The organism is Kluyvera chengduensis (assembly GCF_044197065.1).
In the GTDB taxonomy this organism is placed as follows: Bacteria; Pseudomonadota; Gammaproteobacteria; order Enterobacterales; family Enterobacteriaceae; genus Kluyvera; species Kluyvera ascorbata_C.
On sequence record NZ_JBIQOI010000001.1, the window covers coordinates 57,672 to 173,014 of the forward strand.

The 115,343-nt window shown below is 54.8% G+C and carries 101 protein-coding genes and 1 pseudogene (2 of these 102 cut by a window edge); 64 read left to right on the forward strand and 38 right to left on the reverse strand.

The genetic code is table 11. From position 1 onward, the window contains the following. The 11 genes from trmJ to sseB form a co-directional block, all read left to right on the forward strand. Positions 1–505: the 3' portion of a tRNA (cytosine(32)/uridine(32)-2'-O)-methyltransferase TrmJ gene (trmJ, locus tag ACH1XZ_RS00265; protein WP_395593864.1), read on the forward strand. The gene continues 227 nt to the left of window position 1, outside the view; 505 of the gene's 732 nt are visible here — the last part of the coding sequence; its start codon lies beyond the left edge, outside the window; the stop codon is at positions 503–505. 243 nt (positions 506–748) lie between these two features. Then, a complete protein-coding gene (gene iscR / locus ACH1XZ_RS00270) occupies positions 749–1,240 on the forward strand; it encodes a Fe-S cluster assembly transcriptional regulator IscR (protein WP_035891361.1) in 492 nt (163 codons plus the stop codon). A gap of 164 nt (positions 1,241–1,404) precedes the next feature. Beyond that, the gene (gene iscS, locus ACH1XZ_RS00275; RefSeq protein ID WP_035891364.1) at positions 1,405–2,619 is read left to right on the forward strand and encodes a cysteine desulfurase; all 1,215 of its coding nucleotides are present in this window, start codon (positions 1,405–1,407) and stop codon (positions 2,617–2,619) included. 148 nt (positions 2,620–2,767) lie between these two features. After that, the gene (iscU, locus tag ACH1XZ_RS00280) at positions 2,768–3,154 is read left to right on the forward strand and encodes a Fe-S cluster assembly scaffold IscU (RefSeq protein ID WP_062774541.1); all 387 of its coding nucleotides are present in this window, start codon (positions 2,768–2,770) and stop codon (positions 3,152–3,154) included. An 18-nt stretch (positions 3,155–3,172) separates the two neighbouring features. Beyond that, positions 3,173–3,496, forward strand: coding sequence for an iron-sulfur cluster assembly protein IscA (iscA, locus tag ACH1XZ_RS00285; protein WP_035891367.1), 324 nt, complete (start codon positions 3,173–3,175; stop codon positions 3,494–3,496). A 79-nt stretch (positions 3,497–3,575) separates the two neighbouring features. Then, a complete protein-coding gene (gene hscB, locus ACH1XZ_RS00290) occupies positions 3,576–4,091 on the forward strand; it encodes a co-chaperone HscB (RefSeq protein ID WP_395593865.1) in 516 nt (171 codons plus the stop codon). Between the two features lie 15 nt (positions 4,092–4,106). Next, complete coding sequence (gene hscA, locus ACH1XZ_RS00295) at positions 4,107–5,957, forward strand: Fe-S protein assembly chaperone HscA (protein ID WP_395593866.1); 1,851 nt, start codon at positions 4,107–4,109, stop codon at positions 5,955–5,957. 1 nt (position 5,958) lies between these two features. Continuing rightward, positions 5,959–6,294: an ISC system 2Fe-2S type ferredoxin gene (gene fdx / locus ACH1XZ_RS00300; RefSeq protein ID WP_035891374.1), complete on the forward strand. Its 336-nt coding sequence runs from the start codon at positions 5,959–5,961 to the stop codon at positions 6,292–6,294. A 9-nt stretch (positions 6,295–6,303) separates the two neighbouring features. Beyond that, positions 6,304–6,504, forward strand: a complete 201-nt coding sequence (iscX, locus tag ACH1XZ_RS00305; protein ID WP_185668888.1) for a Fe-S cluster assembly protein IscX — start codon at positions 6,304–6,306, stop codon at positions 6,502–6,504. Between the two features lie 52 nt (positions 6,505–6,556). Beyond that, the gene (gene pepB / locus ACH1XZ_RS00310; protein ID WP_395593867.1) at positions 6,557–7,843 is read left to right on the forward strand and encodes an aminopeptidase PepB; all 1,287 of its coding nucleotides are present in this window, start codon (positions 6,557–6,559) and stop codon (positions 7,841–7,843) included. Between the two features lie 144 nt (positions 7,844–7,987). Continuing rightward, a complete protein-coding gene (sseB, locus tag ACH1XZ_RS00315; RefSeq protein ID WP_395593868.1) occupies positions 7,988–8,764 on the forward strand; it encodes an enhanced serine sensitivity protein SseB in 777 nt (258 codons plus the stop codon). A 94-nt stretch (positions 8,765–8,858) separates the two neighbouring features. Here the strand turns inward: sseB and sseA are convergent, their stop codons facing one another. Beyond that, complete coding sequence (gene sseA / locus ACH1XZ_RS00320; RefSeq protein WP_395593869.1) at positions 8,859–9,707, reverse strand: 3-mercaptopyruvate sulfurtransferase; 849 nt, start codon at positions 9,705–9,707, stop codon at positions 8,859–8,861. A 202-nt stretch (positions 9,708–9,909) separates the two neighbouring features. Here sseA and ACH1XZ_RS00325 point away from each other — a divergent pair, with 202 nt between their 5' ends. The 17 genes from ACH1XZ_RS00325 (at position 9,910) to ACH1XZ_RS00405 (ending at position 38,055) form a co-directional block, all read left to right on the forward strand. Beyond that, complete coding sequence (locus tag ACH1XZ_RS00325; protein WP_395593870.1) at positions 9,910–14,850, forward strand: alpha-2-macroglobulin family protein; 4,941 nt, start codon at positions 9,910–9,912, stop codon at positions 14,848–14,850. 1 nt (position 14,851) lies between these two features. Next, positions 14,852–17,170: a peptidoglycan glycosyltransferase PbpC gene (gene pbpC, locus ACH1XZ_RS00330; RefSeq protein WP_395593871.1), complete on the forward strand. Its 2,319-nt coding sequence runs from the start codon at positions 14,852–14,854 to the stop codon at positions 17,168–17,170. Between the two features lie 268 nt (positions 17,171–17,438). Next, positions 17,439–17,870 (forward strand): nucleoside-diphosphate kinase, encoded by a 432-nt coding sequence (ndk, locus tag ACH1XZ_RS00335; RefSeq protein WP_185668893.1) that lies wholly within the window; start codon positions 17,439–17,441, stop codon positions 17,868–17,870. A 167-nt stretch (positions 17,871–18,037) separates the two neighbouring features. Next, positions 18,038–19,204: a bifunctional tRNA (adenosine(37)-C2)-methyltransferase TrmG/ribosomal RNA large subunit methyltransferase RlmN gene (locus ACH1XZ_RS00340; RefSeq protein ID WP_395593872.1), complete on the forward strand. Its 1,167-nt coding sequence runs from the start codon at positions 18,038–18,040 to the stop codon at positions 19,202–19,204. A 277-nt stretch (positions 19,205–19,481) separates the two neighbouring features. Beyond that, entirely contained in the window at positions 19,482–20,501 is a 1,020-nt protein-coding gene (gene rodZ / locus ACH1XZ_RS00345) for a cytoskeleton protein RodZ (RefSeq protein WP_395593873.1), read from the forward strand. Between the two features lie 26 nt (positions 20,502–20,527). Then, positions 20,528–21,646, forward strand: a complete 1,119-nt coding sequence (gene ispG / locus ACH1XZ_RS00350) for a flavodoxin-dependent (E)-4-hydroxy-3-methylbut-2-enyl-diphosphate synthase (RefSeq protein ID WP_035891392.1) — start codon at positions 20,528–20,530, stop codon at positions 21,644–21,646. A gap of 91 nt (positions 21,647–21,737) precedes the next feature. Further along, the gene (gene hisS / locus ACH1XZ_RS00355) at positions 21,738–23,012 is read left to right on the forward strand and encodes a histidine--tRNA ligase (RefSeq protein ID WP_395593874.1); all 1,275 of its coding nucleotides are present in this window, start codon (positions 21,738–21,740) and stop codon (positions 23,010–23,012) included. Between the two features lie 33 nt (positions 23,013–23,045). Further along, entirely contained in the window at positions 23,046–23,666 is a 621-nt protein-coding gene (locus ACH1XZ_RS00360) for a YfgM family protein (RefSeq protein WP_395593875.1), read from the forward strand. A 10-nt stretch (positions 23,667–23,676) separates the two neighbouring features. Continuing rightward, entirely contained in the window at positions 23,677–24,855 is a 1,179-nt protein-coding gene (gene bamB, locus ACH1XZ_RS00365) for an outer membrane protein assembly factor BamB (RefSeq protein WP_035891399.1), read from the forward strand. 97 nt (positions 24,856–24,952) lie between these two features. Further along, positions 24,953–26,428 carry a ribosome biogenesis GTPase Der gene (gene der / locus ACH1XZ_RS00370; RefSeq protein WP_395593876.1) on the forward strand — a complete coding sequence of 492 codons (1,476 nt, stop codon included), beginning with the start codon at positions 24,953–24,955 and terminating at the stop codon, positions 26,426–26,428. A gap of 286 nt (positions 26,429–26,714) precedes the next feature. Beyond that, positions 26,715–27,191 (forward strand): cold-shock protein, encoded by a 477-nt coding sequence (locus ACH1XZ_RS00375; protein ID WP_395593877.1) that lies wholly within the window; start codon positions 26,715–26,717, stop codon positions 27,189–27,191. A 45-nt stretch (positions 27,192–27,236) separates the two neighbouring features. Beyond that, the gene (locus tag ACH1XZ_RS00380) at positions 27,237–27,482 is read left to right on the forward strand and encodes a YmjA family protein (RefSeq protein ID WP_395593878.1); all 246 of its coding nucleotides are present in this window, start codon (positions 27,237–27,239) and stop codon (positions 27,480–27,482) included. Between the two features lie 134 nt (positions 27,483–27,616). Then, positions 27,617–28,708, forward strand: coding sequence for a Gfo/Idh/MocA family oxidoreductase (locus ACH1XZ_RS00385; protein WP_395593879.1), 1,092 nt, complete (start codon positions 27,617–27,619; stop codon positions 28,706–28,708). 49 nt (positions 28,709–28,757) lie between these two features. Further along, positions 28,758–28,973: a zinc ribbon domain-containing protein gene (locus tag ACH1XZ_RS00390; protein WP_395593880.1), complete on the forward strand. Its 216-nt coding sequence runs from the start codon at positions 28,758–28,760 to the stop codon at positions 28,971–28,973. Between the two features lie 201 nt (positions 28,974–29,174). Next, the gene (sinH, locus tag ACH1XZ_RS00395) at positions 29,175–31,379 is read left to right on the forward strand and encodes an intimin-like inverse autotransporter SinH (protein ID WP_395593881.1); all 2,205 of its coding nucleotides are present in this window, start codon (positions 29,175–29,177) and stop codon (positions 31,377–31,379) included. Positions 31,380–31,437: 58 nt separating this feature from the next. Then, positions 31,438–32,406 (forward strand): SinI family autotransporter-associated protein, encoded by a 969-nt coding sequence (locus tag ACH1XZ_RS00400; RefSeq protein WP_395593882.1) that lies wholly within the window; start codon positions 31,438–31,440, stop codon positions 32,404–32,406. A 135-nt stretch (positions 32,407–32,541) separates the two neighbouring features. Next, positions 32,542–38,055: an adhesion domain-containing protein gene (locus ACH1XZ_RS00405; protein WP_395593883.1), complete on the forward strand. Its 5,514-nt coding sequence runs from the start codon at positions 32,542–32,544 to the stop codon at positions 38,053–38,055. 2 nt (positions 38,056–38,057) lie between these two features. On the opposite strand, the gene xseA is transcribed toward ACH1XZ_RS00405, so the two are convergent. Then, complete coding sequence (xseA, locus tag ACH1XZ_RS00410) at positions 38,058–39,431, reverse strand: exodeoxyribonuclease VII large subunit (RefSeq protein ID WP_395593884.1); 1,374 nt, start codon at positions 39,429–39,431, stop codon at positions 38,058–38,060. Between the two features lie 160 nt (positions 39,432–39,591). Between xseA and guaB the strand changes: the two genes are divergently transcribed. Together guaB and guaA are read left to right on the forward strand one after the other, a co-directional pair. Beyond that, positions 39,592–41,058, forward strand: a complete 1,467-nt coding sequence (gene guaB / locus ACH1XZ_RS00415; RefSeq protein ID WP_395593885.1) for an IMP dehydrogenase — start codon at positions 39,592–39,594, stop codon at positions 41,056–41,058. Positions 41,059–41,126: 68 nt separating this feature from the next. Then, entirely contained in the window at positions 41,127–42,704 is a 1,578-nt protein-coding gene (gene guaA, locus ACH1XZ_RS00420) for a glutamine-hydrolyzing GMP synthase (RefSeq protein WP_395593886.1), read from the forward strand. 302 nt (positions 42,705–43,006) lie between these two features. On the opposite strand, the gene ACH1XZ_RS00425 is transcribed toward guaA, so the two are convergent. From ACH1XZ_RS00425 to ACH1XZ_RS00445, 5 genes and pseudogenes are all read right to left on the reverse strand, one after another. Further along, the gene (locus tag ACH1XZ_RS00425; RefSeq protein ID WP_395593887.1) at positions 43,007–43,777 is read right to left on the reverse strand and encodes a response regulator; all 771 of its coding nucleotides are present in this window, start codon (positions 43,775–43,777) and stop codon (positions 43,007–43,009) included. Positions 43,778–43,870: 93 nt separating this feature from the next. Next, a pseudogene (locus ACH1XZ_RS00430) lies at positions 43,871–44,194 on the reverse strand (integrase core domain-containing protein); the annotation flags it as partial. A gap of 87 nt (positions 44,195–44,281) precedes the next feature. Beyond that, entirely contained in the window at positions 44,282–45,751 is a 1,470-nt protein-coding gene (locus ACH1XZ_RS00435) for an AAA family ATPase (RefSeq protein ID WP_395593888.1), read from the reverse strand. 338 nt (positions 45,752–46,089) lie between these two features. Then, a complete protein-coding gene (locus ACH1XZ_RS00440) occupies positions 46,090–46,605 on the reverse strand; it encodes a GNAT family N-acetyltransferase (protein WP_395593889.1) in 516 nt (171 codons plus the stop codon). Between the two features lie 5 nt (positions 46,606–46,610). Continuing rightward, the gene (locus ACH1XZ_RS00445) at positions 46,611–47,804 is read right to left on the reverse strand and encodes an MFS transporter (RefSeq protein WP_395593890.1); all 1,194 of its coding nucleotides are present in this window, start codon (positions 47,802–47,804) and stop codon (positions 46,611–46,613) included. Between the two features lie 97 nt (positions 47,805–47,901). Between ACH1XZ_RS00445 and ACH1XZ_RS00450 the strand changes: the two genes are divergently transcribed. Next, positions 47,902–48,789 carry a LysR family transcriptional regulator gene (locus ACH1XZ_RS00450; protein ID WP_395593891.1) on the forward strand — a complete coding sequence of 296 codons (888 nt, stop codon included), beginning with the start codon at positions 47,902–47,904 and terminating at the stop codon, positions 48,787–48,789. Between the two features lie 18 nt (positions 48,790–48,807). Here the strand turns inward: ACH1XZ_RS00450 and mscS are convergent, their stop codons facing one another. Next, positions 48,808–49,686, reverse strand: coding sequence for a small-conductance mechanosensitive channel MscS (gene mscS, locus ACH1XZ_RS00455; RefSeq protein ID WP_395593892.1), 879 nt, complete (start codon positions 49,684–49,686; stop codon positions 48,808–48,810). A 371-nt stretch (positions 49,687–50,057) separates the two neighbouring features. Next, the gene (locus ACH1XZ_RS00460; protein WP_072011319.1) at positions 50,058–50,261 is read right to left on the reverse strand and encodes a YfgG family protein; all 204 of its coding nucleotides are present in this window, start codon (positions 50,259–50,261) and stop codon (positions 50,058–50,060) included. Between the two features lie 352 nt (positions 50,262–50,613). Between ACH1XZ_RS00460 and ACH1XZ_RS00465 the strand changes: the two genes are divergently transcribed. Further along, positions 50,614–52,896: a sensor domain-containing phosphodiesterase gene (locus ACH1XZ_RS00465; RefSeq protein ID WP_395593893.1), complete on the forward strand. Its 2,283-nt coding sequence runs from the start codon at positions 50,614–50,616 to the stop codon at positions 52,894–52,896. Here the strand turns inward: ACH1XZ_RS00465 and ppx are convergent. The 4 genes from ppx to purM form a co-directional block, all read right to left on the reverse strand. Next, complete coding sequence (ppx, locus tag ACH1XZ_RS00470; RefSeq protein ID WP_395593894.1) at positions 52,849–54,396, reverse strand: exopolyphosphatase; 1,548 nt, start codon at positions 54,394–54,396, stop codon at positions 52,849–52,851. The two genes, ACH1XZ_RS00465 and ppx, sit on opposite strands and share 48 nt — an antisense overlap. Before the next feature lie 3 nt (positions 54,397–54,399). Then, positions 54,400–56,460 (reverse strand): polyphosphate kinase 1, encoded by a 2,061-nt coding sequence (ppk1, locus tag ACH1XZ_RS00475; RefSeq protein WP_123650261.1) that lies wholly within the window; start codon positions 56,458–56,460, stop codon positions 54,400–54,402. A gap of 252 nt (positions 56,461–56,712) precedes the next feature. After that, positions 56,713–57,351, reverse strand: coding sequence for a phosphoribosylglycinamide formyltransferase (purN, locus tag ACH1XZ_RS00480; RefSeq protein ID WP_395593895.1), 639 nt, complete (start codon positions 57,349–57,351; stop codon positions 56,713–56,715). Further along, a complete protein-coding gene (gene purM / locus ACH1XZ_RS00485; protein WP_270503056.1) occupies positions 57,352–58,389 on the reverse strand; it encodes a phosphoribosylformylglycinamidine cyclo-ligase in 1,038 nt (345 codons plus the stop codon). It lies immediately after the preceding gene. 306 nt (positions 58,390–58,695) lie between these two features. Between purM and ACH1XZ_RS00490 the strand changes: the two genes are divergently transcribed. From ACH1XZ_RS00490 to ACH1XZ_RS00505, 4 genes are all read left to right on the forward strand, one after another. After that, the gene (locus ACH1XZ_RS00490; RefSeq protein WP_395593896.1) at positions 58,696–60,126 is read left to right on the forward strand and encodes a 6-phospho-beta-glucosidase; all 1,431 of its coding nucleotides are present in this window, start codon (positions 58,696–58,698) and stop codon (positions 60,124–60,126) included. 186 nt (positions 60,127–60,312) lie between these two features. Beyond that, positions 60,313–60,939: a uracil phosphoribosyltransferase gene (gene upp / locus ACH1XZ_RS00495; RefSeq protein WP_035891452.1), complete on the forward strand. Its 627-nt coding sequence runs from the start codon at positions 60,313–60,315 to the stop codon at positions 60,937–60,939. A gap of 84 nt (positions 60,940–61,023) precedes the next feature. After that, the gene (gene uraA / locus ACH1XZ_RS00500; protein ID WP_395593897.1) at positions 61,024–62,313 is read left to right on the forward strand and encodes a uracil permease; all 1,290 of its coding nucleotides are present in this window, start codon (positions 61,024–61,026) and stop codon (positions 62,311–62,313) included. A 95-nt stretch (positions 62,314–62,408) separates the two neighbouring features. Beyond that, positions 62,409–63,110, forward strand: a complete 702-nt coding sequence (locus ACH1XZ_RS00505; RefSeq protein WP_395594666.1) for a DnaA inactivator Hda — start codon at positions 62,409–62,411, stop codon at positions 63,108–63,110. A gap of 74 nt (positions 63,111–63,184) precedes the next feature. Here the strand turns inward: ACH1XZ_RS00505 and ACH1XZ_RS00510 are convergent, their stop codons facing one another. Genes ACH1XZ_RS00510 through celB form a run of 3 tightly spaced genes read right to left on the reverse strand, consistent with a single transcriptional unit; the run spans position 63,185 to position 66,923 of the window. Continuing rightward, on the reverse strand, positions 63,185–64,642 hold the full coding sequence (locus tag ACH1XZ_RS00510; protein ID WP_395594667.1) for a leucyl aminopeptidase family protein: 1,458 nt from the start codon (positions 64,640–64,642) through the stop codon (positions 63,185–63,187). A gap of 3 nt (positions 64,643–64,645) precedes the next feature. Further along, the gene (locus ACH1XZ_RS00515; protein ID WP_395593898.1) at positions 64,646–65,599 is read right to left on the reverse strand and encodes a N(4)-(beta-N-acetylglucosaminyl)-L-asparaginase; all 954 of its coding nucleotides are present in this window, start codon (positions 65,597–65,599) and stop codon (positions 64,646–64,648) included. Between the two features lie 7 nt (positions 65,600–65,606). After that, positions 65,607–66,923 (reverse strand): PTS cellobiose transporter subunit IIC, encoded by a 1,317-nt coding sequence (gene celB / locus ACH1XZ_RS00520; RefSeq protein ID WP_395593899.1) that lies wholly within the window; start codon positions 66,921–66,923, stop codon positions 65,607–65,609. Between the two features lie 167 nt (positions 66,924–67,090). Here celB and ACH1XZ_RS00525 point away from each other — a divergent pair, with 167 nt between their 5' ends. Then, positions 67,091–67,948 (forward strand): XRE family transcriptional regulator, encoded by an 858-nt coding sequence (locus tag ACH1XZ_RS00525; RefSeq protein ID WP_395593900.1) that lies wholly within the window; start codon positions 67,091–67,093, stop codon positions 67,946–67,948. A 6-nt stretch (positions 67,949–67,954) separates the two neighbouring features. Here the strand turns inward: ACH1XZ_RS00525 and arsC are convergent, their stop codons facing one another. Beyond that, entirely contained in the window at positions 67,955–68,314 is a 360-nt protein-coding gene (gene arsC / locus ACH1XZ_RS00530; RefSeq protein WP_395593901.1) for an arsenate reductase (glutaredoxin), read from the reverse strand. 11 nt (positions 68,315–68,325) lie between these two features. Continuing rightward, complete coding sequence (bepA, locus tag ACH1XZ_RS00535; protein WP_395593902.1) at positions 68,326–69,789, reverse strand: beta-barrel assembly-enhancing protease; 1,464 nt, start codon at positions 69,787–69,789, stop codon at positions 68,326–68,328. 216 nt (positions 69,790–70,005) lie between these two features. Between bepA and ACH1XZ_RS00540 the strand changes: the two genes are divergently transcribed. After that, a complete protein-coding gene (locus tag ACH1XZ_RS00540) occupies positions 70,006–71,079 on the forward strand; it encodes an AI-2E family transporter (protein WP_395593903.1) in 1,074 nt (357 codons plus the stop codon). 79 nt (positions 71,080–71,158) lie between these two features. On the opposite strand, the gene bcp is transcribed toward ACH1XZ_RS00540, so the two are convergent. Continuing rightward, entirely contained in the window at positions 71,159–71,629 is a 471-nt protein-coding gene (gene bcp, locus ACH1XZ_RS00545) for a thioredoxin-dependent thiol peroxidase (RefSeq protein ID WP_185668932.1), read from the reverse strand. Beyond that, entirely contained in the window at positions 71,629–72,201 is a 573-nt protein-coding gene (locus ACH1XZ_RS00550; RefSeq protein ID WP_395593904.1) for a glycine cleavage system transcriptional repressor, read from the reverse strand. The genes bcp and ACH1XZ_RS00550 overlap by 1 nt, the downstream gene beginning before the upstream one ends. Positions 72,202–72,355: 154 nt before the next feature. Between ACH1XZ_RS00550 and dapA the strand changes: the two genes are divergently transcribed. From dapA to ypfH, 6 genes are all read left to right on the forward strand, one after another. Further along, positions 72,356–73,234 (forward strand): 4-hydroxy-tetrahydrodipicolinate synthase, encoded by an 879-nt coding sequence (gene dapA / locus ACH1XZ_RS00555; RefSeq protein WP_395593905.1) that lies wholly within the window; start codon positions 72,356–72,358, stop codon positions 73,232–73,234. 16 nt (positions 73,235–73,250) lie between these two features. Beyond that, positions 73,251–74,285 (forward strand): outer membrane protein assembly factor BamC, encoded by a 1,035-nt coding sequence (gene bamC / locus ACH1XZ_RS00560; RefSeq protein WP_395593906.1) that lies wholly within the window; start codon positions 73,251–73,253, stop codon positions 74,283–74,285. A 109-nt stretch (positions 74,286–74,394) separates the two neighbouring features. Continuing rightward, positions 74,395–75,108: a phosphoribosylaminoimidazolesuccinocarboxamide synthase gene (purC, locus tag ACH1XZ_RS00565; protein ID WP_035891480.1), complete on the forward strand. Its 714-nt coding sequence runs from the start codon at positions 74,395–74,397 to the stop codon at positions 75,106–75,108. 208 nt (positions 75,109–75,316) lie between these two features. After that, positions 75,317–76,189 (forward strand): KPN_02809 family neutral zinc metallopeptidase, encoded by an 873-nt coding sequence (gene ypfJ / locus ACH1XZ_RS00570; RefSeq protein ID WP_395593907.1) that lies wholly within the window; start codon positions 75,317–75,319, stop codon positions 76,187–76,189. Positions 76,190–76,195: 6 nt separating this feature from the next. After that, positions 76,196–78,205 (forward strand): tRNA(Met) cytidine acetyltransferase TmcA, encoded by a 2,010-nt coding sequence (locus ACH1XZ_RS00575; RefSeq protein WP_395594668.1) that lies wholly within the window; start codon positions 76,196–76,198, stop codon positions 78,203–78,205. A gap of 76 nt (positions 78,206–78,281) precedes the next feature. Next, entirely contained in the window at positions 78,282–78,980 is a 699-nt protein-coding gene (gene ypfH, locus ACH1XZ_RS00580) for an esterase (RefSeq protein WP_395593908.1), read from the forward strand. Positions 78,981–79,109: 129 nt separating this feature from the next. Here the strand turns inward: ypfH and ACH1XZ_RS00585 are convergent, their stop codons facing one another. Genes ACH1XZ_RS00585 through ACH1XZ_RS00595 form a run of 3 tightly spaced genes read right to left on the reverse strand, consistent with a single transcriptional unit; the run spans position 79,110 to position 80,880 of the window. After that, positions 79,110–79,310, reverse strand: coding sequence for a YpfN family protein (locus ACH1XZ_RS00585; RefSeq protein ID WP_333496781.1), 201 nt, complete (start codon positions 79,308–79,310; stop codon positions 79,110–79,112). A gap of 25 nt (positions 79,311–79,335) precedes the next feature. Further along, positions 79,336–80,463 carry a succinyl-diaminopimelate desuccinylase gene (dapE, locus tag ACH1XZ_RS00590; RefSeq protein ID WP_395593909.1) on the reverse strand — a complete coding sequence of 376 codons (1,128 nt, stop codon included), beginning with the start codon at positions 80,461–80,463 and terminating at the stop codon, positions 79,336–79,338. A 57-nt stretch (positions 80,464–80,520) separates the two neighbouring features. Further along, positions 80,521–80,880: an ArsC family reductase gene (locus ACH1XZ_RS00595; protein ID WP_395593910.1), complete on the reverse strand. Its 360-nt coding sequence runs from the start codon at positions 80,878–80,880 to the stop codon at positions 80,521–80,523. Positions 80,881–81,237: 357 nt separating this feature from the next. Here ACH1XZ_RS00595 and ypfM point away from each other — a divergent pair, with 357 nt between their 5' ends. Next, entirely contained in the window at positions 81,238–81,297 is a 60-nt protein-coding gene (gene ypfM / locus ACH1XZ_RS00600; RefSeq protein ID WP_001386977.1) for a protein YpfM, read from the forward strand. 140 nt (positions 81,298–81,437) lie between these two features. Here the strand turns inward: ypfM and acrD are convergent, their stop codons facing one another. Then, positions 81,438–84,551: a multidrug efflux RND transporter permease AcrD gene (acrD, locus tag ACH1XZ_RS00605; RefSeq protein WP_395593911.1), complete on the reverse strand. Its 3,114-nt coding sequence runs from the start codon at positions 84,549–84,551 to the stop codon at positions 81,438–81,440. 327 nt (positions 84,552–84,878) lie between these two features. On the opposite strand from acrD, the gene aegA reads away from it, so the two are divergent. The 3 genes from aegA to ACH1XZ_RS00620 all read left to right on the forward strand — a co-directional run bounded on the left by aegA (position 84,879) and on the right by ACH1XZ_RS00620 (position 88,650). Next, positions 84,879–86,861, forward strand: coding sequence for a formate-dependent uric acid utilization protein AegA (aegA, locus tag ACH1XZ_RS00610; RefSeq protein WP_395593912.1), 1,983 nt, complete (start codon positions 84,879–84,881; stop codon positions 86,859–86,861). Positions 86,862–86,918: 57 nt separating this feature from the next. After that, positions 86,919–87,497 carry a GDP-mannose pyrophosphatase NudK gene (nudK, locus tag ACH1XZ_RS00615; protein ID WP_395593913.1) on the forward strand — a complete coding sequence of 193 codons (579 nt, stop codon included), beginning with the start codon at positions 86,919–86,921 and terminating at the stop codon, positions 87,495–87,497. A gap of 103 nt (positions 87,498–87,600) precedes the next feature. Further along, complete coding sequence (locus tag ACH1XZ_RS00620) at positions 87,601–88,650, forward strand: DUF1176 domain-containing protein (protein WP_395593914.1); 1,050 nt, start codon at positions 87,601–87,603, stop codon at positions 88,648–88,650. Here ACH1XZ_RS00620 and ACH1XZ_RS00625 read toward each other — a convergent pair. Beyond that, positions 88,647–88,973 (reverse strand): EthD family reductase, encoded by a 327-nt coding sequence (locus ACH1XZ_RS00625; RefSeq protein ID WP_395593915.1) that lies wholly within the window; start codon positions 88,971–88,973, stop codon positions 88,647–88,649. The genes ACH1XZ_RS00620 and ACH1XZ_RS00625 overlap by 4 nt on opposite strands. 214 nt (positions 88,974–89,187) lie before the next feature. Here ACH1XZ_RS00625 and ACH1XZ_RS00630 point away from each other — a divergent pair, with 214 nt between their 5' ends. Next, positions 89,188–90,099, forward strand: coding sequence for a LysR family transcriptional regulator (locus ACH1XZ_RS00630; protein ID WP_395593916.1), 912 nt, complete (start codon positions 89,188–89,190; stop codon positions 90,097–90,099). Positions 90,100–90,344: 245 nt separating this feature from the next. Continuing rightward, entirely contained in the window at positions 90,345–92,624 is a 2,280-nt protein-coding gene (gene maeB, locus ACH1XZ_RS00635) for an NADP-dependent oxaloacetate-decarboxylating malate dehydrogenase (protein WP_395593917.1), read from the forward strand. Between the two features lie 79 nt (positions 92,625–92,703). Here maeB and hemF read toward each other — a convergent pair whose 3' ends face one another. Together hemF and amiA are read right to left on the reverse strand one after the other, a co-directional pair. Then, positions 92,704–93,606, reverse strand: a complete 903-nt coding sequence (hemF, locus tag ACH1XZ_RS00640) for an oxygen-dependent coproporphyrinogen oxidase (protein ID WP_395593918.1) — start codon at positions 93,604–93,606, stop codon at positions 92,704–92,706. Next, positions 93,606–94,475, reverse strand: a complete 870-nt coding sequence (gene amiA / locus ACH1XZ_RS00645; protein ID WP_395593919.1) for an N-acetylmuramoyl-L-alanine amidase AmiA — start codon at positions 94,473–94,475, stop codon at positions 93,606–93,608. The genes hemF and amiA overlap by 1 nt, the downstream gene beginning before the upstream one ends. Positions 94,476–94,688: 213 nt before the next feature. Between amiA and ACH1XZ_RS00650 the strand changes: the two genes are divergently transcribed. The 4 genes from ACH1XZ_RS00650 (at position 94,689) to ACH1XZ_RS00665 (ending at position 97,185) form a co-directional block, all read left to right on the forward strand. After that, positions 94,689–95,114 carry a GNAT family acetyltransferase gene (locus ACH1XZ_RS00650; RefSeq protein ID WP_035891508.1) on the forward strand — a complete coding sequence of 142 codons (426 nt, stop codon included), beginning with the start codon at positions 94,689–94,691 and terminating at the stop codon, positions 95,112–95,114. After that, positions 95,101–95,550: a DUF2919 domain-containing protein gene (locus ACH1XZ_RS00655; protein ID WP_395593920.1), complete on the forward strand. Its 450-nt coding sequence runs from the start codon at positions 95,101–95,103 to the stop codon at positions 95,548–95,550. Before ACH1XZ_RS00650 ends, ACH1XZ_RS00655 begins: the two co-directional genes overlap by 14 nt. Positions 95,551–95,611: 61 nt before the next feature. Next, a complete protein-coding gene (locus ACH1XZ_RS00660; RefSeq protein WP_395593921.1) occupies positions 95,612–96,187 on the forward strand; it encodes an RpoE-regulated lipoprotein in 576 nt (191 codons plus the stop codon). 98 nt (positions 96,188–96,285) lie between these two features. Further along, entirely contained in the window at positions 96,286–97,185 is a 900-nt protein-coding gene (locus tag ACH1XZ_RS00665) for a Dyp-type peroxidase (protein ID WP_395593922.1), read from the forward strand. Positions 97,186–97,302: 117 nt separating this feature from the next. Here the strand turns inward: ACH1XZ_RS00665 and ACH1XZ_RS00670 are convergent, their stop codons facing one another. Next, on the reverse strand, positions 97,303–97,632 hold the full coding sequence (locus ACH1XZ_RS00670) for an endonuclease domain-containing protein (protein ID WP_395593923.1): 330 nt from the start codon (positions 97,630–97,632) through the stop codon (positions 97,303–97,305). A 197-nt stretch (positions 97,633–97,829) separates the two neighbouring features. On the opposite strand from ACH1XZ_RS00670, the gene ACH1XZ_RS00675 reads away from it, so the two are divergent. The 5 genes from ACH1XZ_RS00675 to cysM all read left to right on the forward strand — a co-directional run bounded on the left by ACH1XZ_RS00675 (position 97,830) and on the right by cysM (position 102,663). Then, on the forward strand, positions 97,830–98,846 hold the full coding sequence (locus ACH1XZ_RS00675) for a sulfate ABC transporter substrate-binding protein (protein ID WP_395593924.1): 1,017 nt from the start codon (positions 97,830–97,832) through the stop codon (positions 98,844–98,846). Further along, on the forward strand, positions 98,846–99,679 hold the full coding sequence (cysT, locus tag ACH1XZ_RS00680) for a sulfate/thiosulfate ABC transporter permease CysT (RefSeq protein ID WP_185669904.1): 834 nt from the start codon (positions 98,846–98,848) through the stop codon (positions 99,677–99,679). The genes ACH1XZ_RS00675 and cysT overlap by 1 nt, the downstream gene beginning before the upstream one ends. Continuing rightward, positions 99,679–100,554: a sulfate/thiosulfate ABC transporter permease CysW gene (cysW, locus tag ACH1XZ_RS00685; RefSeq protein WP_395593925.1), complete on the forward strand. Its 876-nt coding sequence runs from the start codon at positions 99,679–99,681 to the stop codon at positions 100,552–100,554. The genes cysT and cysW overlap by 1 nt, the downstream gene beginning before the upstream one ends. Then, on the forward strand, positions 100,544–101,638 hold the full coding sequence (gene cysA / locus ACH1XZ_RS00690; protein ID WP_395593926.1) for a sulfate/thiosulfate ABC transporter ATP-binding protein CysA: 1,095 nt from the start codon (positions 100,544–100,546) through the stop codon (positions 101,636–101,638). Before cysW ends, cysA begins: the two co-directional genes overlap by 11 nt. Before the next feature lie 113 nt (positions 101,639–101,751). Further along, complete coding sequence (gene cysM / locus ACH1XZ_RS00695; RefSeq protein WP_395593927.1) at positions 101,752–102,663, forward strand: cysteine synthase CysM; 912 nt, start codon at positions 101,752–101,754, stop codon at positions 102,661–102,663. Here the strand turns inward: cysM and ACH1XZ_RS00700 are convergent. After that, a complete protein-coding gene (locus ACH1XZ_RS00700; RefSeq protein ID WP_395593928.1) occupies positions 102,660–103,061 on the reverse strand; it encodes a YybH family protein in 402 nt (133 codons plus the stop codon). The genes cysM and ACH1XZ_RS00700 overlap by 4 nt on opposite strands. 130 nt (positions 103,062–103,191) lie before the next feature. Continuing rightward, the gene (ptsJ, locus tag ACH1XZ_RS00705; RefSeq protein ID WP_395593929.1) at positions 103,192–104,478 is read right to left on the reverse strand and encodes a MocR-like B6 salvage transcription factor PtsJ; all 1,287 of its coding nucleotides are present in this window, start codon (positions 104,476–104,478) and stop codon (positions 103,192–103,194) included. 84 nt (positions 104,479–104,562) lie between these two features. Between ptsJ and pdxK the strand changes: the two genes are divergently transcribed. Then, positions 104,563–105,429 carry a pyridoxine/pyridoxal/pyridoxamine kinase gene (pdxK, locus tag ACH1XZ_RS00710; protein WP_395593930.1) on the forward strand — a complete coding sequence of 289 codons (867 nt, stop codon included), beginning with the start codon at positions 104,563–104,565 and terminating at the stop codon, positions 105,427–105,429. Then, a complete protein-coding gene (locus tag ACH1XZ_RS00715) occupies positions 105,426–105,665 on the forward strand; it encodes a cytoplasmic protein (protein WP_395593931.1) in 240 nt (79 codons plus the stop codon). Before pdxK ends, ACH1XZ_RS00715 begins: the two co-directional genes overlap by 4 nt. A gap of 142 nt (positions 105,666–105,807) precedes the next feature. Here ACH1XZ_RS00715 and crr read toward each other — a convergent pair whose 3' ends face one another. From crr to ACH1XZ_RS00750, 7 genes are all read right to left on the reverse strand, one after another. Continuing rightward, positions 105,808–106,317: a PTS glucose transporter subunit IIA gene (gene crr / locus ACH1XZ_RS00720; protein WP_035896914.1), complete on the reverse strand. Its 510-nt coding sequence runs from the start codon at positions 106,315–106,317 to the stop codon at positions 105,808–105,810. 40 nt (positions 106,318–106,357) lie between these two features. After that, a complete protein-coding gene (gene ptsI / locus ACH1XZ_RS00725; protein WP_035896912.1) occupies positions 106,358–108,085 on the reverse strand; it encodes a phosphoenolpyruvate-protein phosphotransferase PtsI in 1,728 nt (575 codons plus the stop codon). Positions 108,086–108,130: 45 nt separating this feature from the next. Then, positions 108,131–108,388, reverse strand: coding sequence for a phosphocarrier protein Hpr (gene ptsH / locus ACH1XZ_RS00730; protein ID WP_002913505.1), 258 nt, complete (start codon positions 108,386–108,388; stop codon positions 108,131–108,133). 385 nt (positions 108,389–108,773) lie between these two features. Further along, a complete protein-coding gene (gene cysK, locus ACH1XZ_RS00735) occupies positions 108,774–109,745 on the reverse strand; it encodes a cysteine synthase A (protein WP_395593932.1) in 972 nt (323 codons plus the stop codon). 152 nt (positions 109,746–109,897) lie between these two features. Beyond that, complete coding sequence (locus ACH1XZ_RS00740; RefSeq protein ID WP_395593933.1) at positions 109,898–110,593, reverse strand: oligogalacturonate-specific porin KdgM family protein; 696 nt, start codon at positions 110,591–110,593, stop codon at positions 109,898–109,900. Between the two features lie 31 nt (positions 110,594–110,624). Beyond that, positions 110,625–110,984, reverse strand: a complete 360-nt coding sequence (locus ACH1XZ_RS00745; protein ID WP_395594669.1) for an MFS transporter — start codon at positions 110,982–110,984, stop codon at positions 110,625–110,627. Next, entirely contained in the window at positions 110,875–111,879 is a 1,005-nt protein-coding gene (locus ACH1XZ_RS00750) for an oligosaccharide MFS transporter (RefSeq protein ID WP_395593934.1), read from the reverse strand. The genes ACH1XZ_RS00745 and ACH1XZ_RS00750 overlap by 110 nt, the downstream gene beginning before the upstream one ends. Positions 111,880–112,166: 287 nt before the next feature. On the opposite strand from ACH1XZ_RS00750, the gene ACH1XZ_RS00755 reads away from it, so the two are divergent. After that, positions 112,167–113,036 carry a helix-turn-helix domain-containing protein gene (locus tag ACH1XZ_RS00755; RefSeq protein ID WP_395593935.1) on the forward strand — a complete coding sequence of 290 codons (870 nt, stop codon included), beginning with the start codon at positions 112,167–112,169 and terminating at the stop codon, positions 113,034–113,036. Here the strand turns inward: ACH1XZ_RS00755 and cysZ are convergent. After that, positions 112,960–113,721 carry a sulfate transporter CysZ gene (cysZ, locus tag ACH1XZ_RS00760; protein WP_395593936.1) on the reverse strand — a complete coding sequence of 254 codons (762 nt, stop codon included), beginning with the start codon at positions 113,719–113,721 and terminating at the stop codon, positions 112,960–112,962. The genes ACH1XZ_RS00755 and cysZ overlap by 77 nt on opposite strands. A gap of 231 nt (positions 113,722–113,952) precedes the next feature. Between cysZ and zipA the strand changes: the two genes are divergently transcribed. Together zipA and ligA are read left to right on the forward strand one after the other, a co-directional pair. Further along, complete coding sequence (gene zipA / locus ACH1XZ_RS00765; protein WP_395593937.1) at positions 113,953–114,954, forward strand: cell division protein ZipA; 1,002 nt, start codon at positions 113,953–113,955, stop codon at positions 114,952–114,954. Between the two features lie 70 nt (positions 114,955–115,024). Next, a protein-coding gene (gene ligA, locus ACH1XZ_RS00770; RefSeq protein ID WP_395593938.1) for an NAD-dependent DNA ligase LigA crosses the window boundary here: on the forward strand, positions 115,025–115,343 show its 5' end (the start). The gene runs 1,697 nt beyond the window's last position; only the first 319 of its 2,016 coding nucleotides appear in the window; its start codon is at positions 115,025–115,027; the stop codon falls past the right edge of the window.

A 115,343-nucleotide genomic window follows, 5' to 3' on the forward strand; every position in this document is an offset into this window, starting at 1 on the left:
GGTCGGCACCAGCGCGCGTTCCCGTACGCTGCCGTGGCCGATGCTCGACCCGCGCGAATGCGGCCTGAAAAGCGTCTCAGAAGGTGAACATGCGCCGGTCGCGCTGGTGTTCGGTCGTGAGCGCGTTGGCCTGACCAACGATGAACTGCAGAAATGTCATTACCACGTCGCAATTGCCGCTAACCCGGAATACAGCTCGCTGAACCTGGCAATGGCCGTGCAGGTTATCTCTTATGAGGTGCGCATGGCCTGGCTGGCGACGCAGGAAAGCAATGAACCGAAGGTTGAGCACGAAGAGACGCCATACCCGCTGGTGGACGATCTTGAACGTTTCTATGGTCATCTGGAGCAGACGCTGCTCTCTACCGGTTTCATTCGCGAAAACCATCCGGGACAGGTAATGAGCCGTTTACGTCGTCTGTTTACCCGTGCACGCCCAGAAAGCCAGGAGTTGAATATCCTGCGTGGGATTCTGGCGTCTATTGAGCAGAAAAACAAAGAGTAAGGTGCATTCCCGGCGGCGCTCCGCTTGGCCGGGCTACACCGTTCTTGTAGCCCGGGAGAGGCCTCTGGCCGACCCCGGGAACCGCTCAGAATCAATACCGCACGGAACGCCAAATACCTGACTAATTTACTCAAGTAAATAGTTGACTGATTTAGTCAGGAATGTCAGACTTGGCCCTGCTATGCAATACCCACAATATTATTAAAAACCCCGGGCAGGGGCGAGTTTGAGGTTAAGTAAGACATGAGACTGACATCTAAAGGGCGTTATGCCGTAACCGCGATGCTGGACGTTGCACTCAACTCCGAAGCGGGCCCGGTGCCGTTGGCTGATATTTCTGAACGTCAGGGAATTTCACTCTCCTATCTGGAGCAGCTGTTCTCCCGTCTGCGTAAAAATGGCTTAGTATCCAGCGTACGCGGACCTGGCGGTGGTTATCTGCTGGGTAAAGAAGCAAACCACATTGCAGTGGGTGAAGTGATTAGCGCAGTGGACGAGTCCGTTGACGCTACCCGCTGTCAGGGGAAAGGTGGTTGCCAGGGCGGCGATAAATGTTTGACCCACGCACTCTGGCGCGATCTGAGCGACCGTCTGACCGGCTTCCTGAACAACATCACCCTCGGTGAACTGGTTAATAACCAGGAAGTTCTGGACGTGTCTGGTCGCCAACATTCGCACGACACCTCCCGCAATACCCGCGTACAAGACGCAATCGACGTTAAGTTACGTGCATAATCCACCTGCTCTGCCGTGTGCCTTATCAGGCGCACGCAGCAGGGCTGGTTATAGATAAAAATGAGATTTCAGAGTCAGGCCGGGACAGCCTCCCGTCAACACGGTCGTACATCCAGCCGGTTGCCTGACTCCTTGCATTGAGTGATGTACGGAGTTAAAGAGCAATGAAATTACCGATTTATCTCGACTACTCCGCAACCACGCCGGTGGACCCGCGTGTTGCCGAGAAAATGATGCAGTTTCTGACCCTGGACGGGACCTTTGGTAACCCGGCCTCTCGTTCACACCGTTTCGGCTGGCAGGCTGAAGAGGCAGTAGATATCGCCCGTAACCAGATTGCCGACCTCGTGGGTGCAGACCCGCGTGAAATCGTCTTCACCTCCGGTGCGACTGAATCCGACAACCTGGCGATTAAAGGTGCAGCCAACTTTTATCAGAAAAAAGGCAAGCACATTATCACCAGCAAAACCGAGCATAAAGCCGTGCTGGACACCTGTCGTCAGCTCGAGCGCGAAGGTTTCGAAATCACCTATCTGGCGCCACAGCGCAACGGCATTATCGATCTCAAAGAGCTCGAAGCAGCCATGCGTGACGACACCATCCTCGTCTCCATCATGCACGTGAACAACGAAATCGGCGTGGTGCAGGATATCGCGACCATCGGCGAAATGTGCCGTGCGCGCGGCATCATCTATCACGTTGATGCGACCCAGAGCGTGGGCAAACTGCCTATCGACCTGAGCCAGCTGAAAGTTGACCTGATGTCCTTCTCCGGTCACAAAATCTACGGTCCAAAAGGTATCGGCGCGCTGTACGTTCGTCGTAAACCACGTATCCGTATCGAAGCGCAGATGCACGGCGGCGGTCACGAGCGCGGCATGCGTTCCGGTACCTTGCCTGTTCACCAGATCGTCGGCATGGGCGAAGCTTACCGTATCGCGAAAGAAGAGATGGAGACCGAAATGGCCCGTCTGCGTGGTCTGCGTAACCGTCTGTGGAACGGCGTGAAGGATATGGAAGAAGTCTACCTGAACGGTGACCTTGAGCAGGGCGCACCAAACATCCTCAACGTGAGCTTTAACTACGTTGAAGGTGAATCCCTGATTATGGCGCTGAAAGACCTGGCGGTTTCCTCCGGTTCCGCATGTACTTCCGCAAGCCTTGAGCCATCCTACGTGCTGCGCGCACTGGGCATGACCGATGAGCTGGCGCATAGCTCCATTCGTTTCTCTTTAGGTCGTTTCACTACCGAAGAAGAGATTGACTACACCATCAATCTGGTTCGCAACTCCATTGGCCGTCTGCGCGACCTTTCTCCACTGTGGGAAATGTTCAAGCAGGGCGTGGATCTGAACAGTATTGAATGGTCACATCATTAATCGGTATACCCGTCATACTTCAAGTTGCAGATGCGTTGGCCGCGCTCGCTCACCCCAGTCACGTACTTATGTACGCTCCTGGGGATTCGCTCCCTTGCCGCCTTCCTGCAACTCGAATTATTTAGGGTATCGATAAGGAGAATTCATCATGGCTTACAGCGAAAAAGTAATCGATCACTACGAGAACCCACGTAACGTTGGTTCTTTCGACAACAGCGACGAGAGCGTCGGCAGCGGTATGGTCGGTGCTCCGGCCTGCGGCGACGTGATGAAGTTGCAGATTAAAGTCAACAATGACGGTATCATTGAAGACGCGCGTTTCAAGACCTACGGCTGCGGTTCCGCCATTGCTTCCAGCTCCCTCGTGACCGAGTGGGTGAAGGGGAAATCCCTGGACGAAGCACAGGCCATTAAAAATACCGATATCGCAGACGAGCTTGAACTGCCACCAGTGAAAATTCACTGTTCTATCCTGGCAGAAGACGCGATTAAAGCCGCCATTGCGGATTACAAAAGCAAACGTGAAGCAAAATAATTAAGAGTTGAGGTTTTTATGTCGATTACCTTAAGCGACAGTGCAGCAGCGCGAGTCAATACCTTCCTGTCAAACCGCGGTAAAGGGTTTGGTCTGCGTCTTGGCGTGAGAACGTCCGGTTGTTCAGGTATGGCCTATGTACTGGAATTTGTTGACGAGCCGGCGGCAGAAGATACCGTTTTCGAAGACAAAGGCGTGAAGGTTGTCATCGACGGTAAGAGCCTGCAATTTCTTGACGGCACGCAGCTCGACTTCGTAAAAGAAGGTCTGAACGAAGGGTTTAAATTTACGAACCCGAACGTAAAAGACGAGTGCGGTTGCGGCGAAAGCTTTAACGTCTGATTTTGAGTCCTGCCAACCCCACCCATGGTTTCATCGCTGTGCGTGGGGTTTGTTTTAAATAGTTAACCCTGAGATCGTCATGGATTACTTCACTCTCTTTGGATTGCCAGCCGGTTATCACGTAGACACTCAGGCCCTCGCGGCACGCTTTCAGGACCTGCAGCGTCAGAACCACCCCGACCGATTTGCTAACGGCAGCGAGGCTGAACAGCTCGCGGCGGTGCAGCGTTCTGCGAACATCAACCAGGCCTGGCAAACGCTGCGTCATCCGCTGACGCGTGCTGAATATCTGCTCTCCCTTCACGGTTTTGATCTTGCCTCCGAACAGCACACTGTGCGCGACACCGCGTTCCTGATGGAACAGCTGGAACTGCGTGAAGAGCTGGACGAGATTGAACAGGCGAAAGACACTGACCGTCTGGAAGGGCTTCTCAAGCGTATCAAAGCGATGTACAGCCAACGCCAGCAGCAGATGGTGGCAGAACTTGATTCGCAGACGTGGGAAGCGGCGGCGGATACCGTACGCAAACTGCGTTTTCTCGATAAACTCCAAAGCAGCGCTGAATTACTCGAAGAAAAGCTGCTCGATTTTTGATTCTGGAAGCTTAACATGGCCTTATTACAAATTAGTGAGCCGGGTCTGAGCGCCGCGCCGCACCAGCGTCGTCTGGCGGTGGGCATTGACTTAGGCACCACCAATTCCCTGGTGGCTACCGTGCGTAGCGGTCAGGCAGAAACGCTGGCCGACAATCAGGGGCGTCACCTGCTGCCTTCTGTTGTGCACTATCAGGAGCAGGGCCACGTGGTCGGCTACGATGCGCGCACCAACGCCGCACTTGACCCCGCCAACACCATTAGCTCCGTAAAACGCATGATGGGCCGCTCGTTGGCAGACATCCAGGCGCGTTACCCACACCTGCCGTACCAGTTCCAGGCAAGCGAAAATGGCCTGCCGATGCTGGTGACCAAGGCCGGTGTACTGAACCCAATCCGCGTCTCTGCCGATATCCTCAAAGCGCTGGCGGCTCGTGCCACCGAAACGCTTGAAGGCGAGCTGGATGGCGTGGTGATTACCGTTCCCGCATACTTTGACGACGCACAGCGTCAGGGCACCAAAGACGCCGCGCGTCTGGCTGGCCTGCACGTGCTGCGTCTGCTGAACGAACCGACCGCCGCGGCCATTGCCTACGGTCTCGATTCGGGTCAGGAAGGGGTGATTGCCGTCTACGATCTGGGCGGCGGTACCTTCGATATTTCTATTCTGCGCCTGAGCCGCGGCGTGTTTGAAGTGCTGGCCACCGGCGGCGATTCTGCGCTGGGCGGCGACGACTTCGACCACCTGTTGGCCGACCATATCCGCGAACAGGCGGGTATTGCCGATCGCAGCGATAACCGCGTACAGCGCGAGCTGCTTGACGCTGCCATCGCCGCCAAAATCGCCCTGAGCGATGCCGACCGCGTGACCGTTGAGGTCGCTGGCTGGAAAGGCGAAGTGACGCGCGAACAGTTTAACGATCTGATTTCCGCGCTGGTGAAGCGCACGCTGCTGGCCTGCCGCCGCGCGCTGAAAGATGCGGGCGTGGAAGCTGAAGACGTGCTGGAAGTGGTGATGGTTGGCGGTTCTACCCGCGTGCCGCTGGTACGCGAGCGCGTCGGCGAATTCTTTGGCCGTACGCCGCTGACCTCTATCGACCCGGATAAAGTGGTCGCTATTGGCGCCGCCGTACAGGCTGATATTCTGGTCGGCAACAAGCCGGACAGCGAAATGCTGCTGCTTGACGTGATCCCGCTCTCTCTCGGCCTCGAAACCATGGGCGGCCTGGTAGAGAAGGTTATTCCACGTAACACCACCATTCCGGTGGCGCGTGCGCAGGAGTTCACCACTTTCAAAGACGGCCAGACCGCGATGTCCATCCACGTGATGCAGGGCGAGCGCGAACTGGTGCAGGACTGCCGTTCACTGGCGCGCTTTGCGCTGCGCGGTATCCCGGCGCTGCCGGCTGGCGGCGCGCACATTCGCGTCACCTTCCAGGTGGACGCCGACGGTCTGCTGAGCGTCACCGCCATGGAGAAATCCACCGGCGTGGAGTCGTCAATTCAGGTGAAGCCGTCCTACGGTCTGACCGATGGTGAAATCGCCACCATGATTCAGGATTCCATGAGCTATGCCGAGCAGGACGTGAAAGCACGTATGCTGGCAGAGCAGAAAGTGGAAGCCGCTCGCGTGCTGGAAAGCCTGCACAGCGCGCTGGCCGCTGATGCCGCGCTGTTAAGCGCCGCAGAGCGTCAGGAAATTGACGAGGCCGCCGCCGTGCTGAGCGCGGTAGCCGAGGGCAATGACACCGACGCCATAGAACAAGCCATTAAAAACGTTGACAAACAAACCCAGGAATTCGCCGCTCGCCGCATGGACCAATCCGTCCGTGTCGCGTTGAAAGGCCAATCCGTGGACGAGGTTTAATATGCCAAAGATTGTTTTTTTGCCACATCAGGACCTGTGTCCGGATGGCATCGTTGTGGAAGCTGAGACCGGTGAAACTATTCTGGATGCTGCGCTGCGTAGCGGTATCGAGATTGAACACGCCTGCGAAAAATCCTGTGCCTGCACCACCTGCCACTGCATCGTGCGTGAAGGTTTCGACTCGCTGCCTGAAAGCACCGAAGACGAAGACGATATGCTGGATAAAGCATGGGGGCTGGAACCAGATAGCCGCCTGAGCTGCCAGGCGCGCGTCACGGATGAAGACCTGGTGGTCGAAATTCCGCGTTACACAATTAACCACGCGCGCGAGCACTAAGAGGATAGTATGGGACTTAAGTGGACTGACAGCCGCGAAATCGGCGAAGCGCTGTACGATGCTTACCCGGATACCGATCCGAAAACGGTGCGCTTTACTGACATGCACCAGTGGATTTGCGACCTCGAAGATTTTGATGATGACCCTCAGGCATCAAATGAAAAAATCCTTGAGGCAATTCTGCTAGTCTGGTTGGATGAAGCAGAATAAGTCACATAACGGGCTGCCATTCGGCGGCCCGTTTGCTAATAAGGATAAAAAAATGACAGAAGCCATGAAAATTACCCTTTCTACTCAGCCAGCCGATGCGCGCTGGGGTGAAAAAGCGGCCTATAGCATTAATGATGAAGGTATTGTCCTGCACCTGACCGGCCGCGACGACGCGAGCCTTATCCAGCGCGCGGCGCGTAAAATCGACGGCATGGGCATCAAACATGTTGCATTGAGCGGTGAAGGCTGGAATGTTGATCTCGCCTGGGCCTTCTGGGCGGGCTACAAAGGGCCGAAAGGCACCCGTCAGGTTGTATGGCCTGAGCTTGATGATGCACAGCGCCAGGAGCTGGACAACCGTCTGACCTACATTGACTGGGTGCGAGACACCATCAACGCCCCGGCGGAAGAACTGGGCCCAGAACAGCTGGCGCAGCGCGCGGTTGACCTGCTGTGCGGCGTGGCGTGCGACAACATCTCTTATCGCATAACCAAAGGTGAAGATCTGCGTGAGCAGGGCTATGCGGGCCTGCACACCGTGGGCCGTGGTTCCGAACGTCCGCCGGTTCTGCTGGCGCTGGACTACAACCCAACGGGTGATAAAGAAGCACCGGTTTATGCCTGCCTGGTGGGGAAAGGCATTACCTTTGACTCCGGCGGCTACAGCATTAAACAAAGCGCGTTCATGGATTCCATGAAGTCCGATATGGGCGGTGCGGCGACGGTGACCGGCGCGCTGGCGCTGGCGATTACCCGTGGCCTGAACAAGCGCGTAAAACTGTACCTGTGCTGCGCGGATAACCTGATCAGCGGCAACGCCTTCAAACTTGGCGATATCATCCACTACCGTAACGGTAAAAACGTGGAAGTGATGAACACCGATGCAGAAGGTCGCCTGGTACTGGCCGACGGCCTGATTGACGCTAGCGCGCAGAAGCCAGAACTTATCATTGATGCGGCAACCCTGACCGGGGCGGCTAAAACCGCGCTGGGCAACGATTACCACGCGCTGTTCAGCTTCGATGACAAGCTGGCTAACCGCCTGCTGGCGAGCGCCAGCGCGGAAAACGAAGCCTTCTGGCGTCTGCCGCTGGCTGAGTTCCACCGTCATCAGTTGCCGTCTAACTTTGCTGAGCTGAACAACACCGGCAGCGCGGCTTACCCGGCAGGCGCGAGCACCGCGGCGGGCTTCCTGTCCCACTTCGTCGAGAACTATCACGAAGGTTGGCTGCACATCGACTGTTCCGCAACCTACCGTAAAGCGGCCGTTGAGCAGTGGTCTGCGGGTGCGACCGGGCTGGGCGTGCGGACTATCGCGAACCTGTTGACCGCCGAATAATCTTTTCCCCTCACCCTAACCCTCTCCCCAAAGGGGAGAGGGGACCGTCCGGTGTTCTCATTCACCCAATGGCGATCGGTTTTCTCCCTCGCCCCTTTGGGGAGAGGGCCGGGGTGAGGGGTGTTCACACCTTCTGGAAGCACTATGTCTGAAAGCAAAAACGAACTTGAAACGCTGCTGGAACAAGCGGCGACCGAACCCGCTCATCGCCCAGCCTTTTTCCGCACCTTACTGGAGTCCACCGTCTGGGTGCCCGGCAGCGCGGCTGACGACCAGCAGGTTGTTGACGACAGCGCCTTAGAATTACAGCACTGGGAAAAAGACGACGGCACCTCCGTTATCCCGTTCTTCACCTCGCTAGAAGCCTTGAAAGAGGCGGTGACTACCGAGCAGGCCTTTGTGGTCATGCCGGTGCGCACGCTGTTTGAAATGACCCTCGGTGAGACGCTGTTCCTGAACGCGAAGCTGCCAACCGGCAAAGAGTTTACCCCGCGTGAAATCAGCCACCTGATTGGCGAAGAGGGCAACCCGCTCAGTACGCAGGAAGTACTGGAAGGCGGCAGCGCGCTACTGCTCTCTGAAGTGGCGGAACCGCCGGCGCAGATGGTGGAATCGCTGACCACGCTGTTCAAAACCCTGAAGACGGTGAAACGTGCGTTTATCTGCTCCATTAAAGAGCATGCGGACGAACAGCCTAACCTGCTGATTGGTATTGAAGCAGAAGGGGATATCGAAGAGATTATTCACGCCGCTGGCAGCGTGGCGACCGACACGCTACCGGGCGACGAACCGATTGATATCTGCCAGGTGGTGGAAGGCGAGAAGGGCATCAGCCACTTTATGCTGGCGCATATCACGCCGTTCTATGAAAAACGCTGGGGCAGCTTCCTGCGCGATTTTAAGCAGAACCGAATCATTTGAAACCATGCCGGATGGCGGTGTAAACGCCTTATCCGGCCTACATTAGTAGCCCGGGCGAGGCGTTTACGCTGATCCCGGGATGGCACGAACCCCGTTATTTCGCCTGAGGTTCAATCGGCAAATCGTCCCGTGCGCCCCATTCGCTCCAGGCGCCGTCATACAGCACCACCTCTTTTGCATCCAGCGTTTTCAGCGCCAGCAGCACCACCGCCGCGGTCACCCCAGAACCACAGCTGGTGATAATCGGCTGGCTAAGATCAACGCCCTGACGGGTAAAAATCGCCGCCAGCTCGTCCGTGGTCTTCAGCTCGCCGTTGAACGTCAGTTCGTTCCACGGCACGTTCAGTGCACCGGGAATATGGCCGCGGCGTAGGCCGGGACGCGGTTCATCCACTTCCGCATTAAAACGACCGGCTGGACGCGCATCGACAATCTGCACCGAGCGCTCATGGCTTGCCAATAGCACATCGGTCAGGCGCACAACGGCCTCGGCGTTAAACTTAACCTCAAACTCGCCTTCACCGGCATCTACATCGCCTTTTTCGAGCAGCAGTTCATCGCGCTGCCAGCCCGCTAGGCCACCCGCCAGAATAGAGACGTTTTCCACGCCGAAGGTTTTTAGCATCCACCACGCGCGCGGCGCGGAGAACAGGTTGCCCTCGTCATAGACCACCAGATGTTTATCGCTGCTGACGCCCAATTCGCGCATGGCAACGGCGAAGGCCTCAGGACGTGGCATCATGTGCGGCAATGAAGTGGTGTGGTCGGAAAGCGCTTCAATATCAAAGAACAGCGCGCCAGGTAGATGACCCGCGCGGTACTCGCCCGCCATATCCCGGTGCTCCTGCCCCGGAGGGGCCATCCGGGCATCAATGATTTGAACTGCCGGGTCGTTAATGTGCTCAGCCAGCCAATCGGCGGCGACAAAGAAAGAGGTGGTCATGAAGTGCCTCCATTTGCAAACGTAGAGGAATTGTCGACGTTTTCCCTTAGGCTGACAAGTTAACTACGCCATGGTTGTGATTGAGGCTATATGGAATCTGAAAAGGATGTCCGGAAGTGACCATTCTATTGGTAAAAGTCACGTTTGCGCATAATACTGTGTGCATTAACGAAATAGAGACTTAACGTCAGAGGTTCTAAGGATGAAACCGTCCCGTTTAGCCGTGCTTGCTATGCTGACCGCCACGCTTCTTGTCGGATGTGACGACAGTAAGAAAGCGCCGGAGGTCAAACCCGCCGCTTCCGCATCGCAGAACGCCACGCCCGCCAAACCTGATGCTGCGCAGTTGGAAAAACTGGCCCAACAAAGTCAGGGTAAAGCGCTTACGCTGCTTGATGCCTCTGAAGTGCAGCTTGATGGCGCAGCCACGCTGGTGTTGACCTTCTCTATCGCGCTTAACCCCGATCAGGATTTCAGCAAAACCGTTCACGTTGTGGATAAGAAAAGCGGCAAGGTTGACGGCGCTTGGGAGTTGGCACCAAACCTGAAAGAGCTGCGCCTGCGCCACCTTGAGCCTAAGCGCGACCTGATTGTGACGGTCGACCCCGAACTGGCGGCGCTGAATAAAGCGACTTTCGGCTCAAGCGTTGAAAAAACGCTGACCACCCGTGATATCGCGCCAAGCGTAGGTTTTGCCAGCCGTGGTTCGCTGCTGCCAGGCAAAGTGGTCGAAGGGCTGCCGGTGATGGTGCTCAACGTGCCGCACGTCGACGTTAACTTCTTCCGCGTGAAACCCGAGTCGCTGGCGGCGTTTGTCAGCCAGTGGGAATACCGCAGCTCGCTCAGCAATTGGGAATCTGATGAATTGCTGAAAATGGCGGATCTCGTCTATACCGGGCGTTTTGACCTCAACCCGGCGCGCAACACGCGGGAAAAATTGCTGCTGCCGTTGAAAGATATCGCACCGCTGCAACAGTCTGGCGTTTATATTGCGGTGATGAATCCGGCCGGACAATACAGCTACAGCAATGCCGCCACGCTCTTTACCTTAAGCGATGTTGGCGTATCGCTGCATCGTTACCACAATCAGTTGGATGTCTTCACTCAAAGTCTTGAGAACGGCGCGGCCCAGTCGGCGGTTGAGCTGACGCTGCTTAACGACAAAGGGCAAACGCTGGCTCAGGCCAATAGCGATAGCCAGGGCCATGCCACCCTCAAAACCGATAAAGACGCCGCGCTGCTGCTGGCACGAAAAGAGGGGCAAACCACCTTACTCGACCTCAAACTTCCGGCGCTGGATCTGGCCGAGTTCGATATTGCAGGGGCCCCGGGCTACAGCAAACAGTTCTTTATGTTTGGCCCTCGTGACCTTTATCGTCCTGGTGAAACGGTGATCCTCAACGGCCTGCTGCGCGACGGCGACGGCAAACCGCTGGCCGAACAGCCAGTGAAGCTGGAGGTGGTGAAACCGGACGGGCAGGTTATTCGTAGCGTGGTGAGCCAGCCGGTTAACGGTCTGTATCAGTTTACCTATCCGCTGGACGCGAGCGCGGCAACCGGTATGTGGCATATTCGCGCTAACACTGGCGATAACCAACTGCGCGAGTGGGATTTCCACGTCGAAGATTTTATGCCAGAGCGCATGGCGCTGAACCTGACGCCGCAGCCTGAACCGCTGGCACCGGATGATGACGTGAAGTTTGACGTGGTGGGCTACTACCTTTACGGTGCCCCGGCTAGCGGTAACAGCCTGCAGGGTAAGCTCTTTTTACGTCCGCTACGCGAGGCCGTGGCCACGCTGCCGGGCTTCCAGTTTGGTGATATTGCTGAAGAAAATACTTCCCGCAGCCTCGATGAAATGAACCTGACGCTGGACGCCAAAGGCCGTGGCGAGGTCACTACCGCCAGCCAGTGGCAGGAGACGCACTCACCGCTGCAGGTCATCCTTCAGGCCAGCCTGCTGGAATCTGGCGGTCGCCCGGTCACCCGTCGTGCCACTCAGGCAATCTGGCCCGCCGCTGAACTGCCGGGTATTCGCCCGCAGTTTGCCAGCAAAGCGGTGTATGACTACCGCACTGATACCACGGTGAATCAACCGATCGTCGATGAAAACAGCCAGGCCGCGTTCGATATTGTTTACACCAACGCACAGGGCGAAAAAAAGGCCGTTTCTGATCTTCAGGTTCGGTTGATTCGCGAACGCCGCGACTACTACTGGAACTGGTCGGAAAGCGACGGTTGGCAGTCCCGTTTTGATCAAAAAGATCTGATCGAGGGTGAAGAATCGCTGAGCCTGAAAGCCGATGAAACTGGCAAAGTCAGCTTCCCGGTCGAGTGGGGCGCATATCGGTTAGAGGTTAAAGCGCCGGATGACGCGGTAACTAGCGTGCGCTTCTGGGCCGGTTATAGTTGGCAGGACAACAGCGACGGCAGCGGTGCGGCACGTCCGGATCGCGTTACTCTGAAGCTCGACAAACCTAACTACCGACCTGGCGATACCATTAAACTGCACGTCGCGGCTCCGGCGGCGGGAAAAGGCTATGCCATGGTCGAGTCCAGCGATGGCCCGCTGTGGTGGCAAGAAATTAACGTTCCAGCGGAAGGGCTGGATCTCAGTATTCCGGTGGATAAGAGCTGGAACCGTCACGACCTTTACCTCAGTACGCTGGTGGTGCGTCCGGGCGATAAATCCCGCTCAGCCACGCCGAAACGGGCGGTGGGCGTGCTGCATCTACCGCTTGGCGATGAACAGCGTCGGCTTGGTGTGACGCTTGAAAGCCCGCAAAAAATGCGGCCAAACCAGCCGCTGACCGTCAAGGTGAAAGTGAATCGCAAAGAGGGCGATACGCCGAAGCAGGTGAACGTGCTGCTCTCCGCCGTCGATAGCGGTGTGCTGAACATTACCGACTACACCACCCCAGACCCGTGGCAGGCATTCTTCGGCCAGAAACGTTATGGCGCGGATATCTACGATATCTACGGCCAGGTGATTGAAGGCCAGGGACGCCTGGCGAGCCTGCGCTTCGGCGGCGACGGTGACGAACTTAACCGCGGCGGTAAACCGCCTGTTAACCACGTGACGATTATTGCCCAGCAGGCGCAGCCCGTGACGCTCGATGAAAACGGCGAAGGCACCATTACGATGCCTATCGGTGATTTTAATGGCGAGCTACGCGTGATGGCACAGGCCTGGACGGCGGAGGAGTTTGGCAGCGCTGAGTCTAAAGTGGTGGTCGCCGCGCCGGTCGTCGCTGAACTTAATACGCCGCGCTTTATGGCGGGTGGCGATAGCGCACGTATGACGCTGGATATCACCAACCTGACCGATAAACCGCAAACGCTTGACGTACAGATAGCCACGAGCGGGATGTTGCAGCTGAAAAGCACGCAGCCTGCGTCGGTATCGCTGGACCCGGGCGTAAGAACTACGCTATTTGTCCCGGTTAGCGCCAGCGAAGGTTACGGTGATGGCGAGGTCAATGTAACGGTTTCGGGCATGAAGCTGCCGGATGAAACCCTGGCCGACCTGCACAAGCAGTGGAAAATTGGCGTGCGTCCGGCCTTCCCGGCACAAACGGTCAATAACGGCGCGGTGCTGCAACCTGGAGAAAGCTGGAGCGTTCCGGCGAATCAGAATGCGGCGTTCTCGCCGGTGACGCTTCAGGGGCAACTGCTGCTAAGCGGTAAACCACCGCTGAACCTGGCGCGCTATATTCGCGAACTGAAGGCCTATCCTTACGGCTGCCTGGAGCAGACTGCCAGCGGCCTCTTCCCGCAGCTTTATACCAATGCGGCACAGTTGAAAACGTTGGGCATTGTCGGCGATAGCGACGATAAGCGCCGCGCGTCGGTGGATATCGGCATCTCGCGTCTGCTGCAAATGCAGAAGGATAACGGTGGCTTCGCGCTGTGGGATAAAGACGGTTCGGAAGAGTATTGGCTGACGGCCTACGTGATGGACTTCCTGGTTCGAGCGGGTGAGCAGGGCTATAGCGTGCCAGCAGAGGCCATTAATAAAGGCAATAACCGTATGCTGCGCTATTTGCAGGAGCCGGGGCTGATGAGCGTGCGTTATACCGATGATAACGCGGCAAGTCGCTTCGCTATTCAGGCCTATGCAGGTCTGGTGCTGGCTCGGCAGCAAAAAGCGCCGCTTGGTGCGCTGCGTGAACTGTGGGAGCGTCGCGCTCAGGCCGGTTCTGGTCTACCGCTGATGCAGTTAGGCATTGCCCTGAAAGCGATGGGCGATGCGCCGCGTAGCGAACAGGCTATCCAGCTTTCGCTCACCACCAAACGTCAGGATCAGCGACGCTGGCTGGCGGACTACGGCAGTGCGCTGCGTGATAATGCGCTGATGCTCTCGCTGCTGGAAGAGAACAAATTGCTGCCGGACGCACAAAACACGCTGCTGCAAACGCTCTCCGAGCAGGCATTCAGCGAGCGCTGGCTGTCGACGCAGGAGAATAATGCGCTATTCCTGGCGGCGAAAGGTCTACTGGATCTACCGGGCAACTGGCAGGCGCAAACCTCGTTTGAAAGCCAGCCGCTGCAGGGGAATAAAGCGTTGACGCGGAATCTCGACGGCGACCAGCTCTCCGCACTGACGGTGACGAACAAAGGAGAGCAGCCGCTGTGGCTGCGCCTGGATAGCACCGGGTATCCGGAAAATGCGCCTGCGGCGTCCAGCAACGTGCTGCATATCGAGCGGCAGTTCTACGGCACCGACGGGCAGCGTAAATCGCTCTCTTCCCTGCGCAGCGGTGAACTGGTACTGGTGAAGCTTGACGTTAACGCCAGCCAGAACGTACCGGACGCATTGGTTGTCGATATGCTGCCGGCAGGGCTGGAGTTAGAAAACCAGAACCTGGCGAATAGCAGCGCCAATCTGCAGGACAACGGCACTGAGGTGCAGGAGTGGCTCAACCAGATGCAGCAGGCGGATATCCAGCATATGGAATTCCGCGACGATCGCTTTGTGGCGGCGGTTTCCGTTAGTGCGAATCAGCCGGTCACGCTGATCTATCTGGCTCGTGCGGTCATGCCGGGTACCTACCGCGTGCCGCCGTCGCAGGTTGAGTCTATGTATGTTCCGGGCTGGCGCGCCGTTGGGGCGGCGGACGATATGCTGATCGTTGTGCCGTAGAATGCGTCTTGTCTGGAGTAAACGCCCCGTCTGGCGATGGCTTGCCGGGGCGGTCGTGTTGTTGTGCGCTGTCGTTGTGCTGGCGGATAAACTCTGGCCGCTGCCGCTCCATGAAGTCACTCCCGCTCGGGTGGTGGTGGCGGAGGATGGCAGCCCACTGTGGCGTTTTGCCGATGCCCAGGGAATATGGCGCTACCCGGTGACTATCGAAGAGGTGTCACCGCGCTATCTTGATGCCCTGATCCAGTATGAAGACCGCTGGTTCTGGGAACACCCCGGTGTGAATCCGTTATCTATTGCCCGCGCGGCCTGGCAGGATGTGACCTCTGGCCGCGTGGTGTCCGGCGGCAGTACCCTGACTATGCAGGTCGCGCGCTTGCTTGACCCGCACCCGCGAACCTTCGGCGGCAAATTTCGTCAGCTCTGGCGCGCGATGCAGCTGGAATGGCATCTCTCCAAACGAGACATCCTTACCCTTTACCTCAATCGCGCCCCGTTTGGCGGCACGCTACAGGGCATTGGCGCGGCAAGCTGGGCCTATCTGGGTAAACCTCCCGCCCAATTGAGCTATGCCGATGCCGCACTGCTGGCGGTGCTGCCTCAGGCGCCAAGCCGCTTACGTCCGGACCGTTGGCCAGCACGCGCTCAGGCGGCGCGTAATAAAGTGCTGGACCGCATGCTGGCGCAGCAGGTCTGGTCGGCCGAGGTGGTGAAAGAGGCGAAAGAGGAACCGGTCTGGCTGTTTCCGCGGCAGATGCCGCAGCTTGCACCGCTCTTCTCACGCCATATGCTAGCCCGCAGCCGGGATGAGAAAGTGGTTACGACTCTGAATGCCGGGTTGCAGCGCCAACTTGAAGAGATGGCCCTGAACTGGAAATCGCGCCTGCCGCCGCGCAGCTCGCTCGCGATAGTGGTAGTGGATAACCTGAATATGAAGGTGCGCGGCTGGGTGGGGTCGGTAGATATCGCCGACGACAGCCGGTTCGGCCATGTGGATATGGTAACGGCGGTTCGCTCGCCGGGGTCGGTGCTGAAACCGTTTTTGTACGGCATGGCGCTCGACAGCGCACTGATCCACCCGGCTTCGTTGTTGCAGGATGTGCCTCGGCGGGTGGGGGACTACCGGCCTGGTAATTTTGACAGCGGCTTTCACGGCACGGTAAGCATGAGCGATGCGCTGGTGCGTTCGTTGAATCTTCCTGCGGTACAGGTGCTGGATGCCTACGGGCCGAAGCAGTTCGCTGCTCGCTTGCGTAATGCCGGGCTGCCGCTGATTTTGCCTGCGGGGGCGGAGCCCAACTTATCGCTGATTCTTGGCGGCTCCGGGGCAAGGCTTGCGGATATCACCGCCGCCTATAGCGCTTTCGCCCGTCATGGCAAAGTGGGAAAACTGCGCCTGCTGGCGAGCGATCCGTTGGTGGAGCGCCCCTTGCTCTCTGCGGGCGCGGCGTGGATTATTCGCCGCATTCTTGCCGGAGAAGCCCAGCCGGTACCCGATGCCTCATTACCGCAGGTTGTGCCGCTGGCATGGAAAACCGGTACCAGCTATGGCTATCGCGATGCGTGGGCCATCGGTGTCAACGCACGCTATAGCATTGGCGTCTGGACGGGCAGGCCGGACGGTACGCCGGTGGCCGGACAGTTTGGTTTTGCCAGCGCCATTCCACTGCTCAATCAGGTGAGCAATCTGCTGCTGGCCAGCGCGACGCGCCAGCAGGAGGGCCGCGATCCGCGACCTGCGTCGGTGAGCTCGGCGGAAATTTGCTGGCCTGGTGGACAACCCTTACCGGCCGGGGACAGCAACTGTCGCCGACGGCTGTCTACCTGGGTACTGGATAACAGTCTGCCGCCGACGCTGTTGCTGCCGGAACAGGAAGGGATGCAGGGGATTCGTTTCCCGCTGTGGCTGGACGCTGAAGGTAAGCGCGTGGCGGCGGATTGTCCTGATGCCCGTGAAATCACGCTCGACGTCTGGCCGCTGCCGCTGGAGCCGTGGCTGCCTGTCGGAGAGCGCCGCGCGTCACGGTTGCCGCCGGTCTCGACGACTTGCCCACCGCGCCAATTGCAGAACGCCGCTCCGCTGATGCTTTCCGGTATTCGTGAAGATGCGGTTATCCGGCGTTTACCTGGAGAACCGAGCGCAAAAATCGTGCTGCAGGCAAGCGGCGGGGAAGGGCGACGCTGGTGGTTCCTCAACGGTGAGCCGCAGGCCAGCGCTGGCGATAATCTGATTTTAACGCTGACGACCCCGGCGCTTTATCAACTGGTGGTTATGGATGAAGCGGGGCAGACTTCGGTGGTGAATTTTACGCTGCAATGAGTGACGTTGCCGGGTGGCGCTGCGCTTACCCGGCCTACAGGCAGATACCGTATTGTAGGCCCGATAAGCGTAGCGCCATCGGGCAGAAGCAGCGCACAATAGACAAAGCGGGCTTGTTACAAAATGTGTTGCTTAAAAGTGTTTTATTTTAAAAAAATGTTACCTTCATCCATAGGCAACGACGCATCCGGTCTTTATAATCCGCGCCAGGTCATACAACTGATATGTATGCACGACAACAGAACAAATTTTATTACTAGAGGTAATCATGGCTATTGAACGTACTTTTTCCATCATCAAGCCAAACGCGGTGGCAAAAAACGTTATTGGCAGCATCTTCGCTCGCTTTGAATCAGCAGGGTTTAAGATTGTTGGCACCAAAATGCTGCACCTGACCGTTGAGCAGGCTCGTGGCTTCTACGCTGAGCACGATGGTCGTCCATTCTTCGACGGTCTGGTTGAGTTCATGACCTCTGGCCCAATCGTGGTTTCCGTACTGGAAGGCGAAAACGCCGTTCAGCGTCACCGTGACCTGCTGGGCGCAACCAACCCAGATAACGCGCTGGCTGGCACTCTGCGTGCTGACTACGCGGACAGCTTCACCGAAAACGGCACCCACGGTTCTGATTCCGTAGAATCCGCCGCGCGCGAAATCGCTTTCTTCTTCGCAGAAGGCGAAGTGTGCCCACGTACCCGCTAAGGGCACGTTTACACTTTATTTAGCGAATGCCACGTGCAGACGTGGCATCCGTGCGCCAGAATTTGTACAATGCAGCGCCCCCGGACGAGCAGACCGCTTTCCTGGGGCGCTTCTTTTTATCAACCCTCCAGGGGCCATAACGTGTAACAACGAGGCCGGAATAGAAAATGTCTGAACAAATTGTCACGCCTGAGAGCGCCATCCCGGCGGTTCCCAACAAAGATGGAAAAATAAACCTGCTGGATCTTAGCCGTCCGCAGATGCGCGAGTTTTTTAAAGACTTAGGCGAAAAACCCTTCCGCGCCGATCAGGTGATGAAGTGGATGTATCACTACTGCTGCGACGACTTTGATGAAATGACTGACATCAACAAAGTCCTGCGCGGCAAGCTCAAAGAAGTCGCTGAAATTCGCGCCCCGGAAGTGGTGGAAGAGCAGCGTTCATCTGACGGCACCATCAAATGGGCGATTGCCGTAGGCGATCAGCGCGTTGAAACCGTTTATATCCCAGAAGACGATCGCGCCACCCTGTGCGTCTCTTCACAGGTCGGCTGTGCATTAGAGTGTAAATTCTGCTCTACGGCTCAGCAGGGCTTTAACCGTAACCTGCGGGTATCGGAAATCATCGGCCAGGTCTGGCGCGCGGCGAAAATCGTCGGTGCCGTCAAAGCGACTGGCGTACGTCCTATCACTAACGTGGTGATGATGGGCATGGGTGAACCCCTGCTGAACCTGACCAACGTGGTTCCGGCAATGGAAATCATGCTGGACGATTTCGGTTTCGGTCTCTCCAAACGTCGCGTAACCCTGTCTACCTCAGGCGTTGTGCCTGCGCTGGATAAACTGGGCGACATGATTGACGTGGCGCTGGCGATTTCCCTGCACGCACCGAACGACACCATCCGTGACGAAATTGTACCTATCAACAAAAAGTATAATATCGCGACGTTCCTGGAATCCGTTCGTGGCTACATTTCGAAATCCAATGCCAACCAGGGCCGCGTGACCATCGAATACGTGATGCTTGACCACATCAACGATGGTACCGAACATGCACATGAGCTGGCTGCACTGCTGAAAGATACGCCGTGCAAGATCAACCTCATTCCGTGGAACCCGTTCCCGGGCGCGCCATATGGTCGCAGCTCCAATAGCCGTATTGATCGTTTCTGTAAGGTGATGATGGGCTACGGTTTTACCACTATCGTGCGTAAAACCCGCGGTGATGATATCGATGCCGCCTGTGGTCAGCTGGCCGGTGATGTTATCGACCGTACCAAGCGTACAATGCGTAAGCGTATGCAGGGTGAAGCGATCGACGTGAAAGCGCTGTAATTCAGCGTGGCATGCGCATGAAAAGGCGCACGCAAAGCCAAGTGCTTAAGGATTAGGCGAAACGTACTGATTTGGATAATAATTACGGTGCGTTTCGACAAGTATTGAGGCAGTATGTAGCGTTGCAATCACAGCGTGAATACTGCCTTTGACGCTGTTTTGGATAGGGTATACCCGACAGCCAGTCTGTCAGTTCGAACACACGACCGGATGTTTCGCGGTGCGGGCATTGTTTCGCATCAGAACCTTAAATTTCACGAATCAGCAGTTGTAGCGAATGAATACTGAAACCAACCACGACCAACAAGAAGCACAAACCACGGGTGTCCGTTTGCGTAATGCCCGTGAACAACTCGGACTCAGCCAGCAAGCCGTTGCAGAACGCTTGTGCCTGAAGGTTTCCACCGTTCGTGATATTGAAGAAGATAAGGCGCCTGCTGAACTCGCTTCAACATTCTTGCGTGGTTATATCCGCTCCTATGCTCGCCTCGTGCATATTCCCGAGGAAGAACTGCTGCCGATGATGGAAAAGCAAGCACCGGTACGCGCGGCGAAAGTCGCCCCGATGCAGACCTTCTCCCTCGGCAAACGTCGCAAAAAACGCGATGGCTGGTTGATGAGCTTTACCTGGCTCGTGCTGTTCGTGGTGGTCGGTCTAACCGTTGCCTGGTGGTGGCAGAACCACAAAGCGCAGCAGGAAGAGATCACCACGATGGCCGATCAATCCTCCGTTGAGCTGAAAGCGAACGGCAGCGACGCTCAGGATATCCCGCTGAACACCGGCGCGGATGCTAACCAGGCTCCAGCAACCGCCGATTCCGCAGTTGCACCAGATAACGCCGCTGCCGCGCCAACGGATGCCGCACCGACTGCGACTACCGCACCTGCCGCGACCGCACAGAATAACGCCGTTGTGGCACCGTCTCAGGCTAACGTCGACGGTACCGTAGCGCAGACTACAACTCCTGCACCACAGACCGCTACGCCGGGCGCACTGCCAACTGACCCGGCTCAGACCGCAGCCCCGGTTGCTGATGCTAACGTGCTGGTGATGAACTTCTCCGCCGACTGCTGGCTGGAAGTGACCGACGCTACCGGTAAGAAGCTGTTCAGCGGCCTGCAGCGTAAAGGTGGTAACCTGAACCTAAGTGGTCAGGCACCTTACAAGCTGAAAATTGGTGCACCGGCCGCAGTACAGATTGAATACCAGGGTAAACCGGTCGATCTGAGCCGCTTTATCAGAACTAACCAGGTTGCGCGCCTGACCGTGAGTGCTGAACAATCACCAGCACAATAACAGACGCGTAATGCGGGAGATTTTTCATGCACAACCAGGCTCCAATTCAACGTAGAAAATCCACACGCATTTACGTTGGGAACGTGCCGATCGGCGATGGGGCTCCTATCGCCGTACAGTCGATGACCAATACGCGCACAACAGACGTTGAAGCGACGGTTAATCAAATTAAGGCGTTAGAACGCGTAGGGGCGGATATCGTTCGCGTATCCGTGCCGACGATGGACGCCGCAGAAGCCTTCAAGCTTATCAAACAGCAGGTTAACGTCCCGCTGGTTGCTGATATTCACTTCGACTACCGTATCGCCCTGAAAGTGGCGGAGTACGGCGTTGACTGTCTGCGCATTAACCCAGGCAACATCGGCAACGAAGAGCGTATTCGCATGGTTGTTGACTGTGCTCGCGATAAAAATATCCCTATCCGTATCGGCGTTAACGCCGGGTCGCTGGAAAAAGATCTGCAGGAAAAATACGGCGAACCTACGCCCCAGGCGCTGCTGGAATCAGCAATGCGTCACGTGGATCACCTCGATCGTCTGAACTTCGACCAGTTCAAAGTCAGCGTGAAAGCGTCCGACGTTTTCCTTGCAGTGGAATCTTATCGCCTGCTGGCGAAACAGATCGATCAACCGCTGCACCTTGGGATCACCGAAGCCGGCGGCCTGCGTAGCGGCTCCGTGAAGTCGGCGATTGGCCTGGGCCTGCTGCTGTCCGAAGGGATCGGCGACACGCTGCGCGTTTCGCTGGCGGCGGATCCGGTTGAAGAGATCAAGGTCGGTTTCGATATTCTGAAATCACTGCGTATCCGCGCGCGCGGGATCAACTTCATCGCCTGCCCAACCTGTTCACGTCAGGAGTTTGACGTTATCGGGACGGTCAACGCGCTGGAGCAGCGTCTGGAAGATATCATCACCCCGATGGACGTATCGATCATCGGCTGCGTGGTAAACGGCCCTGGCGAGGCGCTGGTGTCGACGCTGGGCGTGACCGGCGGCAACAAAAAAAGCGGCCTGTATGAAGACGGCGTGCGTAAAGACCGCGTTGATAACGACGATATGATTAGCCAGCTTGAAGCAAGGATCCGTGCGAAAGCCTCGGTGCTTGATGAAGCGCGTCGTATCGACGTTCAGCAGGTTGAAAAATAACGAGATGGGAAGCGGCTTGCTTCCTGTGTATGATTGAACCCCAGGCGCCAGTCGCGCCGAGGGTTCATTTTTATATATAAAGAGAATTAACGTGGCAAAAAACATTCAAGCCATTCGCGGCATGAACGATTATCTGCCTGGCGAAACCGCCATCTGGCAGCGCATTGAAGGCACACTCAAGCAGGTGCTCGGCAGCTACGGTTATAGCGAAATCCGTTTGCCGATTGTAGAGCAGACCCCGTTGTTCAAACGCGCTATCGGTGAAGTGACCGACGTGGTTGAAAAAGAGATGTATACCTTCGAAGACCGCAATGGCGATAGCCTGACGCTGCGTCCGGAAGGTACTGCGGGCTGTGTACGCGCCGGCATCGAACATGGTCTTCTGTACAATCAGGAGCAGCGTCTGTGGTACATCGGGCCGATGTTCCGCCACGAACGCCCTCAGAAAGGACGTTATCGCCAGTTCCATCAGCTGGGTGTCGAAGTGTTTGGCCTGCAGGGGCCGGATATCGACGCCGAGCTTATCATGCTGACCGCGCGCTGGTGGCGTGCGCTGGGCATGGCAGAACACGTGAATCTGGAGCTGAACTCCATCGGTTCTCTGGAGGCCCGTGCTAACTATCGCGATGCGCTGGTGTCCTTCCTTGAGCAGCACGTTGACGTGCTGGACGAAGACTGCAAACGCCGTATGTACAGCAACCCGCTGCGCGTGCTGGATTCCAAAAACCCAGACGTTCAGGCGCTGCTGAATAATGCACCGGCGCTTGGCGACTACCTGGATGAAGAATCCCGCGAGCACTTTGCTGGCCTGTGCGCACAGCTTGATGCTGCCGGTATCGCCTACACCGTTAACCAGCGTCTGGTTCGCGGCCTGGACTACTACAACCGCACCGTTTTCGAATGGGTCACCAACAGCCTCGGCTCGCAGGGTACCGTGTGTGCCGGCGGTCGTTATGATGGTCTGGTTGAGCAGTTGGGCGGTCGCGCTACCCCTGCGGTAGGCTTCGCGATGGGTCTGGAACGTCTTGTTTTATTAGTTCAGGCAGTTAATCCGGAATTTATTGCCTCTCCTGTTGTCGATATATACCTGGTCGCTTCAGGTACCGGAACTCAGTCAGCCGCTATGGGGCTGGCAGAGCAGGTGCGTGATGCATTACCGGGCGTAAAACTGATGACCAACCACGGTGGCGGCAACTTTAAGAAACAGTTCGCGCGCGCTGATAAATGGGGTGCACGTATTGCCCTGGTTCTGGGTGAGTCTGAGGTTGAGCAAGCCACTGTTGTCGTGAAGGATTTGCGCTCTGGTGAGCAGACAACCGTAACGCAGGAAGGCGTTGCCGCGCATTTGCGCACTATTCTGGGGTAATCTCCAGGACATTATTATCAGGAGAAGGGCTGCGTGGAAATTTACAATAACGAAAACGATCAGGTTGATGCGATTAAACGCTTCTTTGCCGAAAACGGTAAAGCACTGGCCGTTGGGGTAATTTTGGGGATTGGTGCGCTGGTTGGCTGGCGTTACTGGAACTCGCATCAGGTAGACTCGGCCCGGGAATCTTCCGCGGCTTACGAAAATGCCGTTTCTTCTCTTAGTTCAGGGAAACCGGAAGCGCTGGCCGCGGCTCAGAAATTTGCCGCAGAGACCAAAAACACCTATGGTGCGTTTGCTTCTCTGGAACTGGCTCAGGTCTTCGTGGATAAAAGCGACCTTGCTCAGGCTGAAAAACAGCTGCAGCAGGGCCTGGCAGCCGCATCTGATGATAATCTGAAATCCGTTATCAGCCTGCGTCTGGCGCGCGTTCAGCTACAGCTGAAGCAGCCAGATGTTGCTCTGAAAACGCTGGAAGGCGTGAAGGGTGAAGGCTGGACGGCCATTGTTGCTGATTTACGCGGGGAAATCCTGCTCAGTAAAGGTGACAAACAGGGCGCACGTGCGGCGTGGGAAGCTGGCGCTAAGAGCGATGCATCGCCCGCGCTGAGCGAAATGATGCGCATGAAAATTAATAATTTGTCCGTCTGAGAGGGACCCGATGCAATTGCGTAAATTACTTTTGCCAGGACTGCTTTCTGTCACTCTGTTGAGTGGTTGTTCACTGTTTAGCGGCGAAGAAGATGTTGTTAAAATGTCTCCTCTGCCAACCGTAGAAAACCAGTTTACGCCGTCTACCGCATGGGATGTCTCCGTCGGCAGCGGAATCGGTGATTTCTACTCCAACCTGCATCCGGCCTATGCGGACAGCGTGGTTTACGCGGCTGACCGTAAAGGTACCGTGAAAGCGTTGAATGCGGATGACGGGAAAGAAGTGTGGTCCGTTAACCTGGCAGAAAAAGACGGCTGGTTCTCTCGTAAGCCAGCGCTGCTCTCCGGCGGCCTGACCGTTGCCGGTGGTCACGTGTATGTGGGCAGCGAAAAAGCGCAGGTTTATGCGCTGGATGCGGGTGACGGCGCTGTTGTCTGGAAAACCACGGCAGCAGGCGAAGTGCTTTCTCGTCCAACCGTCAGCGATGGCCTGGTTCTGGTTCACACCAGCAACGGTCAGCTGCAGGCGCTGGATGAAAACAGCGGTGTCGTGAAGTGGACGGTAAACCTGGATATGCCAGCACTCTCTCTGCGCGGCGAATCTGCACCGGCTGTCGCTTATGGCGCGGCGATTGTTGGCGGCGATAACGGTCGCGTGAGCGCGGTACTGATGCAGCAGGGTCAAATGATCTGGCAGCAGCGTATCTCTCAGGCGACAGGCTCGACTGAAATCGACCGTCTGAGCGATGTGGATACCACTCCGGTTATCGTGAATGGCGTTGTCTACGCGTTAGCCTACAATGGTAACCTGACGGCACTGGATCTGCGTAGCGGTCAGATTATGTGGAAACGCGAACTGGGCTCGGTGAATGACTTCATCGTTGACGGCGACCGCATCTACATCGTTGACCAGAATGACCGTCTGCTGGCGCTGACCACCGACGGTGGCGTGACCCTGTGGACGCAGAGCGATCTGCTGCACCGTCTGCTGACCTCTCCGGCGCTGTATAATGGCAGCCTGGTAGTGGGTGATGCAGAAGGCTACATGCACTGGATTAACCCGGAAGATGGCCGTTTCGTGGCTCAGCAAAAAGTTGATAGCGCGGGCTTCCTGACGGACCCGGTTGTTGCCGACGGTAAACTGCTGATTCAGGCGAAAGACGGTACGGTTTACGCGATTACGCGTTAACAACGGCATTAATTCAGCAATGGACGGCTCCTGAATGCTCAGGGGCCGTTTGCTATTTATAGATTTTGTCAAAATTTTGAGTATATGAGGCTTTAACATGGTACCTGTGGTCGCGCTTGTCGGGCGCCCTAATGTTGGAAAATCCACGCTTTTTAACCGCCTGACGCGCACTCGTGATGCGCTGGTTGCGGATTTCCCGGGTCTGACTCGTGACCGTAAGTACGGTCGTGCTGAAGTTGAAGGGCGTGAGTTTATCTGTATCGATACCGGCGGTATCGATGGCACGGAAGAGGGCGTGGAAACGCGCATGGCGGAGCAGTCGCTGCTGGCGATTGAAGAAGCCGACGTTGTGCTGTTTATGGTTGATGCACGTGCGGGGCTGATGCCTGCGGACGAAGGCATCGCCAAACATCTGCGTGCTCGTGAAAAGCCAACCTTCCTGGTGGCGAACAAAACGGACGGGATTGACCCGGATCAGGCCGTTGCTGACTTCTGGTCGCTAGGCCTTGGTGAAATCCACGCGATTGCGGCCTCTCATGGTCGTGGCGTGACCACCCTGCTGGAAACCGTTCTGCTGCCGTTTGTTGACGATATCAACCCGCCGGAAGAAGTGGACGAAGACGCCGAGTATTGGGCGAAATTCGAAGCTGAAAATGGCGAAGAGGTAGAAGAGCCGGAAGACGACTTCAACCCGCAAGACTTGCCGATCAAAATCGCTATCGTCGGTCGCCCGAACGTAGGTAAGTCTACGCTTACTAACCGTATCCTCGGCGAAGACCGCGTGGTGGTTTACGATATGCCGGGCACCACCCGCGACAGTATCTATATCCCGATGGAACGCGATGAGCGTGAATATGTGCTTATCGATACCGCAGGCGTGCGTAAGCGCGGCAAGGTAACGGATACGGTTGAGAAATTCTCCGTTATCAAAACCCTGCAGGCCATTGAAGACGCTAACGTTTGTCTACTGGTCATTGATGCCCGTGAAGGTATCTCCGATCAGGACCTGTCGCTGCTGGGCTTTATCCTCAATAGTGGGCGCTCACTTGTCATTGTCGTCAACAAGTGGGACGGCCTGAGCATGGAAGTGAAAGAGCAGGTGAAAGAGACCCTGGACTACCGTCTGGGCTTTATCGACTTTGCTCGCGTACACTTTATCTCCGCGCTGCACGGCAGCGGTGTAGGTAACCTGTTCGAATCTATCCGTGAAGCGTATGACAGCTCGACCCGCCGTGTGGGTACCGCGCTGCTGACCCGCATCATGACCATGGCGACTGAAGATCACCAGCCGCCGCTGGTTCGTGGTCGCCGCGTGAAGCTGAAATATGCCCACGCCGGTGGTTATAACCCGCCGATTGTGGTTATCCACGGTAACCAGGTGAAAGACCTGCCGGATTCCTACAAACGCTATCTGATGAACTACTTCCGCAAATCGCTGGACGTGATGGGTACGCCTATCCGCATTCAGTTCAAGGAAGGCGAGAACCCGTATGCGAACAAACGCAATACGCTGACGCCAACCCAGATGCGTAAGCGTCAGCGTCTGATTCGACACATTAAGAAGAGCAAATAAGCGATTCTTTCAATGCCGACCATAAAAAAACCCGCGAAAGCGGGTTTTTTTATGGTCATTGTTGGCAGGATAAGCAAAAGCGCGATCCGGCGTCAGACCGCTGAATGTCTCTCGTCCCCGGTCAGAATAAATGTGCCTAAACGGCGGCTTATGACGGTGTTTGCTCGCGTAGCTGAAAATTATCACCCAGACTTAAGCCAAAGGCATAGTTTGTGCACGCATTGTGCTTTACACTGCGCGCTGCAAAAATTGAGTCAACAAACGATTAAAGTAGGCGGTAAGGTCGATGAACGGAACAATCACAACCTGGTTTAAAGATAAAGGTTTTGGGTTTATCAAAGATGAAAACGGCGATAACCGCTATTTTCATGTGATTAAGGTTGCCAACCCCGATCTGATTAAGAAAGATGCCGCGGTGACCTTCGAACCCACTACCAACAACAAAGGGCTGTCTGCTTACGCGGTAAAAGTTATCCCGGAAAGCAAACATATCTATATCGCGGGCGAACGCATCAAACTGACGTCGATAAAATCCTTCCTGGTTTACAGCGAGGAAGTGCCTGCCGATGCCCCGATTGATAAAGAGAATGCGGTGCTGTCCGTGGGGCTTTTGATGAACAGCATCAAGCCAAAATCAGCGGGGAAAGCGGGTGAAATGCGTACGCTGAAGAAGCTGGCGATCACCACTTTCCAGGGCACGACGCTCATTTTCTCGGAAGATGAGATTGATATTGAAGCTACGGTAAAAATGCTCAAGGTCTGAGACCTATGCTACCGCGAAGAATGAGACTAACGCCAGGAGCGACGAATGAATAATGATATCCCATTGAAGTACTATGATATTGCCGAAGAGTATGCGTCAGAAGCGGCAAAACCGGTTGGCGAATCCGAGCTGGATGCATTAGCACATTACTTCCAGTTGCTGCTGACCCGCCTCATGAACAACGAAGAGATCAGCGAAGAAGCGCAACATGAAATGGCCGCGGAAGCCGGCATTGATGCAAAACGTATTGATGATATTGCCGAGTTTCTCAACCAATGGGGCAATGAATAGCGCTCGCTAACTTACCCAGCTTCATGTCCTACGCATAGTGATTTCTCCTGATAGCCCATCGCGAACATATTTTCACGATGGGCTTTAACGCATAATGGCGCTCAATACTCTTTTCTTTTACGTGAGTCGACATTATGAACATCGGATTTATCGGCCTGGGCTCGGTCGTCGAAACCGCCTACCTTCCAGCGCTGCAGCGACTTTCTTTCGCGGAAATGACCTGTTGGGGCTACGATAGTAATCCTCAGCGGACGCTCCCCGGTGTGGTCTCATGTGATTCCCTCGCCTCGCTGCTGGCAAAGCCGATTGATATCCTTTTTATCACGACAGTTTCTTTACAACACCTCCCCACGCTGGAAGCGGCGTTGCATTCAGGCATTATGCGGATAGTAGTGGAAAAACCGATCGTTGCCAGCCTGTCACAAATAGCGCGCCTGCGCGAATTGCTCTCCCTGCCAGAAAATGCCAAACGCGTGCTGGCATTGGATCACTGGATGGCGCGAGATGGTGCACTTTGTCTGGCTCAGGGGAGAATGGATAGCCGCTGGCAGCCTGAAGGCCTTGCTAACGTTACCGGACCGCTGGTGGGCTCACTGGACGATATTGTAGGTATTGACGGTTTCTTGCTGGAACCTAGCGGCTTTAACGCCGCTGGTGAACCCGTTGCGCTGAACTTTGCTACCGGTGAGGCGGATACCCGCGAGCTTCGCCATCCTGACGGGGTGATTGTCGATATTGGCACTCATGTCCTGGCGATGATGCGCGAAACGGTACGCTACCTGGGCGGCAGTGATGAAATTCAACTGGTGGCAGAACAGGTTAAAGACAGACTGGGGCGACCTATTGCTCGTGGCGACGTCGTCACGGCGGAAGGCGAGGCGCATCTCAAAGGAATCCTGGGAAGTATTCCGGTTAACCTTTGGCTAAATAAGTATGCTGGGCCGGGTGTGGAACGCAAAGGTATTTGTATCATCCTGCGCGATGGGCGGGTTATCAGCCAGTATCGTGTTCCTGGTGGTGAAAGCGTCGAGCTGATTGATGGCGACACCGTTCAATGCTGGACACGCTTAGGGGCCGTTTATATGCACTGTCTGGCAGAGCAGATCCTCGGTCCGCACAGTTTGTTTGCCCGAGCGCCGGAGGAAGTTGCGAAGCTGACCCAGCGGCGCCTGGTGGAAGTGGAAACGCTGCTGTATATCCAGCAGCGGCTGCGCGGGGAACATTAAATCGAGTCGTGGTAAAATAAAGACACAAAAACGAATTTAAGGAGTCGTTATGGAATTCATCTGTCCTATCTGCCATGTCTCGCTGGAGGTTCAGGGGGAGCATGCGCACTGCGAACATTGTGAGAAAACGTTTACCCTTGAAGCTTGCTGCCCTGAGTGCCATAAACCGTTGCAAGTATTAAAGGCCTGTGGCGCGGTTGATTTCTTCTGCCAGAATGGACACGGCCTGATTTCAAAAAAACGGGTTGAATTCACGCAAGTATAATAAATAACTTTTCGAGGTGCATCTCTTTCGCATGCACCTTTTTTTATTTCATTTTGTTAGTATCAATAACTATTATTGTACTCATCTCTTATTTGCTTTATTTTCGGAATTTGTTTAGGGCCCGATGGCTAGACTCCTTTTTTAAACTCCTATAGTTTTAATTAAACACATTGTGGTTAATGTAAGCTATAAGGATATAGCGTGTGCGAATGGATTCGTTTTATAATATTATTTCTAGTAATAATATTCTTTGCGCCGATGGCCAGTGCATCAGCCCTGGACGTTGATGGTACAAGCGTGCCTCCCCCTCGGTGGGAGGAACTTCCCGATCTGGATAGTGACAATAATGCAAAGTCTTCCTCATCTGGAAATAACAAAACAGTAGCCGAGCGCAGCGGTGGTTATTTTATTAACTCGGCAACTCAAGGATTTACTAATTTAACGCCAGAGGCACTTAAGTCTCAGGCGGAAAGCTATTTACAAAATAAACTAACATCTTCAGCTCAATCTTATCTTGATGCTGCATTGTCACCCTACGGAAAATTACGTACGACGTTATCCGTTAATGATAAAGGCGATTTTGACGGCAGCACCCTGGATTATTTTGTTCCACTTTATGATAACCAAAGTACGCTGCTGTTTAGTCAGCTATCCATGCAACGCAAAGAAGACCGAACCATCGGTAATATTGGGCTGGGCGTTCGTCAGAATGTCGGCCAGTGGCTGTTAGGTGGAAACTCCTTCTATGACTATGATTTTACGCGCGGTCATCGTCGCTTAGGGCTCGGTGGCGAAGCCTGGACTGATTACCTCAAGCTCTCTGCCAACTATTATCACCCGCTTTCCCAATGGCGGGACTCCCCTGACTTTGCGTTCTATGAGGAACGTCCGGCGCGGGGTTGGGACGTTCGTGCCGAAACGTGGCTGCCGTTTTACCCGCAGCTAGGTGGCAAAATTGTCTATGAACAGTACTACGGCGATGAAGTCGCGTTGATGGGCAAGGACAATTTGCAAAAAGATCCCCATGCCGTGACGCTCGGCGTGAACTATACCCCCGTCCCGATGATCACCGTGGGTGCGGACTATAAAGCCGGAACGGGGGATAGCACCGACCTTAGCGTTAACGCGGCGCTGACATACCAGTTTGGTGCCCCGCTTGCTGCCCAACTCGATCCTGACAACGTCAGCGTTCAACGCTCGCTGATGGGCAGTCGTCATGATTTTGTCGACCGTAATAATTTCATCATTCTGGAATACCGGGAAAAAGACCCGTTGGATGTCAGTCTCTGGCTAAAAGCTTCGGCGGCGAATACACATCCAGAGTGCGTTATTCAGGACACCCCGGAATCGGCGATTGGCCTTGAAAAATGCCAATGGACTATCAATGCGCTTATCAACCATCGCTACAAGATTATTGCGGCGTCATGGCAGGCAAAGAACAACGCCCAGCGAACGCTGGTGATGCCGGTGGTGAAGGCAAATATGCTTACCGAAGGGAATAACAATAGCTGGAATCTGGTATTGCCAGCCTGGGTGAATGGCAGCACTGAAGCGGAACGCACCGCGCTGAACAGCTGGAAGGTTCGGATGACGCTGGAAGATGAAAAGGGCAATCGGCAGAACTCTGGCATCGTCGAAATAGTCGTTCAGCAGGGACGAAAAATCGAGTTAATTGTCGATAATATCGCCGATCCCGATCGTCATGATCATAGTCATGCGGCTAGCGCGGTGGCTGATGGTCATGATGGCGTGGTGATGGATCTTGCGCTGACGGATGCGTTTGGGGATACCACTGACAGCAAAGGCAATACGCTTGAAGATAAGACCATGTCGCCTCAGCTTTATGATAGCCACGATAAAAAAGTCACGCTGGCGAGCGCGCCGTGCACGACGGAAAAACCGTGTGTGTTTATTGCCAGCCGTGATGAAAAAGCGGGCACGGTGACGCTATCCAGTACCTTACCGGGACGTTTTCACTGGAAAGCCAAAGAAGAGGTTTACGGCGACAGTAACTATGTCGATGTGACGTTCACCAATGCGGCCAATGGTCAGCTTAATGCGCTGATTTATCAGACGAACACCGAGAGTCCAGTCAATCTTATCGGTAACGAAAAGTCCCATCCTGCGTTGAATCATACCTACCGGTTTCTTTTGTGGCGCGACAAAAACAAAGATGGCGTTTTCCAGATGTCAGAACAGCTGACCCGCGAAGAGATGGCGGCCTATGACTACCAGTGGGTGTTCACCGGTCAGAGTGCGCATGGGCACACCGGCGCGCAGCCCAATACCAATAACGAAGATTTGCAACTACCTGCCACCAACAAAGAGGCCGCAGAGCGCTTTGGCGCTAGCGTTCAGGATGGCGTTCAGGGGTATGGCATTAGCGTAACGTATCAACAGAAATAACCAGCGTGCAGAGGCCAGGAGGTCCGGCGCTAACTCATTGAGGAAAAGGAGTCTCTTTATGCAGGTCAAAATTAAACAGCGGTTAAGTCAGGTTGCGTTGGCACTGGTCGTTGCAGGGTATTGTTCCATTCCAGCGATGGCGGCAGATGGCAATCTTAAAAGTAGCCAGTGGCAAATTGTCACCGACACGACGGGAACCATTCAGGGGAGCGTGCCGTGGATCACGAGAACGGTGGATAAAGTGGCCGAGACCGACAAAAACCACGTTGAAGTCACTATCGATCGCGGCAGTCGTACGCTTAGCGGTAACGACGGCGATAAGCAGTTCCACGTGGGTGATAAAGTGACCGTGAACTGGGCGATAGGGGATACCGAAGGCGATCTTGATACCAATAATACCGCCACCAAATCGACGGTAGTTTGGGTGCGTTCAAAGAATCAGGACGGTTCGGACGCAGCGGATATTAGCGGTACGGCCGGGCAAGATAGCTACACCATCCAGGCGGATGACGCAGATTATTACCTCGGTATTAAAATTACCCCAACCACCACCACGGGTGATCCGGCAATCGCGAGCGTCTTACTGCTCAACGACCTGTCCACCAATGCAGGCGGTGGCGCTGATGACGATGATATTCCAGAAGGTCCGGTGGTTGATGAAAATGTGAAAGTGGTTATCTACGAATCCGGTACGACAACCAACCTGCTGGGTACATCGACTAAACTCAAAACCAACACGACTTATAAAGTCCTGTTGTGGAAAGATAAAAACGGCAACAGCACCTACGATACGGGTGAAGACGTTACCAGCGATTACAACTATCGCTGGAAATTTACCGGCACCAGTCTGCAACTGGTCACCGCTGGCGGTATCGTCAATTCCAGCCACAACAACAGCGATCTGGTCATACCGGTTACCAACGCCGAAGCGAAATCGTCGTTCGACAACAGCGACAGCGGTGGCGTTACCCTTGGCAACGACGGTGTCCAGGGTTACGGGCTGTCTATCGATTATCAACGCAAATAATACGCACCAATACCATTCCCGAAAGGGAATGGTATTTCCGCGTCTTTTGCTTAGCAAACCGGCTAAGCAAAAGACGTTGAAAGCTAACAATACAGGTGGATTTTTCTCATGGCTGGCACGCTGCGCAGGAACAGGATGTTTCGTTTCTTACTGATGATGGGGTTGATGATGGCAAGCATTATCGTCACGCCTTCGTTTGCGGGTTTGAAACAGGGTGCCTGGCAGGAGTTGAACCGCTCAACGCAGGCGATTAACGGCACCTTACCGCAGGCCGATGGCGTCACGATTCCTGTCTACCAGGGCAGTATTCAGCTTCGCGCGGATGAAACAAACGTTGTGAGCTTTAGCGCCATGCCGCGAGATTTCAGCACGGATGACAATCCCAGCAGCATGACGCTGGTGAATCCCATTGATGCGGAAGGTGATGTCTTTGCCGTGCCGCCACTGCGTTGGGAGAGCCAGATGCCGACCGTTGCACTGATATGGGCTAATGCGCAGACGCCGGATGAGCCACTCAATCCTCAACCTGCCGCCAATAAAACCTTCTGTGCGCAGAATATGGCAGGGAGACAGTTTGTGGTTTGGCCACAATTGGGTGACGATGCCTCGATGCTGCCGCCTGCGCTTTACCTGCAAACGGCTACTGGCACACCCTTTAGCAATACCGTTTCCTTGTTGGCTCAAAAAATACCCGTCACGATTGCCGCCGCTGCGGACAACCCGGTGTCCATCACTGCGGAAGGTTATGACGAGACTCTCAAAGCCGCGAAGGCGAAGGTGGGAGGGCGTATTACGCTGACCATTACCACGCGCGATTGTCAGGGCGCGACGGTGGGGAATACCGCGTTTGTCATCACCCGTGGCGATGCGCTCAATCGGCAGGACGTGGTCAACAATAGCGCCCCGGTTCACGTGGGAAACACCGAGCTAACGACAACGGCGACGGAGTTTCACGGCGTGACCGATGCTAATGGTAGCGCAACGGTCGTGGTGACGCAGGGAAGCGGGCCGGGGGTTAAAACGCCGCTGACGGTCTACCCGGCAGGTGCTCCGCAATTGAGCGCAAGCGTCACGGTAATTTTTACCTCGCTCACCAGCCCCGATAACCCATCTGCCAATATGTGGGGGCACATGGCGGAGCAATCGAGTGCAGAGGTTGATGGGGAAACCTATACCTTTGACCGGCCGGTACTGGCGGCGGAGGTTGACGGCGAAAGCGGTACGGTGACGGTAAACGGTGAAAACTGGGCGCTATTCACCTGGCCGAAGGCCGATGAACATTGCGCCATTATGCCGGATGCGCGCCAGTTGATGGGGCTAAAGGTGGCTCGTGGCGATCTGGCAACGTCGTTGGGATGGCCGGTGGCGGGCAATAATGAGTACTGGTCATCGTCAGAGGGAACGCTGACGGGATATCACCTGGGCGTCAATATGCTTGCGCGCAGCGTAGTGGAAGAGAGCGACAGTACCGACTCGCTGTTGAGTTGCGTTGATAAAGCCTCACCTGCCGTCACGCCGGTGCTCACGCTGACTCTGGACAACATCGATAGTACGTTGAATGCGGCGAAAGTTCCCGTGGGCAGCGCTATCAACATGAAGATTGCCGTCACGGCGAAAGAGACCGGCAAACCGCTGCCGTATCGCTACGTTGATCTCTACCTTGATGAAGAACAAAACCGCAAAGGGCAGACCAGCGAACAGGCGAAGGCCGAAGCGCCACAATACGGCTGGAGTGATAATCCGGTGCTGGTGGGAATGAATGGCTCCGGTACACCAAATCATTATCATGGGATCACCGGCGCGGATGGCCAGCTCCCCATTGAACTTACTCAAAATGATGGAGCCGGTGTGCTCACGCCGCTGCGGGTCGTGCTGGGCGATGGTACGCAGGCCCGCGCTAACGTGATTTTCACCGTTGTCACCAGTCCGAATGTTGCACAGGCGCGGATGTATGGGCATATGCAGGGGGTAGTAGAAGCGGGCAATATTTATAAACGTCCGCTGCTGGCAAGTGAAGCCACGGCGAAGACCGGTTCAGCTATCGAAAACCATGAAGATTGGGCGACCTTTAGCTCTGTTGCCGCCGCGACCAGTCAGTGCGGCACCGGGCAGGTGCCTGCCCAGCAAACGCTCGATACCCTTTACGCCGCTCACCCAACGAACGCCATGCTAACGACGTACGGTTGGCCGACGGCCGGTCAGCGCTATATTGCGGCAGACACCAACGGAAACGAAACTGCTCAGGTCGATCTGGCGAGCGGCGCTGACGCGATGTTTACCGGCAGTGAGCCAAATTATCTTACCTGCTCAGGCAATGAGCTGGTCACGCAGCTCGCGGTATGGTTTAACAACGATACCAACGCACAGAAAATGACGGCAAAAGTGGGTGAGAAAATTGCCCTGCACGTGCATTCGACCAACGTACTCAATGGCGTTACCGTACCGTATGCGGGTTTTACCGTTACGATGACCTACGGTAAAAACCGTCAGGGTCTGACCACTGGATTCACCGACCCAAGCAACGGCGCACTGGTGATGGATGGCACGGCTTATGGGCCATCGCAATCCTCCATGACTTACCAGGGCATAACCGATGCTGAAGGTCTTGCTACCGTCGATATCGAACAACCCCAGGGCGTCGGGTTGCTCACTTCGCTCAATATTGCGCCAGCGAATTCATTGATTACAGCCGCACTAGCGCGTAGCGTCACCTTCACGGTGCCGACCAGTCCTGACACACCGCAAGCGCAAATGTGGGGCCATATGGCTGACACTGTTAGCGTTGATACGCTGACCTTTACGCGGCCAAAACTGGCGGCCGAAGTGACGACCACACGAACGCTGGAAGAGGAAAATGAAACCTGGGCGCGAGTCAGCCATGCGGATGCTTTGGGCAACGCTGCGGTGGGAGGCTGTGAAGCAAACCGCTTACCGCGAATTGACCAGCTCGAGACACTCTATAACGTCAATAGCAGCGGCGTGATGCATCGTGTAAAGGGTTGGCCTGTCGCGCAATCTTACTGGTCGTCAACCTTTGCCAGCAGCGCGTCGTGGGACATGCTGTCGCTTGCTACCGGCACCCAAACGGCTAACGGAAGCGCGTCGGTGTATACCAGTTGCCTGGCTGAAGACAACCCGCTGGCTGCCGTTATCACCGTTAAAGCGGTTGATGCTGCGCAGTGGAATGACACCCTCCAGGCAGCCTACGTTAAAAAAGGTGATACGTTGACGCTGAAGGTGACCGTCAATGATGCCAACGGTGTACCGCTGCCTGGCGCGGCTTTTGTTCTGAGTCGGGGTGACGGTTATACGCGACAGGGCGTCCGGCATATTGCCGGTAGCGGTGACGGCATCGTTTCCCCGGTCGTCATTGACGGTGAGTCGCTTAACGATACGGCAACGCGTATCGGCGGGATAACCGGTAACGATGGCAGCGCTATCATCCACGTGACCCGACCAAATACAGCAGGAACGAAGGTGGCGATTAGCGCTGCGCTGTACGATAACGCCAGCGTTAGCGCCAGCATCGACACTATTTTTACCGTTGCCACCAGCCCGGATAGCGGAAAAGCCGCGATGTGGGGACATATGCCGGAAACCGTGACGGCGGCGAACGGCAAGGTGTTCCTGCGTCCGAAACTGCTGGCTGAGGTGACGGCAGGTGGGCCGACCAGCAGCCTGGAAAACAATGAAACCTGGGCCACCGTCGATTATCAGGGTATTTCAGAGGCATGCGGTGCTGCCTACGTGCCAACGCTGGCCGATCTGCAATCGTTGTATGCCGCCAATCCGAGTGGGAAGATGGGGGAGCAACAGGGATGGCCGCTGGATGAAAAAGATTATCAGAACAGTACGGTCGATCTCACCCGCTCTCCGGAAAACCGCTATGTAAAATCACTCAGCTTGCAGGATAGCGCGATCACCTCGCAGCTCTGGAGTGAAAAACTCTATTTCTCCTGCTTACGGGAACCGCATGCCGTGGCAACGGCGCTGACGTTGACATCACCGTCATATAACGCCAGTGAAGGCTATGCCAAAGTGAAAGTGGGCGAGAGCATTCCGGTGGTGATCACCACGCTGGACGCTGAGGGGAAACCGGTTGGGAATGTGCCTGTGATTTTTGCCCGTGGCGATAGCGTTGGGCGCTCGAATCAGGAGGTTAACGTCAGTAACGCCGCCATGATCCAGATCGACCACGGCGATGGACGAGCCAGTAGCGCGAAATATTATACCGCGACAGGCGATGACGGTACGCTGTCGCTTGAGATTAGTCAGGATGAAGGGGCTGGTTTTGAAACGCCGATTATGGCGTCAATCGATGGTCTTAGCGCCTCTACTCAATCCTGGCCGGCTATTTTCACCGTATTGACCAGTCCAGATACACCAAAAGCGAGCTACTGGGGGCATATGCCGGAAACGGCAAGTAACAGCGCGGGAGTGGTGTTCCGTCGTCCAAAACTGGCGGCAGAGATGGCGGCGTATACGTCGACCTACACCTATAAAAACGAAATCTGGCCAATGATTACCGCAACCAGCGCGCAGAGCGCCGGGGGAAGTGCCTGCGATCTGGCTTATCAACCGTTATTATCTGATATGCAAACGCTCTACATCGATAATATCGGAACCACTGGTGGTATTGGCGCACGCTATGGCTGGCCCGTCGGTGCGAATAAATTCTGGTGGGCAGCCGATAAAGCGGCTGGCACCGGGGCATATCAGTTTATCAACCTGAACTCTGGCGGCAGTGCGGCCACTACGGCGGTAAATTCGACGGCGGCACAGGTTTGCCTGGTTGATCCTCGTGTTGAGGTCGGCAGTATTACCTTAACCTCAACCGCGATGGATAATGAGAAAGCGGCCGCGGTGGTGGAAAAAGGTGATGTTATTCCGCTCACCGTGACGGTGAAAGGCACTGACGGCAAGCCGCTGGCGAACCAGAGCTTTACGCTGTCCCGTAGTGACTCACTGAACCGTGCGGGTGTGGTCATCACCGATGGCGACGTTGAGGCGGACATGGGGGCCGACGATATGATCCTCAGTGAATTGACGCCAGCTGTGGATGTTCGCGATATGACCACTGCCGCAAGCCTTGTAACCGGCACGACGGGGAGTGATGGTACGGCGACCTTTACCGTGAGCCAGAACAAAACGCTGGGGCTGAAAACGACGCTCACCGCAGCGCTGGTCGATGATGCGACCAAATCAGCGAAGCTAGATGTCATCTTTACCGTCTCAACCAGTCCGGACAGCGATAAAGCCAATTATTGGGGAAATATGACCGATACGGTGAGCGCGAATGGCAAAACCTTGCACAGGCCGCTGCTGACGGCGGAGCTACCGTCGGGTAGAACACCAGCGCTATCAGTACTGATAAACCGGGAAACGTGGGCAATGGCGCATACGATCGATGCCAACACCTGGGACCTGGCGGCGCAGTGCGGCAACCTGCATGCGGCGGCAAGTCTCAACGACTTGAAAGCGCTGCATAATAGTTTCAGCAGCACCAACTGGCCGTCTACCAGCACCTATGTCTACCTATCACAAACGTCATGCGGTTCAAACTACTGCGGCTACAACCAGACCAGCGGCAGCACGAACTCGTATGTGGATGCGAAAAAGACGGCAGGCTTTGCCACCTGCGCGGAATAATGTCAGAGGGCTTTACGGGCGCGCGGTTTTTTCTGTGGGGTCACGGTGGTGACCTCACTCTCTACCCAGCCGTCTTCCAGACGAGTGGTGATGGTATCGCCCGCTTTTACCTGTTTGACCTTTTTCAGCACGTTCCCGCTGGAGGCGGTGGACACGCTGTAACCACGGGCCAGCGTTGCCAGTGGGCTGACGGCTTCAAGGTGCGTGACGGCGTTACCAAAACGTTCGCGCTGCTCGCTCAGACGGGCGCGAATATTCTCGGCCAGACGATACTCCAGTTGCTGAATACGCGACTGGGCGCGATGAATGCGCGGCTGCGGGTTCTGCTGATTCAGGCGCTGCACCATGCGTTGCTGGCGTTGATTGGCCTGTTTCATCTGGTTTTCCAGCGCCGAGCTCATGCGCTGGCGAAGACGTTCCAGCGTCGTCTGCTGGCGCGCCAGTCTTAGCTGCGGGTGCTGCTGCTGGAGGCGATGGAATATCTGGGTAAAGCGACGGCTGCGGTTGGCCAGGTAGTAGTCCATCGCCATGCCGAGACGCTGCTGGGCGGATTGGATCTGGCGGACTAACTCCTGCTGATTGCGGCTGACGATTTCCGCGGCGGCAGATGGCGTTGGCGCGCGCAGGTCACCGACAAAATCAGCAATGGTGACGTCAGTTTCATGGCCGACGGCGCTTACCACCGGAATACGGCTGGCAAAAATAGCCCGCGCCACGCGCTCATCGTTAAAGCTCCACAAATCTTCCAGCGAGCCGCCGCCGCGCCCGACGATCAGCACGTCGCATTCGTGGCGGGCGTTGGCCAACTCAATGGCGCGCACGATTTGCCCCGGCGCATCTTCGCCCTGGACGGCGGTAGGGTAAATTACCACCGGCAGCGACGGATCGCGGCGTTTCAATACATGAAGAATATCGTGCAGCGCGGCGCCCGTTTTGGAAGTAATCACCCCAACGCAGTGCGCGGGGGAGGGGAGCGGCTGCTTGAACTGCTGGTCAAAGAGGCCTTCAGCCTGAAGCTTTGCTTTTAGCTGTTCATACTTTTGCTGTAATAGACCTTCGCCCGCCGGCTGCATGCTCTCGACGATGATTTGATAATCACCGCGCGGCTCGTACAGCGTAATATTGGCTCGGACCAACACTTGTTGCCCATGCTGCGGGCGGAACGTCACGCGGCGGTTGCTGTTGCGGAACATCGCGCAGCGCACCTGGGCGTTATCGTCTTTTAAGGTGAAGTACCAGTGGCCGGAAGCGGGCTGGGTGAAGTTTGAAATCTCGCCGCTAATCCACACCTGGCCCATCTCCTGCTCAAGCAGTAGACGTACCGTCTGGTTAAGGCGGCTAACGGTAAAAATTGAGGGGCTTTGTGAGGATAACATGTGAGCGGGATCAAATTCTAAATCAGCAGGTTATTCAGTCGATAGTAACCTGCTAACAGGTGAGTGCAAGCATTTTATGCAAAAAAGTGTGGATGCAATCGCTTACGCTCTGTATAATGCCGCGGCAATATTTAATAACCTCCCAGGTGAGATATTGCCCATGCTACGTATCGCAAAAGAAGCCCTGACGTTTGACGACGTCCTCCTCGTTCCCGCTCATTCTACCGTTCTGCCGAACACTGCTGACCTCAGCACTCAGCTGACCAAAACGATTCGCCTGAACATTCCTATGCTCTCTGCGGCAATGGACACCGTGACTGAAGCGCGCCTGGCAATTGCCCTGGCACAGGAAGGCGGCATTGGTTTTATCCACAAAAACATGTCCATCGAGCGCCAGGCGGAAGAAGTTCGCCGCGTGAAGAAACACGAATCTGGTGTGGTTACCGACCCACAGACCGTTCTGCCAACCACCACTCTTGCCGAAGTGAAAGAGCTGACCGAGCGTAACGGCTTCGCGGGCTACCCGGTTGTGACCGAAGACAACGAACTGGTCGGTATCATTACCGGTCGTGACGTGCGCTTTGTGACCGACCTGAGCCAGCCGGTGAGCGTTTACATGACGCCGAAAGAGCGTCTGGTTACCGTTCGCGAAGGCGAATCCCGTGAAGTGGTCTTCGCTAAGATGCACGAACGCCGCGTAGAGAAAGCGCTGGTGGTGGACGATAGTTTCCACCTGCTGGGCATGATCACCGTTAAAGACTTCAAAAAAGCCGAACGTAAACCAAACGCCTGTAAAGACGAGAAAGGTCGTCTGCGCGTAGGCGCGGCGGTTGGTGCGGGTGCGGGCAACGAAGACCGCGTTGATGCGCTGGTTGCAGCGGGCGTTGATGTCCTGCTGATCGACTCCTCCCACGGCCATTCCGAAGGCGTTCTGCAACGTATCCGTGAAACCCGTGCGAAATACCCAGACCTGCAAATCATCGGCGGCAACGTGGCTACCGGCGCAGGCGCTCGTGCGCTGGCTGAAGCGGGTTGCAGCGCGGTTAAAGTGGGTATCGGCCCTGGCTCCATCTGTACGACTCGTATCGTAACGGGCGTAGGTGTACCGCAGATCACCGCCGTTTCCGACGCGGTTGAAGCACTGGAAGGCACCGGTATTCCGGTTATCGCCGACGGCGGTATTCGTTTCTCCGGTGATATCGCCAAAGCGATCGCCGCAGGCGCTGCTGCCGTGATGGTAGGCTCTATGCTGGCAGGTACCGAAGAATCCCCGGGTGAAATCGAACTCTACCAGGGCCGTTCTTACAAATCTTACCGCGGCATGGGCTCCCTGGGCGCGATGTCCAAAGGTTCTTCCGACCGTTACTTCCAGAGCGATAACGCTGCCGACAAACTGGTACCAGAAGGTATCGAAGGTCGCGTAGCTTATAAAGGTCGCCTGAAAGAGATCATTCACCAGCAGATGGGCGGCCTGCGTTCCTGTATGGGTCTGACCGGCTGTGGTACCATCGACCTGCTGCGTACGAAGGCTGAATTCGTGCGTATCAGCGGCGCGGGTATCCAGGAAAGCCACGTTCACGACGTGACCATCACCAAAGAGTCCCCGAATTACCGCATGGGCTCCTGATAAGTTTCCGCGCCCGGTTTTTACCGGGCGCTTTGTTATTGTTTCACTTGCCTCGGAATTAACGTCAAATGACAGACAATATTCATAAACATCGCATTCTCATCCTTGATTTCGGTTCCCAGTACACCCAGCTGGTTGCACGTCGCGTACGTGAACTGGGCGTTTATTGTGAGCTGTGGGCATGGGATGTTACTGAAGCGCAAATCCGTGAGTTCAATCCGAGCGGTATCATCCTCTCCGGCGGCCCGGAAAGCACCACAGAAGCAAACAGCCCGCGTGCGCCAGAGTACGTGTTTAGCGCTGGCGTGCCGGTCTTCGGCGTATGCTACGGCATGCAGACCATGGCAATGCAGCTGGGCGGCCACGTTGAAAGCTCTACCGAGCGTGAATTCGGCTATGCGCAGGTTGAAGTACAGACCGACAGCGCGCTGATCCGCGGCATCGAAGACTCCCTGACCGCTGAAGGCAAACCGCTGCTGGACGTGTGGATGAGCCACGGCGACAAAGTGACCGCTATTCCGGAAGGCTTCGTCACCGTTGCTAGCACCGATAGCTGCCCGTTCGCTATTATGGCGCACGAAGAAAAACGCTTCTACGGCGTGCAGTTCCACCCGGAAGTGACCCATACCCGTCAGGGCCTGCGTATGCTGGAGCGTTTTGTACGCGACATCTGCCAGTGTGAAGCGCTGTGGACCGCAGACAAAATTATCGAAGACGCCATTGTTCGTATTCGCGAGCAGGTGGGTGACGATAAAGTTATTCTGGGCCTGTCCGGCGGTGTGGACTCCTCCGTTACCGCCATGCTGCTGCACCGCGCAATCGGTAAAAACCTGACCTGCGTGTTCGTCGACAACGGTCTGCTGCGCCTGAATGAAGCCCAGCAGGTGATGGATATGTTTGGCGACCACTTCGGTCTGAACATCGTTCACGTCGAAGGCGAACAGCGCTTCCTCGACGCGCTGAAAGGCGAGAACGATCCAGAAGCCAAACGTAAAATCATCGGCCGCGTATTCGTTGAAGTGTTCGACGAAGAAGCGCTGAAGCTGGAAGACGTTAAGTGGCTGGCGCAGGGCACTATCTACCCTGACGTTATCGAATCTGCGGCCTCCGCAACCGGTAAAGCGCACGTCATCAAATCTCACCACAACGTGGGCGGCCTGCCGAAAGAGATGAAGATGGGTCTGGTTGAACCGCTGCGTGAGCTGTTCAAAGACGAAGTACGTAAAATTGGCCTGGAACTGGGCCTGCCGTACGACATGCTGTACCGTCACCCGTTCCCAGGTCCAGGTCTCGGCGTTCGCGTGCTGGGCGAAGTGAAGAAAGAATACTGCGACCTGCTGCGTCGCGCGGACGCTATCTTTATCGAAGAACTGCACAAAGCCGACCTGTACAACAAAGTGAGCCAGGCGTTCACCGTGTTCCTGCCGGTCCGTTCCGTTGGCGTGATGGGCGATGGTCGTAAATACGACTGGGTTGTTTCCCTGCGCGCGGTCGAAACCATCGACTTTATGACCGCACACTGGGCGCACCTGCCATACGATTTCCTCGGCCGCGTATCCAACCGCATCATCAACGAAGTCAACGGTATTTCCCGCGTGGTGTATGACATCAGCGGTAAGCCACCGGCTACGATTGAGTGGGAGTAGGACTGGCTATAAATAGTAAATTAAACCTTTCCAACTAACTTTAATGCCAGTCAGTTTTCTGACTGGCATTTTTTATTGGTTTTTCATTGAGTGTATGACTTCTATTTTTAAGGCCGTAATTCTATAATATCGGCTATGGCCTAAAGATAAAAGCCATTACCAACAAAATGGCGGTATTCCAAAACAGTCTAGCCGGAAGTGCTTACAAGGGTATGATGAGATCGATCAAATCGACAAATGAGATACTGGCCGTTGTGAGCGTCCGGCAACCGTAGCCGTAGGGGGCGAATTTAATGGCTTTGTTATGAGCCATTGGTAATCGCACCCATGACAGTTTGAAAGAGTTCTTCTGCTCGATTAGTGGAGCCAATTGCGCCTCTTTCTCTTGCCATTCTCTTGTGCTCTGGTAGATCTGAGGACGCATAGATCATAAAAGGAGTTTTGTCTCCCATTGCGCGTAATTTTTCTAGTAAGACATAACCTTCTTGCGCCCCTTCTTTGCGATCCATATCCGAAATAATAGCTGCAAACTTATTTGTTTTTATCAATTCCAAGGCTTCGTCAGTTGAAAGAGCTAAAGCGAACTCTATTCCCTGTGCCTCAAATGCCTGTCTTTCGTAAACATTATTTTCTGGTCGATCATCCACCCATAAAATACGATTTCGCCATTTTTCATGCTTACTCTGCCGTTTTGCATTGGATACAACGTTGACGATTTTTCGCAGTTGGCTTTCAGTGACCCCTGCACTATTTTCAGGCTGTTTTGCTGTGGCGGCGGCCAATGATGCTGCTGTAGCTATTTGTGCTCTTAAAAAATTATTTTCATCTTTGAAATCTGACGGCCCGTAAAGCTTATTATGGTGTTTCGCAACAAGCCAGAGAAAGCCAAGAAACACAATGACAGGAAAGAAAACCATGAAATAAATAAGGGGAGCTATATGCTCTGATAAGCCATTACCAAAGCCAACGACGAAAGAGGCAAATCCATAAACGAGAACAATAAAGAGTGCAATGATACCAAGAGGGCTTTTGGTAAATCCTATTGCAGTTTCAGCAAATTTCTCTGGTTCCATATCCATCCTCAGTATTGCTCATAACACAGTTAAGTCGTATTAGATCAGACCTGATCTGACAATTACCGGCTATTTATAAAGGTATCTGTCAGATTACATCTGGCTTAAGTTTTTCTCATCCCAGATGTGCTTTCCATCAAGTAACGTTTCCATCGGCGTCCGGCCACTGCACATTTTTCCCTGATGGGTTCGCTCATTATTATAGTGAACCAGCCATTCATCAAGAACCGATTGTAATGCTTCAAGATCATCATATAACTTTTTGCGGAACGTCACCTGATAAAACTCGTTCAGTATCGTTTTATGGAACTGCTCGCAGATACTATTGGTCTTAGGTGACGTTGCCTTCGTTTTCGTATGCTCAATATCATTTATCGCCAGATAAAGCTGGTAATCATGCTGCTCCACTTTACCGCAATCTCTTGGTGTATTGAGAGGCGGGTTATAAAATAAATCCTGATACCATGAGGGCGGATCAATCGTGGTCATGGTATCAGGCTATTCTCATGGGTTTATTGCGTCCCTGAAAATGACGTCGCTGACCATTTTTCCGTCAAGGAAATCGATCAACATATTCGAGTTTTCAAGGTCTTCTCTGGTCAATGCTCCGATTGCTTGTCCAACTACTACCTCCCAAGGTTTTTTGCACTCAACAATAGCACAGACGAGTTGGCGGATTTTCTTGATCTTCTTGTGACGCAATCGGTCGTTCGACTCCATTAGTTCTGCAATCAACGATATGTCGGAATGTGTTTGATTATCCTCAACCCATTTTTTGGCTGCGGCTACAAACTCCACCCATGTAACGTTCATTACTGCAAGGCATGAATCAGTCAAAAGAACATTTTCGATAGCGTAACATCGTAAGCGATAGCGTTTAAGAGGTAGGCGATGTTCAAGCGACTCGTTGATTACACCATCGCCGTCACGAAGGGAAAAGGCGATTGGATTGTCATAGAGTGTACTAAGGAGGTCTACGCAAAAATCCTCAAGTTGACTCTGTTGATCTACGCTACCTGCTAGTACGGGAAAGATTTTTATTCGACCCTGTGATGTTCTGGCCGCTTGTTGCCAGACTCGTTCGTCGTCCTCTCCTTCCAAAATTAATGCAGCGTCTTCGCTAAGAGAAAGCGATAGGGGGTGCCCGAAGAATGGTGCAATCTTTCGAAGTTCGTCGCTGGCCGGTATCAATGAGATTTCATTCACTGCAAAGCTCTTCGTGCCGATTGATACATATGGTGAGGCGGCAAGAGAACAGACGAGCGGAGAGCTATGAGTGGATAAGCATATGGCAATGCTATCTGCGTGGGTTCTGAATTCGTCGAGCATACTGATTATCAGCTTGCCCAGTCTAGCTTGGAGGTCGGGGTGCAGATGTACATCAGGCTCATCAAGGAGGAGTACGTTGAATTTCTCCAGATCTATTGTGTCGAAGAAATAGATGATTTCTGCGGCTAATGCAACCGCTTCTGATTCGCCGCTACTGATCTGGGCAGGATCAATGATCTGACCATCTACAAGTGATCGAAACTCATAATCGGCGTTACCCATCTCGAGCGAAATGTTAGTGAGAAGCTGATTAATTTTACTTAATCGGTCTGTCTGAAAGTTTCGCGTTAGATCAGTTCGAATTTCCGGGGTATTGGCAAGTCGACGTAAGTAAAGCGTCTCAGCCTCGCGAAATAGCATAGCCGATGCAGCTTTGAAGTTGCTTGCCTGATTAACTGCCCGAGTGTGCCTCAGCCATTCGGGGTTGTCGCTCATATTTGTGAGGACGTTGCCATCACGCTTGAACGACCCCGCTCGCTCTGGACTTACATATCGGACATAAAATCGCTGCTTGTTCTGGCTGGTTGTTTCTTCGATATCGCGAAGGAAACGGCTTTTTCCCGCGCCGTTTCGGCCCATAATTATGTTGATGTTGTTCAAGCCGTAAAGTCGGCCAATTTGGCCAGATAACTCACTTACTTTCAAGATGGTAACTCCATTTTTCATTGCCACATACGATATCGAATACACTAACTGAATAGGTGCGTTGATGCCTCATTTTGTTCACATCTGCGTTGAAATGAGTGATGTGACCGAGCTAAGGACTCTAGTAGGAGTAGAGCGACCATATTGTTCGTCTGAACAGCCTGTAGACAGCCCTATTGCTGAGACATGGTATTTTTCGTGGTATCTGCTAAGTAATTGTTTACAATGCATTGATTTATTTATCTTTTATTTTCTCATTGATATTCGAGTGGGAATAATATTCCTGCGGTCGTGACGTTAAAAAGCCTCTGCAATGCAGAGGCTTTTTTTATAGCTACTTATCCACGTAGCCGCCTGAACATCAAGCTCGGCTCCTTCCCCGGCACATCGTCAATCTCTCGCACCAGCGTCAGCCCGCACTTAAGCAGCACCTTCTGTGAGGCAAGATGGTTTTTGCGCACGATACCCACCACTTCTTGAAATTCCAGCACGTTGAACGCGTAATTAATTGCCGCCAGCGAAAACTCAGTGGCCAGCCCTTTGCCCCAGGCCTCTGGTGCAAAGCGATACCCCAGGTTGTTCACCGTGCAGTCGGGATATTCCACAATTCGCAGACCGCCAAAGCCAATCACCCGCTGCGGATTTTCCCGCAGGCTGATGGCCCAGTTACCGAAACCATAAACCTGGAGATGCTCGAGCCACCCCGCTAGCACCCGGCTAGAGTGTGCGATATCTACATGCGGGCCTGCGGGGTTAAAGGTGTTGGTCGCCGGGTCACCGTAAATGCGATAAAGATCGTCGAGATCGTCTGCCGTTGCCGGACGTAAGGTGAGATGTTCAGACTCCAGGTGCATGGGGATTATCCTTGTCGATAAGGTTGTTCATCGCGCGTTTTTATTGTGCGACTAGCCTGGCACAGCGCAATCGACACTGCCAGCCCCGCAACGATCAGTGCCAGTACGGCAGAGACCATCAGGCTGCCATTGAGTCCCAGATGCTGGTTCAGCCAGGCATAGGCAAACGGCGAAGCGGCGGCCAGTAACTGCGCGGGAATTAATAATATGCCGGTGCGCTGGGCATAGTCTTCGGCGGCGAAGAGTTGCAGTGGCAGCGTGGCCTTAAAGACGGTGGTTAGCCCATTAATAGCGCCATAGCCGAAAACAAAGCCCCCGGCAGCCCAGGCAATATGCGCGCTGCTAATGCCAAGAAGAAAACAGAGCGGGATGAGAAAGGTGGTAAGCAGCGTGAGCGTCATCGGCGTTAACGCTGAACCTGAGGCCACCTCAAGAAAACGTGCGCCGGTCTGCCCGATGCCCCAGAGTATGCCAATAGTGATGGGCAGACCGTGAGCGGTGATAAACTCGGGCAGGTGCGTGGAGGTGCCGTTGGAAATAAAGGTCACCAGCGCAATCAACAACGCGAAGAGCAGGCTAGTGCGGCGGTCATGCTGTGATGCGGGGGCGCGACGCCGAGATTTCACCGGGGGTAATTTTTGGTTTGGCAGCGTTTTTAACAGCAGGGCGCTGATAATCCCCAGTAGAGCGTAAAAAAGTAAAGCATGTCGCCAGTCGATGATCGTTAATAGCGCTGTGCCTAGCGGCCAGAATACGGCGGAGGCAAGCCCGCCGGCGAGCGTAACGCGAGAGAGGGTCGAGCGGGCGCGCTGGCCGTACAAATTCACCAGAGCGGCGAAAAGTCCGTCGTAAAGCGCCAGCCGCATACCGATACCGGTTATCAGCCAGGCGGCATACCAGCCTGCGAGCGTGTGAATCACCGACATCAGCAGGCAGCCTACGGCTATCAGCAGCGTGCCGCTCACGACCACGCGCTGACCGCCAAAATGCGCCAGCAGTCGGGCCACCCAAGGGGAGAGTAGCGCCATTGCCAGCATCGCCAGCGTCAGTCCCAGATAAATATGCGTTGGTGCCCACCCGGTATCCTGCGCAATGGCGCGGGCGAAGGTGCCAGGCATATAAAACGAAATTCCCCAGTTGATGAGCTGGTTGCCTCCGGCAGCGAGAGTGATGGAGAGCGGTGCGGCAGGTGTTTTCATTAGCTTTCCGTAAGTTATGCAGTTGCTGGCAGCATAACCTGCGCGCTATTGTGCAGGCAGAGCCCCCCGTTTATGACCCTGATAAGAGAAACTTTGAATGATGACGCTAAACCTGGGATATCTGGCGACGTTTCGTTTGGTCGCCCAACGCGGCAGCTTCTCCGCGGCGGCGGATGTACTGGGTATTTCGCAGCCTGCGGTGAGCCTACAGGTGCGGCAGCTTGAACAGTTTTTGCAGGCCAGGTTGATTGAACGTACCGGGCGCGGTGTGAAGGCCACGGCGGCGGGTATGGCGCTGCTGTCGCATAGTGAACGTATTGAACAAGCGGTGAATGAAGCGGTGCAGTCGGTCAATGATTGCAGCCAGAAAGTGAGCGGCACCATCTCGCTTGGCACCGGCGCCACGGCCTGTATTCATCTGTTACCGCCGTTTTTACAGCAGCTTCGTGAACGATACCCGATGCTGGTGGTAGGGGTGACCACCGGTAATACGCAGGATATTACCCGCGCGGTAGAAGAGAACCGTCTCGATATGGGATTGGTGACGCTTCCGGCCAGCGGACGTGGCCTGGACGTCACGGCGGTAATACGTGAAGAGTTTGTGTTTATTAGCGCTGACGCCCAGGCTGAACTCAGCCCTGAGGTGCTACAGCGCCTACCGCTGATTGCCTTTGAAGCCGGGAGCGGGACGCGCACGCTGATTGATGGCTGGTTTCAGCAGGCAGGGTTACAGGTGACGCCGGTGATGCAGCTTGGCAGCATTGAAGCCATTAAACGAATGGTGGCTGCGGGTTTGGGTTACAGCATTATTCCGCGTATGGCTGTAACACGTCGCGACGATAGTGAAGGGCTGCACGTCCGGTCGCTGTCGCCGCTGCTTTATCGTCAGCTGGGCGTGGTGCTGCGTCAGGATAAAATTCGCAGTAAAGGGATGACGGAAGTTATCCGGTTATTACAGCAGCACGAGTGGAAGACTCCCCTCTGAAAAGAGGGGAGATGGCAGTTAGTCTACCAGTTGCAGCTGTTGCTGAGGCCGGTTGGTGACGTTCTCTACGCGAATATCCATCTGTGGGTACGGCAGGTCGATGTGATTGGTATCCATCGCTTCTTTGATATTTTCCAGCAGATCGTAATAGGTGTTCCAGTATTCGGCGTTACGTACCCATACGCGAACGTAGAAGTTCAGCGATGAAGCTCCCAGTTCACCCAGACGGACGGTCGTCCCCCGCTGTAGATCGATACGATTATCCTGCTCAATGATGCGCGTAATCACTTTTTTCACATCAGCGATACGGCTCTGATAGCCAACGCCAATGACCAGATCGATACGGCGGAATGGATGGCGTGAGTAGTTGATGATGTTGTCGGCGATGATCTTACCGTTCGGAATAACCACTTCTTTACTGTCGCCGGTAAGCAACGTGGTGGAGAAAATATGGACCTTCTCAACGGTGCCGGTCATGGCGCCAATCTGTACCACTTCACCGGCACGGAAAGGACGCAGGGAGACCAGCATGACGCCGGCGGCAAAGTTTGACAGCGAACTTTGCAGCGCCAGGCCAACGGCGAGACCTGCGGCACCGATCACCGCAATGATGGATGAGGTTTCAATGCCCAGGCGACCCAGCGCGGCGACCACGGAAAAGGCGAGCGTGATGTAACGCACCAGCGCGGTAAAGAACTGGACAATGGTGATGTCAACCTTGCGCTTTAACAGCAGCTTCTCCAGACCACGGGAGAGCACGCGGGATATAAACTTACCGATAAATAATAGAATAATCGCGGCAACGATGTTCCAGCCAAACTGGATAACGGCATCACTATGCCCCGACATCCACTCCAGGCTGCTTTTTATTTTAGGAAATAAGGTAAAACCAGTCATGCTCAAACCCTGTCGCGTTATAATGAATAGTGGCTAAATCAATTAAATATCCAAAACATATATAAATTTTTTATGTATTTATAAATTGGATTGTTTTGGGATTATGTATTGGTGACTATTAGTGCGCTTACTGATTCTTTTTTATGCGCTTTATCAGGGCTACAAAAAATCAGCGCGGCATGTTGCGACTGTAGAAAAAGAAAAGTTTGCGTAATTGTGCGGGAAGAAATTTTTTTACCAATATCGGCGGATAAAGGTCAGCGTTTGATCAGAAAGAAGGGGTAACTAAATTCCTTACCGGATGGTTAAAAGTCGGGTTGTTAGCCATCCGGTAAGGAATCTCGGTGTAAAAAAATGGTGGATGCAGGGCGTTAACGAACGTCTGTTTGTGCGGGAGGCGTCTTTTGCGACAGGCTGCTCTGCTGGGATTCTTTTTTGTCCTGGTGGTGATGCCACGCACCGATAGAGGAGTAGACGAAGCGTCCGAAGAAGAAGATAAAGCTGATAAGCAGTACGATTCGGGTCATTCGACCGTTAAATCGGTGTCGCTTGCGTAGGCTGGTAACCTGGCTCACAAAGGGGTCCTTACGTTATACCCATAGACGGGCGATGGGTACATTAAGGCACAGAGAGGGGCAGGGGTCAATTGCGGTGAATGTAAAGAACCGTCAGATAAAACATTAATTAATGTTATATAAGATATTATTCGTATTCACAAGCTGGCGTTGATAATTGGCGATAGACCTAAAAATAGAAAATTAATGTTTTGATGTGTGCTATTTGTTGACTCATATCAAACTTCATTCGTAACCGATAACTAAAATCTTCGCCTGACCCGCGTAATAGCTTCTGTCGCGGCCTTTTTAAGCCAGGTTGGATGCCTGTCTGAAAATACCCAGCTGGATTTGGGGTATCCTTAGAGCATCTATGAATTTCTGTAAATTATATAAGCAATATCGAGATGAATGGTGGGGACTCCCCCTGATATTGCCTCTTCTTGTGTTACCAATAATCAAAATTGCTAATACATATACCTATATTGGCGGTGGCAGGGCTTACCTTTATTACCTACCACTGCCTTTTATGCTTTGCATGATGTTGTTTTTTAGCTGGAAAGCACTGCCCGGGCTTATCACTGGCATTGGCTGCTACCTGACGAAAGATTTACATCTCGTTGAAAAACTGGGCATCACGCTACAGTTCCTCATTCCGACGATCGTGTCATGGGGAGGCTATCAGTTTTTTAACCAGCAGCGAAAGATGGTCTCGCACGGCGATACGCGGCTGATGGCATATAGGCTGTTCTGGCAAATGTTCGTCCCTGCGACCATTTTCCTGCTGTTGATCCAGTTTACTCTGTACCTGGGACTCTATCCGAGCCTGGGGGATACGGAGTGGACCTCGCCGCTGACCCAGCGTAATTTGATTAACTATCAGTCGCTGCTGATGGGTTATCTCACAGGGGTACCGCTGTGCTATTTACTGATTCGTTTAATCCGTAATCCTTACTATTTCCGCAGCTTCCTGTCGCAGGTGCGGCGTGACTTCGACCCTAAGGTGACAGGGCCGGAGATGCTGGTCTGGACAGTGATAGTAGCCGGTATCTTTTCGATGCTGATGTCCCCGCTGACGAAAGCCAGCTCTATTTTTAGTACGAATTACACGATCTCGTTGCTGTTGCCGATTATGCTCTGGGGCGCAATGCGTTTTGGCTACCGCTTTATCTCGGTTGTCTGGACGGTGATGCTGATTGTGGCCATCCACTATCACTATCACTATGTTCCCCGAAGCGCGGGCTACAGCGTGCAGATGGCGATTACGTCATCCAGCTTTCTCATTTTCTCGTTCATTATTGCGTACATGGCGATGCTCTCCAGCCGCCAGCGGGCGATTCATGAGCGCGTACGCCGTATAGCGTTTATCGACCCGGTCGTCAGCTTGCCCAATATGCGCGCCCTGAGCCGCGCGATTAACCATACTCCCTGGTCGGTGCTCTGTTTTTTGCGGATGCCGGACCTCGAAGTACTGACGCGCCACTACGGCATTATGCTGCGTATAAACTACAAGCAGAATCTGGCGAAACATATCAGCGACGTACTTCGCCCTGGTGAGGACGTGTACCAGCTCACCGGCAGCGATTTAGCGGTGTTGTTGCATACCGAATCCTATAAAGATCGCCTTGACGATCTGTACGCCCATATACATCAATTTCGCTATAGCTGGAATGGGATGCCGCTACAGCCGCAGGTTGGGGTCAGCTACTGCTATATTCATTCGCCGATCGCTCATCTCTCTTTAATGTTGGGCGAGCTCAATACGGTCGCAGAGCTCTCTCTGGTCACTAACCGGCCGGAAAACCTGCAACGCCGTGGCGCGCAGTATCTGCAGCAGGAATTGAAAGATAAGATTGCGATGATGGTAAGGGTGCAGCAGGCGCTGGAGAACAATGGTTTCCGCCTGATGGCGCAGCCTATTGTCGGCGTACGCGGCGATGACTATCACGAAGTGCTGCTGCGTATGTTGGGCGACGACGGCGAACTGATTTCGCCGCTGCTGTTCTTACCTGTTGCCTATGAGTTTGGCATGGCGTCGCGTATCGATCTCTGGGTGCTGGAAAATACGCTGCGCTTTATGGCGAGTCGTCGAAAGAGCAATCCGGGTATGCGTTTAGCGTTGAACCTTTCCCCCTCAACGGCGAGCGGGACTGGTTTTTCTCAGCAGGTTAAGGACCTACTGGCAGAGTACAGTATTGAGGCCTGGCAGTTGGTCTTTGAAATTACCGAAAGTCATTCTTTGGTTAACGCCGAGCAGGCGCGGCGAACGCTGCATGAACTTCAGGATCTGGGCTGTCGGGTGGCGATTGACGACTTTGGTACTGGCTATGCCAGCTATGCGCGTCTCAAACATATCAGCGCTGATATTCTGAAAATCGACGGCAGCTTTATCCGTAATATTGCGACCAGCAGCCTGGATTACCAGATTGTCGCGTCTATCTGCCACTTGGCGCGCATGAAGAAAATGCGGGTAGTGGCGGAATACGTCGAGAACGAAGAGATTCGCATGGCGGCGATTGCGCTGGGGATTGATTATCTGCAGGGGTACGGTATTGGCAAGCCAGCTCCCCTGGAGGAGCTGGCGGTAGCAGAAATAGCGGCGTGTGAATCAGGCAGCGACGACTTCGTCGGGCGCCCGCTCCTCAGTGATTTTTAACAGCCAGCCTGTGACGCTTTCCCAATACTGCTGCTCTTTTTCCAAATCGAGCAGCACCAGCGCGTTCTGGGTAAACCAGTCGTGCGGGAAGCAGAGCGTCCAGTGGTTCGCTTCAGTCGTCAACTTCAGCGTCGGTGGCGTTGTCGTCGCTTGGCGCTGATTATTCAGCAGCACGCCAAGGCGCAGTAGCTGAATCATCGGCAGGAACTGTTTCTTTTTGAACAACGTAAAGCGCGGCAGCTCGTCGAGCTTAATCGCCTTACGATGGAAACGAACCAGCGTCGACATCAGGTACTGCTGCTCCTGGTTGAAGCCCGGCAGATCGCTGTTTTGCAGAATATAGGCGGAGTGGCGATGCATACCGCTGTGGTTAATATTCAGCCCCACTTCATGCAGCATTGAAGCCCATTTCAGCAGTGCGGTCAGCTGTGGATTACCCAGTTTAGGGTTCTGCTCCAGCCACTGATCGTACATTTGCATGGTGGTTTCCAGTACGCGCTGCGCCTGTTCACGGTCGATGTTGTACTGATTTGCCAGGCTTTGCGCGGTGCGACTGCGCACATCCTGATGACGGAAGCGGCCTTCCATTTCATACAGCACGCCTTCACGCAGCGCGCCGTCGGAAAGACGAAGCTCTTTAATCGCCAGCGAATCAAACACGCCACAGAGGATTGCCAGCCCTGGCACGAACACGCCTTTACGTTCTTCCGACAGGCCCGGCAGGCTCAGGCTATTGAAGTTTTTATACTTCAGCACCTCTTCAACCAGCATTTCGAGTCGTTCTGGGGTGATAAACCCGTCCTTCTCGCCCATCTCGACCAGCACTTCATGCGCCGCTTTAATGGTGCCCGATGCGCCCATGGCAAAATTCCAGCCCTGAATACGGTACTGCCATGCCAGCGTCTCCAGCTTCTGCACCGCCGCCAGGCGCGCACGCTGGAAGTTTTCACGGTTGATGGTACCGGCGAGGAAGAACTGTTGTGCAAAACTCACGCAGCCCATACGACGGCTTTCAACCAGCCGAGGTTCAAAGTCCTCACCAATTACCAGCTCCGTAGAGCCGCCGCCGATATCGATAACCAGCTTGCGGCCTTTTTCTGGCTGGGTGTGCTCTACGCCCATAAAAATCAGACGGGCTTCTTCGTTCCCCGAGATGATTTCAATGGGGTAAGGGATCACCTTTTCCGCGCGTGTCAGAAACTCGGTGGCGTTCGCCGCCTGACGCAGGGTGTGCGTACCCACGATGCAGACGCTGGAAGGGGAGAACCCCTGTAGGCGTTCAGCAAACAGTGACAGGCAGCTCAGCCCGCGTTCAATCGCCTCTTCGCTCAGCATGTTGTTTTCATCCAGCCCATCGGCCAGATGAACGCGTTGCTTCAGACGGCCAATAATCTGCATCGCGCCGTCGACAACGCGCGCGATAACCATATGAAAACTGTTCGAACCGAGATCAACCGCCGCAAACTCCTGCGGCCGGGGTGCTTTGCTTTTTATTGGCATAGGTTAGTCAGGTTGTTCAAGTAATTTGAGGTAATCGTAAATCGCCTGCTGCGCGCGGACCTTGCGTCGGTTACCGCGTGGCACATAGCGATTACTCAGTTCTTTATCAATAAAGCGGGCCTTCACCGTATCACTGAACAGAATATCGATAATATCGAGGATCCGCTGTTTGAGACGCGGGTCGAGCAGCGGTGTGGCTACTTCGATACGGTAGTCGATATTGCGGGTCATCCAGTCAGCGGAGGAGAGATAAACGCGTTTATCGCCGCCGTTCTCAAAAATATAGATGCGATCGTGCTCAAGGAAACGATCAACGATACTAATTACGCGAATATTATCGCTGATCCCTTCTAATTCTGGAATCAAAGAACACATACCGCGGATCAGCAGATTAACCTGCACACCAGAACTGGAGGCTGCATACAGGCGATCGACCAGCCCTTTATCGACCAGGTTGTTCAGCTTCAGGGTGATCCCCGCGGCTTGGCCGTTCTGCGCATTGGCAATTTCACGGTCGATCATCTCATAAAGCAGACGACGCGAGTTCTGCGGCGATACCAGCAGATAGTCGAAGGTGACCGGGCGGTACGGGTTCTCAATAAAGTTGAACACCCGACGCACTTCGTTGGTGATACGGGCATCGGCGGTGATTAACGAGTAGTCGGTGTAGATTCGCGCCGTTTTCTCGTTAAAGTTGCCGGTACCAATATGCGCGTAACGCACCACGTCATCGCCCTCTTTACGGGAGATAAGGAACAGCTTGGCGTGAATTTTCAGCCCCGGCGCGGAGAAGATAACGTGAACGCCCGCTTCGGTCAGGCGTTTCGCCCAATGGATGTTGGCTTCTTCATCAAAGCGCGCCTGCAGCTCCACGACCACGGTAACTTTTTTACCGTTGTGGGCGGCATGGATCATCGCATCAATAATGCGTGAGTCTTTCGCCACGCGGTAGATGTTGATCTTAATGGCCAGCACGTTCGGGTCAAACGAGGCCTGACGCAGCAGCTCGAGCACGTGCTCAAAGGTGTGATACGGGTAGTAGAGCAGCACATCGCGTTCGCGAATGGCATCAAAGCCATTGCGGAACTTATCAAACCAGATGTGGCGCAGGCGCGGCATCGGTTTGTTGACCAGGTTGGCTTTGCCGACGTTCGGGAAGCCAATGAAGTCTTTAAAGTTATGGTAGCGACCGCCCGGCACGATGGAATCGTAGCGGGAAATGGTCAGCTTTTTACGCAGCATTTCTACCATGGCATCTGGCATATCGCGCTGATACACAAAGCGTACCGGCTCAGCGGTGAGACGCTGCTTCAGGCTTGAGGACATCAGCTCCATCAGGCTCGACTCCATCTCGTGTACCAGATCGTACTCGGCGTCACGGGTCATTTTCATGGAGTAGGCGTTGAGGGCATCGTAGTCGAAGAAGCCTTTGAAGATATCATCCAGACAGTAACGCAGGATGTTATCGAGCAGGATCATCGGCTTACGGCGGCGCGGCGTTTCAGGTGGCAGGTTAACGAAGCGCGGCACTTTATCTGACGGGATCTCCAGCAGCGCGTAGTTGATCTCATCGCCGCGGATTATCTCAACGGCCAGGTAGGTGTAATCGTCTTTCAGGAACTGGACCAGGTCGGTCTCCCGGTTCAGCAGAATCGGGGTGATATGCTGGCGCAGATGCTGTTTAAAGTAGTGGCGAAGCCAACCCTGTTGGTTCACGGAAAGCTGGCGTTCGTTAATCAGGAAGATTTGGTTGCGCGCCATCTCCAGCAGGAGTTCGTTGTACAGGCCATCAAACTCTTGATCGGCTTTCAGCACCCGCGCCTGAATACGGCTCAGCAGGTGACGGGAATGCGTGGTTACGCCCTGTTCTTCACTAATGATGATGCGGCGCTTCAGCTCTGCAAAGCGGACCTTATAGAATTCGTCGAGGTTGTTGGAGTAAATCCCCAGAAAACGCATGCGTTCAATCAGCGGGTTACTTTTGTCTGCCGCTTCCTGGAGGACGCGCTCGTTGAATGACAACCAGCTCAGTTCTTTTTCGATGTACAGTTTTTCCTGACCCATTACTACTTACACTCCGGTTTGTTCACGGGACGCGGCAAAGTCGTCTCACTGTTTATATTGCTAGCTTTGCCGGGCTATGTCCAACTGTGTCATCTAAGTATGACAGTTATCCTGATTTGCATAAAAAAGAGGGCCATAAAGGCCCTCTTTGGTTATTCATGTCGGCCGGATAAGACGTTTACACCGCCATCCGGTAATGTGCTCGCGGCGTGCCTGATGGCGCTACGCTTATCAGGCCTACAGCGGCATAATTTATTCTGCGGCATGGCCTTCCGGCGGCAGCTTCACGTCATCAAGCCAGGCGTGATTATCCTGCATCTTCAGGCGACCGTTAAGGAACCAGCCCACCACCAGAGGATAGATAGCGTGCTCCTGCGCCTGAACGCGAGAGGTGATTTCCTCTTCATCATCGCCGTCAAAAACCGGTACCTTGGCCTGCAAAATAACCGGTCCGCCGTCCAGCTCTTCGGTGACAAAGTGCACCGAGGTGCCGTGTTCTGTATCGCCGTTATCGAGCGCCTGGCGGTGGGTATTGAGCCCAGGGTATTTTGGCAGCAGGGAAGGGTGGATGTTGAGCAGCTTGCCCTGATAGTGCTGAACGAACTCAGCGCTCAGAATGCGCATATAGCCCGCCAGCACCACGACATCGGGCGCATAGGCGTCAATTTCATGCATCAGCTCGCGGTCAAAGGCCTCGCGGCTGGCAAACTGACTTGCCGCCAGTGCGTGCTGGGGTATGCCCGCCTCGCGCGCCCGCTCAAGGCCGAACGCATCGGCCTTGTTGCTGAATACCGCTCGAATGGTGCCAGGAATCCTTTTCTGCTCACAGGCGTCAATAATTGCCTGTAAGTTGCTGCCGCTGCCGGAAATCAGCACCACGATATTTTTCATTTATTCGATGACCACACGCTGTTCGGAATCAGAGGCTTTGATATAGCCGATTTTCCACGCGTTTTCACCTTTTTCGTTCATCAGCGCAATTGCTTTGTCAGCCTGGTCAGCCGCCAGCGCGATAACCATGCCCACGCCGCAGTTGAAGGTACGGTACATTTCATGCTGGCTTACGTTGCCGGCATCCTGCAGCCAGTTGAATACCGCCGGCCACTGCCAGGAGGATTCATCGATAACGGCCTGAGTGTTGTCTGGCAGCACGCGCGGGATATTTTCCCAGAAGCCGCCGCCGGTCAGGTGCGCAATGGCGTGAACGTCAACGCTGGCAATCAGTTCCAGAATCGATTTCACGTAGATACGGGTTGGCGCCAGCAGGTGGTCGGCCAGGGTTTTGCCTTCCAGTTGGGTGGTGTCCGGGTTGCAGCCGCTGACTTCAACAATTTTACGCACCAGCGAATAGCCGTTAGAGTGCGGGCCGCTGGAGCCGAGGGCAATCAGCACGTCACCGTCGGTCACTTTGCTACCGTCGATGATTTCTGATTTCTCAACCACGCCGACGCAGAAACCGGCCACGTCGTAATCTTCGCCGTGGTACATGCCCGGCATTTCAGCGGTTTCGCCGCCAACCAGCGCACAGCCAGACTGCAGGCAGCCTTCAGCGATGCCGCTGATAACGCTTGCGGCGGTATCAACGTCGAGCTTACCGGTCGCATAGTAGTCGAGGAAGAACAGCGGCTCAGCGCCCTGAACCACCAGGTCGTTCACGCACATGGCTACCAGATCGATCCCGATGGTGTCGTGACGTTTTAAATCCATCGCTAAACGCAATTTGGTGCCAACGCCGTCAGTGCCGGAAACCAGCACCGGTTCGCGATATTTTTGTGGCAGCGCGCACAGTGCGCCGAAACCGCCTAATCCACCCATCACTTCTGGACGGCGAGTTTTCTTCACCACCCCTTTGATACGGTCAACCAGAGCGTTTCCTGCGTCAATATCAACACCGGCATCTTTATAGCTGAGAGAGGTTTTGTCGGTCACTGCTAAGTCTCCACGCGTTTGCGATAGCAAGAAAAATCGGCGCAATTCTATCAGTCCAGGCAAACGTTTGCGAGCCTATTCTGATCCCAATTTTTGCCGTCCGGATTTTCCATTGTTTCCACCTATATATCGGTCAAATATGATACTGCTCACGAAAATGAAACCGGGTACACCCTTGTCCTTGCATCCCTTTCGCACAATCCACATCATATTAATGAAACCGGTTTCTTTTTTTTGAACGGCGCGGTTTACCATTTCAATCAGCATTATTCGCAGCGACAACTTACTGTTTAACGAGGGAAAGATATGTCTGGATTCAAAGCGGGGTTTCTCTGGGGCGGCGCGGTAGCCGCACACCAACTTGAAGGCGGTTGGCAGGAAGGCGGAAAAGGCGTGAGTGTGGCGGACGTGATGACCGCCGGGGCGCACGGTGTGCCGCGCGAAATCACCAACGGCGTACTGCCAGGAAAAAATTATCCGAACCACGAAGCCATCGACTTTTACCACCGTTATAAAGACGATCTAAAGCTGTTCGCTGAAATGGGCTATAAGTGCTTCCGTACCTCTATTGCCTGGACGCGTATTTTCCCCAATGGCGACGAGCTGACACCAAACGAAGCAGGCCTACAGTTCTATGACGACCTGTTTGATGAATGCCTGAAGCTCGGTATCGAACCGGTTATTACCCTGTCGCACTTCGAAATGCCGTATCACCTGGTTACCGAATACGGCGGCTGGCGCAACCGTAAGCTAATTGAATTCTTCGTTCGCTTTGCCAAAGTGGTATTTACCCGTTACCAGCACAAAGTGAAGTACTGGATGACGTTCAACGAAATCAACAACCAGGCGAACTTCCACGAAGATTTTGCGCCGTTCACTAACTCTGGCTTGAAGTATCAGCCGGGGGAAGACCGTGAGCCGGTGATGTATCAGGCCGCGCACTATGAGCTGGTGGCGAGTGCGCTAGCGGTGAAAGCCGGGCATGAAATCAACCCTGCGCTGCAAATTGGCTGCATGATTGCCATGTGCCCAATCTACCCGCTGAGCTGTGCGCCAAACGATATGATGATGGCGATGAACGCCATGCACCGCCGCTACTGGTTCACCGACGTGCACGTGCGCGGCAAATATCCACAGCATCTGCTGAACTACTTCGAGCGTCGCGGTTTTGAACTGGATATCACTGACGAAGACCGCCAGGCGCTGACTGAAGGCTGCGTCGATTACATCGGCTTTAGCTACTATATGTCGTTTGCCACCAAGGCCACCGACGATAACCCGCAGCTCGACTACGATGAAACCACCAGCCTGGTCTCCAACCCGTACGTGCAGAAATCTGACTGGGGCTGGCAGATTGACCCGGTGGGGCTGCGCTACTCCCTGAACTGGTTCTACGACCATTATCAGCTGCCGCTGTTTATCGTGGAGAACGGCTTCGGGGCGATTGACGTGCTGGAGAGCGACGGCACGGTGAACGACCAGTATCGCATCGACTATCTTTCTGCGCATATTGCCGAAATGAAAAAAGCGGTCGTGGAAGACGGCGTGGATCTGATGGGCTACACCCCGTGGGGCTGTATTGACCTGGTGTCCGCCGGTACCGGCGAAATGAAGAAACGCTACGGCTTTATCTATGTCGATAAAGACAACGAAGGTAACGGCACGTTGGCGCGCAGCCGTAAAAAATCTTTTGCCTGGTATCAGAAGGTGATTGCGACCAACGGTAGCGAGCTATAACCCGCTGAATATGTAAAATAAAACCCCGCGAGTCGGGGTTTATTTTTATCCTGTCTTATACTCTTTGGGGACCCATTCGCCGCTTTGCTTGATCCTGGTCAATCATCATAGGTATGGCGCAATCGGAAAAAAGCGGTATAATCCCGCGATTTTTTTTGTGGCTGCCCCATCTAAAGGAGAAAGAGAATGAAGATTGTGGAAGTTAAACACCCACTCGTCAAACACAAGCTGGGCCTGATGCGCGAGAACGACATCAGCACCAAACGCTTCCGTGAACTCGCCTCCGAAGTCGGCAGCCTGCTGACTTATGAAGCTACCGCCGGTCTGGAAACCGAGAAAGTGACCATCGAAGGCTGGAACGGCCCGGTAGAAATCGACCAGATTAAAGGTAAGAAAATTACCGTTGTGCCAATCCTGCGTGCGGGCCTGGGCATGATGGACGGCGTACTGGAAAACGTACCAAGCGCGCGTATCAGCGTGGTCGGTATGTACCGTGACGAAGAGACGCTGGAGCCGGTTCCTTACTTCCAGAAGCTGGTTTCCAACATCGATGAGCGTATGGCGCTGATCGTTGACCCGATGCTGGCAACCGGTGGTTCCGTTATCGCGACCATCGACCTGCTGAAGAAAGCGGGCTGCTCAAGCATTAAAGTGCTGGTGCTGGTTGCTGCGCCAGAAGGTATTGCGGCGCTGGAAAAAGCGCATCCGGATATCGAGCTGTACACCGCGTCGATTGACCAGGGCCTCAACGAGCACGGATACATCATTCCGGGCCTCGGCGATGCCGGCGATAAGATTTTTGGTACTAAGTAAACGAAAAAATAAAAAGAGCCGACTTTGATAGTCGGCTTTTTTTTGAATAAAAAAACTCAGACTAATAACACAGAGGAAAACACAATGACGCGCCGTGCAATTGGGGTAAGCGAAAGACCACCGTTGTTACAGACCATCCCGCTTAGCTTGCAGCATTTATTCGCCATGTTTGGCGCAACCGTGCTGGTGCCAGTCCTGTTTCACATCAACCCGGCCACCGTTCTGCTATTCAACGGTCTCGGGACGCTGCTGTACCTCTTCATCTGTAAAGGTAAAATCCCGGCCTATCTGGGCTCCAGCTTTGCTTTTATCTCCCCGGTTCTGCTGCTGCTGCCGTTAGGCTACGAAGTGGCGCTGGGCGGCTTTATTATGTGCGGCGTGCTGTTCTGCCTGGTCTCTTTCATCGTGAAGAAAGCGGGCACCGGCTGGCTTGACGTGATGTTCCCCCCTGCGGCGATGGGCGCAATTGTTGCCGTTATCGGTCTGGAACTGGCGGGCGTTGCGGCGAACATGGCGGGCCTGCTGCCACCGGACGGTCAGTCTGCCGATACCAAAACCATCATTATCTCGCTGGTGACGCTGGGTGTGACCGTATTTGGTTCGGTGCTGTTCCGCGGCTTCCTGGCCATTATCCCGATTCTTATCGGCGTGCTGGTGGGCTATGCGCTCTCCTTCGTTATGGGCGTTGTGGACACCACGCCGATTGCCGAGGCGCACTGGTTCGCGCTGCCAACCTTCTATACCCCTCGCTTTGAGTGGTTTGCTATCTTCACTATCCTGCCAGCGGCGCTGGTGGTCATTGCCGAACACGTCGGTCACCTGGTGGTGACGGCGAACATCGTCAAGAAAGATCTGATTCGTGACCCGGGCCTGCATCGCTCGATGTTTGCCAACGGTCTCTCCACCGTGATCTCCGGCTTCTTTGGTTCCACCCCGAACACCACCTACGGTGAAAACATCGGCGTGATGGCGATTACCCGCGTGTACAGCACCTGGGTTATCGGCGGCGCGGCAATCATTGCGATTCTGCTCTCCTGCGTCGGTAAGCTGGCGGCGGCGATTCAGATTATCCCACTGCCGGTCATGGGCGGCGTTTCTCTGCTGCTGTACGGGGTCATCGGGGCTTCCGGTATCCGCGTGCTGATCGAATCCAAAGTGGATTACAGCAAGGCGCAGAACCTGATCCTGACCTCCGTCATTCTGATAATCGGCGTGAGCGGCGCGAAAGTGCACATCGGCGCGGCTGAACTGAAAGGCATGGCGCTGGCGACGATCGTTGGCATCTGTCTGAGCCTGGTCTTCAAGCTGATAAGCGTCCTGCGCCCGGAAGAAGTGGTGCTGGATGCGAAAGAGGACGAGACGTCTACGTCGTGATCCTAAAGCCGGGCGGATCGCCGCCCGGTTCTCTCCCCAGTAATTTCTGTGTTAAACTCTTCCCGTTTTTTCGTAAGCCCATGTTGAGGTCTCCTCTGAACGCACCGGCACAGCTCTCTTTGCCACTTTATCTTCCTGATGATGAAACCTTTGCGAGTTTCTTCCCGGGCGATAACCCTTCTTTACTTGCCGCACTGCAAAACGTGCTGCGGCAGGACCACAGCGGATACATCTATATCTGGGCACGTGAAGGCGCGGGGCGCAGCCATTTGCTGCACGCAGCCTGCGCAGAACTCTCCCAGCGCGGCGATGCCGTGGGCTACGTTCCGCTGGATAAGCGCACCTGGTTTGTACCGGAAGTGCTGGAAGGAATGGAGCAGCTTTCGCTGGTTTGCATCGATAATATCGAGTGCGTGGCGGGAGACGAACCGTGGGAAATGGCGATTTTTAATCTCTATAACCGGATCTTAGAGTCGGGCAACACCCGCCTGCTGATCACCGGCGATCGCCCACCGCGTCAGTTGAATTTGGGTCTGCCGGATCTTGCTTCGCGCCTCGACTGGGGACAAATCTACAAGCTCCAGCCGCTGTCTGATGAAGATAAATTACAGGCCTTGCAGCTACGCGCGCGTCTTCGTGGCTTTGAGATGCCGGACGATGTGTGCCGCTTTATGCTTAAACGTCTGGATCGCGAAATGCGCACACTATTCCAGACGCTGGATCAGCTCGATCACGCTTCCATCACTGCTCAGCGCAAGCTGACTATTCCGTTTGTGAAAGAGATTCTGAAGCTGTAATACGCTTCCCGGCGGCGCTTCGCTTGGCCGGGTTACACGATACAGTAGCCCGGCCGAACGGAGTGACGCCGGGTTTACTCACCAATCTCCAAATCGTTCAGCAAATGCTGCATCAGCAGCGGAATCGGCCTGCCTGACGCCACGCTTTTCCCCCCTTCGCGCCACAGCGCCGTGCCGCTGACGTCAAGATGCGCCCACGGAATATCTGCCGGGCAGAAGTGGTGCAGCAGCCAGGCTGCGGAAGCGCTGATCGCCGCGTTGTTGGTCGGCGTATTGCACAGATCGGCAATGGCGCTCTCCGTTTGTTTTTTCAACCGGGCATCCAACGGCAGCGACCAGACTTCATCGCCGCTCTGTTCCCCGGCGGTCGTTAACGCCGAACGTAGCGCGTTATCCTGAGTCATCAGCCCGCTCAACTCATAGCCCAGCGCTTTCACCACCGCACCGGTTAGCGTGGCGAGGTCGATAATATACTGCGTTTGCGCATGACGCTGGCTGGCCCAGGCGATGGCATCTGAGAGCACCAGGCGACCTTCGGCGTCGGTATTATTAATTTCCACCGTCATGCCGTTACAGGCGCGGGCCACGCTGCCTGGCTGCATGGCGTCGGGGCCGATGGCGTTTTCCGCCAGCGCCAGTACGCCCATCACTCGCACCGGTAGTCCTAGTTCGGCGATGCTTAGCATCAGCCCAAGGACGTTGGCTGCGCCGCACATGTCATACTTCATGGTGTACATGCCCGCGCCTTCTTTCAGCCACAGGCCGCCGGTGTCGAAAGTCACGCCCTTGCCGACATAGCTGCGTACCGGGCCATGACTTGCGCCTTCGTAATGGATGGCCAGCAGGCGCGGCGGGCGGCTGGCACCTTTGCCGACCGCATGCAGCAGGCCAAGGCCTTGTTCGACGATCGCCTGTTCATCCAGCACTTCGCAACGTAGGGTAGGGAAGGGGGCGCACAGACGCTGGGCTTCTTCCACCACATACTGCGGTGTGCACTGTTCGGAAGGTGTATCCGCCAGGCGGCGGGCGGCAATCATGCCGTTGGCTATTGCCTGCTGTTGGCTGAACAGGTTCTCAAGGCGTGCCCGTTCTACGTCGGAACAGAAAGCATCAATATGCGCCAGGCGCACATCGCTTCGCGCCGACGTTTTCAGCCCGAGGTCCGTCAATGTATGGGCCTGGTTAAATAAGAAACGCAACGTTTTAGCCAGGACCGTGTCGTGAATGCGCGTACAGTCGAGCAGCACTTTGCTGCATGCCGGCGCGGCAAACAGCGGGCGCAGGAAGGTAAGCAGCGAGTCGGTCAGACTGTCCTGCCAGGCGTTTTGCGGCACGATGGTGATACGGGCGAATGGCTCACAGCCGAAACTGGTGTCAGCCAGCTTTCCTTGGGCCGCGCGCGCGGTCATCTCAGCAATCAGCGGGTTATTGTGCAGCACATCCTGCTGGAGCACAGGGCTGTTGGGCCAGGTGATGAGATGGCTCTGTTCCTGCTCGCGGGCGAGTGTCGTCACTAAGCGGTAGTTAATCATCATTTATTCCTCGATAGGGGCGCGAATGCGGTCGGCATAGGCCTGCATCCAGGCGTCGTCTACCGGCTGATAATGGGTTTTCTCTTTGACGCGCTCGGCGCGGAACACCGTCAGCGGCTGCGTGGCGGTGGCCACCACAAAAGAGAAGGTCTTGATGTTGGTGGCCGCACCGAACTCGCCTTTGCGGTTCATGCACACCACGGACAGATCCCCCGCACGGCCAAAGCGCGACATCAGCTTATCTTCCAGTTCGTACACTACCGAATCTGCCGCCTGCTGCGGGGTCATGCCCTGTTCCATCCGGCGAACGATTTCGTAGCTGGTGCAGCCTTTCATTAAATCTTCGCCCACGCCGGTCGCGGTGGCCGCACCGATTTGGCTGTCGCAGTAGAAGCCGGAGCCGATAATCGGTGAGTCGCCAATTCGCCCGCGCTTTTTCATAAACAGGCCGCTGGTGGAGGTGGCCACGCTCATCGACCCTTGCTTATCAAGGGCGATAACGCCGACGGTGTCGTGACCGTCATAGGGGCTTAGCCCTTTGTCCAGCGTCTCGCGGCAGCGTTTACGGTAGTGCTGCATCGCGCGTTCAGTGAGCATATTTTTCTCGGCAAAGCCCTGACTCAGCGCCCATTCGCGCGCGCCCTGGCCGACCAACAGCGAGTTGTAGCGCTGGCGACCCAGCGCCTGCGCTACTTTCACCGGATTGGCGATATCGACTAGATTACCCACCGCGCCAAAGGCCAGCGTATCGCCGTCCATCCAGGCGGCATCCAGCTCTACCTCGCCGTTCTCGGTTGGCAGGCCGCCATAGCCGACCGATTTGTAGAACGGAAAATCTTCTACCGCGACCACGGCATCCACCACGGACGTCGCCGCAGCGCTGCCCGTTGCCAGCGCGGACGCCGACTCTTCTACGCCTTCCAGCGCCATACGCCAGGTTGCAATAATTCCCCACATCTTTGTGTTACTCCTGTTTTGCTAGCGTGCTGGACTCTTCAACGGCAATGATCTCCGCATTGCGATACTGCTTATCGACGATGCGCATAAACGGCAGGTACAGCATCGCGCCAATCAGCAGGTTAATGATTTGCATCACGCTGCCGGAAATATGCCCGGTAACGATAAATCCGCTGATAACCGGCGGCAGCGTCCACGGGATAAACACCCCGGTAGTCACGGCGACGGCACCCACCTTCATCGCCAGATACTGGATTGTCACCAGCACCAGTGGTACCAGGTTGAACGGGATCAGCATTATCGGGTTCATGATGACCGGCAGGCCGAAAAGCACCGGTTCGTTGATGTTGAAGATGGATGCCCCCGCGCCCAGTCGCGCCACTTCACGCATGTTTTTACTGCGTGCGAAAATCAGCATCGCGATGACCAGCGACAGCGTGGCCCCTGCGCCCCCCATCCAGATCATGTCGAAAAACTGTTCGGTAATAATGTGCGGCGGCGTAACACCCGCCTGAATGGCCGCAATGTTGTCGGTCTGGTTTTCCATCCACAGTGGACGGATGATGCCGTTGACCATCGAACCGGAGTTAATCCCCACAGACCACAGAATAGTGATGCTGAATACGGTCATCAGCGCGCCAAAATAGGAGGTGCCGAAGTGGCGAACCGGGGTGGCGACAACGTCGTAAATGAATTGGTGAATGGTGCTGTAGTGGGTGTTCTCAAAGCCGATGCGAATCGCCAGCACCAGAATCATCACCACCAACGCGGGGATAAGCGCGGCGAAAGATTCCTGCACGGCAGGCGGTACGCCTTCCGGCATCTTGATAACCAGCTTTTTACGCTTCAGCCAGCAGAATAGTTCGGTCCACAGTAGCGAGCCAATCATGGCGACGAACAGGCCTTTGGTGCCAATCCATTCTACCGGCATTACGGTAATACCGCCGTTTTCGGCAACCTTAATAAACGGCGTCAGGATCAGGAAGCAGACCAGCGCCAGGATGCCGCTGGAGATGCGGTCATCGCCGTAGTGCTCCGCAAGCCGGTAGGCGACAAGGAAGCTGATAAACAGCGACATCGTAGAGAAGACCGCATTAAACGGGATCTCGATAATGGCGCTCCAGCTTGCACCGAAGGTGCTGGACATAAACTGCTGATAGCCCTGATTCGGGAACGACGAGATAACCAACAGAATGGAGCCGACGATAATAAACGGCATAAAGGAGACATAGGCACCGCGGATGGCGCCGAGATGACGCTGCTGAGCGGTTTTCGCCGCAATCGGCATCAATTTCTCTTCTAAAAATCCCAGAACATTGTTCATTGTGAACTCCGTATAAGATTAACGGACATTGTGTGTGTTATGTAATAGAAAACGACGAAGGGGATTATGGGAGAAAGCCTGGTACGGAAAGGTGAAACGGGTCACAATGCACCGACTTGATTAATATAAATCTCATATGATTAGTTATAAATATTTCAAGGAAAGCCATGGAAATTAAGCTGCATGCTAACGCGACGACGACGCCGCGTATTCGTAAATACCTCCAGGAATCGGATAAAAGTGACCGTGAACTGGCGCTGGAATTGGGTATTTCCGTCACGACAGTACGGCGCTGGCGTAAGCGTGAGCAAACGGCAGATAAAAGCACGACGCCTGTGGTTGTACACAAAGCAATGAGACAAGAGCAAGTTGTGTTGATTAACGCACTGCGCGAAATCCTCCGCGCGCCGTTAGACGACCTGCTGTTTATGGTGCTGGAAGGGTTAGGCATTCCGCTCTCCCGCGCGACGCTCAGCCGCTATCTGACGCCGTCTTACCCAAAAAATGCGGAGGCCATACTGCAAGGTAAGAAGGCGCTTAAAGCGGGCATTCGGCCACAAACGCTGACGTTGCATTACCGCCTGTTGTCGCTGCATATGGATGATGACGGTGACCACCACCTGCTGTGGGCGCAGGAACCCGTAAGCGGCTGGTGTGCGGCGCGCATCTACTCGGGTATGTCATCGCCGCTGGTTATCCACTGGCTGGATGCGGTGCTGGAACCGTTTCCGGGTGATATCCAATCTGTTGAGATTAAAAGTGATGAGTGGTTAAGCGAAGCGTATGTTACCGCGCTGAGTCAGCATCTGGCCGCGCGTGAGATAAACGTCAGCGTAACGACGATGAAAGAAAAGCATCAGGCGGTGGCGGTCACCGTACCGCTGGTGGAGGTAATCCCCGCGCTGCGAACTTGTACGCCGGACGAGCTCGTCGTGAAGCTGTGCGCGCTATTTAACGACGAAAAGGAACAGAAAAAACTGGGGAATATGACGCCGCAGGCTTTTCTGGAAGCGCTGCGGCCTTAAGGGGAATCAGCGGACGATTTCCAGCACCTGCTCCGGTGGGCGGCCAATGCGCGCCTGCCCGTTGTGGACCACGATAGGGCGTTCAATCAGCTTCGGGTTCTCTACCATCGCCTGGATAAGCTGTTTTTCGCTGAGCTGGCTATCGCCGAGGTTCAGCGACTTGTAGAGATCTTCTTTCTGGCGCATCAGTTCGCGCGCGCTGCCAAGACCCAGCATCTTAATCAACTTGCCGAGCGTAGCGGCATCCGGCGGCGTATCGAGGTACAGCACCACCTCAGGGTCGATACCGTTATCCTTCAGTAGGCTTAACGTCTCGCGGCTCTTTGAGCAGCGCGGGTTGTGATAAATCGTGACCGAATCCGTCATCGTCTCTCCTGTTACATTTTCTGATAAGGGCGGAAGCGTTCCTGCAGCTGACGCAGCTGATCGATACGGGCATCGTAACGAGCCTGCTGCAGACTGCGCAATTTCACCTGCGCGCTGGCCGCGCTGAGCATGGAAATGGCCTGATCGAGCCTTCCCACCAGTGCCATATTTTCGGCGCGAGCGGCCAGTTCCTGATCTCTGTTACCCAGTGCGGCTTCCGCCTGGGCTAGCAGATCCCAGCCGTTGGTGTCGTCTTTATTGTTAAAGGTGTAGCGATTAAGAATGGTTGCCGCTTCCGCTGGCTGCCCGCCTTCAAGCAGGGCGTTCGCCAGGTTAAGTTGCAGCACCGGGTTTGTGCGCAGTTCACGGGCATTCTTCAGGCGGGTAATGGCTTCGTTGGTTTTCTTCTGCCCGAGGTCGATATCCGTTGCCAGGTCAAGATACCAGGCATTTTGCGGCTCGGCGCTCAGCAGTGGTTGAAGCAGTTTGCTGGCTTCCGGATAGTTTTTCGCTTCCATGGCCAGCAGCGCACGGCCGTACTGCGCGGCGTGCTGTTCGCGAATATTGCCCTTTGACCAACCGTCAAGCAGGTCGCTGCCGAGCTGATTCTGCCCGGAGTTGTACATGCCGAGGGTACGCGCTTTGGCAAAGTAGAAATCCGCGGAAGACTGTACGACCACCGGACGCATCTGGTTAGCGCGGTTACGCGCATCGGCCAGGCGGCTTTCCGGCAGGGGGTGAGTCAGCAGCATTTCCGGTGGGCGCGATGAATAACGCGACTGGTCGAGCAGCTTTTCCATAAAGGCCGGCATGGCTTGTGGGTCGAAGCCTGAACGTTGCAGTACCTGAATACCGATACGGTCAGCTTCTTCTTCGTTCTGACGGGTAAAGCTGATGATGCCCTGTTGGGTCCCTGCTAGCGTACCGCTTAATGCGGCCATACCCGCCTGCGGGCTGGCCATGGCCAGCAGAATGGAGCCGAGCGCGCCGACCCAGGTCAGCGGGGCATTGCGTTTTTGATCTTCCATCGCGCGCGCCAGGTGGCGCTGCGTCACGTGGGAGATTTCGTGCGCCATGACCGAGGCCAGCTGGCTCTCGGTGTCAGAATAACGGAACAACGCCGAGTGCAGCACCACGTTACCGCCGAAGAAGGCGAAGGCGTTGATATCGTCGTTATTGATCAGGTAAAAGTGGAACGGCGTCCGCACGGAAAAGGCGTGGGAGACCAGCCGCATACCAAGTGAGTTAATGTACTGGACCAGCAGCGGGTCGTTAATCAGCGGTGCGCTTCCGCGTAGCTGGCGCACGTAATAATCCCCCATCTGCATCTCCTGACCAATGGAGAGCGTACTCCCTGCGGAGGTACCCATATCCGGGAGGTTGTCCGCAGAATCCGCAAAGGCGGGAGCAATTTGCCCGAGCGCAAGCGTCGCAATAAGGGATGCCAACAGCGTTTTTTTCAACGGCCTGAACATAACCTCTGTCCTGTAATGTGGGGATGTGCCTGTTTTGACCAACAGCCTAATGTTACGTTCCATTATGTGCTGCTCTGGGAGTGTATCTATCTGCTCACGGGTTGAAAATGATAATCGCGTGATTGTTGGGATAAATATAAAAAGCGGAGTCTTTTTTGTGACACTTCGATACAATTCATTCCTTCAATGAAAGCAAAGCGTTCAGGGAATCGATTTATGCTCGAGATGTTGATGCAGTGGTACCGCCGCCGATTTAGTGATCCGGAGGCGATTGCGCTGCTGGTTATTCTGGTGGCAGGTTTTTGCATTTTGTTCTTCTTCAGCGGCCTGTTGGCGCCGCTGCTGGTTGCGCTGGTGCTAGCCTACCTGCTGGAGTGGCCGACCGTCCGTCTGGAGCGGCTGGGCTGGTCCCGTACCTGGGCCACCACCGCGGTGATGGTGCTGTTTATCGGCATTCTGCTGCTGATGTCCTTCGTGGTGATGCCGATTGCCTGGCAGCAGGGGATTAACCTTATCCACGACATGCCTGGCATGCTCAATAAACTCTCCGATTTTGCCGCCACGCTGCCGCGCCGTTACCCGGCATTGATGGATGCGGGCATTATCGATGCAATGGCTGAAAACATGCGTACGCGGATGCTGACGCTGGGCGATTCGGTGGTCAAATATTCCGTCGCTTCGCTGGTCGGACTGCTGACGCTGGCGGTCTATCTGGTGCTGGTGCCGTTGATGGTCTTCTTCCTGGTGAAGGACAAAGAGCAGATGCTGAACGCCGTGCGCCGCGTGCTGCCGCGCAACCGTGGCTTGGCGGGTCAGGTGTGGAAAGAGATGAACCAGCAGATTACCAACTATATCCGCGGTAAGGTGCTGGAGATGATCGTCGTTGGGGTTGCCACCTGGCTTGGCTTCCTGATGTTTGGTCTTAACTACTCGCTGCTGCTCGCTGTGCTGGTCGGGCTGTCGGTGCTGATTCCTTACATTGGCGCATTTGTGGTCACCATCCCCGTGGTCTGCGTGGCACTGTTCCAGTTTGGCCTGGGCACCGAGTTCTGGAGCCTGTTTGCGGTCTATCTGATTATTCAGGGGCTCGATGGGAACCTGCTGGTACCGGTGCTGTTCTCCGAAGCCGTGAACCTGCATCCGCTGGTGATTATTCTGTCGGTGGTGATTTTTGGCGGGCTGTGGGGATTCTGGGGCGTGTTCTTTGCGATACCGCTGGCGACGCTGATTAAAGCGGTGGTGCACGCCTGGCCGGATGGGCTGGTGACGGAAGAGGAAGTATCGAATTGACGCGTAGCCCGGGCGAGGCGTTTACGCCGACCCCGGGATAACCCCGGCGTCGTTGCGCTCGGCCGGGCTACGTTATTGGTTAGGCGTTCGCCTGCAGCCAGCCCAGCACGATATCGTGGTGGTTGGTGGTTTTGAAGTCGTCGAAGACGTGCTCGACTTTACCGTCTGCGTCTATCAGGAAGCTGGTACGGTGGATGCCGTCATAGGTTTTGCCCATAAAGGTTTTCTCACCCCAGATACCAAACTGCTCGCAAACCTGGTGATCTTCATCGGAGAGCAGCGTGAAGTTCAGCAGCTCTTTTTCGGCAAAGCGGGAGAGCTTTTCCGGCTTATCGGTGCTGATGCCCAGCACTTCAACGCCCACTTTTTTCAGCTCATCCATATTGTCGCGAAGGCCGCAGGCCTGCACGGTGCAGCCAGGGGTCATTGCTTTCGGGTAGAAATAGACCAGAACACGTTGTCCCTGGAAGTCGGTCAAATTTACCTGCTCGCCGTCTTGATCGGGCAAACTAAATTTCGGTGCGATATCACCGGCTTTCAGTGGGTTCATTACTCAGCTCCATCCTGTTCGTCATGCTGTGAATAATTGATCACGTTTATACTGCCTTGTGCATTGAGTTCTGTACATAGGGCTTTGAACGCTTGCTCAATATTTGATGCATTTTTCGTAGCGGGGCTATGGGCCGTAATCTGGATAAACAGCTGTGCAACGCCTGCGTTATCGCCCGGCTGCGTGCGCGATACTAGCTCGGCAATGTTCATCTCCCAGCTATCAAACAGCGCGGTAAAGCGCTCAATAATATGCGGCGAATCAGGCACCTCGACCTGCACCCAGACCGTTGCCGGCATCGCCGGGCGTGGACGCGCGGTGGTACGTTTCATCACGATAAGCAGGTCCAGCTCTGCGCCTTTCAGCGGCAGGGTGGATTCAATCAGCGTAATCGCATTCCAGGAACCGGAAAGCAGCATAATAAAAGTGAATTCATCCCCCAGCATGGCCAAGCGACTGTCTTCGATATTACAGCCGCAGCTGCTCACGTGACGGGTAATCGTATTGACGATGCCAGGGCGATCCGCGCCCAGGGCTGTAATGACCAGATAGTGTTGTAATGAGGCTGTCAAACCTGTTCTTCCTTTAAAAAGGTGCGGTATTCATTAGGAAAGCATAAAAAAAACCGGCATACAACATTCTGAGGGGCTTCAGTCTCTTGCTTTTATTACAAGACCAAACGTACCATTGAGATTCATGTCCGCACGTCAGCACAGAGGATGGCCCATGTTCACGGGAAGTATTGTAGCGCTTGTCACGCCGATGGATGAAAAAGGTAATGTCGACCGTTCAAGCCTGAAAAAACTGATTGATTACCATGTCGCCAGCGGAACCTCGGCGATTGTCTCGGTAGGGACTACCGGCGAATCAGCAACGCTCAGCCACGAAGAGCATGGCGATGTCGTGATGACCACGCTGGAGCTGGCCGATGGCCGCATTCCGGTTATCGCAGGAACGGGGGCAAATGCAACCGCAGAGGCGATTAGCCTGACCCAGCGTTTTAATAATAGCGGCGTGGTAGGTTGTCTTACCGTTACCCCGTATTATAACCGTCCAACTCAGGAAGGTTTGTTCCAGCACTTCAAAACGATCGCTGAGCATACTGACCTGCCGCAAATTCTGTATAATGTGCCGTCCCGTACCGGTTGCGATATGCTGCCGGAAACCGTAGGTCGCCTGGCGAAAATTAAAAATATTATCGCGATTAAGGAAGCCACGGGGAACTTAAGCCGTGTTCATCAGATCAAAGAGCTGGTTTCAGATGACTTCATCCTGCTGAGCGGTGATGATGCAACCGGTCTGGACTTCATGCAGCTCGGCGGTCATGGCGTTATTTCAGTGACGGCAAACGTCGCGGCGCGTGATATGGCGGAAATGTGCAGACTGGCAGCTGATGGCCAGTTTGATAAGGCGCGTATCATTAACCAGCGTCTGATGCCGCTGCACAATAAATTATTTGTCGAACCCAATCCGATCCCAGTGAAATGGGCATGTAAGGAATTGGGACTTGTGGCGACCGATACCATGCGTTTGCCGATGACACCTATCACCGACCACGGTCGTGATGTAGTGGCATCTGCATTGAAGCATGCCGGTTTGCTGTAAAGTTTAGGGAGATTTGATGGCTTACTCAGTACAGAAGTCGCGCCTGGCGAAGGTTGCGGGGGTATCGCTGGTTTTACTGCTTGCGGCCTGTAGTTCCGACTCGCGCTATAAGCGCCAGGTGAGCGGTGATGAATCCTACCTGCAAGCAACACCGTTAAGTGAACTTCACGCCCCTGCGGGCATGATTCTGCCGGTTGAAAATGGCGACTATAACATTCCAGTCGCCAACGGCAGCGGTGCCGTCGGCAAAGCGCTGGATATCCGTCCGCCAGCACAGCCGCTGGCGCTGGTTTCCGGTGCGCGAACCCAGTTTACGGGTGATACCGCTACGCTGCTGGTAGAAAATAGCCGTAGTGGTTCTCTGTGGCCGCAGGTTGTCAGCATCGTTCAGGGGAAAAACTACGCTATCACCAAACGTGATGATGCTAGTCAGACGCTGACGACGGACTGGGTTGAGTGGAACCGTCTTGATGAAGACCAGCAGTACCGTGGTCGCTATCAGATCTCCGTACAGCCTCAGGGTTATCAGCAGGCCGTCATGGTGAAACTGGTTAACCTCGAACAGGCTGGTAAGCCGGTTGCAGATCGTGCTTCCCTGCAGCGTTATAGCGCTGAAATGCTGAACGTTATCTCAGCGGGCCTCGATAAGAACGCGACGGATGCCGCGAACAACGCCAGAGGCTCTGCCGGTGCAACCTTCGACGTTCAGAGCGCCGCTGACGATACCGGTCTGCCAATGCTGGTCGTCCGTGGTCCGTTCAACCAGGTGTGGCAGCGTCTGCCAGCCGCGCTGGAAAAAGTGGGCATGAAAGTGACCGATAGCACCCGTTCTCAGGGCAGCATCGCGGTGACTTACAAACCGCTGTCCGACAGCAGGTGGAGAGATCTGGGTGCAAGCGATCCGGGCATGGTTTCCGGTGACTACAAACTTCAGGTCGGTGACCTGGATAACCGTAGTAGCCTGCAGTTCATCGATCCGAAAGGCCATCCGTTGACGCAGTCTCAGAATGACGCCCTGGTAGCTGCATTCCAGGCCGCATTTACGAAGTAATTTAAGAGGGCTGGAGCAATCCGGCCCTTTTTTCTGTATAGTGACGCAATCGTGTGCGTCGGCAGAAAATGCACAAATATTTATCTTAATTCTCACTGGAGTGACAAAGATGCAAAAGCTAGCTGAGTTGTATCGTGGTAAAGCGAAAACCGTATACAGCACCGAAAACCCGGATCTGTTGGTACTCGAATTCCGTAACGATACGTCAGCAGGGGATGGTGCTCGCATTGAGCAGTTCGATCGTAAAGGCATGGTGAACAACAAGTTCAACCATTTCATTATGAGCAAACTGGCAGAAGCGGGGATCCCAACCCAAATGGAAGCGCTGTTGTCCGATACCGAATGTCTGGTGAAAAAGCTGGATATGGTGCCGGTGGAATGCGTTGTGCGTAACCGTGCCGCAGGGTCGCTGGTGAAACGCTTAGGGATTGAAGAAGGTATCGAACTCAACCCACCGCTGTTTGACCTGTTCCTGAAAAACGATGCCATGCACGACCCGATGGTTAACGAATCCTACTGCGAAACCTTTGGCTGGGTGAGCAAAGAGAACCTGGCACGCATGCAGGAACTGACCTTCAAAGCGAACGACGTGCTGAAAAAGCTGTTTGACGATGCGGGCCTGATCCTCGTCGACTTCAAGCTGGAGTTCGGTCTGTTTAAAGGCGAAGTGGTGCTGGGCGATGAGTTCTCGCCAGATGGCAGCCGTCTGTGGGACAAAAAGACCATGGATAAAATGGACAAAGACCGTTTCCGTCAGAGCCTGGGTGGCCTGATTGAAGCGTACGAAGAAGTGGCACATCGTTTAGGCGTGAAGCTCGACTAAGTTGATGCATTCCCCGGCCTCGCCCTGCGCGTAGGCCGGATAAGGCGTTTACGCCGCCATCCGGCAATGTGCGCGTTGCCGGATGGCGCTGCGCTTATCAGCCCTACATCCTCATCGCGGGAATCTCCGCACAACATTTCCAGTGGTAATCCCCCCCGTAACCGCCTACGATCGTATCAGTATTTCTGATAATAAGACTGAGGTAGTTATGCGTTGGCAAGGTCGTCGCGAAAGCGACAATGTAGAAGACCGGCGGAACAGTTCGCAGCCCCCGATGATGGGAGGGCGCGGCCCAGGTTTTCGTATTCCGAGCGGTAAAGGCGGCATTGTACTGCTGATTATCGTGCTGGTTGCCGGTTACTACGGCGTGGATCTGACCGGCCTCATGACCGGTGAACCAGTAGGCCAGCAGCAAACCTCTCAGCGGGTCAGCGGCCCGAAAGATGACGAAGCGGCGAAATTTACCTCAGTGATCCTTGCCACTACCGAAGACACCTGGGCGCAGGAGTTTAAGGCGATGGGCAAAACCTATCAGCCGCCGCGTCTGGTGATGTACCGCGGTGCGACCCGTACCGGTTGCGGTACCGGACAATCGGTCATGGGGCCGTTCTACTGTCCGACCGACAGCACCGTCTATATCGACCTCTCTTTCTACGATGACATGAAAAACAAGCTTGGCGCGGGCGGCGATTTCGCTCAGGGCTACGTGATTGCGCATGAAGTCGGCCACCACGTACAAAAGCTGCTGGGTATCGAGCCGAAAGTGCGTCAGATGCAGCAGGGCGCATCGCAGGCGGAGGTGAACCGTCTGTCCGTGCGTATGGAGCTTCAGGCGGACTGCTTTGCCGGCGTCTGGGGTCATAACATGCAAAAGCAGGGGATTCTGGAAGCTGGTGACCTGGAAGAGGCGCTGAACGCCGCGCAGGCCATTGGCGATGACCGTTTGCAGCAGCAGGGGCAAGGGCGTGTGGTGCCTGATAGCTTTACGCACGGTACCTCACAGCAGCGCTATACCTGGCTGAAACGCGGCTTTGATAGCGGCGATCCGGCGCAGTGTAATACCTTTAGCAAACCGCTCTAAGAGTCGCTGACCGTCATGGATGAACTATTTACGCAGGCTTTGCGGATGGAACAGGAAGGGATTCGCCGTCTTCTGGTTATCAGCGGCGATCCCACCTGGTGCGCGCAGCAGGCTAACGCATTTCGCGGTGCTGCGGTTGAGGACATTCTCTGGGTCGGTTTACAACCGGTCGCTGAACCTTTTTGCCCGCCATCGAAGCTGGTAACGCTGCTGGGGCGCGAGTTCCAGCACGCGATTTTTGATGCCCGCGACGGGTTTGATGTTTCGGCTTTCGCCGCGCTGGCGGGCACGTTACGAGCGGGAAGCTGGCTGCTGCTGTTAGTCCCCGAACTCATGCAGTGGCCCCATCAGGCTGATGCTGATTCTCTGCGCTGGAGCGATACGCCAGAGCCAATAGCCACGCCCAACTTTGTCACGCATTTCCTGCGCACGCTCTCCTTGCATCCGCAAACGCTGCTGTGGCGGCAGGGGCAGCCTCTGCCTCCTGTCCTTCACGTTGAGCGTCCTGAGTGGCATCGCGCTAGCGGACAGCCTGAGCGCGAGCAGGAGACGATTCTGACCGCCCTGGCGAACCCTGCCACGCGAGTCTCTGTCGTGACAGCGGAGCGCGGGCGAGGGAAATCTGCGCTGGCTGGTATGCATATCCGGAATCTTCACGGCGACGCCATTGTCACCGCACCTTCCCGCGCCTCAGCCGAGGTTATCGCCACCTTTGCCGGTGAGCGTTTTAACTTTATGGCTCCTGATGCGCTGCTGGCTTCAGAAGCCCGAGCTGACTGGCTGGTGGTGGATGAGGCTGCCGCGATACCGGCGCCGCTGCTGCAAAAGCTTATCGCGCGTTTTCCCCGTACGCTGCTCACGACCACCGTGCAGGGCTACGAGGGAACGGGCCGTGGATTTTTACTGAAGCTCTGTGCCGCATTTCCCGACAGACAGCTTTTCACGTTAAGCCAGCCTATCCGCTGGGCCGCAGGGTGCCCGCTGGAAGCGCTGGTGAACGATGCGCTGATTTTTCATGACGAAGCCTTTACCACATCGCCTGCAGGCAAACCAACGCTTACCCCGGTGGGGCAGTCGTCCTGGCAGCTCACTCCTGAACGGCCCACCGCGCTGTATCAACTGCTTTCTGGCGCACATTACCGCACCTCGCCGCTCGACCTCCGCCGCATGATGGACGCCCCTGGCCAGCATTTTATCAGCGCACAAACGCCGCAGGGGCCAGCCGGTGCGCTGTGGCTGGTGGATGAGGGGGGATTATCTCCGGAGCTGAGTCAGGCCGTGTGGGCCGGTTTCCGCCGCCCGCGTGGTAATCTGGTGGCGCAGTCATTGGCGGCCCACGGCGGTAGCCCGCTGGCGGCGACCCTTATCGGACGGCGTATTAGCCGGGTTGCGGTCCACCCACAGCGTCAGTGCGAGGGTATCGGGCAACAGCTGATAGCGCAGGCGTGGGCGATGGCGACGGAATGTGACTATCTTTCGGTCAGTTTTGGCTATACCGAAGCGCTGTGGCGGTTCTGGCAGCGCTGTGGTTTTACGCTGGTGCGTATTGGCACCCAACGGGAAGCAAGCAGCGGCTGCTACGCCGCGATGGCGCTGCGTCCGCTTACCGCTGCTGGAGAGGTGCTGACGCAGCGCGAACACCGTCGGTTGTGTCGTGAGTTGCGCTGGCTTTCCCAGTGGATCGATGAAAAAGTGCCGCTTGCGGAAATGACCGAGGCTATCCTTACTGATGATGACTGGTGGGATCTGGCCGGGTTTGCTTTTGCGCATCGCCCGATGCTGGCAGCGCTCGGAAGCTTGCATAAGCTTTGTGACGCCAGCACGCTGTCGCTACCAGCGTTGCGTGGGCGGCTTTCCGGTGAGAGCGAACCCGCGCTTTGCACTCGCCTACGGCTGCACGGGCGAAAAGCGCTGTTGGTGCGCCTGCGCGATGAAGCGGCGCAGGCTATGCTGAGTCTTGACGTTGAACGGACAAATCAACTCGCCAAACGCGCCCAACAACTGCAATTTTTTTAACTGACTCATTCAGTTAAATGGCATGGTCATTATTTTGGTGCGGCGTAAACTGACCGTCAAAACCAAGGAGACAGCCATGACACACAATCACTTTGTTGTTCAAAGCCCCGCGAAGCCCGCTCAACAGCTGCTGCTGTTGTTTCATGGCGTGGGCGATAATCCGGTGGCAATGGGACAGATTGGCAGCTGGTTTGCGCCGCTGTTTCCTGATGCGCTTATCGTTAGCGTCGGTGGCGCAGAGCCTTGTGGTCCGGCACCGGGCCGCCAGTGGTTCTCCGTGGCAGGCGTGACGGAAGAAAACCGTCAGGCGCGCATTGATGCCATCATGCCGACCTTTATTGAAACCGTGCGCTACTGGCAGAAACAGAGCGGCGTTGGTCCACAGGCCACCGCGTTAATTGGCTTCTCTCAGGGGGCGATTATGTCGCTTGAGGGGATTAAAGCGGCGCCGGGGCTGGCGTCTCGCGTGATTGCCTTTAACGGCCGCTACGCGACCATGCCGGAAAAAGCGGACACTGCGACGACCATCCACCTGATTCACGGCGGGGAAGACCGGGTTATCGATCTTGCCTGGGCGGTGAAAGGTCAGGAGGCGCTACAGGATGCAGGCGGCGATGTGACGCTGGATATCGTTGAGGATTTAGGCCATGCGATAGACGATCGCAGCATGCAGTTCGCGCTGGATCACCTGCGTTATACCGTGCCGAAGCACTATTTCGATGAAGCGTTGAGCGGCAGCACGCCGAAAAATGACGATCTTATCGAGATGATATAAGTCATGTGGGTTCCCGGTTCGCCGGGAACGTGTAGGCCGGATAAGGCGAAGCCGCTATCCGGCATTCTGCCGCAGCGATGCCTGATGGCGCTACGCTTATCAGGCCTACATGAGTCCGCACGACGCGATTTATTTCTTCGGCTGGTCTTTCTTCGGCCAGTCGTCGTCATCGTCCCATTTGTCGTTAAAATCGCGATGCGGAGGCAGCTCCGGTTTATCGGCGAGGAATTTTTTGTGATCGACGCGATTCAGATCTTTAATCACGTTGATAATTACCCCAACCAGAAACACCAGCACCAGAATCCACCAGTATTTTGACAGCCAATCCATGCGCATTACCCCTTATGTTGTGCCGTCAGGCGACAAGTTGTTCCATGATACGCTGGTACATCCGTGCCAGCATTTGCAGGTCAGCGGCGTTTACGCACTCATTAATTTTATGAATGGTGGCATTCACCGGGCCTAGCTCGACAACCTGTGCGCCCATCTGGGCGATAAAGCGACCATCTGACGTACCGCCAGTGGTCAGCAACTGTGGTTCAATTTCATTATAGTGCGCGATAGCGTTCACCACCGCGTCGACCAGTTTACCGCGAGCGGTCAGGAACGGCTGTCCGGAAATCCACCAGTCGACGGTATAACGCAGCTGATACTTATCCAGCAGGGCGATGACGCGGGCTTTGATCATCTCGTCGGTGAGCTCGGTGCTGAAGCGGAAGTTGAACTGCACGAACAGATCGCCCGGGATCACGTTGTTGCTGCCGGTACCCGCCTGGATGTTGGCAATCTGCATGCTGGTCGGCGGGAAAAATTCGTTGCCCTGATCCCACTCGATCGAAACCAGTTCGTTCATCCACGGCGCGGCGCGGTGAACCGGGTTATCGGCGAGGTGCGGATACGCCACGTGCCCCTGAACGCCATGAATGGTCAGGTTGCAGGTCATTGAGCCACGACGACCGTTTTTAACGACATCGCCGACCACTTCGGTGCTGGACGGTTCGCCCACCAGGCAGTAGTCCAGGCGCTCATTGCGCGCCATCAGCGCTTCAACCACTTTTACCGTACCGTGAGTGGCGCTGGCTTCTTCATCGGAAGTAATCAAGAACGCCAGACGACCTTTATGGTTCGGGTTCTGAGCGACGAAACGTTCGGCCGCCACAACCATCGCTGCCAGCGAGCCTTTCATGTCGGCAGCGCCGCGGCCAAACAGCATGCCGTCGCGGATGGTTGGTTCAAACGGTGGGTTAATCCAGCGATCAGCATCACCGGCAGGCACCACATCGGTGTGGCCTGCGAACGCCAGCGTTTCTCCTTTGCCGCGCCACGCCCAGAAGTTCTGGGTATCGCCAAAGTCCATCGGCTCAATGGTAAAACCTACTGCGCGCAGGCGTTCAATCATTAGTGCCTGACAACCCGCATCGTCCGGGCTAAGAGAAGGGCGGCGAATAAGCTGCTGAGCCAGCTCAATGACTGGGCAAGACATAAACTAGACCTCGTTATTTTTTCGTTATCTGAAAACGGTAAAGCAGGGCCAATGGCGTTAGCGCGCTTTGGCTACCCATTGGCTATAACTGGTATCACTAAAACCCAGCAGCATAGGCTGTGCGGGCGCGCAGAGCAATGGCCGTTTGATGATGGCTGGCATTTCCAGCATCAGCGCGGCAGCGGCATCGGCGTTGTTGATTCCGGCGCGCACCTGCTCATCCAGCTTACGCCAGGTGGTGCCACGGGTATTCAGCAACGCTTCCCATCCCAGCTCGCTAATAAAGGTTGCCAGCAGTTCTGGCGTCAGGCCATCAACGCGATAATCGTGAAAGCGATATTCAACCTGATGCTCATCCAGCCAGCGGCGGGCTTTCTTTATGGTATCGCAGTTCTTTATTCCGTAGAGAGTGGTCATGTTCCGCCTTTATATCTGCAGGTTTTAGGGGACTCGAATATACACGTAATTCAGGCCGCTGCCCGTTTTAATTTCCTCCGGCCAAAGCGGCTGAAAAGCGGGCAGTTTATCATGCTAGCTACGTGCTTTGACGTAGTTTGATTGCTTTGTCGTAGGGTAAATTTGTATCATATGATTCACATTCTGATAACTATTTCAGAATGTTGCTGTTCGTCACATTAAATGTCAAAATTCCGGCCCATAGTGACCTCAAGCAGTAAAGAAAGGTTGGCAGCGGCAATCAAAGTAATCGGATTAACCGTATTCACAGGTCATACATTTGTACGTAAAATACGCATAATAATAAGAGAGGTAGTTATGATCGAACGTGAACTGGGGAACTGGAAAGATTTTATTGAAGTGATGCTTCGTAAATAATTTTCAGCAATGTGATTTAAAAGCGCTGTGTTCTTTCAATAACCATGATGGTGTTGTTTGCAGTACAGAGTAGTTGCATCACATAAAGGTCAAAAGGCGACATTCATCATGTCGCCTTTTCTGTTTTTAGGGCTTACCCGCTATTCCGGCTTCTCTTTTAGCGGGAAGCGGCGGCGCACCAGCACAAAGAACAGCGGCACAAAGAAGATAGCCAAAATCGTCGCGGAAATCATCCCCCCCACCACGCCGGTACCCACGGCATGTTGGCCGCCGGAGCCTGCGCCCGTGGTGAGGGCCATTGGCAGCACGCCGAAGATAAAGGCCAGCGAGGTCATTAAGATCGGGCGCAGACGCTGGCGGCAGGCTTCAAGCGTTGCGGTCAGTAGATCTTCCCCTTTCTGGTTCAGATCGTTGGCAAATTCGACGATCAGAATGGCGTTTTTCGCCGATAGCCCGATGACCGTTAGCAGCCCCACCTGGAAGTAAACGTCGTTTTCCAGCCCGCGCATCCAGGTCGCCAGCAGTGCGCCGATAACCCCCAGCGGAACCACCAGCATGACCGAGAACGGTACGGACCAGCTCTCATACAGCGCCGCCAGGCAGAGGAAGACGACCAGCAGCGAGATGGCGTACAGCGCCGGAGCCTGTGCGCCCGACAGCCGTTCCTGATAGGACATCGCCGTCCACTCAAGGCCGAAGCCGGTCGGCAGCTGCTGCACCAGATTTTGCATCACGTCCATGGCGGTACCGGTACTGACGCCTGGCGCGGCCTCACCAATAATTTCAACCGCTGAATAGCCGTTATAGCGCTCCAGACGTGGTGAGCCGGTCTCCCAGCGTGAAGTGGCAAAGGCGGAGAACGGCACCATCTGCCCGGCATTATTGCGCACGTACCACAGGTTCATATCTTCCGGCAGCATGCGGTATTTTGCTGCGGCCTGAACGTACACTTTCTTCACGCGTCCGCGATCCATAAAGTCGTTCACGTAGCTTGAGCCCCATGCGGTTTGCAGCGTGTCGTTGATATCATCAATAGAGACGCCCAGCGCCTGTGCTTTACGCTGATCGATATCGACCTGCAGCTGCGGGCTATCGTCCAGACCGTTGTGGCGTACGCGGGTTAACTCAGGATCGTTGCCCGCCAGTTCCAGCAGCTTATCGCGGGCCGCCATCAGCGCATCGTGCCCGGCACCGGCGTGATCCTGCAACTCCATATCGAAACCGGCAGAGCTTCCGAGGCCGCTAATGGCCGGTGGGCTGCTGGCGTAGACACGGGCTTCTTTGATTTTGTTCAGCGCTTTAGTGGCGCGTTCGATAATGGCAAACGAGGTGCCGGTTTTGCTGTCACGTTCGTCCCAGTCTTTCAGGCGCACGAACATACGCGCGACGTTTTGACCATTACCGCCGGGGCCGGAGCCGATGGTGGCAAATATCGACGTGACGTTGTCTTTCTCGTTTTTGAAGAAATAGTCTTCAACTTGTTCAACCACCTTCAGCGTCTGCTGTTGGGTTGAACCACTTGGCAGCTGTACGGAGGTGGTGAACATGCCGCGGTCTTCCAGCGGTAGGAAGGAAGAGGGCAGGCGCAGGAACAGGAACACCATGCCGCCCAGCAGCAGCACGTAAATCAGCATCCAGCGAATGCTGCGATGGAGGATTTTGGCCACGCCCGACTCATAGCGACGCGCGCTGGCATCAAAGTGGCGGTTGAACCAGCCGAAGAAGCCTTTGGTGCCGTGCACTTCTCCTTTATGAATGGGTTTGAGGATCGTCGCGCAGAGCGCCGGGGTCAGAATCATCGCCACCAGCACCGACAGCACCATCGCCGAGACAATGGTAATGGAGAACTGGCGATAGATTGCCCCGGTGGTGCCGCCGAAGAAGGCCATCGGAATAAAGACCGCCGATAACACCATGGCGATACCCACCAGCGCGCCCTGAATTTGTCCCATCGATTTGCGCGTCGCCTGCCGTGGCGTGAGCCCCTCGGTACTCATTATTCGCTCAACGTTCTCGACCACCACGATGGCATCATCCACCAGCAGGCCGATGGCAAGCACCATCGCGAACATCGTCAGCGTGTTTATGCTGTATCCGCAGGCATAGAGGATGGCGAAGGTGCCCATCAATACCACGGGAACGGCAATGGTCGGAATCAGCGTGGCGCGGAAGTTCTGCAGGAACAGGTACATCACCAGGAACACGAGCAGGATAGCTTCCAGCAGCGTTTTTACCACGTCCTTGATAGAGGCTTTAACGAACGAGGTGGTCTCGTAGGCCACCTTATATTCCAGCCCGTGCGGGAAGTACTGCTTCAATTCGTCCAGACGCTGGATAACCCGCTCGGCGGTGGCCATTTCGTTGGCACCGGAGGCGAGTTTAATCCCTAAACCGGAGGCCGGATTGCGGTTGTAGCGGCTGAGGTAGTCGTATTTTTCGGCACCCATTTCCACGGTGGCGACGTCGCCCAACGTCACCTCTGAACCGTCCTGGTTGACGCGCAGAGTAATATCGCGGAACTGCTGCGGTGTTTGCAGCAGAGATTGAGCGTTGATGGTGGCGTTCAGCGCCTGCTTGTCGATAGACGGTGTGCCGCCAAGCTGGCCAACCGCAATCTGGGCGTTCTGCGATTTAATCGCATCCGTCACGTCGGCCGTGGTCATCTGGTAGCTGTTAAGCTTGGCTGGGTCCAGCCAGATACGCATCGAATACTGCGAACCATAGGCGTCGATATCGCCTACACCATCGACGCGGCTGATAGGGTCCTGAACGTTACTGGCAACGTAGTCGGAAATATCCTGCTTATCCATGCTGCCATCGGTGGAGACAAACGCAATGGTCAGGATGTTGGTATCACCGGTTTTGCGGACCGTGACGCCCTGAGTTTGTACCGCCTGCGGCAGCTTATTCATCGCGGTTTGCAGCTGGTTTTGCACCTGCTGCACCGCTTCGTCAGGGTCGGTTCCCGCGACGAAGCTTAAGGTGATGGTTGCCTGCCCGGTGGCGCTACTTTGTGAGGACATGTACATCAGGTTATCGATACCGGTCATATTCTGCTCGATAACCTGCGTGACGGTGTTTTCCAGCGTTTGCGCGGAGGCGCCAGGATAGTTCGCCGTCACGCGCACGTTCGGAGGCGCGAGATCCGGGTATTGCTCAACGGGTAAAGAAAATATCGCCAGGGCCCCTGTGAGGCACAATAGGATTGCCAGCACCCAAGCAAAAATGGGGCGATCAATAAAGAAATTCGCCATCAGGATCCGAACCTCGTGTTGTTCATTTTTTTATGTATTGAATTGCGTGAAACACTGTAGCCGTAAGGCTCCCGGCAATCGTGGAGAAAAAAAGGAGATAATGTAAATTATCATTCCGCTTTCCTGAAACGGTTTGCACATCCTTACGCTGCCAGCCTCAGAACCTGAAACGTAATTTCATTGAAGCTGAAATTTTTTGATCTGCCACATCATACTGATAAATAGTCCCCGTTTCTGGGCAAATGGACATTGCCTGGGTGAGGAATACTCGGCTAATAAATAGAACTTATAAATATAAGGTTAATTTGAACCATAGGCTGAGAATGTATGAACCGTTTTATTAGGGTAGATAGCCAAAAATGCATTGGATGCAAGGCGTGTGAAGTAGCCTGCGTAATGTCGCATAACAATGAGCAGCATGTGCTAACTCCTGCTCAGTTTATTCCGCGTATTACGACCGTAAAGATGAATAACCAGCGAGGGGCGGCAACCTGCCATCACTGCGAGGATGCCCCCTGCGCGCGTAGCTGCCCGAACGGCGCTATTCGTCAGAGTGATGATGCTATTCTGGTCGATCAGGCGAAATGCATCGGCTGCAAATCCTGCGTCGTTGCCTGCCCGTTTGGCACCATGCAAATAGTGCTGACGCCAACCAAAGAGGGGCGCGTTAAAGCGAGCGCCCACAAATGCGATCTGTGCCATGACCGCGCGGCGGGTCCGGCGTGTGTGGAAAACTGTCCGGCGGATGCGCTTCAGTTGATGACCAGTCAGCAGCTTACCGACATTGCCAAAAACCGCCGTCTACAGACCGCCTGCCGGGAAGCGCAGCCGTGGCACAGCGGCAGCCGCGCTGTTGCGCCGGAAGTGAAGCGCAGTAAAGTCGAGCAGATGGCACAAACGCCAGCGCGCGGCGAGGCCGATAAGCTCAACATCGCGGCCCGCAAAACCGGCTTTGCAGAGATCTATCTGCCGCTGCAGGAAGATCAGGCGCAGCAGGCCTCTTCTCGCTGCCTGACCTGTGGAGAGCACAGCATCTGCGAATGGACCTGCCCGTTGCACAACCATATCCCGCAGTGGATTGAACGGGTGAACGCCGGGGATATCGACGCAGCGGTAGAGTTGTCGCATCAGACCAACCCGCTGCCGGAAATCACCGGTCGTGTCTGCCCGCAGGACCGACTCTGCGAAGGGGCCTGCACCATTCGTGATGAACATGGCGCGGTGACTATCGGTAATATCGAACGCTATATCTCAGACCGCGCGCTGGCTAAAGGCTGGCGGCCTACCGTCGGTAACGTTGCCAGCAGCGGCAAGCGAGTGGCGATTATCGGCGCGGGTCCGGCGGGGCTGGCGTGCGCCGATATCCTGGTGCGTCAGGGGGTAGAGCCAGTGGTATTTGACCGCCATCCGGAAATCGGCGGCCTGCTGACCTTCGGCATCCCTTCCTTCAAGCTGGATAAATCGCTGATGGCGCGCCGTCGTGAGATCTTCACCGAAATGGGGATCCGTTTTGAGCTGAACTGCGAGATTGGTAAAGATATCGCCCTGGAGACGCTGCTTGCCGATTACGACGCGGTGTTTGTCGGCGTTGGGACCTATCGCTCGATGAAGGCCGACCTGCCAAATGAAGACGCGCCGGGCGTTTACGATGCCCTGCCGTTCTTGATTGCTAATACCAAAAACGTGATGGGTATCAGTGAGCTACCAGACGAGCCTTACATCAATACCAAAGGGCTGAACGTGGTGGTGCTCGGCGGCGGCGACACGGCGATGGACTGCGTGCGTACCGCGCTGCGCCACGGCGCGCAAAAAGTGACCTGTGCCTATCGTCGTGACGAAGCCAACATGCCGGGGTCGAAAAAAGAGGTCAAGAACGCCAAAGAAGAGGGCGCCGAGTTTGAATTTAACGTTCAGCCGGTGACGCTGGAGCTGGATGACAATGGCCACGTTTGCGGTATTCGCCTGCTGCGCACTCAGCTTGGTGAGCCGGATGCTCAGGGCCGCCGACGTCCTATGCCTATCCCCGGCAGTGAATTTGTGATGCCCGCCGATGCGGTGATCATGGCTTTTGGTTTCCATCCGCATAGCATGCCGTGGCTCAATGCCAAAGGGGTTGATGTCGATGACTGGGGACGTATCCGCGCTAACGTCAATTCGCCTTACCGCTATCAGACCAGCAACCCGCAGATTTTCGCTGGTGGTGACGCGGTACGTGGGGCTGATTTGGTGGTGACGGCCATGGCGGAAGGACGGCATGCCGCGCAGGGTATTCTCGACTGGCTGGGGGTAAAAATAACCCCAGCGCATTGACGATAGCCGGGCTCGGCGGCGTAATATGTCTTATCTGTATTACGCCGTGGAGCCCGCATGTCCCTGAATATCACCGTCATCAAAGATAAAATCCTCTCCGATAACTACTTTGTCCTGCGCAATATCACCTACGATTTAACCCAGCGAAACGGCGAAGTCGTCCAGCACAAACGTGAAGTCTACGACCGTGGCAACGGTGCGACGGTGCTGCTTTATAACCGCCAGAAACAGAGCGTGGTGCTGGTGCGTCAGTTCCGTGTCGCCACCTGGGTTAACGGCAACCTCGACGGTATGCTGATTGAAACCTGCGCGGGGCTACTGGACGATGATGAGCCGGAAGCCTGCATCCGCAAAGAGGCGATTGAAGAGACCGGCTACCAGGTGAGTAACGTGCGTAAGGTCTTCCAGCTTTATATGTCGCCGGGTGGCGTTACCGAGATAGTTCACTTCTTCATTGCCGAATACGATGAGCGTCTGCGGCAAAATAACGGTGGTGGGGTGGAGGATGAAGACATTGATGTGCTGGAATTACCGTTCGCGCAGGCAATTGAGATGATTCGTAGTGGCGAAATTTGCGACGGTAAGACAGTGATTTTACTTCAGTATCTGCAAAGTTCTGGCCTTATGCCGCAATAAAGGACAATGCTCAATCCGATAATTCTGATTGAGACTCGCCGCTTCGCTAGTGAAGATACCCCCCAGTATATTGATGTTTTTTTCTTCTGGGGTTGTACCGTCCATGCGTTACCACGTTCTCCTCTTTTTCTTCTGCATCGGGTTGCTCCCGACGTCGTTGACGTGGGCGGCCCCGGCGCAGCAGCTTTTCTCTGACTGGTTAGTGACCTGTAATAACCAGAATTTCTGCGTAGCGCGCAACGTGGGTTTGCACCATGGCCTGGTTATGACGCTCAGTCGCAGCGCGGGGGCGCACACCGATGCCCAGCTCCGCATTGAACTGGGAGGTCTGGTCAACCCGGTGGCGGCCGTACCGGCGATAGAGCCGCGTCTGTTGCTGGACGGTCAACCGCTGAAGCTGACCGGCGAGCACTGGAAGGTGCAGCCTAAGCTATTGACGACCGGTGATAGTGTCACCATTGATGCCTTCCTTCAGCAAATTCAGGATGCTGATGCCATCACGTTAGTGAAGGGCGTTCAGGTGATGTCGCTGAAAGGACTGAAGGCCGCGCTGCTGTTTATCGATGCCCAGCAAAAACGTGTGGGGAATGAAACGGCATGGGTGCGCAAAGGGGATGAACCGCCGATGAGCGTACCGCCCGCACCGGCGCTAAAGTCGGTGGTGAAAGCGATTCCTGCGCCGATGCCGCTTAGTCGCGACGAGTACAACGACCTGCTCGATTTCGGGACCTGGCGGATGAACAATAATCAATGCTCACTGGATCCAGGCCGTCGTGAAGTCTGGGTGACGGCGTTAAGCGATGATAAAGCGTTGATAATGACCAGCTGTGAATCCGGGGCTTATAACACCATCTATCTCGCCTGGCTGGTGTCGCGTAAGAAACCCTTTATCACCACGCCTATTCGTCTTCGTCTTCCGTTTCTGCCCGCTGGAAGCGACAGCCGCGATATTGAGTTGGTCAATCTGACCTTCAATGAGAACTCGCGGGAGCTGGTGACGTTGGATAAGAGCCGCGGGCTAGGCGACTGCGGCGTGCAGACGCGCTGGCGCTTCGACGGGCAACGCTTCCGCCTGGTGCGCTACGCCGCACAGCCAGAGTGCGATAACTGGCAAAGCGCCGACGCGTGGGCGACGCAGTGGGTCTCGGGTTAGCGTTTTCTGATTTCCGTAATGTAGGTAACGGCCACGTTGGCGGCGAAATTGGGTACGTCGTCAAACGCCTCCTGGCCTACCGGGGAAGCAAAGGCGGCCATTGCATCCTCCAGTGAATCAAACCACAGCTCAGAAAACCCATCGATCGGCGAGTCGGGATAGACCCGGCGGTCGATAGGGTTCAACACATAGCCGCGAAGTCCCGGTAGCCCGAGGGCAATCTTGCTGTGTACTGCCTGCCAGTGGGCCACAAACTCTTCAAAACTCTGCGTCGTTTTTTTCGTCAGCAGACCGACGTGTTTAAAACCGTTTGCCGTTGTCATCGTCTTCTCCAGATTACCAACTTAATGATTAATTTAACTATTTAGGATGATGGCTTAACAGGCCTGCTTTGCCACATGATGGGGGTTCGTCATCACGTTGCATACTATGATTGATTTTATTTAAGCGATAAATAGGGTTTGAGTTGCTTCTTTGTAGACATAAATTCTCCAATGCGCTACAGCATAGCGATGGCAATCCAGTGGATGAAGAACGATGCGAAAAACCGACAATCTTGGCGGTATTACGGCCTTTGTAACGACCGCACAGCAGGGAAGTTTTACCGCCGCTGCAGAGCTGCTGGGGCTGACTAAATCGGCCGTGGGCAAGAGCGTGAGCCGCCTGGAAGCGCGCCTCGGGTTGACGCTGTTCCAGCGCTCCACCCGACGTTTGAGTCTGACGCCGGACGGCGAAGCCTTCCTCTCTCGCTGCCAGCAGGCCATTGACATCCTTGAGCAGGCAGAAGCGGAACTTACCGCCCACGTGATTCACCCCTCGGGCAGGCTCCGGGTTGACCTGCCGTCGGCCTTTGGCCGGCAACGTATTCTCCCCATCCTGCTGGCGATTACTCAGCGTTATCCTGAACTGTCGCTGACGGTGACCTTTAGCGAACGCTTTGTCGATCTGATTGAAGAGGGGATCGATTTGGTGGTGCGGATCGGTGAACTGGCGGACAGCAGCGGGCTGGTGGCGAGAAGGCTTACGACGCAGAAGCTGGTTATCTGCGCGGCTCCCGCATATCTCAAGGTGTTCGGCGAGCCGCAGTGCGTCGACGCGCTCGCTCGTCATCGCTGCGTGGTTGGTTTTCGGCGTAATCAGCCGATATCCTGGCTGATAAAGTCCGCGGACGGGCAGATAACGCGCTGCACGCCGCCGCCTACTTTTGAGATGGCCGACGGCGACGCGATGCTTGCCGCAACGCTTGCGGGCTGCGGGCTATCGCAGCTTCCACGCTGGCTGGTGGCGGAATCATTGGCGTCGGGGGCGCTGGTAGAAGTGCTGGCCGAAACCGCGGGTGGTGAAATGCCCATCAGTGCTATCTGGCCGAAAAACCGTCAGATGTTGCCGAAAATTCGTTATGCGGTGGACGAACTGGTAAAGGCGGGACTTGAAGGACAGCTGGATTAAAACCATAACTTTTTGGTTATGGTTGGCATAACGAAAAAGCATCTATGGATATCATGATCTTGCTATCGATAATTGATAACATATGGATAATAAATCAATAACAAAACAAGGCGTGTTCGCAAGAGTATGGCGGCCTTCAAAGTTTACCGGGCTGTCAAAGGCGATACTAGGCGCTTCCTTCGGGAGTGCATCAGGAACGTAATTGCGCTTCACCCTTTTAGTTCGATACGTGAAAGGAACCCTAAATGGACGACCAATTAAAACAAAGTGCCCTCGATTTCCATGAATTCCCTATCCCAGGAAAAATTCAAGTCTCCCCGACCAAACCGCTGGCAACGCAGCGCGACCTTGCGCTGGCCTACTCTCCGGGCGTAGCGGCCCCGTGCCTGGAAATCGAAAAAGACCCGCTGGCGGCGTACAAATATACGGCGCGCGGCAACCTGGTCGCGGTGGTGTCAAACGGCACCGCGGTACTCGGGTTGGGGAATATCGGCGCGCTCGCCGGTAAACCGGTGATGGAAGGCAAGGGCGTTTTGTTCAAGAAGTTCGCCGGTATTGATGTTTTCGATATCGAGGTGGACGAAACCAACCCTGACAAATTTATCGACGTGGTTGCAGCGCTGGAGCCAACCTTTGGCGGCATCAACCTGGAAGATATCAAAGCACCGGAATGTTTCTACATTGAGCAAAAACTGCGTGATCGCATGAACATTCCTGTGTTCCATGACGATCAGCACGGTACGGCTATCATCAGCACCGCGGCTATTCTTAACGGCCTGCGCGTCGTCGAGAAAAATATCTCCGACGTGCGCATGGTGGTTTCCGGCGCGGGCGCGGCGGCGATTGCCTGTATGAACCTGCTGGTAGCGCTGGGGATGCAGAAGCACAATATTGTGGTCTGCGACTCGAAGGGCGTGATTTACGAAGGCCGCGAGCCAAACATGGCGGAAACCAAAGCCGCTTACGCGGTGAAGGATGACGGTAAACGCAGCCTCGACGACGTGATTGCTGATGCTGATATCTTCCTTGGCTGCTCCGGCCCGAAAGTGCTGACTCAGGAGATGGTCAAGAAGATGGCACGCGCGCCGATGATTCTGGCGCTGGCCAACCCTGAGCCGGAAATTCTGCCGCCGCTGGCGAAAGAAGTGCGTCCGGATGCCATTATCTGTACCGGCCGTTCTGACTATCCGAACCAGGTGAACAACGTGCTGTGCTTCCCGTTCATCTTCCGCGGCGCGCTGGACGTTGGCGCAACGGCAATTAACGAAGAGATGAAGTTGGCGGCAGTCCACGCAATTGCGGAACTGGCACACGCCGAGCAGAGCGAAGTGGTGGCCTCCGCCTACGGCGACCAGGACCTGAGCTTTGGCCCGGAATATATTATTCCTAAGCCGTTCGATCCGCGCCTGATCGTCAAGATCGCCCCTGCGGTAGCCAAAGCGGCGATGGATTCCGGCGTGGCGAATCGCCCGATTGCCGATTTTGATGCTTACGTCGAAAAACTGAGCGAGTTCGTCTACAAAACCAACCTGTTCATGAAGCCGATTTTCTCCCAGGCGCGTAAAGAGCCGAAGCGCATCGTGCTGGCGGAAGGGGAAGATAACCGCGTGTTGCACGCGACGCAGGAGCTGATCACGCTGGGTCTGGCGAAGCCGATTCTGATTGGCCGCCCAAGCGTCATTGAAATGCGTTTGCAGAAACTGGGCCTGCAAATTAAAGCGGGCGTGGACTTTGAAATCGTCAACAACGAGTCCGACCCGCGCTTTAAAGAGTACTGGCAGGAATACTACAGCCTGATGAAACGCCGTGGGATCACCCAGGAGCAGGCGCAGCGTGAAATGCGCAGCAACACCACCGCGATTGGCTCCATTATGGTGCTGCGCGGTGAAGCTGATGGCATGATCTGCGGCACCATCGGCGACTACCATGAGCACTTTAGCGCCGTACAGCCGCTGTTTGGCTACCGCGATGGCGTTCACACCGCGGGCGCAATGAACGCGCTGCTGCTGCCAAGCGGCAACACCTTTATTGCCGATACCTACGTCAACAACGACCCAACACCGGAGCAGATTGCTGAAATTACCCTGATGGCGGCGGAAAGCGTGCGTCGTTTTGGTATTGAACCGCGCGTGGCGCTGCTGTCGCACTCTAACTTTGGTTCGTCCGATTGCCCGTCAGCCAGCAAAATGCGCGATGCGCTGGAGCTGGTGAAGGCGCGTGCGCCTGAGTTGATGATTGATGGTGAGATGCACGGCGATGCCGCGCTGGTGGAAAGCATCCGTAATGACCGCATGCCGGACAGCCCGCTGAAAGGCTCCGCGAACATTCTGGTGATGCCAAATATGGAAGCGGCGCGTATCAGCTACAACCTGCTGCGCGTATCCAGCTCTGAAGGGGTAACCGTGGGGCCAGTGCTGATGGGGGTATCGAAGCCGGTACACATCCTGACGCCGATCGCTTCCGTTCGCCGTATCGTCAATATGGTGGCGCTGGCGGTAGTCGAAGCGCAGACCCAGCCGCTGTAACCATGTCGCCCGGGCGAGGCGTTTACGCCGACCCCGGGATGGCACCGAGCTAGCCCCGGCGGTGCTTCGCTTGGCCGGGCTACAGGAGCCAGTCTTTCACTTTAATGAATTCGCTTAAGGCAGCTTCCGGGCTGCCTTCTTCTGGCAGGTAGTTATACTCCCAGCGCACTAGCGGCGGCATCGACATCAGAATCGACTCCGTGCGCCCGCCGGTTTGTAGACCGAATAGTGTGCCGCGGTCCCACACCAGATTGAACTCCACGTAGCGCCCGCGGCGATAGAGCTGGAAATCGCGCTCGCGTTCGCCGTACGCCATCGCCTTGCGTCGCTCAACAATCGGCAGGTAGGCGTTGGTGAAGCCTTTCCCCACCGCCTGCATAAAGCCAAAGCAGTGGTCGAAATCAGGCGTATTCAGGTCGTCAAAGAACAGGCCGCCAATGCCGCGCTGCTCGTTGCGGTGCTTGAGATGAAAATAGTCGTCGCACCACTTTTTATAGCGCGGATAGATATCCTCGCCAAACGGTAGACACAGGTCGCGAGCGACGGTATGCCAGTGAATCGCATCTTCCTGAAAACCGTAGTAGGGGGTTAAATCGAAGCCGCCGCCGAACCACCATACTGGCTCAGCGCCCGGTTTTTCGGCGATAAAGAAGCGCACGTTAGCGTGGCTTGTCGGCACATATGGGTTACGCGGGTGCACTACCAGCGACACGCCCATGGCCTCAAAGCTGCGCCCGGCGAGTTCAGGGCGATGTGCCGTAGCGGATGCAGGCATCGCATCGCCGTGGACGTGGGAGAAGTTCACCCCGGCCTGTTCAAAGACCTTGCCGTCGCGCAGTACCCGGCTGCGACCGCCGCCGCCGGCTTCACGCTGCCAGCTATCCTCAATAAAGGCGCCGCCGTCTACGTGCTCAAGCTGCTGGCAGATATCGTCCTGCAGCTTAAGCAGAAAGGCTTTCACCTGCTGTACGTTGATGGTCATTAACGTCTCTTAGCGTGGGCTTTCTGGTTATCAAACCAGTGGAAATAACTGATGATGCCGGAGGCAATCGCGTTGGCAATTTTCTGCCTGAACGCGGTGGTGCCGAGCAGCTTTTCTTCCCCTGGGTTGGTGATAAACGAGGTTTCCACCAGCACCGACGGAATGGACGGCGACTTCAGCACCACAAAGGCGGCCTGTTCAGTACTGCGGCTGTGCAACTTGTGCACCGGCTTAATTTTCTTCAGCACGTGCGAACCGAGCGTCAGGCTGTTTTTAATGGTGTCGGTCTGGACAAGGTCAAACAGCACCTGCTGGAGCAGATGGTCTTTATCCTTGGCCTTTTTACCGGCGAGTTCATCGGCAGCGTTTTCTTTGTCCGACAGGTATTTTGCCATGGCGCTACTGGCCCCGCGGTTGGAGAGGGCAAACACCGATGCACCCGCCGCAGAAGGATTGGTAAAGCCGTCCGCGTGAATCGACATAAACAGATCCGCGCCGTGCTGATGGGCAATCTCGACCCTGTCGTACAGCGGAATGAAGGTGTCGCCAGAGCGGGTCAATTTGGCATCGATGCCATTTTTTTGCAGAATGGCGCGCACGTTTTTGGCGATTGCCAGCACCACGTGTTTCTCTTTCGAACCATTATGCCCAATAGCGCCGGTATCAATACCGCCGTGGCCTGGGTCCAGCATCACTAAGCGTCTGCCTGACGATTTTTTCGCCGGTTTGCTGTGACCGTTGCTGGTTTTTAAATTGGTCTCTTTAGCGACTGCCTGAGAGGCGATCCCCGACAGCGTGAGTGCAGCCAATCCGGCTTTTAGCACCTGGCGGCGCGAAGTCAGTATTTTTAAGGGTTTAAAAGTGCTCATTCCGGCCTGAGTTGTAAAAACAAGAATCCATATGTTATATCGTATCGCGAATTTCGTTACGACTGTTCGTGATGAGAATTGTTTTACTTTTCATTTCAATACGTGTCTGTACCTTATTATGCCATTTTTTTCACTGTGCCGCGTCAGATATTGGCTAAATTGCCCGTTCACGCCATAATCACTGTTTTTAAACCTGAAAAGGCGGGCAATACCATGGAGATACGCGTTTTTCGCCAGTCGGACTTTGAAGAAGTCATCACCCTGTGGGAGCGATGCGATCTGTTGCGCCCGTGGAATGACCCGGAGATGGACATCGAGCGCAAGGTTAACCACGACGTGAGCCTGTTCCTGGTCGCCGAAGTCAACGGTGAAGTGGTCGGTACCATTATGGGCGGCTACGATGGCCATCGTGGTTCGGCGTACTACCTGGGGGTGCACCCGGAATACCGTGGTCGCGGCATTGCGAATGCGCTGCTCAATCGGCTGGAGAAAAAGTTGATTGCCCGCGGTTGTCCGAAAATCCAGATCATGGTGCGTGAAGAAAACGACGTGGTACTTGGCATGTACGAACGTTTAGGCTATGAACACGCCGATGCGCAAAGTTTAGGTAAGCGCCTGATAGAAGATGAAGAGTACTGAGTTTTCGCCCGCTGATTACGACCCGCAGGGCCGCCTGCGCCTGCCTTTCCTGTTCTGGTGCCTGCTGCTATTGCAGGCGCGGACATGGGTGCTGTTTCTGATGGCAGGGGCATCGCGCGATCAGGGCGATGCGCTGCTGAATCTGTTTTATCCCGACCATAGCCTTTTCTGGATTGGACTGCTTCCCGGCATACCGGCGGTACTGGCCTTTTTGTTGAGTGGGAGGCGACAGGCTTATCCAGGCTTGTGGAGGCTGCTGCGACCGATATTGATCCTCGCCCAGCTGATTTTACTGCTCTGGCAGCCGTGGATGTGGCTGAGCGGTGAAGCGCTCTCCGGTGTGGGATTAAGCCTGTTTTTACTCGATATTTTTGCCCTGTGGTGGCTCACCACTAACCGGCGTTTACGCGCCTGTTTTATGGATGTCGCAGAATAGACGGCACTTTTTGTGTTTACTGGACTCCAATAGGCCTGACTTGAATCTATAGGAAGTATCAATGAAATCGCTGCGTTTACTTTTGTGTGCCCTCCCTCTGGCGCTGACCGGCTGTTCTACGCTGTCGTCGGTGAACTGGTCTGCCGCCTATCCGTGGAACTGGTTTGGTTCCTCTGCTGGCGTAACGGAGCAGGGTGTTGGCGGGCTTAATGGGTCCACCGCGCTGAACGAACAGGCGATTAGCGATGCGCTCGGCAGCAACTATCGTCTGCGTAGCGGGATGAAGGCGCACGACGGTAACATCGTTCACTATTTTGAAGCGCTGCGCGGCGACAAGCTGGCGCTGGTGATTAACGGCGATAGCGGTACCGTCAGCCGTATTGATGTTCTTGATGACAATATTGAAGCCGCTGATGACGTGAAGGTCGGTACCCCGTTCAATAAAGTTTACGATAAAGCCTTCGGCAACTGTCAGGCGACAACGGGAGACGACAGCAACGTCGTCGAGTGTAAAGCCAAAGGCAGCGAGCACATCAGTTATCAGTTCTCGGGCGAGTGGCAGGGGCCGCAGGGTCTGATGCCGCCGGATGATACCCTGAAAAACTGGACATTGAAGAAAATTATCTGGCGGCGCTAAATTTGACGCCAGATAGCCCCGTGGGTGCCAAAAGCGGGTACAATGTGTGAGGTTTTTATATGCCACGACGTCGTGGCATTTTATTTTCAGGAGGAGCGATGTCTCAGGTTCAGAGCGGCATTTTGCCGGAACATTGCCGTGCGGCGATTTGGATTGAAGCCAATGTTAAAGGGGACGTTAACGCCCTGCGTGCCGGTAGCAAAATTTTTGCCGAAAAGCTGGCGGCGTTTCAGGATAAATTCCCGGACGCGCATTTAGGCGCGGTGGTAGCGTTTGGTCACGACACCTGGCGCGAGCTGAGCGGCGGCGTCGGTGCAGAAGAGCTGAAAGACTTCCCTCCGTACGGTAAAGGACTTGCGCCTTCTACGCAGTTTGATGTGCTGATCCACATTCTGTCGCTGCGTCACGACGTGAACTTCTCTGTTGCCCAGGCGGCGCTGGCGGCGTTCGGTGATTCCCTGGACGTGCAGGAAGAAGTGCACGGCTTCCGCTGGGTTGAAGAACGTGACCTGAGCGGTTTCGTTGATGGCACCGAGAACCCGGCGGGTGAAGAGACGCGCCGTGAAGTGGCGGTGATTAAAGACGGCGTTGACGCGGGCGGCAGCTACGTCTTCGTTCAGCGTTGGGAGCACAACCTCAAGCAGCTTAACCGCATGAGCGTGCCGGATCAGGAAATGATGATTGGCCGTACCAAAGAAGCCAACGAAGAGATTGACGGCGACGAGCGCCCGGAAACCTCTCACCTGACCCGCGTCGACCTGAAAGAAGATGGCAAAGGGCTGAAAATTGTTCGCCAGAGCCTGCCTTATGGCACCGCGAGCGGCACCCACGGCCTCTATTTCTGCGCCTACTGCGCACGTCTGCACAACATTGAGCAGCAACTGCTGAGTATGTTTGGTGATACCGATGGCAAGCGTGACGCGATGCTGCGCTTTACTAAGCCGGTGACCGGTGGGTATTACTTTGCGCCTTCGCTGGATAAGCTGATGGCGTTGTAGTTTGGTGCTTCCCCCTCACCCTAACCCTCTCCCTGAAAGGGAGAGGGGACCGTTCGGTGCGGTTTGCCTTTCCCCCTCTCCCTTTCAGGGAGAGGGTCGGGGTGAGGGTACACTCAACTAAAGAGCCTCAAGAATCCTCCCTAACACCGCTTCCTCATTCTCCATCAACTCATTGTTCCAGAACCGCAACACCCGCCATCCTTGCCCCCTCAACCATGCCGTTCTTCGCGCATCATACCCAGCCCGCTCATCATGTTGCCCACCGTCCAACTCCACCGCCAGGCGAGCAGCACAGCAGGCAAAATCAAGAATATACGGCCCCATAGGATGCTGGCGACGGAACTTGTAACGCGCAAAACGCCGGTCACGCAGTAAATACCACAACCGACGCTCCTGTGGCGTCAGCTGGCGTCGTAACTGGCGAGCGAAATCATATCTAGTGTCCATCAGCGCACTCTGCCTGTGATGGGCAGCGTTGTCAGAATGGTGTTATCGTTGTGGAATCCTGCTTCAGAAAATATCTTCAGACGCCTTATTCTCTTTTCAACTTCCAAATCACCAAACGGTATATAAAACCGTTACTCCTTTCGTCCCCGTTATAAATACACTGATGCTCAGAGAGTCCTCAAACGATAGGGTGCGCAATGGCTATTAAGTTACTGAAAAAAAGATACCTGGCGCTGGCTGCTTCAATGCTGCTGGTGGCACAAGCACAGGCGACGGAGCTGTTAAACAGTTCTTATGATGTCTCCCGTGAGCTGTTCGCCGCCCTGAATACGCCGTTTGAGCAGCAGTGGGCGAAGGATAACGCAGGTGACAAGCTGACCATTAAGCAGTCGCATGCTGGCTCTTCCAAGCAGGCGCTGGCTATTTTGCAGGGCTTAAAAGCTGACGTTGTAACTTATAACCAGGTGACCGATGTGCAAATCCTGCACGACAAAGGCAACCTGATTCCGGCCGACTGGCAGTCTCGTTTGCCAAATAACAGCTCACCGTTCTACTCGACCATGGCTTTCCTGGTGCGTAAGGGCAACCCGAAGCACATCGAGAGCTGGAATGACCTGGTGCGTCCGGATGTGAAGTTGATTTTCCCGAACCCGAAAACCTCCGGCAACGCGCGCTATACCTATCTGGCAGCGTGGGGCGCGGCAGATCAGGCTGACGGCGGCGATAAAGCTAAAACTCAGCAGTTTATGACCCAGTTCCTGAAAAACGTCGAAGTGTTTGATACCGGCGGCCGTGGGGCAACTACCACCTTCGTGGAACGTGGTCTCGGTGACGTGTTGATTACCTTCGAGTCCGAAGTGAACAACATCCGTAAGCAGTATGAAGATCAGGGCTTCGAAGTGGTGGTGCCGAAGGTCAACATTCTGGCGGAGTTCCCGGTCGCGTGGGTGGACAAAAACGTCAAGGCTAATGGGACCGAGAAGGCGGCAAAAGCCTACCTGAACTATCTGTATAGCCCGCAGGCGCAGACCATCATTACCGATTACTACTACCGCGTGAACAACCCGCAGGTGATGGACAAGCTGAAAGACAAATTCCCGCAGACCGAACTGTTCCGCGTGGAAGACAAGTTTGGCGCGTGGCCTGAGGTGATGAAAACGCATTTCGCCAGCGGTGGCGAGTTGGACAAGCTGTTAGCGGCGGGGCGTAAGTAATGTTTGCAGTTTCTTCCAGACGCGTGCTGCCGGGCTTTACCCTGAGCCTCGGCACTAGTCTGCTGTTTGTCTGTTTAATTCTGCTGCTGCCGCTGAGCGCGCTGGTCATGCAACTGGCGCAGATGAGCTGGTCGCAGTACTGGGAAGTGATCACCAACCCGCAGGTGGTGGCGGCCTACAAAGTGACGCTGTTGTCGGCGTTTGTGGCATCGATTTTTAACGGCGTGTTCGGCCTGCTGATGGCGTGGATTTTAACCCGCTACCGTTTCCCGGGCCGCACGCTGCTGGACGCGCTGATGGACCTGCCGTTTGCGCTGCCAACGGCGGTGGCGGGCCTGACGCTGGCGTCGCTGTTCTCGGTGAACGGTTTCTACGGCGAGTGGCTGGCGAAGTTTGATATTAAGGTGACCTACACCTGGCTTGGCATCGCGGTGGCGATGGCGTTCACCAGCATCCCGTTTGTGGTACGTACCGTTCAGCCGGTGCTGGAAGAGTTAGGCCCTGAATATGAAGAAGCGGCGGAAACCCTGGGCGCGACGCGCTGGCAGAGCTTCCGTAAGGTGGTGCTGCCGGAGCTTTCTCCGGCGCTGGTGGCGGGCGTCGCGCTGTCGTTTACCCGCAGCCTTGGCGAGTTTGGTGCGGTGATTTTCATCGCCGGGAACATTGCCTGGAAGACGGAAGTGACCTCGCTGATGATCTTTATTCGCCTGCAGGAGTTTGATTATCCGGCGGCGAGCGCGATTGCGTCGGTTATCCTCGCGGCCTCTCTGCTGCTGCTGTTCTCCATCAATACCTTGCAAAGTCGCTTTGGTCGACGTGTGGTAGGTCACTAATGGCGGAAGTTACTCAATTGAAGCGCTATGACGCACCCCGCATCAACTGGGGTAAATGGTTTCTGATTGGTACTGGGATGCTGGTTTCGGCCTTTATCCTGCTGGTGCCGATGATTTATATCTTCGTCCAGGCCTTCAGCAAAGGGCTGATGCCAGTGCTGAATAACCTGGCCGACCCGGACATGCTGCACGCTATCTGGCTGACGGTGATGATTGCGCTGATTACCGTACCGGTGAACCTGGTGTTCGGCGTGCTGCTGGCCTGGCTGGTGACACGCTTTAACTTCCCGGGGCGTCAGCTGCTGTTGACGTTGCTGGATATCCCGTTTGCCGTCTCACCGGTTGTCGCGGGTCTGGTTTATCTGCTGTTTTACGGTTCCAACGGCCCGCTTGGCGGCTGGCTGGAAGCGCATAACCTGCAAATTATGTTTGCCTGGCCGGGCATGGTGCTGGTCACCATCTTCGTGACCTGTCCGTTCGTGGTTCGCGAACTGGTGCCGGTAATGCTGAGCCAGGGCAGCCAGGAAGACGAAGCAGCGGTGCTGCTTGGCGCGTCCGGCTGGCAGATGTTTAAACGCGTTACGTTGCCTAACATTCGCTGGGCGCTACTGTACGGCGTGGTGCTGACCAACGCTCGTGCCATCGGCGAGTTTGGCGCGGTGTCGGTGGTCTCCGGCTCGATTCGCGGCGAGACCCTGTCGTTACCGTTACAGATTGAACTGCTGGAGCAGGACTACAACACCGTCGGTTCCTTTACCGCCGCCGCGTTGCTGACCCTGATGGCTATTTTGACCTTGTTCTTAAAGAGTGCGTTGCAGTGGCGTTTGCATAATCAAGAAAAACGCGCGCAACAGGAGGGAAATCATGAGCATTGAGATTGCCAATATTAAGAAGTCTTTTGGTCGCACCCAGGTGCTGAATGATATCTCTCTGGATATCCCTTCCGGCCAGATGGTCGCGCTGCTGGGGCCTTCCGGCTCTGGGAAAACCACGCTGCTGCGTATTATCGCCGGGCTGGAGCATCAGACCAGCGGGCATATTCGCTTCCACGGCACCGACGTTAGCCGTCTGCATGCCCGCGATCGTAAAGTGGGGTTTGTGTTCCAGCACTACGCGCTGTTCCGCCATATGACGGTGTTTGACAACATCGCCTTTGGCCTGACGGTGCTGCCGCGCCGCGAGCGTCCAAACGCCGCGACCATTAAAGCAAAAGTCACCAAACTGCTGGAGATGGTGCAGCTTGCCCATCTGGCAGACCGCTTCCCGGCACAGCTTTCTGGCGGACAAAAACAGCGCGTGGCGCTGGCTCGTGCGCTGGCAGTTGAGCCGCAGATTTTACTGCTCGACGAACCGTTCGGCGCGCTGGATGCGCAGGTGCGTAAAGAGCTGCGTCGCTGGTTGCGCCAGCTGCATGAAGAGCTGAAATTCACCAGCGTCTTCGTTACCCACGACCAGGAAGAGGCGATGGAAGTTGCCAATCGCGTAGTGGTGATGAGTCAGGGCAATATCGAACAGGCCGATGAGCCGGATCAGGTATGGCGCGAGCCCGCGACCCGCTTCGTACTGGAGTTTATGGGCGAAGTAAACCGCCTGCAGGGCACCATTCGCGGTGGGCAGTTCCACGTTGGCGCGCACCGCTGGCCGCTGGGCTATACGCCGTCCTATCAGGGGCCGGTGGATTTGTTCCTGCGCCCGTGGGAGGTGGACGTCAGCCGTCGTACTAGCCTCGATTCTCCGCTGCCGGTTCAGGTGCTGGAAGCCAGCCCGAAAGGCCACTACACCCAATTAGTTGTCCAGCCTCTGGGGTGGTATCAGGAACCATTAACGGTGGTGATGCGCGGTGACGACGCGCCGCTGCGCGGCGATCGTCTGTTTGTCGGCTTGCAGAATGCGCGCCTCTATCACGGCGACCAGCGTATTGAGAGCCATGAGACGCTTGCTCTGGCAGAAACGGCCTGATAGCTTAATCGCACGTGGTTTTGCCGGGTGGCGCTACGCTTACCCGGCCTACAAAGCAATATTGACAGGCCCGGTAAGCGAAACGCAGCCGGGCTTTTTATTGGACAGCAGAAGTGAATACATTAGAACAAACGATCGGCAACACGCCGCTGGTCAAATTACAACGTCTGGGGCCGGATAACGGCAGTGAAATCTGGATCAAGCTGGAAGGCAACAACCCGGCGGGCTCGGTCAAAGACCGCGCGGCGCTGTCGATGATTGTCGAAGCGGAAAAGCGCGGTGAAATTAAGCCGGGTGATGTGCTGATCGAAGCGACCAGCGGTAATACCGGCATTGCGCTGGCGATGATTGCGGCACTCAAGGGCTATCGCATGAAGCTGCTGATGCCCGATAACATGAGCCAGGAACGACGTGCGGCAATGCGCGCCTACGGTGCTGAGCTGATTCTGGTCACTAAAGAACAGGGCATGGAAGGGGCGCGTGATTTAGCCCTGGAGATGGCCCAGCGCGGTGAAGGCAAGCTACTGGATCAGTTCAACAATCCGGATAACCCGTACGCACACTACATCACCACCGGCCCGGAGATCTGGCAGCAGACAGCGGGACGGATTACCCATTTTGTCTCCAGCATGGGCACCACCGGCACTATTACCGGCGTGTCGCGCTTCCTACGAGAGCAGGATAAAGCAGTCACAATTGTGGGCTTGCAGCCGGAAGAGGGCAGCAGCATTCCGGGGATTCGTCGTTGGCCTGCTGAATATATGCCGGGTATTTTTAACGCCAGCCTGGTTGACCAGGTACTGGATATTCACCAGAACGACGCGGAAAACACCATGCGCGCGCTGGCGGTGAAAGAAGGCGTATTCTGCGGCGTGAGCTCCGGCGGTGCGGTAGCCGGGGCAATTCGCGTGGCCGAGCAACATCCGGGAGCCGTCGTGGTAGCGATCATCTGCGATCGCGGCGATCGCTACCTTTCAACCGGTGTGTTTGGCGAAGAGCACTTCAGCCAGGGCGCGGGGATCTAAACCTCGGGATTATCCAGCAAATCTGTGCCGTAAGAGTTATCTACGGTACAGAGCCAGCGACCCGCAAGCTTTTGAAAAACGTAGGTGGCGCGCCGCGTGACCTGCGTCGACCCTCCCTCTGCTAGCGGGATATCCAGCCGGGTTTCCATAATCACCAGCGCGTTATCGCCGCCTTCAATAATCTCCATTCGCCCCTGCGTCACCACCAATCGATGCTGAAAGTAATCGGCGATGGCAATAAACGCTTTGCGAATATTCTCTTTGCCGCTGACGACCATGCCGGGCTTGACCACCAGGGTAGCGTCGTCGGCGTAGTATTCCATCAGCGTGGCGTAGTCTTCCTGCGAGATGGCGCGGTCGCAGGCTTCGATAACGGCTTTGAGTGATGATGCTGGCATAGGTTCTCCTCATCCGGGGTTTGTCGCCCGGCCAAGCAAAGCGCCGCCGGGAATGTTGCAACCCTACTGGCTCAGCTTATCAAGGAATGTCCATAACTTCTGATTCATTTCGCGATAATCGTACGCACAGTCAGGCCTTGTGAATATCGCCAGCCAGCCGCTTGATGTCGTTATCGTTGAGGGTTGAAAGCGTAATGCGCAGGCCCTGCGCTGGAGCCTGCACGCCAAAAGCGTCGCCTTCGCGTACCAGCCAACCGGATTTGGCAAGCGCAAAGGCCATTTCATGGCTGGAACCTTCCAGCGGTAGCCAAAAGTTCAGGCCATCGCCGGGGACCAAATTGCTTATCCCTTGCGCCTGGAGCGCCAGCGCCATTTTTTGATGCTGTCCGGCGTAAAACTGGCGGGTTTGGACGAGGGATTGCTGGAAGTCCGCGTCGCTTAAGCAGGCGTAGACCAGGTCCTGCAACAGGTGGCTGACCCACTGGCTACCCGCGTTAAGCCGCAGCCTCAGCTTCGCCGAGGTGGCGCTATCGCTGGCGACAAAGGCTAACCGTAGGTCCGGGCCTAGCGTTTTCGACATTGAGCGAACGACCGCCCAATGTAGGGTCTGTGGCGCAATGACCGGATACCAGGGCGTTTTGGCGAGCAGGGCAAAGTGGTCGTCAATAATTACCAGCGTTTGCGGGTAGCGGCTCAGCACCTGCTGTAATGCGGCGGCGCGGGCGGCGCTTAGGCTACACCCGGTGGGGTTATGGGCGCGCGGCGTCAGGATCACGGCACGAGCGCCTTTACTCAACGCCTGCTCCAGTTGCTCTGGCTGCATCCCTTCATGGTCGATGCTGACCGGGCTGGCGTTAAAGCCGCTGTAGCGCAGCATGCTGATGCTGCTTAGAAAGCAGGGGTCTTCGACGGCAACGCTGTCGCCTGGCAACAGGTGGGCGCTCAGAAGGCGCTCAATGGCATCAATTGCTCCGCTGGTGAGGTCAATTTCACCTTTTGTGGGCATGGCATCCTGCATCCACCGCGCGGCCCAGTCAGCAAGCGCTGGCGACACCGGCGTATCACCGTACAGACGCGGCGTGCTGCTGATGCGCGAGAGGTACTGTGCCAGGTTTGGTAGCCGTGCCGTGGCGGGATTACCGCTGGAGAGATCGGTGAGCGGCGTATGCGGATTACCGCCTTCCAGCGCCAGCGGGGCGGCGGTCTCTTTAACCACGGTGCCGTTACGACCAAGACTCAACGCCAGCCCGGATGTGACCAGCCGCTTGTAGGCGGACGCCACCGTATTGCGGTTAACGCCAAGCTGGGTCGCCAGTTCACGCACCGGCGGCAGCGTTTCTCCCTTCGCTAATGTCCCGCGGGTGATATGCTGACGAATACTGTCAAAGATTTCGTTGGCGCTTTTTCCGTCGATCATTATTGACCTATGACAAAATGAATTTTAGCATATGACGATAATAGTGAGGCGTTAGCCCGCTGTCCAGAGTCAGAGGAGAAGGTGATGGGGCAGGATAGTGAAATACAGTCGGTGCTCTTCAACGATACGCACCGGGCTTTACAGACGGATATCGTGGCCGTTCAGTCGCTGGTGGTCTACGGCAGCGTAGGTAACAGCATTGCGGTGCCAGCAATAAAATCCCACGGCCTGCGGGTGACTGCCGTACCGACGGTGCTGTTCAGCAATACGCCGCACTATGAGACATTCTACGGCGGCGTTATTCCCGGTGAGTGGTTCGGCGGCTATCTGAAGGCGCTGAATGAACGCGATGCGCTGCGCGAGCTGAAAGCGGTCACGACGGGCTATATGGGGAGCGCGGAGCAGATTGCGCTGCTGGCCGAGTGGCTGAAAACGGTGCAGGTGTCGCACCCGGATATCTGTATTCTGGTTGACCCGGTGATTGGCGACGTCGACAGCGGTATCTACGTGAAGGCTGAAATTCCGGAGGCCTACCGTACCCATCTGCTGCCGTTGGCGCAGGGGCTGACGCCGAACGTGTTCGAGCTGGAAATGCTCAGCGGCAAGCCTTGCCGTACGCTCGATGAAGCAATTCTGGCAGCAAAATCTTTACTCAGCGCCACGCTGAAGTGGGTGGTGATCACCAGCGCGCCTGGACGGACGGAAAACAATATTACCGTCGCCGTCGTGACGCCGGAATCGGTGGAGGTGATTGAACATCCACGTCTGGAAACGGACTTAAAAGGTACGGGCGATCTGTTCTGCGCTGAGCTGATTAGCGGCATCGTACAGCAACAGCCGCTTGCCGCGGCGGCGCATGCGGCGGCAGAGCGAGTGCTGGCGGTGATGAGTTGGACGCAGAAATGCGGTTGTGATGAGTTAATACTGCCACCGGCAGGGGAGGTGCGATGAAGTGTTATCGTCTGGTTATTCGGCATAATGGCCGTCTGGTAGGGCATTTTGATACCAGCGGGCAGGATGCCCTTGAGGATGCCTGCGTCGCGCGGGCGATGTTTGGCGTAACCGGTGGCTATCAGTGCGAATTGCTGGTGTCCGATTCTGAGCGTCGGATGCTGGAAAGCGGGCCGGAAGGGATGAAGATTCTGATGCGCGAGCCGTGCTTTCGCCCGGTGACGTCGGCGCTGTAAACGATAGCGTTGTAGACCTGATAAGCGCAGCGCCATCAGGCAATCCGCCGCACCATCGCCGGATGGCGGCGCAAGCGCCTTATCCGGCCTACAGGTAAAAAAAATGGCGCCAATCGGCGCCATTTTTATATGCGGTTAAGCATTATTTTTTAATGCGGATTACCGGGGTTTCGCCCACGGTTACGCTACCGGACAGTTTGGTCAGTTCTTTGATCTCGTCCATGTTGGAGATAACCACCGGAGTCAGGGTAGACTTGGCTTTTTCTTCCAGCAGGGCCAGATCGAACTCAATCACGGTATCGCCAACTTTAACGCGCTGGCCTTCTTCCGCGATACGAGTGAAACCTTCGCCTTTCAGTTCAACGGTGTCGATACCGAAGTGAACGAACAGCTCGATGCCGCTATCGGATTCGATAGAGAAAGCGTGGTTGGTTTCAAAGATTTTACCGATGGTGCCGTCAACCGGTGCAACCATTTTGTTACCGGTCGGTTTGATAGCAATGCCATCACCAACGATTTTCTCAGCAAACACTACGTCCGGCACGTCTTCGATGTTGACGATTTCGCCAGAGAGCGGTGCAATGATCTCAATGGTTCCGGTGTCTTTTTTATCATCAGAAACCAGAGATTTCAGTTTATCGAACAAACCCATGATCTTCTCCTAAGCAGTAATTTGGGCCGCATCTCGTGGATTAGCAGATTGTTTTTTCTTCAATGAACTTGTTCACCAACGCCAGCAGTTCGTCTGTAGTTGGTTGAGCAAGTGCTTGCTCTGCTAAAACCTTTGCATCTTCGAAGTTCGTGTTACGGATAATCTTCTTAATGCGTGGGATAGAAATGGCGCTCATAGAGAATTCGTCCAGACCCATACCCAGCAACAGAAGTGTAGCACGTTCGTCGCCTGCAAGCTCACCACACATGCCAGTCCATTTGCCTTCAGCATGAGAAGCATCAATAACTTGCTTGATCAAAGTGAGGACAGACGGTGACATTGGCTGGTAAAGATGTGAAATCATATCATTACCACGGTCAACTGCCAGAGTATACTGCGTTAAATCATTGGTACCGATACTAAAGAAATCAACTTCTTTGGCTAAATGACGAGCGATAGTTGCTGCGGCAGGTGTTTCCACCATCACGCCAACTTCGATTGATTCGTCAAATGCTTTACCTTCGTCGCGCAGTTCCTGTTTGTAGATTTCGATCTCTTTTTTCAGTGCACGCACTTCTTCAACAGAGATGATCATCGGGAACATGATGCGCAGTTTACCGAAAGCAGAGGCACGCAGGATAGCGCGAACCTGGTCACGCAGGATCTCTTTACGATCCATCGCGATACGCACGGCACGCCAGCCCAGGAACGGGTTCTCTTCTTTCGGGAAGTTCATGTACGGCAGCTCTTTGTCGCCACCGATGTCCATGGTACGGACGATAACCGCCTGAGAGCCACACGCTTCAGCAACGGCTTTATACGCGGCAAACTGCTCTTCTTCAGTTGGCAGCGCGTCGCGGTCCATGAACAGGAATTCGGTGCGGTACAGACCAACACCTTCAGCGCCGTTGCGCTCAGCACCGTCGATATCACGCACGGTACCGATGTTGGCACAAACTTCAACCTGGTGGCCATCAAGGGTGATTGCCGGCAGGTCTTTCAGTTTAGCCAGTTCGGCTTTCTCATTGGCAACCTGCTCCTGGATGGCACGCAGCTGCTCAATTTCTTCGTTAGTTGGGTTGACGTAAACCTTGTTGTTTACGGCATCCAGAATCAGATAGTCGCCATTTTTCACCTGAGTGGTGACGCTACCGGTACCCACGATGGCAGGCAGTTCCAGGGAACGCGCCATGATAGAGGTGTGGGAAGTACGGCCACCGACGTCAGTGATAAAGCCCAGCACCTTCTTCAGGTTTAGCTGTGCGGTTTCAGACGGCGTCAGGTCTGCGGCAACCAGGATAACTTCATCCTGAATAGCGCTCAGGTCAATAATGGCCAGACCCAGGATGTTGCGCAGCAGGCGCTTACCGATGTCACGTACGTCAGCCGCACGTTCCTTCAGGTATTCATCATCCAGTTCTTCCAGGGCAGTTGCCTGACCTTCGATAACTTCATGCGCAGCTGCATCAGCCGTCATGTTCTTATCTTTAATCAGGGCTATGATTTCCTGCTCCAGCTCCTCATCTTCGAGCAGCATGATGTGCCCTTCGAAGATGGCTTCTTTTTCTTCACCGAAAGTTTCGCCAGCCTTGGTCTTGATAGCTTCCAGCTGAGCTGACGCTTTAGAACGACCGCTCAGAAAACGTTCAACTTCCTGCTCTACTTTATCGGCAGAAATTTTCTTCCGGTCGATGACAATCTCATCTTCTTTCAGCAGCAGTGCGTTGCCAAAAGCGATACCCGGGGATGCTAAAATGCCTGAAATCATAACCCTACCTTACTTGTGACTGATATTTAAAAGAACTCGTTGAACTTACTCGAGTTCAGCCATCAGTTTAACCAGATGTTCAACTGCTTTCTGCTCGTCTTCACCTTCTGCGGACAGGGTAACAACGGTGCCCTGGGTCAGACCCAGAGTTTGCAGTTTGAACAGGCTTTTTGCGCTAGCGCTTTTGCCGTTGGAGGTCACAGTGATCTCGGAAGTGAAGCCTTTCGCTTCTTTAACAAACTGAGCAGCAGGGCGGGTATGCAGACCGTTCGGAGCGGTAATGGTAACTTCTTGCTGGAACATTATATTTCCCCAACTTATAGGTTTAGTGTTGTGGAACTAAAGTCTAGCCTGGTGGATAGACTTTAGCCTGTATTACAAATCAAGCGACGCCCACAAAATCAGCACTACCATCGGCGACAAACCATCCGACGCAGACGCTTCTGGCCTTTGACGTTTCGCTTATCATTAAACATTATGCCGTGAAAGCAGGATTTGAACCAAATCATAAAATCGATTCAGCTAGCGGAAAACCTGTTAAGAATAATTTCGCGGCTCAAAATAAATATGAGAGGTTAAATACCAGACCTACGGAGGTGAATCAATGCCAGGGGGGGTAAAAGTTTGATGTATGCCACAAAAAAGCACCCGTTTGGGTGCTTTTTTACACGATTTTAACCGACTGGCATTACTGTTGCAGTTCTTTCTCGGTGAAGAGATCTGCGAACAGCGCCGTGCTTAAATAACGCTCACCCGAAGACGGTAGGATAACCACAATATTCTTATTGGTAAAGGTTTCATCTTCCTGGAGTTTCAATGCTGCGGCAACCGCTGCACCGGAGGAGATACCCGCCAGAATGCCTTCTTCTTCCATCAGGCGACGCGCCGTGGAGATAGCTTCTTCGTTGGTAATCGCGACAACTTTATCGATAAGCTTCAGATCGAGGTTGCCTGGGATAAAGCCTGCACCGATGCCCTGAATTTTGTGTGGGCCTGGTTTCAGCTCTTCGCCCGCCAGCGCCTGGGCGATAACCGGGGAATCGGTTGGTTCAACGGCAACGGCAATCAGGTCCGTTTTACCTTTGGTATTTTTAATGTATCGCGTTACGCCGGTAAGCGTACCGCCGGTACCTACACCTGAAATGAATACGTCAACCTGACCGTCGGTATCTTCCCAGATTTCCGGACCGGTGGTTTTTTCGTGAATTTCCGGGTTAGCCGGGTTGCTGAACTGTTGCAGCAGCAGGAATTTTTCCGGGTTGCTGGCCACGATCTCTTCAGCTTTCTGAATGGCACCTTTCATGCCTTTCGCGCCTTCGGTCAGCACCAGGTTCGCGCCCAGCGCTTTCAGCAGCTTACGGCGTTCAACGCTCATGGTTTCCGGCATGGTCAGCGTCAGTTTATAACCACGGGCAGCTGCAACATAGGCCAGAGCAATACCGGTGTTACCGCTGGTTGGCTCAACCAGTTCGATGCCAGGCTTCAGCACACCGCGTTTTTCGGCATCCCAAATCATATTGGCACCGATACGGCATTTGACGCTAAAGCTTGGGTTACGTGACTCAACCTTCGCCAGAATGCGTCCGTTACCGATGCGGTTCAGTCGTACCAGTGGTGTATGACCGATAGTCAGGGAGTTATCTTCAAAAATCTTACTCATGGCCTATCCTTAACTGTATGAAATTTGGGGTACTCGACCAGCATACCTGCTTAAAGATTCTGCGGAAGTAAGGATTTCGCATATCTATATACTGAAGGGAAATAATGGCAAGCGGGATGGAATAAGGAGCGGCATAAGCCACTCCTTATCATTTAGAAGTAGTAACGGATACCGACGCGGAAACGGTACTGCTCGCGGTTGCTTTCAATGTAGCGATCCAGCCACGATGCTTCAAAGAACGGTCGCCAGTGTGGCATCCAGTTCCAGACTAGCTTGTTGTTTAGTTCCCATGAATGGTCTTTGCCATTACTTCGGTTGAAGTTTTCCGTATTGAAGTAGACGTCAGGCTCAAAGGTATATGACCAGGTTTGGTTGATTTTATAGTTCCAGTACATATTGATTTGGTGGTTATTGTTGTACTTCATCTGCTCATCAAGACTGAGGTTCTTGTGGTTGTTATAGTTATAGCGGTAACGCAGGCTGACGTTAAAGTCATCGGTAAAGCGATAGTTGTTATCCAGATAGACAGCCCCCCAGGACCCGTCGGAATTAGAGTCGACTAATGAACCCAGGTTGAAGGTCCAGGCATCGTATTTAACGATAGGATACCAGCCCTCTAATTCGTTATAGCTATGTTTTAGTTGGTTAAATTTATCTAAATTATACAATGTGGAAAAAAGAACCCCAGCGCCATTGTCGAAGTTATAGCCGCCACCAAGCTTAAATTCGTCGCTTTCGCTGCCGGTCATCCATGCATTTCGTAATTCGATAAACCCACTGGATGCCCAACTGTGGGCGCTTACACTTAGAAGTAGTAAAAACAACCCTTGCCTAATATGTTTTTTCATGAAGATACCTATTAATTATAAATAATGTTATTTAGATTTCAGAGACGGTAAGTTGCTTCGCTTTTTCTTTTCCATGACGACCTTTACCTAAAACCTGAATGCCAATGAGCGTAATCACCCATGCAATAATTCCCATTACCAGATAGGTTTTTGCAAAGCCATAGCGGTCATATAACATTCCGGCAATCGGATTAATTACAGCGATACCTAAGTAGTTAAAGCAACCAAGTACCATATATACGGTTCCGGTGAGTCGCTTATCGAAGTACAGTGATAAATATTTAAAAATAGAGACGAGTAGCAGAGCCATTTCTAGGCCGTAAAATGGTTTGATAATTGCAATCATCCACGCATGGGTAGCCAGCGCGGAGATGATAAGGCGTAAGCCAATGACAAAACCAGCCAGCAGCAGGCCATTTCTGGCGCCAATCATTATTAATGACAAATGGAATTGAGAACATCAGGATAAATTCAACGGCTGATTGCACTGACCCCATATATCCCAGCATGGCGTTACCTTGCTGATGATTGACGAAGAAACTCACAAAATAACGTGGGAATTGCTGTTCAGCACTTTGCATCATCCAGATAATACCGCCATAGAACAGCATGAGGATCCAAAACCCGCTACGCGCGAAGAGCATTTTTATATCAGACTTATTCACCGGCATTTTTTGCCCGGCGTTGACCGCTTGCCAGTCAATATCGTCTCCCTTCGTTTTCAGCATTATCAGCAGGAACAGCAGCACGATGCAGGCCAGTGATGTGACGCAAAAATTGTAGTGCGGAGAGAGGTTGAAAAGCTGGCCGGCGAACAGTGATGCCACTGCCCATCCCAGAGAGCCCCACATGCGTACGCGGCCAAATTCAAATGACCAGGCGCGACTGTAGCGATCGGCATAGGACTCGAAGACCAGAACACCGGCGAGATAGGCGAAGGAGAGATAGAGTGCGCCGACGATGATTCCGGCAATCAGGTTAATATTGAGCAGCGGTTGATATACCCAGATAAAAAAGGGCGCCGCGAGGACAGAGGCACCCGTCACGATCACCAGCAGATGTTTTCCCAGTCCCAGTTTGTCCATGACATATCCGCATACCGGTTTGATTGCCAGAGCAAAAAGGGCATTGATAGAAAGTACGAAACCAATTTTTTCACTATTCAACCCGACATTGTCAGCGAGCCAGATAGCAAGAAATGACCAACTGGTAGACCATGCAAAATAAAAAACAAAAAGGCATAGACTTATCCTGATATAAGCCTGTTTATTGCGGGCATTTAACATATATACCACCTCTGTAACGAAGGAGGTGATTACGTTAAACCGAACGCCAGATGATTACTTTCACCTGATTGCCACGCTTAAGCTAGCTTGTCGTTTTTGTCCTCAGATGCTGTGCCTGAGTTCACATAACGGGAATATGATCATTTTTTTATTATTTTTATTAGGGCAATAGTTTTAAACTTTTATGCACTATTATTAAATAATGAAAAGTGAGGCGTAAATTATTTGACAAGTAAATAAATGGTCACTTAGATTAAATTGTTTATACGATTTTTCAGGCAAATATTATGCTGACCCTACAGCGATCACATTTTTTCAATAGACCTGACGATCATGTTTCCGTGCAATATTGGTTACCTCATACATCTTATCCTGAGCATGATCACGACTATAATGAAATAATATTTATTTTGGCAGGAGAGGTGACGCATATTGTTAATGGTCTGCCATGGTTTATGCGTCCCGGTTCATTTATGTATATTCGGGCTGCCGATCGACATGCCTTTGAGGATGTTCAGGGGCTTTGTACCATCAATTTGCTGCATTTGCCGCTGGATCAGTTGAACTGGTTTCGCGGGAATACTGCTGCGCTTTTTCTTGAGAATGAACCTCATCTTTGGCATTTGGCTATGCCGCGCTGGCGACAGCTCTTGTTGGATGTTAACGCTTTTGCCTGCGACGCGCTTTACGCTGAAAACGAGGAAGAGGTATTGCGTAGCGCGCGGCAAGAGACGTTTTTGCTGCGTCTGGTTTCCTTATTATCCGGATATCGCCTGCAGGCGCGAGACGAGCTGACGGTTGACGATCGGGTTTGTCTGGCGCTTTCCTGGGTAGAGAGCCATTGGCAGTCTAAAATTGATTGGGAGGCGCTGGCGGCACGTTATATGTTGACGTTACGTACCTTCCAGCGCCGTTTTAAACTGCAAACCGGGATGGCGCCGCAGCAATATCTCATTACTCTGCGGTTACGCCATGCGCGTTTTTTAATGCAGCAGGATTCACACTCGTTGCGCGAAATTGCCGAGTACTGTCATTTTTATGACGCAAGCCACCTGAGTGGCTGCATGCGGCAGCATGTCTTTACTTCCACAGCGCATGTTTGTCGCGATAACAATCAACCCACATCGCCGTCGCCCCGCAGATGGCGACCGGAATAATCACCAGGTTCAGTACCGGGATGAGGGTAAACAGGCTTACCAGTGACCCAAACTGCATATTGGTGACCTTGCGGGTGCGCAAGGCCTGGCGCATGGTCTTAAACGGCACTTTATGGTTGTCGAACGGATAGTCGCAGTACTGAATGGCTAGCATCCATGCACTGAACAGGAACCACAGCACAGGTGCTACCGTCTGACCGATACCCGGAATAAAGTACAGCAGGAGCAGCACAATGGCGCGCGGGAGATACCACGCGAGCTTCTGCCATTCGCGTTTCATGATGCGCGGCAGATCCTTCATGATGCCAATCACCCCGGTATCCGGCGGCGTCGCGCCGGTTAAGCGCGCCTCAAGTTGTTCTGCCAACAGGCCGTTAAACGGCGCGGCAATCCAGTTGGCAATGGTGGAAAAGAAATAGCCGAATACCAGCAGAATGGAGATAACCACCACCGGCCATAGCAGGTAGCTCAGCCACTGCAGCCAGTCGGGGATACGGCTCATTAAGGATGGGATCCAGCTTTCCAGTTTGCTGAATAGCCACCAGAAGGCGCCGCCCATCAGAACGATATTGACCAACAGCGGTAAGATGACGAATCGGCGTATTCCCGGCATACCGATCAGTTTCCAGCCCTGGGAGAAGTAGTAAACGCCGCTGCGTGCGGCAGGGGTGGACGATGAAACCATGGTCAGGTGAAGCTCCTTTAACTGACTACATTGAAAAAGACGTCTATATATTATCGGGTTGTTGGACAATGACCAGTTAGGAAATGTTCGAAAAACCAGCAAAAAATACGATTTTACTCATCTTTCTGCGGTGAATGTCATGTGCACACTTGCACTTGACGTGATGGGCAAATACTCTTAGTGAGTAAATGTTTGCCGTGGTGGCAAGGTGTTAGAACAACAGAGAATATAATGATGCAGGATTTGCGTCTGATATTAATCATTGTTGGCGCGATCGCCATACTTGCTTTACTGGTTCATGGTTTCTGGACGAGCCGTAAAGAGCGTTCATCGATGTTCCGCGATCGTCCAATGAAGCGAATGAAGTCTCGTGATGCCGATGATGAATCGGAAGAAGACTTCGATGACAATGTTGAAGGCGTGGGTGAAGTTCGTGTCCACAAGGTCAATCACGCCCCTGGGGTTGCTGGGGAGCATGAAGCCCCTCGTCACGCGCCTCAACACCAGTACCAGCCGCCTTACGAGCGTCAGGCGCCTCAGCCTGCTCGTGCGCCAGAGCCGGTACCGCAGCCGCATGCGCATCAGCCTGCACAGCCCGCGCCGGTACCACCGCCGCAGCCTGTACAGCAGCCTCAGCAGCGCCCGCCGGTGGTAGAGCCTCAGCCTGTAGCCCAAGCGCCGCAGCACGTTGCTCAGCAGCCCGTCGCGCCTCAGGCACCACAGCCGGTTGCAGAACCCGTACAGCCGCCGCAGCCAGAACCGGTTGCTGCCCAGCCTGCGCCTGAACCTGCTCCGCCTGAGAAACCAGAGCGTAAAGAAACGGTTATCGTGATGAACGTCTCTGCGCATCAGGGTACGCAAATTAACGGTGAACTGCTGTTGAACAGCATCCAGCAGGCCGGTTTTAAATTTGGCGATATGAATATTTTCCATCGCCATCTCAGCCCTGACGGCAGTGGCCCGGCATTGTTTAGCCTGGCAAACATGCTTAAGCCTGGTACCTTTGATCCGGATACCATGGCCGATATGCTTACGCCTGGCGTCACCATCTTTATGCAGGTGCCGTCCTACGGCGATGAACTGCAGAACTTCAAGCTGATGCTGCAATCAGCACAGTATATTGCTGACGAAGTAGGTGGTGTGGTGCTGGACGATCAGCGCCGTATGATGACGCCGCAAAAGCTGCGTGAGTATCAGGACCGTATCCGCGAAGTCAAAGACGCTAACGCCTGATAAGTCCGCGCGTTGCCAATCCTTCCTGAACCCCCGCCTGTCGGGGGTTTTTTATCATTGATGGTGTGATATGCAATCTATAGAACAACAACTGAATGAACTGCGAGCGACGCTTCGCCATCATGAATACCTGTATCATGTTTTAGATACCCCCGAACTGCCGGATGCGGAGTATGACCGCCTGATGCGTGAACTGCGCGAGCTTGAAGCGCAGCACCCAGAGCTGATTACCCCCGATTCGCCGACTCAACGCGTCGGTGCCGAGCCGTTGGCGGCATTCAGCCAGATTCGCCATGAAGTGCCGATGCTGTCGCTGGACAACGTCTTTGATGAAGAGAGCTTCCTTGCTTTTAACAAGCGCGTCCAGGATCGCCTCAAGAGCGCGGATA

What these genes read in the sequence shown, in the direction of transcription:
- amiA (WP_395593919.1), bottom strand. Translation starts at nt 94,475, where the DNA reads ATGAGCACTTTTAAACCCTTAAAAATACTGACTTCGCGCCGCCAGGTG.
- cysW (WP_395593925.1), top strand. Translation starts at nt 99,679, where the DNA reads ATGGCGGAAGTTACTCAATTGAAGCGCTATGACGCACCCCGCATCAAC.
- sseB (WP_395593868.1), top strand. Translation starts at nt 7,988, where the DNA reads ATGTCTGAAAGCAAAAACGAACTTGAAACGCTGCTGGAACAAGCGGCG.
- ppx (WP_395593894.1), bottom strand. Translation starts at nt 54,396, where the DNA reads ATGCCAATAAAAAGCAAAGCACCCCGGCCGCAGGAGTTTGCGGCGGTT.
- ACH1XZ_RS00715 (WP_395593931.1), top strand. Translation starts at nt 105,426, where the DNA reads ATGAAGTGTTATCGTCTGGTTATTCGGCATAATGGCCGTCTGGTAGGG.
- sseA (WP_395593869.1), bottom strand. Translation starts at nt 9,707, where the DNA reads ATGACCACCTCTTTCTTTGTCGCCGCCGATTGGCTGGCTGAGCACATT.
- dapE (WP_395593909.1), bottom strand. Translation starts at nt 80,463, where the DNA reads ATGTCTTGCCCAGTCATTGAGCTGGCTCAGCAGCTTATTCGCCGCCCT.
- ACH1XZ_RS00670 (WP_395593923.1), bottom strand. Translation starts at nt 97,632, where the DNA reads ATGGACACTAGATATGATTTCGCTCGCCAGTTACGACGCCAGCTGACG.
- ACH1XZ_RS00595 (WP_395593910.1), bottom strand. Translation starts at nt 80,880, where the DNA reads ATGACCACTCTCTACGGAATAAAGAACTGCGATACCATAAAGAAAGCC.
- ACH1XZ_RS00490 (WP_395593896.1), top strand. Translation starts at nt 58,696, where the DNA reads ATGTCTGGATTCAAAGCGGGGTTTCTCTGGGGCGGCGCGGTAGCCGCA.
- ACH1XZ_RS00325 (WP_395593870.1), top strand. Translation starts at nt 9,910, where the DNA reads ATGAAACCGTCCCGTTTAGCCGTGCTTGCTATGCTGACCGCCACGCTT.
- ACH1XZ_RS00380 (WP_395593878.1), top strand. Translation starts at nt 27,237, where the DNA reads ATGAATAATGATATCCCATTGAAGTACTATGATATTGCCGAAGAGTAT.
- ppk1 (WP_123650261.1), bottom strand. Translation starts at nt 56,460, where the DNA reads ATGGGTCAGGAAAAACTGTACATCGAAAAAGAACTGAGCTGGTTGTCA.
- upp (WP_035891452.1), top strand. Translation starts at nt 60,313, where the DNA reads ATGAAGATTGTGGAAGTTAAACACCCACTCGTCAAACACAAGCTGGGC.
- iscU (WP_062774541.1), top strand. Translation starts at nt 2,768, where the DNA reads ATGGCTTACAGCGAAAAAGTAATCGATCACTACGAGAACCCACGTAAC.
- iscS (WP_035891364.1), top strand. Translation starts at nt 1,405, where the DNA reads ATGAAATTACCGATTTATCTCGACTACTCCGCAACCACGCCGGTGGAC.
- ACH1XZ_RS00465 (WP_395593893.1), top strand. Translation starts at nt 50,614, where the DNA reads ATGAATTTCTGTAAATTATATAAGCAATATCGAGATGAATGGTGGGGA.
- ACH1XZ_RS00540 (WP_395593903.1), top strand. Translation starts at nt 70,006, where the DNA reads ATGCTCGAGATGTTGATGCAGTGGTACCGCCGCCGATTTAGTGATCCG.
- ACH1XZ_RS00750 (WP_395593934.1), bottom strand. Translation starts at nt 111,879, where the DNA reads ATGTTAAATGCCCGCAATAAACAGGCTTATATCAGGATAAGTCTATGC.
- iscA (WP_035891367.1), top strand. Translation starts at nt 3,173, where the DNA reads ATGTCGATTACCTTAAGCGACAGTGCAGCAGCGCGAGTCAATACCTTC.
- cysK (WP_395593932.1), bottom strand. Translation starts at nt 109,745, where the DNA reads ATGAGTAAGATTTTTGAAGATAACTCCCTGACTATCGGTCATACACCA.
- fdx (WP_035891374.1), top strand. Translation starts at nt 5,959, where the DNA reads ATGCCAAAGATTGTTTTTTTGCCACATCAGGACCTGTGTCCGGATGGC.
- ndk (WP_185668893.1), top strand. Translation starts at nt 17,439, where the DNA reads ATGGCTATTGAACGTACTTTTTCCATCATCAAGCCAAACGCGGTGGCA.
- ACH1XZ_RS00450 (WP_395593891.1), top strand. Translation starts at nt 47,902, where the DNA reads ATGATGACGCTAAACCTGGGATATCTGGCGACGTTTCGTTTGGTCGCC.
- hemF (WP_395593918.1), bottom strand. Translation starts at nt 93,606, where the DNA reads ATGACCATCAACGTACAGCAGGTGAAAGCCTTTCTGCTTAAGCTGCAG.
- ACH1XZ_RS00390 (WP_395593880.1), top strand. Translation starts at nt 28,758, where the DNA reads ATGGAATTCATCTGTCCTATCTGCCATGTCTCGCTGGAGGTTCAGGGG.
- ACH1XZ_RS00405 (WP_395593883.1), top strand. Translation starts at nt 32,542, where the DNA reads ATGTTTCGTTTCTTACTGATGATGGGGTTGATGATGGCAAGCATTATC.
- bamB (WP_035891399.1), top strand. Translation starts at nt 23,677, where the DNA reads ATGCAATTGCGTAAATTACTTTTGCCAGGACTGCTTTCTGTCACTCTG.
- ACH1XZ_RS00375 (WP_395593877.1), top strand. Translation starts at nt 26,715, where the DNA reads ATGAACGGAACAATCACAACCTGGTTTAAAGATAAAGGTTTTGGGTTT.
- ACH1XZ_RS00655 (WP_395593920.1), top strand. Translation starts at nt 95,101, where the DNA reads ATGAAGAGTACTGAGTTTTCGCCCGCTGATTACGACCCGCAGGGCCGC.
- nudK (WP_395593913.1), top strand. Translation starts at nt 86,919, where the DNA reads ATGTCCCTGAATATCACCGTCATCAAAGATAAAATCCTCTCCGATAAC.
- cysZ (WP_395593936.1), bottom strand. Translation starts at nt 113,721, where the DNA reads ATGGTTTCATCGTCCACCCCTGCCGCACGCAGCGGCGTTTACTACTTC.
- ACH1XZ_RS00510 (WP_395594667.1), bottom strand. Translation starts at nt 64,642, where the DNA reads ATGATTAACTACCGCTTAGTGACGACACTCGCCCGCGAGCAGGAACAG.
- ACH1XZ_RS00400 (WP_395593882.1), top strand. Translation starts at nt 31,438, where the DNA reads ATGCAGGTCAAAATTAAACAGCGGTTAAGTCAGGTTGCGTTGGCACTG.
- cysA (WP_395593926.1), top strand. Translation starts at nt 100,544, where the DNA reads ATGAGCATTGAGATTGCCAATATTAAGAAGTCTTTTGGTCGCACCCAG.
- guaA (WP_395593886.1), top strand. Translation starts at nt 41,127, where the DNA reads ATGACAGACAATATTCATAAACATCGCATTCTCATCCTTGATTTCGGT.
- purC (WP_035891480.1), top strand. Translation starts at nt 74,395, where the DNA reads ATGCAAAAGCTAGCTGAGTTGTATCGTGGTAAAGCGAAAACCGTATAC.
- dapA (WP_395593905.1), top strand. Translation starts at nt 72,356, where the DNA reads ATGTTCACGGGAAGTATTGTAGCGCTTGTCACGCCGATGGATGAAAAA.
- ACH1XZ_RS00440 (WP_395593889.1), bottom strand. Translation starts at nt 46,605, where the DNA reads ATGCACCTGGAGTCTGAACATCTCACCTTACGTCCGGCAACGGCAGAC.
- pdxK (WP_395593930.1), top strand. Translation starts at nt 104,563, where the DNA reads ATGGGGCAGGATAGTGAAATACAGTCGGTGCTCTTCAACGATACGCAC.
- ACH1XZ_RS00625 (WP_395593915.1), bottom strand. Translation starts at nt 88,973, where the DNA reads ATGACAACGGCAAACGGTTTTAAACACGTCGGTCTGCTGACGAAAAAA.
- ispG (WP_035891392.1), top strand. Translation starts at nt 20,528, where the DNA reads ATGCACAACCAGGCTCCAATTCAACGTAGAAAATCCACACGCATTTAC.
- ACH1XZ_RS00525 (WP_395593900.1), top strand. Translation starts at nt 67,091, where the DNA reads ATGGAAATTAAGCTGCATGCTAACGCGACGACGACGCCGCGTATTCGT.
- xseA (WP_395593884.1), bottom strand. Translation starts at nt 39,431, where the DNA reads ATGTTATCCTCACAAAGCCCCTCAATTTTTACCGTTAGCCGCCTTAAC.
- rodZ (WP_395593873.1), top strand. Translation starts at nt 19,482, where the DNA reads ATGAATACTGAAACCAACCACGACCAACAAGAAGCACAAACCACGGGT.
- ACH1XZ_RS00675 (WP_395593924.1), top strand. Translation starts at nt 97,830, where the DNA reads ATGGCTATTAAGTTACTGAAAAAAAGATACCTGGCGCTGGCTGCTTCA.
- iscR (WP_035891361.1), top strand. Translation starts at nt 749, where the DNA reads ATGAGACTGACATCTAAAGGGCGTTATGCCGTAACCGCGATGCTGGAC.
- ACH1XZ_RS00585 (WP_333496781.1), bottom strand. Translation starts at nt 79,310, where the DNA reads ATGGATTGGCTGTCAAAATACTGGTGGATTCTGGTGCTGGTGTTTCTG.
- mscS (WP_395593892.1), bottom strand. Translation starts at nt 49,686, where the DNA reads ATGACTGGTTTTACCTTATTTCCTAAAATAAAAAGCAGCCTGGAGTGG.
- ACH1XZ_RS00755 (WP_395593935.1), top strand. Translation starts at nt 112,167, where the DNA reads ATGCTGACCCTACAGCGATCACATTTTTTCAATAGACCTGACGATCAT.
- bamC (WP_395593906.1), top strand. Translation starts at nt 73,251, where the DNA reads ATGGCTTACTCAGTACAGAAGTCGCGCCTGGCGAAGGTTGCGGGGGTA.
- ptsH (WP_002913505.1), bottom strand. Translation starts at nt 108,388, where the DNA reads ATGTTCCAGCAAGAAGTTACCATTACCGCTCCGAACGGTCTGCATACC.
- maeB (WP_395593917.1), top strand. Translation starts at nt 90,345, where the DNA reads ATGGACGACCAATTAAAACAAAGTGCCCTCGATTTCCATGAATTCCCT.
- ACH1XZ_RS00620 (WP_395593914.1), top strand. Translation starts at nt 87,601, where the DNA reads ATGCGTTACCACGTTCTCCTCTTTTTCTTCTGCATCGGGTTGCTCCCG.
- ACH1XZ_RS00445 (WP_395593890.1), bottom strand. Translation starts at nt 47,804, where the DNA reads ATGAAAACACCTGCCGCACCGCTCTCCATCACTCTCGCTGCCGGAGGC.
- crr (WP_035896914.1), bottom strand. Translation starts at nt 106,317, where the DNA reads ATGGGTTTGTTCGATAAACTGAAATCTCTGGTTTCTGATGATAAAAAA.
- ACH1XZ_RS00660 (WP_395593921.1), top strand. Translation starts at nt 95,612, where the DNA reads ATGAAATCGCTGCGTTTACTTTTGTGTGCCCTCCCTCTGGCGCTGACC.
- bepA (WP_395593902.1), bottom strand. Translation starts at nt 69,789, where the DNA reads ATGTTCAGGCCGTTGAAAAAAACGCTGTTGGCATCCCTTATTGCGACG.
- ACH1XZ_RS00425 (WP_395593887.1), bottom strand. Translation starts at nt 43,777, where the DNA reads ATGGAACCAGAGAAATTTGCTGAAACTGCAATAGGATTTACCAAAAGC.
- pbpC (WP_395593871.1), top strand. Translation starts at nt 14,852, where the DNA reads ATGCGTCTTGTCTGGAGTAAACGCCCCGTCTGGCGATGGCTTGCCGGG.
- ACH1XZ_RS00385 (WP_395593879.1), top strand. Translation starts at nt 27,617, where the DNA reads ATGAACATCGGATTTATCGGCCTGGGCTCGGTCGTCGAAACCGCCTAC.
- ypfJ (WP_395593907.1), top strand. Translation starts at nt 75,317, where the DNA reads ATGCGTTGGCAAGGTCGTCGCGAAAGCGACAATGTAGAAGACCGGCGG.
- zipA (WP_395593937.1), top strand. Translation starts at nt 113,953, where the DNA reads ATGATGCAGGATTTGCGTCTGATATTAATCATTGTTGGCGCGATCGCC.
- arsC (WP_395593901.1), bottom strand. Translation starts at nt 68,314, where the DNA reads ATGACGGATTCGGTCACGATTTATCACAACCCGCGCTGCTCAAAGAGC.
- ACH1XZ_RS00630 (WP_395593916.1), top strand. Translation starts at nt 89,188, where the DNA reads ATGCGAAAAACCGACAATCTTGGCGGTATTACGGCCTTTGTAACGACC.
- der (WP_395593876.1), top strand. Translation starts at nt 24,953, where the DNA reads ATGGTACCTGTGGTCGCGCTTGTCGGGCGCCCTAATGTTGGAAAATCC.
- ypfH (WP_395593908.1), top strand. Translation starts at nt 78,282, where the DNA reads ATGACACACAATCACTTTGTTGTTCAAAGCCCCGCGAAGCCCGCTCAA.
- ACH1XZ_RS00740 (WP_395593933.1), bottom strand. Translation starts at nt 110,593, where the DNA reads ATGAAAAAACATATTAGGCAAGGGTTGTTTTTACTACTTCTAAGTGTA.
- ACH1XZ_RS00340 (WP_395593872.1), top strand. Translation starts at nt 18,038, where the DNA reads ATGTCTGAACAAATTGTCACGCCTGAGAGCGCCATCCCGGCGGTTCCC.
- hscB (WP_395593865.1), top strand. Translation starts at nt 3,576, where the DNA reads ATGGATTACTTCACTCTCTTTGGATTGCCAGCCGGTTATCACGTAGAC.
- acrD (WP_395593911.1), bottom strand. Translation starts at nt 84,551, where the DNA reads ATGGCGAATTTCTTTATTGATCGCCCCATTTTTGCTTGGGTGCTGGCA.
- celB (WP_395593899.1), bottom strand. Translation starts at nt 66,923, where the DNA reads ATGAACAATGTTCTGGGATTTTTAGAAGAGAAATTGATGCCGATTGCG.
- pepB (WP_395593867.1), top strand. Translation starts at nt 6,557, where the DNA reads ATGACAGAAGCCATGAAAATTACCCTTTCTACTCAGCCAGCCGATGCG.
- guaB (WP_395593885.1), top strand. Translation starts at nt 39,592, where the DNA reads ATGCTACGTATCGCAAAAGAAGCCCTGACGTTTGACGACGTCCTCCTC.
- ACH1XZ_RS00515 (WP_395593898.1), bottom strand. Translation starts at nt 65,599, where the DNA reads ATGTGGGGAATTATTGCAACCTGGCGTATGGCGCTGGAAGGCGTAGAA.
- ptsI (WP_035896912.1), bottom strand. Translation starts at nt 108,085, where the DNA reads ATGATTTCAGGCATTTTAGCATCCCCGGGTATCGCTTTTGGCAACGCA.
- ACH1XZ_RS00650 (WP_035891508.1), top strand. Translation starts at nt 94,689, where the DNA reads ATGGAGATACGCGTTTTTCGCCAGTCGGACTTTGAAGAAGTCATCACC.
- iscX (WP_185668888.1), top strand. Translation starts at nt 6,304, where the DNA reads ATGGGACTTAAGTGGACTGACAGCCGCGAAATCGGCGAAGCGCTGTAC.
- aegA (WP_395593912.1), top strand. Translation starts at nt 84,879, where the DNA reads ATGAACCGTTTTATTAGGGTAGATAGCCAAAAATGCATTGGATGCAAG.
- cysT (WP_185669904.1), top strand. Translation starts at nt 98,846, where the DNA reads ATGTTTGCAGTTTCTTCCAGACGCGTGCTGCCGGGCTTTACCCTGAGC.
- ACH1XZ_RS00665 (WP_395593922.1), top strand. Translation starts at nt 96,286, where the DNA reads ATGTCTCAGGTTCAGAGCGGCATTTTGCCGGAACATTGCCGTGCGGCG.
- uraA (WP_395593897.1), top strand. Translation starts at nt 61,024, where the DNA reads ATGACGCGCCGTGCAATTGGGGTAAGCGAAAGACCACCGTTGTTACAG.
- ptsJ (WP_395593929.1), bottom strand. Translation starts at nt 104,478, where the DNA reads ATGATCGACGGAAAAAGCGCCAACGAAATCTTTGACAGTATTCGTCAG.
- hscA (WP_395593866.1), top strand. Translation starts at nt 4,107, where the DNA reads ATGGCCTTATTACAAATTAGTGAGCCGGGTCTGAGCGCCGCGCCGCAC.
- ACH1XZ_RS00700 (WP_395593928.1), bottom strand. Translation starts at nt 103,061, where the DNA reads ATGCCAGCATCATCACTCAAAGCCGTTATCGAAGCCTGCGACCGCGCC.
- purN (WP_395593895.1), bottom strand. Translation starts at nt 57,351, where the DNA reads ATGAAAAATATCGTGGTGCTGATTTCCGGCAGCGGCAGCAACTTACAG.
- bcp (WP_185668932.1), bottom strand. Translation starts at nt 71,629, where the DNA reads ATGAACCCACTGAAAGCCGGTGATATCGCACCGAAATTTAGTTTGCCC.